Annotated in this window: 104 protein-coding genes, 3 tRNA genes and 3 pseudogenes (2 of these 110 only partly in view); 62 read left to right on the top strand and 48 right to left on the bottom strand. The window is 65.6% G+C overall.

Going from position 1 to position 112,366, the window contains the following annotated elements; all coding sequences use genetic code 11:
* Nucleotides 1–133: the 3' portion of a PQQ-dependent sugar dehydrogenase gene (locus LO55_RS10205; protein WP_083415288.1), read on the top strand. Its footprint begins 1,583 nt before the window's first position; 133 of the gene's 1,716 nt are visible here — the last part of the coding sequence; the start codon falls outside the window, past its left edge; it ends in the stop codon at nt 131–133.
* 84 nt (nt 134–217) lie between these two features.
* Complete coding sequence (locus LO55_RS10210; protein WP_143054496.1) at nt 218–622, top strand: hypothetical protein; 405 nt, start codon at nt 218–220, stop codon at nt 620–622.
* A gap of 4 nt (nt 623–626) precedes the next feature.
* Here LO55_RS10210 and LO55_RS10215 read toward each other — a convergent pair whose 3' ends face one another.
* Entirely contained in the window at nt 627–1,055 is a 429-nt protein-coding gene (locus LO55_RS10215) for a DoxX family protein (protein ID WP_071361375.1), read from the bottom strand.
* A gap of 132 nt (nt 1,056–1,187) precedes the next feature.
* Between LO55_RS10215 and LO55_RS10220 the strand changes: the two genes are divergently transcribed.
* Nucleotides 1,188–2,081: a LysR family transcriptional regulator gene (locus LO55_RS10220; protein ID WP_071361376.1), complete on the top strand. Its 894-nt coding sequence runs from the start codon at nt 1,188–1,190 to the stop codon at nt 2,079–2,081.
* Nucleotides 2,082–2,896: 815 nt separating this feature from the next.
* Here the strand turns inward: LO55_RS10220 and LO55_RS27360 are convergent.
* The gene (locus LO55_RS27360; protein WP_177185516.1) at nt 2,897–3,928 is read right to left on the bottom strand and encodes a hypothetical protein; all 1,032 of its coding nucleotides are present in this window, start codon (nt 3,926–3,928) and stop codon (nt 2,897–2,899) included.
* A gap of 31 nt (nt 3,929–3,959) precedes the next feature.
* Between LO55_RS27360 and LO55_RS26655 the strand changes: the two genes are divergently transcribed.
* On the top strand, nt 3,960–4,280 hold the full coding sequence (locus LO55_RS26655) for a hypothetical protein (RefSeq protein ID WP_177185517.1): 321 nt from the start codon (nt 3,960–3,962) through the stop codon (nt 4,278–4,280).
* Between the two features lie 115 nt (nt 4,281–4,395).
* Entirely contained in the window at nt 4,396–4,923 is a 528-nt protein-coding gene (locus LO55_RS10235) for a YggT family protein (RefSeq protein WP_071361377.1), read from the top strand.
* An 85-nt stretch (nt 4,924–5,008) separates the two neighbouring features.
* Here LO55_RS10235 and LO55_RS10240 read toward each other — a convergent pair whose 3' ends face one another.
* The 8 genes from LO55_RS10240 to LO55_RS10275 all read right to left on the bottom strand — a co-directional run bounded on the left by LO55_RS10240 (nt 5,009) and on the right by LO55_RS10275 (nt 11,934).
* Nucleotides 5,009–5,950, bottom strand: coding sequence for a carbohydrate kinase family protein (locus LO55_RS10240; protein WP_071361378.1), 942 nt, complete (start codon nt 5,948–5,950; stop codon nt 5,009–5,011).
* Between the two features lie 10 nt (nt 5,951–5,960).
* Nucleotides 5,961–7,130, bottom strand: coding sequence for a DUF3426 domain-containing protein (locus tag LO55_RS10245; protein WP_071361379.1), 1,170 nt, complete (start codon nt 7,128–7,130; stop codon nt 5,961–5,963).
* Between the two features lie 6 nt (nt 7,131–7,136).
* Nucleotides 7,137–8,087, bottom strand: coding sequence for a 50S ribosomal protein L11 methyltransferase (gene prmA, locus LO55_RS10250; protein ID WP_071361380.1), 951 nt, complete (start codon nt 8,085–8,087; stop codon nt 7,137–7,139).
* On the bottom strand, nt 8,084–9,484 hold the full coding sequence (gene accC, locus LO55_RS10255) for an acetyl-CoA carboxylase biotin carboxylase subunit (RefSeq protein WP_071361381.1): 1,401 nt from the start codon (nt 9,482–9,484) through the stop codon (nt 8,084–8,086). Before accC ends, prmA begins: the two co-directional genes overlap by 4 nt.
* Nucleotides 9,485–9,599: 115 nt before the next feature.
* Nucleotides 9,600–10,067: an acetyl-CoA carboxylase biotin carboxyl carrier protein gene (gene accB / locus LO55_RS10260; RefSeq protein ID WP_071361382.1), complete on the bottom strand. Its 468-nt coding sequence runs from the start codon at nt 10,065–10,067 to the stop codon at nt 9,600–9,602.
* Nucleotides 10,068–10,163: 96 nt separating this feature from the next.
* Nucleotides 10,164–10,595 carry a type II 3-dehydroquinate dehydratase gene (aroQ, locus tag LO55_RS10265; protein ID WP_005665284.1) on the bottom strand — a complete coding sequence of 144 codons (432 nt, stop codon included), beginning with the start codon at nt 10,593–10,595 and terminating at the stop codon, nt 10,164–10,166.
* Between the two features lie 131 nt (nt 10,596–10,726).
* Entirely contained in the window at nt 10,727–11,293 is a 567-nt protein-coding gene (locus tag LO55_RS10270; protein ID WP_005665286.1) for a TlpA family protein disulfide reductase, read from the bottom strand.
* Nucleotides 11,294–11,307: 14 nt separating this feature from the next.
* Entirely contained in the window at nt 11,308–11,934 is a 627-nt protein-coding gene (locus LO55_RS10275; protein ID WP_071361383.1) for a hypothetical protein, read from the bottom strand.
* A gap of 86 nt (nt 11,935–12,020) precedes the next feature.
* Between LO55_RS10275 and mpl the strand changes: the two genes are divergently transcribed.
* The 8 genes from mpl to corA all read left to right on the top strand — a co-directional run bounded on the left by mpl (nt 12,021) and on the right by corA (nt 20,291).
* Entirely contained in the window at nt 12,021–13,391 is a 1,371-nt protein-coding gene (gene mpl / locus LO55_RS10280; RefSeq protein ID WP_083415291.1) for a UDP-N-acetylmuramate:L-alanyl-gamma-D-glutamyl-meso-diaminopimelate ligase, read from the top strand.
* The gene (locus LO55_RS10285; protein ID WP_071361384.1) at nt 13,388–13,990 is read left to right on the top strand and encodes a YqiA/YcfP family alpha/beta fold hydrolase; all 603 of its coding nucleotides are present in this window, start codon (nt 13,388–13,390) and stop codon (nt 13,988–13,990) included. Before mpl ends, LO55_RS10285 begins: the two co-directional genes overlap by 4 nt.
* On the top strand, nt 13,987–14,577 hold the full coding sequence (locus LO55_RS10290) for a chorismate--pyruvate lyase family protein (RefSeq protein ID WP_071361385.1): 591 nt from the start codon (nt 13,987–13,989) through the stop codon (nt 14,575–14,577). Before LO55_RS10285 ends, LO55_RS10290 begins: the two co-directional genes overlap by 4 nt.
* Nucleotide 14,578: 1 nt before the next feature.
* On the top strand, nt 14,579–16,621 hold the full coding sequence (locus tag LO55_RS10295; RefSeq protein ID WP_071361386.1) for a ribonuclease catalytic domain-containing protein: 2,043 nt from the start codon (nt 14,579–14,581) through the stop codon (nt 16,619–16,621).
* Between the two features lie 202 nt (nt 16,622–16,823).
* Nucleotides 16,824–17,681, top strand: a complete 858-nt coding sequence (locus LO55_RS10300; protein WP_071361387.1) for a TonB C-terminal domain-containing protein — start codon at nt 16,824–16,826, stop codon at nt 17,679–17,681.
* A complete protein-coding gene (gene aroE, locus LO55_RS10305; protein ID WP_071361388.1) occupies nt 17,678–18,505 on the top strand; it encodes a shikimate dehydrogenase in 828 nt (275 codons plus the stop codon). Before LO55_RS10300 ends, aroE begins: the two co-directional genes overlap by 4 nt.
* 2 nt (nt 18,506–18,507) lie before the next feature.
* Nucleotides 18,508–19,224, top strand: coding sequence for a monofunctional biosynthetic peptidoglycan transglycosylase (mtgA, locus tag LO55_RS10310; protein WP_071361389.1), 717 nt, complete (start codon nt 18,508–18,510; stop codon nt 19,222–19,224).
* A gap of 101 nt (nt 19,225–19,325) precedes the next feature.
* Nucleotides 19,326–20,291, top strand: coding sequence for a magnesium/cobalt transporter CorA (gene corA / locus LO55_RS10315; protein WP_005665296.1), 966 nt, complete (start codon nt 19,326–19,328; stop codon nt 20,289–20,291).
* A 57-nt stretch (nt 20,292–20,348) separates the two neighbouring features.
* Here the strand turns inward: corA and hemL are convergent, their stop codons facing one another.
* Both hemL and thiD read right to left on the bottom strand, forming a co-directional pair.
* Nucleotides 20,349–21,647 (bottom strand): glutamate-1-semialdehyde 2,1-aminomutase, encoded by a 1,299-nt coding sequence (gene hemL, locus LO55_RS10320; RefSeq protein WP_071361390.1) that lies wholly within the window; start codon nt 21,645–21,647, stop codon nt 20,349–20,351.
* A gap of 44 nt (nt 21,648–21,691) precedes the next feature.
* Complete coding sequence (thiD, locus tag LO55_RS10325; RefSeq protein WP_071361391.1) at nt 21,692–22,501, bottom strand: bifunctional hydroxymethylpyrimidine kinase/phosphomethylpyrimidine kinase; 810 nt, start codon at nt 22,499–22,501, stop codon at nt 21,692–21,694.
* Nucleotides 22,502–22,599: 98 nt separating this feature from the next.
* On the opposite strand from thiD, the gene LO55_RS10330 reads away from it, so the two are divergent.
* The 6 genes from LO55_RS10330 to LO55_RS27430 all read left to right on the top strand — a co-directional run bounded on the left by LO55_RS10330 (nt 22,600) and on the right by LO55_RS27430 (nt 31,860).
* Complete coding sequence (locus LO55_RS10330) at nt 22,600–22,752, top strand: rubredoxin (protein WP_040775196.1); 153 nt, start codon at nt 22,600–22,602, stop codon at nt 22,750–22,752.
* A 163-nt stretch (nt 22,753–22,915) separates the two neighbouring features.
* Nucleotides 22,916–23,311 carry a response regulator gene (locus tag LO55_RS10335; protein ID WP_005665305.1) on the top strand — a complete coding sequence of 132 codons (396 nt, stop codon included), beginning with the start codon at nt 22,916–22,918 and terminating at the stop codon, nt 23,309–23,311.
* Nucleotides 23,312–23,335: 24 nt separating this feature from the next.
* A complete protein-coding gene (locus LO55_RS10340; RefSeq protein ID WP_071361392.1) occupies nt 23,336–23,722 on the top strand; it encodes a response regulator in 387 nt (128 codons plus the stop codon).
* The gene (locus tag LO55_RS10345) at nt 23,719–24,264 is read left to right on the top strand and encodes a chemotaxis protein CheW (protein ID WP_071361393.1); all 546 of its coding nucleotides are present in this window, start codon (nt 23,719–23,721) and stop codon (nt 24,262–24,264) included. Before LO55_RS10340 ends, LO55_RS10345 begins: the two co-directional genes overlap by 4 nt.
* Before the next feature lie 35 nt (nt 24,265–24,299).
* On the top strand, nt 24,300–26,567 hold the full coding sequence (locus LO55_RS10350) for a methyl-accepting chemotaxis protein (RefSeq protein ID WP_071361394.1): 2,268 nt from the start codon (nt 24,300–24,302) through the stop codon (nt 26,565–26,567).
* Between the two features lie 7 nt (nt 26,568–26,574).
* Complete coding sequence (locus LO55_RS27430; protein WP_071361395.1) at nt 26,575–31,860, top strand: hybrid sensor histidine kinase/response regulator; 5,286 nt, start codon at nt 26,575–26,577, stop codon at nt 31,858–31,860.
* On the opposite strand, the gene LO55_RS10360 is transcribed toward LO55_RS27430, so the two are convergent.
* On the bottom strand, nt 31,850–33,304 hold the full coding sequence (locus LO55_RS10360; protein WP_071361396.1) for a cryptochrome/photolyase family protein: 1,455 nt from the start codon (nt 33,302–33,304) through the stop codon (nt 31,850–31,852). The two genes, LO55_RS27430 and LO55_RS10360, sit on opposite strands and share 11 nt — an antisense overlap.
* A 231-nt stretch (nt 33,305–33,535) precedes the next feature.
* On the opposite strand from LO55_RS10360, the gene LO55_RS10365 reads away from it, so the two are divergent.
* The 6 genes from LO55_RS10365 to LO55_RS10390 are packed head-to-tail and all read left to right on the top strand — an operon-like array spanning nt 33,536 to nt 38,145.
* Nucleotides 33,536–34,150 carry a YqgE/AlgH family protein gene (locus LO55_RS10365; RefSeq protein ID WP_085986709.1) on the top strand — a complete coding sequence of 205 codons (615 nt, stop codon included), beginning with the start codon at nt 33,536–33,538 and terminating at the stop codon, nt 34,148–34,150.
* 27 nt (nt 34,151–34,177) lie between these two features.
* On the top strand, nt 34,178–34,564 hold the full coding sequence (gene ruvX, locus LO55_RS10370; protein ID WP_370659620.1) for a Holliday junction resolvase RuvX: 387 nt from the start codon (nt 34,178–34,180) through the stop codon (nt 34,562–34,564).
* An 18-nt stretch (nt 34,565–34,582) separates the two neighbouring features.
* The gene (pyrR, locus tag LO55_RS10375) at nt 34,583–35,113 is read left to right on the top strand and encodes a bifunctional pyr operon transcriptional regulator/uracil phosphoribosyltransferase PyrR (protein ID WP_005665324.1); all 531 of its coding nucleotides are present in this window, start codon (nt 34,583–34,585) and stop codon (nt 35,111–35,113) included.
* On the top strand, nt 35,094–36,068 hold the full coding sequence (locus LO55_RS10380; protein ID WP_005665326.1) for an aspartate carbamoyltransferase catalytic subunit: 975 nt from the start codon (nt 35,094–35,096) through the stop codon (nt 36,066–36,068). Before pyrR ends, LO55_RS10380 begins: the two co-directional genes overlap by 20 nt.
* A complete protein-coding gene (locus tag LO55_RS10385) occupies nt 36,065–37,357 on the top strand; it encodes a dihydroorotase (RefSeq protein ID WP_071361398.1) in 1,293 nt (430 codons plus the stop codon). The genes LO55_RS10380 and LO55_RS10385 overlap by 4 nt, the downstream gene beginning before the upstream one ends.
* A 56-nt stretch (nt 37,358–37,413) precedes the next feature.
* A complete protein-coding gene (locus LO55_RS10390) occupies nt 37,414–38,145 on the top strand; it encodes a lysophospholipid acyltransferase family protein (protein WP_071361399.1) in 732 nt (243 codons plus the stop codon).
* Here LO55_RS10390 and LO55_RS10395 read toward each other — a convergent pair.
* Nucleotides 38,142–38,990 carry a symmetrical bis(5'-nucleosyl)-tetraphosphatase gene (locus LO55_RS10395; RefSeq protein ID WP_071361400.1) on the bottom strand — a complete coding sequence of 283 codons (849 nt, stop codon included), beginning with the start codon at nt 38,988–38,990 and terminating at the stop codon, nt 38,142–38,144. The two genes, LO55_RS10390 and LO55_RS10395, sit on opposite strands and share 4 nt — an antisense overlap.
* A gap of 313 nt (nt 38,991–39,303) precedes the next feature.
* Here LO55_RS10395 and LO55_RS10400 point away from each other — a divergent pair, with 313 nt between their 5' ends.
* The 6 genes from LO55_RS10400 (at nt 39,304) to LO55_RS10425 (ending at nt 45,336) form a co-directional block, all read left to right on the top strand.
* On the top strand, nt 39,304–40,398 hold the full coding sequence (locus LO55_RS10400) for an MraY family glycosyltransferase (RefSeq protein WP_071361401.1): 1,095 nt from the start codon (nt 39,304–39,306) through the stop codon (nt 40,396–40,398).
* A 101-nt stretch (nt 40,399–40,499) separates the two neighbouring features.
* Nucleotides 40,500–40,811 carry an H-NS histone family protein gene (locus tag LO55_RS10405; RefSeq protein ID WP_071363755.1) on the top strand — a complete coding sequence of 104 codons (312 nt, stop codon included), beginning with the start codon at nt 40,500–40,502 and terminating at the stop codon, nt 40,809–40,811.
* A 240-nt stretch (nt 40,812–41,051) separates the two neighbouring features.
* On the top strand, nt 41,052–42,434 hold the full coding sequence (locus LO55_RS10410) for a phosphomannomutase/phosphoglucomutase (RefSeq protein WP_071361402.1): 1,383 nt from the start codon (nt 41,052–41,054) through the stop codon (nt 42,432–42,434).
* A 9-nt stretch (nt 42,435–42,443) separates the two neighbouring features.
* Complete coding sequence (gene waaC / locus LO55_RS10415; protein WP_071361403.1) at nt 42,444–43,424, top strand: lipopolysaccharide heptosyltransferase I; 981 nt, start codon at nt 42,444–42,446, stop codon at nt 43,422–43,424.
* Nucleotides 43,421–44,719, top strand: a complete 1,299-nt coding sequence (gene waaA, locus LO55_RS10420; RefSeq protein ID WP_071361404.1) for a lipid IV(A) 3-deoxy-D-manno-octulosonic acid transferase — start codon at nt 43,421–43,423, stop codon at nt 44,717–44,719. Before waaC ends, waaA begins: the two co-directional genes overlap by 4 nt.
* Nucleotides 44,720–44,874: 155 nt before the next feature.
* Complete coding sequence (locus LO55_RS10425) at nt 44,875–45,336, top strand: YcxB family protein (protein ID WP_143054497.1); 462 nt, start codon at nt 44,875–44,877, stop codon at nt 45,334–45,336.
* Between the two features lie 54 nt (nt 45,337–45,390).
* On the opposite strand, the gene LO55_RS10430 is transcribed toward LO55_RS10425, so the two are convergent.
* The 10 genes from LO55_RS10430 to miaB form a co-directional block, all read right to left on the bottom strand.
* Entirely contained in the window at nt 45,391–46,290 is a 900-nt protein-coding gene (locus LO55_RS10430; RefSeq protein ID WP_071361405.1) for a M48 family metallopeptidase, read from the bottom strand.
* 41 nt (nt 46,291–46,331) lie between these two features.
* Nucleotides 46,332–47,072, bottom strand: a complete 741-nt coding sequence (locus LO55_RS10435; protein WP_071361406.1) for a lysophospholipid acyltransferase family protein — start codon at nt 47,070–47,072, stop codon at nt 46,332–46,334.
* Between the two features lie 55 nt (nt 47,073–47,127).
* On the bottom strand, nt 47,128–47,712 hold the full coding sequence (gene gmhB / locus LO55_RS10440) for a D-glycero-beta-D-manno-heptose 1,7-bisphosphate 7-phosphatase (protein ID WP_071363756.1): 585 nt from the start codon (nt 47,710–47,712) through the stop codon (nt 47,128–47,130).
* 34 nt (nt 47,713–47,746) lie between these two features.
* Nucleotides 47,747–49,855 carry a glycine--tRNA ligase subunit beta gene (gene glyS / locus LO55_RS10445; protein ID WP_071361407.1) on the bottom strand — a complete coding sequence of 703 codons (2,109 nt, stop codon included), beginning with the start codon at nt 49,853–49,855 and terminating at the stop codon, nt 47,747–47,749.
* A gap of 17 nt (nt 49,856–49,872) precedes the next feature.
* Nucleotides 49,873–50,784 carry a glycine--tRNA ligase subunit alpha gene (glyQ, locus tag LO55_RS10450; RefSeq protein WP_071361408.1) on the bottom strand — a complete coding sequence of 304 codons (912 nt, stop codon included), beginning with the start codon at nt 50,782–50,784 and terminating at the stop codon, nt 49,873–49,875.
* 203 nt (nt 50,785–50,987) lie between these two features.
* Nucleotides 50,988–52,568, bottom strand: coding sequence for an apolipoprotein N-acyltransferase (gene lnt / locus LO55_RS10455; protein WP_071361409.1), 1,581 nt, complete (start codon nt 52,566–52,568; stop codon nt 50,988–50,990).
* A complete protein-coding gene (locus LO55_RS10460; RefSeq protein ID WP_005665342.1) occupies nt 52,568–53,446 on the bottom strand; it encodes a CorC family transporter in 879 nt (292 codons plus the stop codon). The genes lnt and LO55_RS10460 overlap by 1 nt, the downstream gene beginning before the upstream one ends.
* A 93-nt stretch (nt 53,447–53,539) precedes the next feature.
* The gene (gene ybeY / locus LO55_RS10465) at nt 53,540–54,007 is read right to left on the bottom strand and encodes an rRNA maturation RNase YbeY (RefSeq protein WP_071361410.1); all 468 of its coding nucleotides are present in this window, start codon (nt 54,005–54,007) and stop codon (nt 53,540–53,542) included.
* Nucleotides 53,982–55,076: a PhoH family protein gene (locus LO55_RS10470; RefSeq protein ID WP_071361411.1), complete on the bottom strand. Its 1,095-nt coding sequence runs from the start codon at nt 55,074–55,076 to the stop codon at nt 53,982–53,984. Before LO55_RS10470 ends, ybeY begins: the two co-directional genes overlap by 26 nt.
* Nucleotides 55,073–56,434: a tRNA (N6-isopentenyl adenosine(37)-C2)-methylthiotransferase MiaB gene (gene miaB, locus LO55_RS10475; RefSeq protein ID WP_071361412.1), complete on the bottom strand. Its 1,362-nt coding sequence runs from the start codon at nt 56,432–56,434 to the stop codon at nt 55,073–55,075. Before miaB ends, LO55_RS10470 begins: the two co-directional genes overlap by 4 nt.
* A 607-nt stretch (nt 56,435–57,041) precedes the next feature.
* Between miaB and LO55_RS10480 the strand changes: the two genes are divergently transcribed.
* Nucleotides 57,042–57,452 (top strand): hypothetical protein, encoded by a 411-nt coding sequence (locus LO55_RS10480; protein WP_005665347.1) that lies wholly within the window; start codon nt 57,042–57,044, stop codon nt 57,450–57,452.
* 126 nt (nt 57,453–57,578) lie between these two features.
* Here the strand turns inward: LO55_RS10480 and LO55_RS10485 are convergent, their stop codons facing one another.
* Complete coding sequence (locus LO55_RS10485) at nt 57,579–58,430, bottom strand: HDOD domain-containing protein (RefSeq protein ID WP_005665348.1); 852 nt, start codon at nt 58,428–58,430, stop codon at nt 57,579–57,581.
* Complete coding sequence (locus tag LO55_RS10490; RefSeq protein ID WP_005665349.1) at nt 58,427–58,756, bottom strand: hypothetical protein; 330 nt, start codon at nt 58,754–58,756, stop codon at nt 58,427–58,429. The genes LO55_RS10485 and LO55_RS10490 overlap by 4 nt, the downstream gene beginning before the upstream one ends.
* 141 nt (nt 58,757–58,897) lie before the next feature.
* Here LO55_RS10490 and LO55_RS10495 point away from each other — a divergent pair, with 141 nt between their 5' ends.
* Nucleotides 58,898–59,449 (top strand): DUF1697 domain-containing protein, encoded by a 552-nt coding sequence (locus LO55_RS10495; RefSeq protein ID WP_005665351.1) that lies wholly within the window; start codon nt 58,898–58,900, stop codon nt 59,447–59,449.
* Nucleotides 59,450–59,486: 37 nt separating this feature from the next.
* Here LO55_RS10495 and LO55_RS10500 read toward each other — a convergent pair whose 3' ends face one another.
* Nucleotides 59,487–59,759 carry a hypothetical protein gene (locus LO55_RS10500; protein ID WP_005665352.1) on the bottom strand — a complete coding sequence of 91 codons (273 nt, stop codon included), beginning with the start codon at nt 59,757–59,759 and terminating at the stop codon, nt 59,487–59,489.
* 573 nt (nt 59,760–60,332) lie between these two features.
* Here LO55_RS10500 and LO55_RS10505 point away from each other — a divergent pair.
* Both LO55_RS10505 and LO55_RS10510 read left to right on the top strand, forming a co-directional pair.
* Nucleotides 60,333–62,291, top strand: a complete 1,959-nt coding sequence (locus tag LO55_RS10505; protein ID WP_071361413.1) for an AAA family ATPase — start codon at nt 60,333–60,335, stop codon at nt 62,289–62,291.
* Between the two features lie 179 nt (nt 62,292–62,470).
* Nucleotides 62,471–63,004, top strand: a complete 534-nt coding sequence (locus tag LO55_RS10510; protein WP_071361414.1) for a lipocalin-like domain-containing protein — start codon at nt 62,471–62,473, stop codon at nt 63,002–63,004.
* Between the two features lie 6 nt (nt 63,005–63,010).
* Here LO55_RS10510 and LO55_RS10515 read toward each other — a convergent pair whose 3' ends face one another.
* Nucleotides 63,011–64,726: a cation:proton antiporter domain-containing protein gene (locus LO55_RS10515; protein WP_071361415.1), complete on the bottom strand. Its 1,716-nt coding sequence runs from the start codon at nt 64,724–64,726 to the stop codon at nt 63,011–63,013.
* 159 nt (nt 64,727–64,885) lie between these two features.
* Here LO55_RS10515 and LO55_RS10520 point away from each other — a divergent pair, with 159 nt between their 5' ends.
* From LO55_RS10520 to LO55_RS26660, 3 genes are all read left to right on the top strand, one after another.
* Entirely contained in the window at nt 64,886–66,154 is a 1,269-nt protein-coding gene (locus tag LO55_RS10520; RefSeq protein ID WP_071361416.1) for a DUF445 domain-containing protein, read from the top strand.
* Between the two features lie 10 nt (nt 66,155–66,164).
* Nucleotides 66,165–66,497, top strand: coding sequence for a putative signal transducing protein (locus LO55_RS10525; RefSeq protein WP_071361417.1), 333 nt, complete (start codon nt 66,165–66,167; stop codon nt 66,495–66,497).
* Between the two features lie 84 nt (nt 66,498–66,581).
* Nucleotides 66,582–66,740 (top strand): hypothetical protein, encoded by a 159-nt coding sequence (locus LO55_RS26660; RefSeq protein WP_005665369.1) that lies wholly within the window; start codon nt 66,582–66,584, stop codon nt 66,738–66,740.
* 57 nt (nt 66,741–66,797) lie between these two features.
* Here LO55_RS26660 and LO55_RS10530 read toward each other — a convergent pair.
* The 5 genes from LO55_RS10530 to LO55_RS10550 all read right to left on the bottom strand — a co-directional run bounded on the left by LO55_RS10530 (nt 66,798) and on the right by LO55_RS10550 (nt 70,953).
* A tRNA-Met gene (locus LO55_RS10530) sits at nt 66,798–66,874 on the bottom strand.
* Between the two features lie 62 nt (nt 66,875–66,936).
* A tRNA-Met gene (locus LO55_RS10535) sits at nt 66,937–67,013 on the bottom strand.
* An 81-nt stretch (nt 67,014–67,094) separates the two neighbouring features.
* Nucleotides 67,095–68,048, bottom strand: a complete 954-nt coding sequence (gene miaA, locus LO55_RS10540) for a tRNA (adenosine(37)-N6)-dimethylallyltransferase MiaA (protein ID WP_071361418.1) — start codon at nt 68,046–68,048, stop codon at nt 67,095–67,097.
* Complete coding sequence (gene mutL / locus LO55_RS10545) at nt 68,048–69,979, bottom strand: DNA mismatch repair endonuclease MutL (RefSeq protein WP_071361419.1); 1,932 nt, start codon at nt 69,977–69,979, stop codon at nt 68,048–68,050. The genes miaA and mutL overlap by 1 nt, the downstream gene beginning before the upstream one ends.
* Before the next feature lie 44 nt (nt 69,980–70,023).
* Entirely contained in the window at nt 70,024–70,953 is a 930-nt protein-coding gene (locus LO55_RS10550) for a peptidylprolyl isomerase (RefSeq protein WP_071361420.1), read from the bottom strand.
* A 126-nt stretch (nt 70,954–71,079) separates the two neighbouring features.
* On the opposite strand from LO55_RS10550, the gene LO55_RS10555 reads away from it, so the two are divergent.
* Nucleotides 71,080–71,727, top strand: a complete 648-nt coding sequence (locus LO55_RS10555) for a VTT domain-containing protein (RefSeq protein ID WP_071361421.1) — start codon at nt 71,080–71,082, stop codon at nt 71,725–71,727.
* A 118-nt stretch (nt 71,728–71,845) separates the two neighbouring features.
* Nucleotides 71,846–72,871: a carbonic anhydrase gene (locus LO55_RS10560; protein ID WP_071361422.1), complete on the top strand. Its 1,026-nt coding sequence runs from the start codon at nt 71,846–71,848 to the stop codon at nt 72,869–72,871.
* A gap of 49 nt (nt 72,872–72,920) precedes the next feature.
* Here the strand turns inward: LO55_RS10560 and LO55_RS10565 are convergent, their stop codons facing one another.
* The 3 genes from LO55_RS10565 to tsaE are packed head-to-tail and all read right to left on the bottom strand — an operon-like array spanning nt 72,921 to nt 75,695.
* A complete protein-coding gene (locus LO55_RS10565; protein ID WP_071361423.1) occupies nt 72,921–73,706 on the bottom strand; it encodes a D-hexose-6-phosphate mutarotase in 786 nt (261 codons plus the stop codon).
* 13 nt (nt 73,707–73,719) lie between these two features.
* Nucleotides 73,720–75,234, bottom strand: a complete 1,515-nt coding sequence (locus tag LO55_RS10570) for an N-acetylmuramoyl-L-alanine amidase (protein ID WP_071361424.1) — start codon at nt 75,232–75,234, stop codon at nt 73,720–73,722.
* Nucleotides 75,186–75,695, bottom strand: a complete 510-nt coding sequence (tsaE, locus tag LO55_RS10575; RefSeq protein ID WP_005665378.1) for a tRNA (adenosine(37)-N6)-threonylcarbamoyltransferase complex ATPase subunit type 1 TsaE — start codon at nt 75,693–75,695, stop codon at nt 75,186–75,188. Before tsaE ends, LO55_RS10570 begins: the two co-directional genes overlap by 49 nt.
* 40 nt (nt 75,696–75,735) lie before the next feature.
* On the opposite strand from tsaE, the gene queG reads away from it, so the two are divergent.
* Nucleotides 75,736–76,833 carry a tRNA epoxyqueuosine(34) reductase QueG gene (gene queG, locus LO55_RS10580; RefSeq protein ID WP_071361425.1) on the top strand — a complete coding sequence of 366 codons (1,098 nt, stop codon included), beginning with the start codon at nt 75,736–75,738 and terminating at the stop codon, nt 76,831–76,833.
* Between the two features lie 19 nt (nt 76,834–76,852).
* Here the strand turns inward: queG and LO55_RS10585 are convergent, their stop codons facing one another.
* The 3 genes from LO55_RS10585 to LO55_RS10595 all read right to left on the bottom strand — a co-directional run bounded on the left by LO55_RS10585 (nt 76,853) and on the right by LO55_RS10595 (nt 80,046).
* Nucleotides 76,853–77,233, bottom strand: coding sequence for a DUF3052 family protein (locus LO55_RS10585; RefSeq protein ID WP_071361426.1), 381 nt, complete (start codon nt 77,231–77,233; stop codon nt 76,853–76,855).
* 125 nt (nt 77,234–77,358) lie between these two features.
* The gene (locus LO55_RS10590) at nt 77,359–77,940 is read right to left on the bottom strand and encodes a response regulator transcription factor (protein ID WP_005665384.1); all 582 of its coding nucleotides are present in this window, start codon (nt 77,938–77,940) and stop codon (nt 77,359–77,361) included.
* A 96-nt stretch (nt 77,941–78,036) separates the two neighbouring features.
* A complete protein-coding gene (locus tag LO55_RS10595) occupies nt 78,037–80,046 on the bottom strand; it encodes a two-component system sensor histidine kinase NtrB (protein WP_071361427.1) in 2,010 nt (669 codons plus the stop codon).
* 135 nt (nt 80,047–80,181) lie between these two features.
* Between LO55_RS10595 and LO55_RS10600 the strand changes: the two genes are divergently transcribed.
* From LO55_RS10600 to LO55_RS10620, 5 genes are all read left to right on the top strand, one after another.
* On the top strand, nt 80,182–81,180 hold the full coding sequence (locus LO55_RS10600; protein WP_071361428.1) for a TRAP transporter substrate-binding protein: 999 nt from the start codon (nt 80,182–80,184) through the stop codon (nt 81,178–81,180).
* Between the two features lie 438 nt (nt 81,181–81,618).
* The gene (locus tag LO55_RS10605) at nt 81,619–82,143 is read left to right on the top strand and encodes a methylated-DNA--[protein]-cysteine S-methyltransferase (RefSeq protein ID WP_071361429.1); all 525 of its coding nucleotides are present in this window, start codon (nt 81,619–81,621) and stop codon (nt 82,141–82,143) included.
* Nucleotides 82,116–83,018, top strand: a complete 903-nt coding sequence (xerD, locus tag LO55_RS10610; RefSeq protein ID WP_071361430.1) for a site-specific tyrosine recombinase XerD — start codon at nt 82,116–82,118, stop codon at nt 83,016–83,018. The genes LO55_RS10605 and xerD overlap by 28 nt, the downstream gene beginning before the upstream one ends.
* 255 nt (nt 83,019–83,273) lie before the next feature.
* Nucleotides 83,274–83,474 carry a hypothetical protein gene (locus LO55_RS10615; RefSeq protein WP_071361431.1) on the top strand — a complete coding sequence of 67 codons (201 nt, stop codon included), beginning with the start codon at nt 83,274–83,276 and terminating at the stop codon, nt 83,472–83,474.
* 267 nt (nt 83,475–83,741) lie between these two features.
* A complete protein-coding gene (locus LO55_RS10620) occupies nt 83,742–85,907 on the top strand; it encodes a putative bifunctional diguanylate cyclase/phosphodiesterase (RefSeq protein ID WP_071361432.1) in 2,166 nt (721 codons plus the stop codon).
* 10 nt (nt 85,908–85,917) lie between these two features.
* Here the strand turns inward: LO55_RS10620 and LO55_RS10625 are convergent, their stop codons facing one another.
* On the bottom strand, nt 85,918–86,877 hold the full coding sequence (locus LO55_RS10625; protein ID WP_071361433.1) for an endonuclease/exonuclease/phosphatase family protein: 960 nt from the start codon (nt 86,875–86,877) through the stop codon (nt 85,918–85,920).
* Between the two features lie 38 nt (nt 86,878–86,915).
* On the opposite strand from LO55_RS10625, the gene ybaK reads away from it, so the two are divergent.
* The 3 genes from ybaK (at nt 86,916) to LO55_RS10640 (ending at nt 88,874) form a co-directional block, all read left to right on the top strand.
* Nucleotides 86,916–87,407 carry a Cys-tRNA(Pro) deacylase gene (gene ybaK / locus LO55_RS10630; RefSeq protein WP_005665396.1) on the top strand — a complete coding sequence of 164 codons (492 nt, stop codon included), beginning with the start codon at nt 86,916–86,918 and terminating at the stop codon, nt 87,405–87,407.
* Between the two features lie 81 nt (nt 87,408–87,488).
* Nucleotides 87,489–88,112, top strand: coding sequence for a glycerol-3-phosphate 1-O-acyltransferase PlsY (gene plsY, locus LO55_RS10635; RefSeq protein ID WP_071361434.1), 624 nt, complete (start codon nt 87,489–87,491; stop codon nt 88,110–88,112).
* Nucleotides 88,113–88,211: 99 nt separating this feature from the next.
* Nucleotides 88,212–88,874, top strand: a complete 663-nt coding sequence (locus LO55_RS10640; RefSeq protein ID WP_071361435.1) for a DsbA family oxidoreductase — start codon at nt 88,212–88,214, stop codon at nt 88,872–88,874.
* 49 nt (nt 88,875–88,923) lie between these two features.
* Here the strand turns inward: LO55_RS10640 and LO55_RS10645 are convergent, their stop codons facing one another.
* From LO55_RS10645 to LO55_RS10655, 3 genes are all read right to left on the bottom strand, one after another.
* The gene (locus tag LO55_RS10645) at nt 88,924–89,769 is read right to left on the bottom strand and encodes an endonuclease/exonuclease/phosphatase family protein (RefSeq protein ID WP_071361436.1); all 846 of its coding nucleotides are present in this window, start codon (nt 89,767–89,769) and stop codon (nt 88,924–88,926) included.
* A 121-nt stretch (nt 89,770–89,890) separates the two neighbouring features.
* Nucleotides 89,891–90,931 carry a tRNA (adenosine(37)-N6)-threonylcarbamoyltransferase complex transferase subunit TsaD gene (tsaD, locus tag LO55_RS10650; RefSeq protein WP_071361437.1) on the bottom strand — a complete coding sequence of 347 codons (1,041 nt, stop codon included), beginning with the start codon at nt 90,929–90,931 and terminating at the stop codon, nt 89,891–89,893.
* A gap of 58 nt (nt 90,932–90,989) precedes the next feature.
* On the bottom strand, nt 90,990–92,051 hold the full coding sequence (locus LO55_RS10655; protein ID WP_071361438.1) for a 3-deoxy-7-phosphoheptulonate synthase: 1,062 nt from the start codon (nt 92,049–92,051) through the stop codon (nt 90,990–90,992).
* Between the two features lie 138 nt (nt 92,052–92,189).
* Between LO55_RS10655 and ybiB the strand changes: the two genes are divergently transcribed.
* From ybiB to LO55_RS10710, 12 genes and pseudogenes are all read left to right on the top strand, one after another.
* Nucleotides 92,190–93,176: a DNA-binding protein YbiB gene (ybiB, locus tag LO55_RS10660; RefSeq protein ID WP_071361439.1), complete on the top strand. Its 987-nt coding sequence runs from the start codon at nt 92,190–92,192 to the stop codon at nt 93,174–93,176.
* Between the two features lie 66 nt (nt 93,177–93,242).
* Nucleotides 93,243–94,460: a BaiN/RdsA family NAD(P)/FAD-dependent oxidoreductase gene (locus LO55_RS10665; protein ID WP_071361440.1), complete on the top strand. Its 1,218-nt coding sequence runs from the start codon at nt 93,243–93,245 to the stop codon at nt 94,458–94,460.
* A gap of 108 nt (nt 94,461–94,568) precedes the next feature.
* Nucleotides 94,569–94,781 (top strand): 30S ribosomal protein S21, encoded by a 213-nt coding sequence (gene rpsU, locus LO55_RS10670; protein WP_005665410.1) that lies wholly within the window; start codon nt 94,569–94,571, stop codon nt 94,779–94,781.
* A gap of 173 nt (nt 94,782–94,954) precedes the next feature.
* Complete coding sequence (locus LO55_RS10675; protein WP_071361441.1) at nt 94,955–95,404, top strand: GatB/YqeY domain-containing protein; 450 nt, start codon at nt 94,955–94,957, stop codon at nt 95,402–95,404.
* A 119-nt stretch (nt 95,405–95,523) separates the two neighbouring features.
* Nucleotides 95,524–97,320 carry a DNA primase gene (gene dnaG / locus LO55_RS10680; protein WP_071361442.1) on the top strand — a complete coding sequence of 599 codons (1,797 nt, stop codon included), beginning with the start codon at nt 95,524–95,526 and terminating at the stop codon, nt 97,318–97,320.
* Nucleotides 97,321–97,549: 229 nt separating this feature from the next.
* Complete coding sequence (rpoD, locus tag LO55_RS10685) at nt 97,550–99,811, top strand: RNA polymerase sigma factor RpoD (RefSeq protein WP_071361443.1); 2,262 nt, start codon at nt 97,550–97,552, stop codon at nt 99,809–99,811.
* Nucleotides 99,812–99,927: 116 nt separating this feature from the next.
* Nucleotides 99,928–100,006: transfer RNA gene (locus tag LO55_RS10690), tRNA-Ile, on the top strand.
* A 229-nt stretch (nt 100,007–100,235) separates the two neighbouring features.
* Nucleotides 100,236–100,487 (top strand): annotated as a pseudogene (locus LO55_RS26965) (acyltransferase family protein); the annotation flags it as partial.
* 20 nt (nt 100,488–100,507) lie between these two features.
* Nucleotides 100,508–100,690 carry an alpha/beta fold hydrolase gene (locus LO55_RS26970; protein WP_071361444.1) on the top strand — a complete coding sequence of 61 codons (183 nt, stop codon included), beginning with the start codon at nt 100,508–100,510 and terminating at the stop codon, nt 100,688–100,690.
* Between the two features lie 67 nt (nt 100,691–100,757).
* Nucleotides 100,758–101,384, top strand: a complete 627-nt coding sequence (locus LO55_RS10700) for a hypothetical protein (RefSeq protein ID WP_071361445.1) — start codon at nt 100,758–100,760, stop codon at nt 101,382–101,384.
* 6 nt (nt 101,385–101,390) lie between these two features.
* Nucleotides 101,391–101,642 (top strand): annotated as a pseudogene (locus LO55_RS10705) (recombinase family protein); the annotation flags it as partial.
* 78 nt (nt 101,643–101,720) lie between these two features.
* On the top strand, nt 101,721–102,911 hold the full coding sequence (locus LO55_RS10710) for an RNA-guided endonuclease InsQ/TnpB family protein (protein ID WP_071361446.1): 1,191 nt from the start codon (nt 101,721–101,723) through the stop codon (nt 102,909–102,911).
* Between the two features lie 171 nt (nt 102,912–103,082).
* Here the strand turns inward: LO55_RS10710 and LO55_RS10715 are convergent, their stop codons facing one another.
* Nucleotides 103,083–104,249, bottom strand: a complete 1,167-nt coding sequence (locus LO55_RS10715) for a hypothetical protein (protein ID WP_071361447.1) — start codon at nt 104,247–104,249, stop codon at nt 103,083–103,085.
* 32 nt (nt 104,250–104,281) lie between these two features.
* Complete coding sequence (locus LO55_RS10720) at nt 104,282–105,430, bottom strand: hypothetical protein (protein ID WP_005665433.1); 1,149 nt, start codon at nt 105,428–105,430, stop codon at nt 104,282–104,284.
* 328 nt (nt 105,431–105,758) lie between these two features.
* Between LO55_RS10720 and LO55_RS10725 the strand changes: the two genes are divergently transcribed.
* Nucleotides 105,759–109,901 carry a CheR family methyltransferase gene (locus tag LO55_RS10725; protein ID WP_071361448.1) on the top strand — a complete coding sequence of 1,381 codons (4,143 nt, stop codon included), beginning with the start codon at nt 105,759–105,761 and terminating at the stop codon, nt 109,899–109,901.
* A 19-nt stretch (nt 109,902–109,920) separates the two neighbouring features.
* Here the strand turns inward: LO55_RS10725 and LO55_RS26975 are convergent, their stop codons facing one another.
* The 3 genes and pseudogenes from LO55_RS26975 to LO55_RS10735 all read right to left on the bottom strand — a co-directional run.
* Nucleotides 109,921–110,232, bottom strand: coding sequence for a response regulator (locus LO55_RS26975; protein ID WP_083415583.1), 312 nt, complete (start codon nt 110,230–110,232; stop codon nt 109,921–109,923).
* Nucleotides 110,233–110,394: 162 nt separating this feature from the next.
* Nucleotides 110,395–112,106, bottom strand: a pseudogene (locus LO55_RS27290) (sensor histidine kinase); the annotation flags it as partial.
* 72 nt (nt 112,107–112,178) lie between these two features.
* A protein-coding gene (locus LO55_RS10735) for an MBL fold metallo-hydrolase (RefSeq protein WP_005665436.1) crosses the window boundary here: on the bottom strand, nt 112,179–112,366 show its final stretch. The gene runs 775 nt beyond the window's last position; 188 of the gene's 963 nt are visible here — the last part of the coding sequence; the start codon falls outside the window, past its right edge; it ends in the stop codon at nt 112,179–112,181.

Consider the following 112,366-nt stretch of genomic DNA (forward strand, 5'->3'; position numbering starts at 1 on the left):
CATGAGCGGCATGGTGATCAGCGACCGCGACGTCTGGGGCCGCCCGGCCGCGGTCGAAGTCGCGGCCGACGGCGCCTTGCTGGTGGTGGACGACGCCGGCGGCACGGTGTGGCGCATCGTTCCCAAACGCTAGATCGGCGCCAGGGCTTGCGCTATGATGGAACCGACGCGGCGGCCGCCGCGTCGATTCCTGAATACCTACGATCCGGAGCAGCGCATGCGACACCCCGGTAGTTTGCTGGCAGTATTCCTTGCCGTCACCCACGGCGCCTGCGCCGCCAGTCAAGCGGAACCCGTCCGGCTGCCGCTGGCCCCGGCCATCCATCCGGAGCGCATGCCCCGCGACGCAGCCTGCGCCGGCCTGATCGAACGCGCCCTGGCGCGCGACGCCGAAGGCGGGTTCAAGCTGGCCGGCATGCTCATCACGCACACCGATCCGAAGCCGGGCCACTCAACGGAGGCGCTGCGTCCCACCGGCAGCCATCCGGCCGACATCCCGTCCCGACAACTGGACGGCACCTTCCGCGCGCTGTTCGTCAACTGCGAAACGCGCCAGGCTTATGTTTCAAAGCGTGGCGCGGTCATCGACATCACTTACTGGTACGGGCCGTTCGGCCTGTGAACCCTTACGCCGCCAGCGGCAGGGCCTTGCGGCCGGTGGCCGCGTCCAGGCTCCAGGCGCCGGCGCCGAAGGCCACCACCTGCAACAGGCCGCCGGCCATCGCGACGTTTTTCAACAGGTGGATCAGCTGGTTCTGGTCGCCGATCGCGTTATGGAACACGAAGGCCGTCACCAGCGAGAACGCCGCCAGGCCGGCCGCGACGAGGCGGGTCTGGTAGCCGAGGGCGAGCAGAGCGCCGCCGCCGATCTCGATGGCGATCGCGCCGACCAGGGCGAGCGAGGCGAAAGGCAGCCCGACCGACTCGATGTAGCCCAGGGTCGCCTCCGGCGCCAGCGCCTTGCCGACGCCGCTGAAGACGAAGATCGTGGCCATCAGGATGCGGCCGATGGCGGGGATGATGGACTGGCTGGTCTGGGTGGCGTTGGCATACATGGTCGTTCCTTTCGAATGGTTGTCGTGGTTGACGCCAGCTCGTGTGCGGCGTCCATGAACAACATCTTAAGCATGCTTGATCGATCCAAGAAGCCTATATAATTCGATATTAACTATCGATGGAGTAGATGGATGCTCGACGGGATGTCCATGGACCAGCTGCGCACCTTTATCGCCGCAGCCGACGAGGGCAGCTTTTCCGCCGCCGGCCGCAAGCTGCGGCGCGCGCAGTCGGTGGTGAGCCACACGCTGGCCAATCTCGAGTCGCAGGTGGGCTTCGCGCTGTTCGATCGCTCGGGACGTTATCCGCAACTGACCGAGGCCGGACGCGCCTTGCTGGCCGAGGCGCGCCACGCGGCCGACGGCATGGATGCGTTCAAGGCGCGGGCGCGCGCGCTGGCCGGCGGCCTGGAGCCGGAGCTGTCGGTGGCGGTCGACGTGATGTATCCGATCGTGAAGCTCACCGAGGCGGTGCAGGCCTTCCACCGCGAGTTTCCATCGACGCCGCTGCGCCTGTACGTCGAGGCGCTCGGCGCCGTGGTGCAGCCGCTGCTCGATGGGCAGTGCCGTATCGCGGTGATCGGTTCGTTCCCGGACGTGCCGGCCGCCTGCGCTTCGGAATATTTGCTCGGCGTGCAGGCGGCGACGGTGGTCGCGCCCGGCCATCCGCTGGCGCGCACCGAAGGCACGGTGATGCGGGCGGAGGCGGGGCGCCACGTGCAGTTGGTGCTGACCGACCGCTCGAGCCTGACCCGTGGCCGCGACTTCGGCGTGCTGTCGCCGCGCGTGTGGCGGCTGGCCGATCTCGGCGCCAAGCACGCCTTCCTGCGCGCCGGCCTGGGCTGGGGCAACATGCCGCTGCATATGGTCGAGCAAGACCTGGCGAGCGGCGCGCTGGTGCGCATCGAACTCGAAACGCATCCGGTGCTCGGGTCGGGCTTTTCGATGCACGCGATCTTCATGAAGGACCAGCCGCCGGGACCGGCGGGACGCTGGTTCATCGAGCGCCTGAAATCCGGCGGTTGACGGCGAACGCGCAGTCGCTGGCGCGTCGACGCGGAGGCGGCGCGCTGCGTCGGACGATCGCCACCATGCGCGTCCTGCCGCCGGGCGCCGCGATGGCTGAGTGGCGCTCGTGCAGCGAATGGTGTGGCATGCCAGGTCATTTCGACTGGCGCGATTGGGTGCGGAGTATGCGCGCTCGCGTACAGCCAGACTTACTCGGATAACGTTGATTCAGATGCATTGGTGCGCTGGCAGGCGCTTTGCGGTCATGCGGCGCTGGAAACAGGAATATGCCCCGCTGGCGCAGGCAAGATGCCGGCGTGATTCCCGCTTATCGATCAGTTGAAATGCGATAGGTAAAGGCTGCAGCGCATGTCAGGCATGTCGGTGATTGGCGCGCGGGTGCGCAATTCAACGTCCAAATCGCGCGACTTTTTTTGCGATTCACGGTTGCGCGCTCACAAAGAATGCGCGTACTTTACGTGATTGAATTTGTCAAATCGAGAAGATGTGATATTGTCGCGGGCATCGGGCAAAATCGATCGAATAATAGGACGCTGAACCAAACAGTATGCACGGAAGCGAAGCGAAAAGAACAAGCCGGCTTGTCTGACCAATTGCTCAGGCAAGGCGGCTTTTTCTTTTCGCACCCGCAAGGGTAGCGATGTGAAACGCTGGAACGGTGACCTGTCGACGTTGGCTGAAGCGCTGCAACTGTGAGGAGTTGCAGCAGTTCAGCCGGTGCCGGATTCATTGGCCTAAATCGACGCTTGCTTTGGTCCGATGAATAATTCGCCGGGTTTGATCCGGCGGGTTTTAAACCTTGAGCGTATTTCTCATCGCAGATGAAGGAGAACAAGAATGGCAACCGCTAAGAAACCAGCAGCAAAGGCAGCAGCAAAGAGCGCGCCTTCGTCCACGACGAAGTCGAACGCAAAGGCTGCAGCAGAGAAACCAGTCGCAAAGAAAGCCGCGACCAAGACCACCACCACCACCAAGGCAGCCGCCAAGCCGGCAGCCAAGGCCGTGAGCAAGCCGGCGGCAAAAACCGCTGCTAAACCTGTTGCAAAGAAAGCTACTGCAACCAAGACCGCCGCGACCAAAACCACTGCCACCAAGGCAACGGCCAAAACCGCGACCAAATCGGCAGCCAAGCCGGCAGCAAAGCCTGCAGTGAAGAAAGCCGCTGCAAAACCGGCAGCCAAGTCGGCAACCAAGCCAGCAGCGAAGAAAGCCGCTGCTAAACCGGCAGCCAAGTCGGCAACTAAGCCGGCAGCGAAGAAAGCCGCCGCTAAACCGGCAGCCAAGCCGGCAGCAAAGAAGGCCGCCGCTAAACCGGCAGCAAAATCGGCAGCAAAATCGGCAGCTAAGTCGGCCACCAAGCCGGCAGCAAAGAAAGCCGCTGCTAAACCAGCAGCCAAGCCGGCAGCGAAAAAGGCCGCCGCTAAACCAGCCGCCAAGTCGACCGCTAAAACCGCGACCAAAGCCGCCGCTAAACCTGCAGCCAAAAAAGCGACTGCAAGCAAGGCCGCCGCTAAACCGGTAGCGAAGAAAGCGACCGCCACCAAGGCAGCCGCCAAACCGGCAGCGAAAAAAGCGACCGCGACCAAAACCGCCGCCAAACCGGCAGCAAAGAAAGCGACCGCAAGCAAAACCGCCGCCAAACCGGCAGCAAAGAAAGCGACCGCCACCAAAACCGCCGCAAAACCGGTAGCGAAGAAAGCGACCGCGACCAAAACCGCCGCCAAACCGGCAGCGAAAAAAGCGACCGCCACCAAAACCGACGCAAAACCAGCAGTGAAGAAAGCGTCGCCCGCAGCAAAAAAAGCCTCGCCGGCCGCTAATAAAGCTGCGCCGGCTGCAACCAAGGCTGCTCCAGCCGCCAAAAAAGCTGCTCCAGTGAAAGCTGCAGCCACCAAGACCGTTGCCGCCAAGCCAGAAGCCAAGCCAGCAGCAGTGGCCAAGGCCGACGCCAAGCCGGAAGCCAAAGTCGACACCAAGGCCGATACCAAGCCGGAAGTGAAGACCGACGCCAAGGCCGAAGCCAAGCCGGAAGCGAAAAAACCGGCCGCCAAGAAACCGGCCGCCAAGCCGGCAGCGACCACCGCCGCGCAACCGGCAGCCGCACCAAGCGCCGCTCCGGCAGCGCCAAGCGCCGCTCCTGCCAAGACCGTGCTGGCGCCGACCGCATGGCCGTTCCCGACCAGCAGCCGTCCTTAATACCGGACCTCGCCCAACCTGCCACGCGCCATGTGCGCATGGCAAGTCGGGGCTGCTTCAGGCACAATGCCGCTGTGTGATTGTTCGCACAGCGGTTTTTTTTTGAGGAGAGTCCGTGCTGTCCATTCTTCAGTTTATCGTCGATATCATCGCAGGCTTGCTGGGTGGAGTGCTGCTGCTGCGCTTCTGGACGAACGCCATCCGCGTGCGCTTGCCCGACCAGATCCGCCAGTTCGTGCACACCATCACCGACTGGCTGGTGATGCCGCTGCGGCGCGTGGTGCCGGGCACCCGGGGCTACGACTGGGCGAGCCTGATCGGCGCCTTCCTGGTGGTGCTGGTGGCCAGCACGCTCCTGCTGCTGCAGGGCGGCAGCGGCGAGATGGTGCTGCTGTATGCGCTGCACCGCTTCCTGAACTGGATCCTGTACGGCTTCATGGCGCTCCTGATCATCGAGGCGATCTTCAGCTGGGTGAACCCGAACGCGCCGCTGGCGCCGTTCGTGCACGCCCTGAACCAGCCGCTGCTGCGCCCGATCCGGCGCGTGGTCCCGCCGATCGGCGGCATCGACCTGTCGGTGCTGGTGGCGCTGGTGCTGATCCAGATCCTGCTGTTCGTGCTGAGGCAGGTGTTCGGCTTCTGAGCGCCGCCGCTGCCCTCCAAACGAGCTGGAAACAAAATGGCCTTGCATTGCAAGGCCATTTTTTATCCGGTGACGCCAGGCGTCATCAGCGGAAGGTGAAGCCGAAGGCGGCCTCGAACTGCTGGTCGAACTCTTGCGGCGTGAAGCTGTGGTTCTGGCCGCCCTGGGAGGCGATCTTGATCGCGCCCAGCAGGCTGGCGATGCGGCCGCTGGTGGCCCAGTCCAGGCCATTGGTGATCCCGAACAGCAGGCCGGCGCGGTAGGCGTCGCCGCAGCCGGTGGGGTCGACCACGTTCGCCGCCTGCACCGCCGGGATGCGATGGTGCTCGCCGCCGGCGTAGATGTCGGAACCTTCGGCGCCGCGCGTGATGACCAGCGCATCCAGGCGCGCCGCGATATCGGCCTGGCTCAAGCCGGTGCGGTCCATCACCATCTCGAATTCGTAGTCGTTGCACGCCAGGTAGCTGGCCTGGCCGATGAAGGTGATCAGCTCGTCGCCCGAGAACATCGGCAGCTGCTGGCCCGGATCGAACATGAACGGCACCTTCAGCTCGGCGCAGTCGCGCGCATGCTTGATCATGCCGTCGCGGCCGTCCGGCGAAATGATCGCCACCGCCAGCGGGCCCTGGTCGGCCACGTTGTTCTCGTGCGAGAACTGCATGGCGCCCGGGTGGAAGGCGTTGATCTGGTTGTTGTCCTCGTCGGCGGTGACGAAGCATTGCGCGGTGTACGCGTCGGCGATGGTGCGGATGCCGCGCGTCTGCAGTCCTTGCGCTTCCATGCGCTTGAGGTAGTCGCCGCCGTCCTGGCCCAGGGTGCCCATGATCAGCGGTTCGCCGCCCAGCAGCTTGAGGTTGTAGGCGATATTGGCCGAGCAGCCGCCGTACTCGGTGCGCAGGGTCGGCACCAGGAACGACACGTTCACGCGGTGCAGCTGGTCGGCCAGCAAGGTGTCGCCGAAGCGGCCGTGGTATTGCATGATCTTGTCGAATGCGAGCGAGCCGCAGATCAGGGCGGTTTTGGTCATGGTTCAGCCTTCAGGGGTAGAAAACGGCAATGTGGTAGCCGGAAGGTTCGAGTCCTTCCAGCCTGAAATGGATCTTGACCGGCTGCTCGGCGCGCGCGCCGAAGCCGGCGAAGTTGTCGGCGGAAGCGTTGGCCATCCGGGGCGCGTAGTCGCGCGGACCGAACACGCGTCGCACCAGCGGCTTGTCGTCGGCATCGTTCAGGGTCAGCTCGATGCTGGGCCAGGCCAGCGCCAGGTCGCCGCCGTTGCGCAGCACGGTGTTCAAGGTATAGACGTTGCCGCCCAGGGTGATCAATTCTCCGGTCTCGATCACCAGCGCGTCGGGCCGCGCCGGCAGGCCGACCTGGCAGCGGAACAGCGCGCAGGTCGAGACCAGGGCCGGACGCAGCGCCGGGTAGCGCGCCGCCAATACGTCGCGGAAGCTCACCATGGCCTGCACGGCGAGCGCCAGCAGCAGCAGGATGCTGCCGGCGACCATCGCGATGCGCACGGCCTTGCTCGACTGCTCGCGCTGGCGGCCGCGGCGCACGAACTCGGGTTCGTCGATCTCGGGCACGCGCAGCTTGGGCGTCTCTTCGATCCGGGTCGGGGTCAGCTTGGAACGACGCGAACGGGCGTCAGCGGCGCGTGCGCGCGGGGACTTGGGCGGCAACGGTGGCAGCGCCGGCGCAGGCGAGACGATCGGCGGCGAGCCGCCGGCCGATTCGCGCAGCAGCAGCGGCGGGGCGTCGGGCGCCGGCTGGCGCGCGGCGGGTTCGGGTGCGGATTCGGGGGCGGGTTCGTGCCGGTCGAGACCCTCGTCCGGCGGCGGGGCGGCCACGATCTCTTCATCGACCGGTAGCTCGGCCACGGCGGCATCCGTGTCTGGTTCGACCGTGGCTTGATCCTCGTTCGTGGCGTGCGGCAGGATCCCGAACGGCGACAGCGCACGGTCGAATTCGAGCGTGTAGATCGGTTGTTCGGTGTCGTCGGTCGCGGGAACGCCTGGCGTGATGGCCGGTTCGGCGACTGGCGGAGAAGGCGGGGAAGACGGCGGGGCGTTCAGGTCGACCAGCCCCGCATTGCCGTCGAAGACCTGCTGGCAGGCGCCGCAGCGCACGATGCCCCCACGCAGCTTGAGCTGGTCCGCGGCGACGCGGAACAGCGTGCCGCAGTGGGGGCATTGGGTGGCGAGCGCCATGCCTGCCTAGCCGCCAGTGCGGGGCGGCGGCGCGCTGTCCTGGCCGAGCGTCCCGTGAAGGGCGACCCAGCCGTCCTGCTCGGCCCAGACGCCCAGCTTGATGAAAGGTGCGTAGGCGGCGGCGACTTCTTCGGCCTGGCGCGCCAGCACGCCCGACAGGATCAGGTTGCCGCCGTCGGCCACGCGGCCGGCCAGCATCGGCGCCATCAGCTTCAGTGGGCTCGACAGGATGTTGGCCACCACGATGTCAAACTTGCCGCCCGCATGACGCTCGTTGCCGGAAGCGGCGAAGGTGTCGGGCAGGTAGTAGTCGATATCGACGCCGTTGCGCTCGGCGTTGGCGCGCGCCGACTCGATCGCCTGCGGATCGATGTCGACGCCGGCGACGTCTTGCGCGCCCAGCTTCTTGGCCACCATCGCCAGGATGCCCGAGCCGCAGCCGTAGTCCAGCACCGACTTGCCCGGCGCCGGATGGGCCTCGAGCCACTCCATGCACAGGCGGGTGGTCGGATGGCTGCCGGTGCCGAAGGCCAGGCCCGGATCGAGTTCGAGGATCAGGCCGGATGGATCGGGCGCTTCGTGCCAGCTCGGCACGACCCAGATGTTCTTGCCGATGTGGATAGGCTCGAACTGCGATTGCGTCAGGCGCACCCAGTCGGCGTCTTCGACCTTGCGGGTGGTGAAGGCCGGCACGACGGCCAGCCTGACCGCCTGCGCGGCCTCGGTGACGATCGCCAGCTGGTCGGCGTCGGCCTCCAGCAGGGCGACGACGCGGCTGTGGTCCCAGGCGGCCTGGGTCGGCTCCATGCCCGGCTCGCCGAACAGGGGTTTTTCGTCTTCGGTGCCTTCGTCGGCGTCCTCGACGGACACCGACAGCGCGCCGGCTTCCATCAGGGCGTCGGACAGCGCTTCCGCGTGGTCGCGGGCGATCTCGATGACGACTTCAGTCCAGCTCATTCTTGTACCTTGGCTTCCGATTTGGCGCCGAGCGCCGTTTCCTTCGGCAGGTCGGGCTTGGCGGCCAGTTTCTGCTCCAGGTAGTGGATATTGGTGCCGCCCTCGATGAAGCGGGCGTCGACCATCAGTTCGCGATGCAGCGGAATATTGGTGAGGATACCTTCGACCACCATTTCGGAGAGCGCGATTTGCATGCGGCGGATCGCTTGCTCACGGGTCGCACCGTACGAAATTACCTTGCCGATCATCGAGTCGTAGTGAGGTGGAACATAGTATCCCGCATACGAGTGCGAATCGACACGGATGCCAGGGCCGCCCGGCGGGTGCCAGCCGGTGATGCGGCCTGGCGACGGGGTAAACTTGAACGGATCCTCGGCATTGATGCGGCACTCGATCGAGTGACCCGACAGCATGATGTCGCGCTGGCGGAAGCGCAGCTTCTCGCCGCAGGCGATGCGGATCTGCTCCTGCACGATGTCGATCCCGGTGATCATCTCGGTGACCGGATGCTCGACCTGGACGCGGGTGTTCATCTCGATGAAGTAGAACTCGCCGTTCTCGTACAGGAATTCGAAGGTGCCGGCGCCGCGGTAGCCGATCTTGCGGCAGGCTTCGGCGCAGCGGTCGCCGATCTTCTCGATGAGTTTACGCGGGATGCCCGGCGCCGGCGCTTCCTCGATCACCTTCTGGTGGCGGCGCTGCATCGAGCAGTCGCGTTCGCCCAGCCAGACGGCGTTCTTGTGTTCGTCGGCCAGGATCTGGATCTCCACGTGGCGCGGATTCTCCAGGTACTTCTCCATATAGACTTCCGGATTGCCGAAGGCAGTGCCGGCTTCGGTCTTGGTCATCTGCACGGCATTGAGCAGCGCGGCTTCGGTATGCACCACGCGCATGCCGCGGCCACCGCCGCCGCCGGCGGCCTTGATGATGACCGGGTAGCCGATGCGACGCGCGGTCTGCACGATTTCCTTCGGATCGTCCGGCAGGGCGCCGTCCGAACCCGGCACGCACGGCACGCCGGCCTTGATCATCGCCTGCTTGGCCGAGACCTTGTCGCCCATCAGGCGGATCGAGTCGGAACGCGGGCCGATGAAGACGAAGCCCGACTTTTCGACGCGCTCGGCGAAGTCGGCGTTCTCGGACAGGAAGCCATAGCCCGGGTGGATCGCTTCGGCGTCGGTCACTTCGGCCGCGCTGATGATCGCGGGCATGTTCAGGTAGCTGAGGGTCGATTGCGCCGGTCCGATGCAGACCGATTCGTCCGCCAGTTTCACGTACTTGGCGTCCTTGTCGGCCTCGGAGTGGACGACGACCGTCTTGATGCCCAGCTCGCGGCAGGCGCGCTGGATACGCAGCGCGATTTCACCACGGTTGGCGATGAGGATTTTTTCAAACATGGTAGGTCCGGTATTCAGTGAAAACCGGCGCGGCTGAGAGAACAGGCGGCGCCGGACACGTCATGGGTGAGCCGGCGGCGCGCGTCGTGGGCGCTGGCCGGCTTGGAGAAGCAGATCAGCCGATCACGAACAGTGGCTGGCCGAATTCGACCGGCTGGCCGTTTTCAACGAGAATCTTGGTGATGGTGCCGGAGACGTCGGCATCGATTTCGTTCAGGAGCTTCATCGCTTCGATGATGCACAGGGTATCGCCTTCCTTGATGCTCTGGCCGACTTCGACGAAGGCGGCGGCGCCAGGCGCGGACGAGCGGTAGAAGGTGCCGACCATCGGCGACTTGACCACGTGGCCGGTCGGTTCGGCGGCGACGGCCGGCGCGGCTGCCGGCGCAGGCGCGGCAGCAGGGGCAGCGGCAGGCGCCGAGTATTGCTGCACGCCTTGGTGCGGCAGCATGACCATCTGGTTCTGCGGGATTGCGGACGATTTGACGATGCGAACCTTGCTTTCGCCTTCGGTCACTTCCAGTTCGGCGATGTCCGATTCAGCGACCAGGTCGATCAAAGTCTTGAGTTTTCGTAGATCCATGTGAAACCCCTTGGAATTATTCGTTTTAGAGAGCAGGCCGCAGCGTCGGAAATGGGTCGCGCGGCCGCTGTTACATGAAGTTGACGTAGATTAACGCTATTTAAGTGCGAAGTCGATGGCAAACCGATATCCGTCCGCCCCCAGTCCGCAGATCACGCCGCGCGCGATTCCAGACAAATAAGAGTGGTGCCGGAAGGACTCGCGTTGGTGGATATTCGAAATATGCACCTCCACGAAGGGAATGGCCACCGAGGCGAACGCATCGCGCAGGGCTACGCTGGTATGGGTCAGGCCGCCAGGGTTGATGACGATGAAATCCACGCCTTCGCTACGCGCGGCATGGATGCGGTCGATCAACGCTCCCTCATGGTTACTCTGGAAATATTCCAGCGCCGCGCCGGCCTGGCTGGCCTGTGCGACTGCAGCTTGTTCGATGTCGGCCAGGGTGGTCGTGCCGTACACCGCCGGTTCCCGCGTCCCCAATAGATTGAGGTTGGGGCCGTTCAGCAGCAGTAGCTTTTTCGCCATGGTGAGAGTCTGGTTGCCCGAAAGTCAGGCATTGTGCCGCCTAGCTCAGCTATTGGCAAGCAGTAAAATTGCCAGTCGATAGGAGAAGTTGGCGGCATTATCAATCGTACGATCGTTCGTAATTTTCCGGATCAGGAGTCGAGTTTGGCGAGGTCGGCGCGCAATTCATCGAACTTCAGTTCGCCCAGATAAGTCTTGATCACTTGCCCATCGGCGCCGATCAGCACGGTATACGGCAAGCCGCCATTCGTATTGCCGAATCCGCGCGACAGTTCGGTGCCGCCCATGCCGCCGACGTACAGCGGATAGGTGACGTTCATCTTGGCGGCGAATTCACTCATATTGGTGGGCGAATCGATGCCGATGCCGATCACGTTGAAGCGCTTGCCGCCGTCCTCGCTCGCCAGGTGCGCCAGCTCGGGCATCTCGCGCACGCAGGGACCGCACCAGGTGGCCCAGAAATTGACCAGCAAGGGCTTGCCCTTCCACTGGGCCAGCGGCTGCGGCTTGCCTTCGAGGTCGTTGAGCGACTGTGCATACAGGCTGGTGACGGGATTGGTGACCTGGCCGTCGCGGGCGACGGTGGTCGGCGCAGGCAGCACGCTTTGCGCCGGTTTCTTGTAGACCGCCACCAGGGCGCCCATCACGCCGAACAGCGCGGCGACTGCCGCATAGGCGGCCAGATGTTTCTTGTTCATTCGTCAGCTTCCACTCAGTTTCCGTTTTGCTCGCCAGCGGCGATCAGTGCGCGCAGGCCGGCCATGTCGATGCGCTGCGCCCGACCGTCGGCGCGCGGCTTGAGCGCGCCGCGCAGGTCCTGGTATTCATACAGTTCCGCATGCACCGTTTCCTTCATCCATGGGAAGGACACGGTCTCGACCGGAGCATGGCGGCCCCCCTTGAAATGCGGGGTTTCCGAAATGTCGATATTAACATTACGGTTGAGCAAGTAGATTTCCACCTCCTTGGCGCTGTCGGCGAACAGCTGCAGGTGGATGTCGTCGTGCGCGCCCGCGGTGCCGTTGAGGACGGCGCCGGTGAGATAGGGATTGAAGTCGGCCAGCGCTTCCATCGCCTGCAGCGCGGTCGCGCGCAGGTGGGCCAGGCGCTCGGTGTGGGCAGCGCCACCGAACAGGGCCAGGTACTTGCGCACCTCGTCCTCGATTTGCCCGTCGTCGGGCAGCATATTCGGTTTCAAAGGGGTGACGCCCAGCACCTGGCGGGCGGCCTTGCGGCGGGCGGTATCGAGATCGGCGCCGTCCTGCGCGACCAGGCGCGCAGCCAGCAGGGCGATCTCGTTACGCAACTGGAGGAGATCGGTGTTCAGATTCGGCATCATGCCTGGGATCATACTCTTGAACGGAAAATGACAGCGGCTCGGGTAGAATCGCGTATTCGTCCATTCATTCCTGGCTAGAATTTTCCATGCACATTCATATCCTCGGCATCTGCGGCACCTTCATGGGCGGCCTGGCCGTCCTGGCCAAGGAGGCGGGCCACCGCGTGACCGGTTGCGACGCCAACGTCTATCCTCCGATGAGCACCCAGCTGGAAGCCCAGGGGATCGAACTGATCCAGGGCTATGGCCCGGAACAGGTGGCGCTGAACCCCGACCTGTATGTGATCGGGAATGTCATGACGCGCGGCAATCCGCTGATCGAAGAGATCCTGAACCGCGGCCTGCCCTACGTCTCGGGCCCGCAGTGGATCGGTGAACATATTCTGCGCGAAAAATGGGTGCTGGCCGTGGCCGGCACGCACGGCAAGACCACGACCACCTCGATGCTGGCCTGGATCCTGGAAGACGCGGGTTACGCGCCGGGCTTCCTGATCGGCGGCGTGCCGATGAATTTCGGCGTGTCGGCGCGCCTGCATGGCGAAAAGCCAAGCGACTTCTTCGTGATCGAGGCCGACGAATACGACACCGCCTTCTTCGACAAGCGCAGCAAGTTCGTGCACTACCATGCCAAGACCGCGGTGCTGAACAACCTGGAATACGACCACGCCGACATCTTCCCCGACATCGGCGCCATCGAGACCCAGTTTCACCACCTGGTGCGCACCGTGCCGGGCGTGGGCCGGCTGGTCGTGAATGGCGATGAAGCGTCGCTCGGCCGCGTGCTCAAACGCGGCTGCTGGAGCGACAAGGAAAGCTTCGGTTCGGCCGACGGCGTCGACTGGGCCATGGTCGAGCATCCGGGCGGCGCCAGTTTCGACGTCCTGTTCAAGGGAGAATTTCAGGGCACCGTGGGTTGGGACCTGACCGGCAAGCACAACCGCTCGAACGCGCTGGCCGCGATCGCCGCCGCGCGCCACGTCGGCGTGCCGACCGCCCAGGCGATCGACTCGCTGGCGCGTTTCCAGAACGTCAAGCGGCGCATGGAAGTGCGCGGCGTCGTCAACGATATTACGGTGTACGACGATTTCGCCCACCATCCGACGGCGATCGCCACGACGGTCGGCGGCCTGCGCCAGAAGCTGGGAACGGGCGGCCGCATCCTGGCCGTGCTCGAGCCGCGTTCGAACACGATGAAGCTGGGCGCCATGAAGGATGCGCTGCCGGGCAGCCTGAAGGATGCCGACCTGGTGTTCGGCTTCGGCAGCCAGCAGGCGCTGGGCTGGTCGCTGGCCGACGCCCTGACACCGCTGGGCAAGATCGCGCACAGCTTCGACCAGATCGACTATATGGTGCAGGCCATCGTGCAGCAAGCGCAGCCGGGCGACCACATCCTCGTGATGAGCAATGGCGGCTTTGGCGGCGTGCACCAGAAATTGCTGGACGCCTTGGCGCCATGACGGCCACACCCTACCTGCTGTATCTGCACGGCTTTCGCTCCTCGCCGCGTTCGTTCAAGGCGCGCGTGGTGCAGGACAAGCTCGCGCAGGCCGGCATGCAGGATCGCCTGATCTGCCCGCAGCTGCCGGCTTCGCCGAAGGCGGCGATGGATCTTGCACTGGAACTGGCCGAGCGCCACGCGCCTCACGACCTCGCCATCGTCGGCTCTTCGCTGGGCGGCTTTTATGCATGCTGGCTGGCCGAGCGCCTGGGCGTGCGCGCGGTCGTCATCAATCCTGCGGTCGACCCGACGCGCAACCTTGAGAGGCATGTCGGCGTGACCACCGCCTGGCATTCCGACGAGCCGTTCGAATTCCGCCAGGAGTACATCGGCGAGCTGCAGGCGCTGCGCGTGGCGAATATCACCCGTCCGGAGCGTTACTTCCTGCTGGCCGCGACCGGCGACGAAGTGCTGGACTACCGCGACATGGTGGCCCACTATGCGGGAGCGCGCCAGCACGTGATCGAGGGCAGCGACCATGCGATCCCGGAGTTCCCGCAGTATGTGGACGAGGTGCTGGCGTTTTGCGGTTTTGCGCCGGTGGACGCGGCGCAGTGAGGGGCAAGTCGTTACGCCTGGCTGCATGGCAGCCGCATGCGCGCGCGGTGCGCGCGCCGGAAGGCATGCACGACTGGCTGGTCACGCCAGGTTCGCTGACGGCGCGCCTGGTGTCCAGCAGCGCCGCGTTTCGGGTGCGCCGCCTGCACCAGCGCAGCGCCACCTGCCTGGCGGACGAGGCGCAGGCGATCGGCCTGGCGCATCCACGCCGGGCCTGGGAACGCGAAGTGCTGCTGGAGTGCGACGGCGCGCCGGTGGTGTTCGCCCACACGGTGGTGCCGATGGATTGCGATGCCACCGATTGGCCGCTGTTCTCGGCGCTGGGCGAGCGCTCGCTGGGCACGACCTTGTTCTACGATCCGCTGGTACGGCGTGGACAACTGGAATTCGCGCGCCTGTCCGCCGACCATCCGCTGGTGCGCCGCGCGCACGCGGCGCTCGGCAGGCAAGGCGGCGCCGACACGACTATTTATTACGCGCGGCGCTGCGTCTATCGCCGCCGTCAAGGCCTGCTCCTGGTCACCGAGGTATTCTTGCCCGCGGTATTGGACCTGGGAGCGGCTGCAACCATGAAGAACATTACTTAATATGAACGTATTTTTCGAGGAATCGGGCGACTTCAAGGTCGGCGCCATCCTGTCGCAAGCGGGCGAGGCCTACCAGGTGGAGATGCCGAGCGGTAAGCGCACCAAGGTCAAGACGCGCGACGTGCTGCTGCAGTTCGACAAGCCCGAGCCGCAAGCCTTGCTGGATGCGGCCAAGGCGATCGTTCTTGATGTCGATCTCGACTTCCTGTGGGAAGTCGCGGGACAGGAAGAATTCGGTTTCGCCGAGCTGGGCGCCGAATATTTCGGGCACGCGCCGCTGCCGCACGAAGCCGCCGGCCTGGTGCTGGCCCTGCATGGCTCCCCCATCTATTTCTACAAGAAGGGCCGTGGCCGCTACAAGGCGGCGCCGGAACAGTCGCTCAAGGCCGCGCTGGCCGGCATCGAAAAGAAAAAGCAGCAGGCAATCGTCCAGGCCGGCTATGTGGAAGAGCTGAAGGCGGGCCAGCTACCCGCTTCGATGCAACAGATCGTGCACCAGCTGCTGTTCAAGCCCGACAAGAACACCATCGAATACAAGGCCTTCGAGACGGCGGCCAGCGAACTGCAGACCAGCGCGCCGCGCCTGATGCTGGACGTCGGCGGCCTGGCTTCGCCGAAAGAGCTGCACATGGGCCGCTTCCTGTTCGAGCACTTCCCGCGCGGCGCCGGTTTCGCGCCGGTGGACATCCCGAAGGCGCCGGGCGACCTGCCGCTGGCCAATGTTGCCGCCTTCTCGATCGACGACGTCACCACCACCGAGATCGACGACGCCTTCTCGGTCGTGCGCCTGGATGACGGCAGCGTGCAGGTCGGCATCCACATCGCCGCGCCGGGCCTGGGCATCCGCCCGGACGACGCGATCGACAAGATCGCGCGCGCGCGCATGTCGACCGTGTATATGCCGGGCGACAAGATCACCATGCTGCCGGACGAAGTGGTCAATGCGTTTACTCTTGCCGAAGGCAACGATTGCCCGGCCTTGTCGCTGTACGCCGTGCTCGATCCGAGCGACTGGAGCGTCAAGTCGACCACGACCCGCGCCGAGCGCGTGCCGATCAAGAACAACCTGCGCCACAACGACCTCGATCACGTGGTCAATGAAGAGACGCTCGAGAGCGGCGCGGGCGACTATCCGCACAAGGACGAACTGGGCTTGCTGTGGAAGTGGGCGCTGCAGCTGGAAGCGGGCCGCATGAAGAAGCGCGAAGCCTTCGGCCTCAAGCCGGAACAGGCGAACCGGGTCGACTTCAATTTCTACGTCGAGGACGACGTGGTCTCGATCGTGCGCCGCAAGCGCGGCGCGCCGCTGGACAAGATCGTGGCCGAGCTGATGATCTTCGCCAACAGCACCTGGGGCAAGCTGCTGCACGACTCGGGCGTGCCGGGCATCTACCGTTCGCAGACGCCGGGCGCCGGCGGCTGGGCCGCCAAGATGCAGGTGCGCATGGTCACGCACGCGGCGCCGCACCAGGGCCTGGGCGTGGACCAGTATGCCTGGAGCACCTCGCCGCTGCGCCGCTACACCGACCTGGTCAACCAGTGGCAGATCCTGGCCGCCGCCGAGCACGGCGTGACGGCGCCGCTGGTGGCTCCCTTTAAACACCGCGATGCGACCCTGTTTTCCATCGTCTCGGCATTCGATGCGGCCTATTCGGCGTATAACGACTTCCAGCAGAACATGGAGCGCTACTGGTGCCTGCGCTGGCTGGGGCAAGAGAACGTGAAGCAGGCCGACGCCGTCGTGCTCAAGGACGAACTGGTGCGCCTGGTCGACGTGCCGCTGGTGGTGCGCCTGACCGGCATGCCCCAGGTGGCGCGCGGCGCCCAGGTGAAACTCGACATCGTGCGCTGGGACGAGATCGACCTGCAGCTCGAAGCGCGCCTGCTCGAGGTGGCGTCGGCCGAACCGGACGCGTCGCTCGACTACGAGGAAGAAGCGGACACCGGCGAAGCGGCGGTGGCCGAGGTGGTCGAGGCCGAAGGCGCGGTGGCGGCGGTCGATACCGGGGACGCGCCGCAGCCGGCGCCGGCGTCGGCGCAATAACAGGTGGAGTAATATGCGGATCGTGGCGGACGGTTGCACCGTTCGCCACACCTGTTATCGAAGCAACCACGTTCCACATCCTCCGCATTGTTCGACCTCCCTCATCCGTTCGCGTCGGGTTAGAATGGATCAATTCTCTGATTCAATTGCCCCACCAGGCCACCCGTAGCGCGTGAAGTCCTTTCTCCAACACCGTCCCCTGATGATCGCCCTGGCCGTATCGGTGGCAGCCCACGCGGGCCTGCTGGCGCTGCGCTTCGCCGCGCCGGAGGCGTTTCGCCACCAGCCGGCCGATCCCGGACTGGAAGTGGTGCTGGTCAATGCCAGGCACGACCGGGCGCCAGCCAAGGCCGACGCGCTGGCCCAGGCCAACCTGGACGGCGGCGGGACGGCGGAGGCCGGCCGCGCCAAGTCGCCGCTGCCCGACCTGCGCAAGGTCGAGGACGGCGACAGCATCAAGGCCCTGCAGCGCCGCATCGCCGAACTCGAGCGCCTGCAGCAGAACGTGCTGACGCGCGCGCGCAGCGGCGGCAATTTCACCGCCCCGCCGGTGACCGAGCGCGACAAGCCCGATCCGACCCGCACCGGTAGCGACAACATCGACACCGCGCGCGCCATTTCGCGCACCAGCGCCGAGATCTTCGAGCGCATCGAGGAAGAAAACCGCCGCCCCAAGCGCACGCAAATCACGCCCAGCACGCGCCAGGTCGGCTACGCGCTGTACTACAAGGCGATGCAAAAGCGCATCGAGGAAGTCGGCACGCTGAATTTCCCGCAGCAGGCCGGCCGCAAGCTGTATGGCGATCTGGTGGTCTACATCCCCGTGTTCCAGGACGGCACCCTGTACCTGGGCGATGGCGGCCCGCGCGTCGAACGCAGCTCGGGCAATCCGGCCCTCGACAAGGCGGCGCTCGAGATCGTGCGCCGCTCGGCCCCGTTCGGCGCCTTCCCGGCCAATATGCGCACCCAGGGCAAGGACGACCTGTGGGAAGTGTTCACCCGTTTCCGTTTCACCCGTGAGGACAAGATGCAGGCAACCCTTGGAGAAGCCGCCAAATGAGCCGCCCTGTGACCGATAAATATTGCGTCATCGGCAATCCGATCGCCCACAGCAAATCCCCGCAGATCCACGCCGCCTACGCGCAGCAGACCGGCCAGGAGCTGACGTATGAGCGCTGCCTGGCGCCGCTGGACGGCTTCGAGGCCACCGTGCGGCGCCTGGTCGCCGAAGGTTATCGGGGCGCCAACGTCACCGTGCCGTTCAAGCTCGAGGCGGCGCGGCTGGCGACCCGGCTGGCGCCGCGCGCGCAGGCGGCGGGCGCCGTGAACACCCTGATCTTCGAACACGGCGAGATCGTCGGCGACAACACCGACGGCCCCGGCCTGGTGGCCGACATCGTGCGCAATGCCGGCGTGTCGCTGGCCGATAAACGCATCCTGCTACTGGGCGCCGGCGGCGCCGCGCGCGGCGCGCTGCTGCCGCTCCTGACGGAAAACCCGCGCCAGATCGTCATCGCCAACCGCACCCTGGCGACCGCCGAACGGCTGGCGGACGATTTCGCGGCGCACGCGCAGCAACTGGCCGTGAGCGGCTTCGCCGACGTGAAAGGCGGCTTCGATGTCGTCATCAACGCCACCTCGGCCAGCCTGGCGGCCGACGTGCCGCCCGTGCCGCCATCGGTATTCGGCCCCGGCGTGCTGGCGCTGGACATGATGTACGGGAAGGAACCGACCGTGTTCATGGCATTCGCCGCGCGCCATGGCGCGACCGCGCGTGACGGCCTGGGCATGCTGGTCGAGCAGGCGGCCGAGGCCTTCCTGCTGTGGCGCGGCGTGCGGCCGGAGACGAACGCCGTGCTGTCCGCGATGCGCCAGGCAGGCTGACCATGGCCAAGTCGCGCAAGGCCGCGCCGACCGGGCGCCGCTGGATCAAGTGGATCTTCCTGGCCCCGTTGCTGCTGGTGCTGCTGGCCCAGCTGTATTTCTTCGCCATGGTGTGCTGGTATTCCCAGTTCAATCCCGGCTCGACCAGCTTCATGCGCGAACAGCTGTCCCAGCTGCGCGAAAAGAATCCGGACGCGACCCTCAAGCACCAGTGGGTGCCGTACGAACGCATCTCGCGCAACCTGAAGCGCGCGGTGGTAGCCTCGGAAGACGCCAACTTCAGCGTGCATGGCGGCGTGGACTGGGAAGCGATCGAACGCGCCTACGAGCGCAACCAGCGGCGCAGCAAGGTGGTCGGCGGCGGCTCGACCATCACCCAGCAACTGGCCAAGAACCTGTTCCTGTCCGGCTCGCGCAGCATGTTCCGCAAGGGCCAGGAGCTGGTGATTGCCTATATGCTGGAAACGGTGATGAGCAAGGAGCGCATCCTCGAGCTCTACCTGAACGTGGTCGAATTCGGGCGCGGCGTGTTCGGCGCCGAGGCGGCGGCGCGCTACTACTACAAGACGTCGGCTGCCAATCTGAGCCCGGCCCAGGCCGCCCGGCTGGCGGTGATGCTGCCCAATCCGCGCTATTACGACAAGCACCGCTCGACCAGTTACCTGCAGCGGCGCACCAACGCCATCCTGCGCCAGATGCGCTTCGCCGAGGTGCCTTGACGCGAAATGTCGTTACTGAGTTGGCTCAGTGCACGGCGAGCGGTTACACTTGCGCTAATTTTTCTCCCCCGGCCAGAAAATAGCGAACGAGACCCCAGCGCATGATCAACGTATTTGTCCTACAGAATGGCCGCCTGAACCAGGCAACGATCGCTTCCCGGGAAGACCTGGAGAACGTCGCGCCGGTGTGGGTCGACCTGACCGACCCGGACGAGGAAGAGCGCACCTGGGTCAAGGCCAGGTATGGCGTGACCCTGCCGGGCGAGGACGAAGTCCAGGACATCGAAGCCTCGGCGCGCTACTACGAGGCCGAAAACGGCGACCTGCACCTGCGCACCGACTTCCTGCTCGAGGAGGAAGACGGCCCGTCGCGGGTGGTGACGGTGGCCTTCATCCTGTCCGGCAAAATCTTGTTCTCGGTTCATAACGACGACCTGCCCGTGTTCCGCCTGGTGCGCATGCGCGCGCGTTCGCGGCCCGGCTCGATCGAAGACTATATGGACGTGCTGCTCGACCTGTACGCGACCGACGCCGAATATTCGGCCGACGCGCTGGAAGGCATCTACGAAAGCCTCGAGGAAGTCTCGACCCGCGTGCTGCAGAAGGAATTCACCGACCAGGACGCGGCCGCCGCGCTGAACGCCATCGCCCACGAGGAAGACTTGAACGGCCGCATCCGCCGCAACATGATGGATACTCGGCGCGCGGTCAGCTTCCTGATGCGCGGCCGGCTGCTGAACTCCGACCAGTTCGAGGAAGCGCGCCAGATCCTGCGCGACATCGAGTCGCTCGACGGCCACACGTCCTTCCTGTTCGACAAGGTGAACTTCCTGATGGACGCCACCGTCGGCTTCATCAACATCAACCAGAACAAGATCATCAAGATCTTCTCGGTGGCCTCGGTCGCCTTCCTGCCGCCGACCCTGATCGCCAGCCTGTACGGCATGAACTTCGCCCTGATGCCGGAACTGAACTGGCGCTTCGGCTATCCGTTCGCGATCGCCCTGATGGCGGCCAGCGCGGTGGCGCCGCTGCTGTACTTCCGCCGGCGCGGCTGGTTGAAGTAATCCGGCAATGAAAAACGGCGCACCTCGGTGCGCCGTGTTGTTTCGCGTCGAGCGTGCTTAGCCGATGCGCTTGAACACGCGCCGCGCCGCCTCGATCGTGGCGTCGATCACGGCGTCGTCGTGCTGGATCGACACAAAGCCCGCTTCGAACATGGCCGGCGCGAAGTACACGCCTTCTTCGAGCATGCCGTGGAAGAAGCGGTTGAAACGCTCCTTGTCGCCCGCCATCATCTCGCTGTAGCTGGACGGGACGTCCTTCGAGAAGTAGAAGCCGAACATGCCGCCCACCGAGTCGCCGCAGAAATCGATGCCGGCTTCCTGCGCGGCTGCGGTGAGCCCCGTCACCAGCCGATCTGCGGTCGCGGTCAGCCTCTCGTAGAAGCCTTCTTCCTGGATCAGCTTCAGGGTGGTCATGCCGGCCGCCACCGCCACCGGGTTGCCCGACAGCGTGCCGGCCTGGTACACCGGACCGATCGGGGCCATCTTCTGCATCAGGTCGGCGCGCCCGCCGAAGGCCGCCACCGGCATGCCGCCGCCGATCACCTTGCCCAGCGCGGTCAGGTCGGGGGTGATGCCGTACATGCCCTGGGCGCCTTCGAGGCCCACGCGGAAGCCGCACATCACCTCATCGAAGATCAGCACCGCGCCGTGTTCGGTGCACAGTTCGCGCATGCGCTGCAGGAATTCCGGGGTGGCGCGGATCAGGTTCATATTGCCGGCCACCGGCTCCACGATCACGCAGGCGATGGTGTCGCCCATCGAGGCGAAGGCGTCTTCCAGTTGCGGGATGTTGTTGTAGTCGAGCACCAGGGTGTGCTTGACGAAGTCTTCCGGCACGCCGGCCGAGGTGGGGTTGCCGAAGGTCAGCAGGCCGCTGCCGGCCTTCACCAGCAGCGAATCGGCGTGGCCGTGGTAGCAGCCTTCGAACTTGACGATCTTGTCGCGGCCGGTGGCGCCGCGCGCCAGGCGCAGCGCGCTCATGGTGGCCTCGGTGCCGGACGAGACCAGGCGCACCTGTTCGATCGACGGCAGCAGGCGGCAGATTTCCTCGGCGATCTCGATCTCGCCCTCGGTCGGCGCGCCGAACGACAGGCCGTTCTCGGCAGCGGCCTGCACCGCCTTGACCACTTCGGACCTGGCGTGGCCGAGGATAGCCGGGCCCCAGGAGCCGATGTAGTCGATGTAGCGCTTGCCGTCGGCGTCCCAGAAATACGGGCCTTGCGCACGTTCGATGAAGCGCGGGGTGCCGCCCACCGAGCGGAAGGCGCGCACCGGAGAATTGACGCCGCCAGGGGTCGATTGCTGGGCGCGGGCGAACAGGGTGTCGTTGCGCGAGGTGGATTGTTCAGTGGTCATGATGGCTGCTTCGTGATTGAAAAGAACCCGTCCGCGCAGCGGGGCTAGGGACGGAAGAATTTACTGGGAATGAGCTTGCCCATGCCGAAGCGCTGCGCATGCTCGAGCGCGCCGGTGGTGTATTCCTGGGCCAGGGCCAGCGCCTGCGGCGCGTCCATGCCGCGCGCCAGGCAGGCGGTGAAGGCTGCCGAATACGTGTTGCCGGCGCCCAGGAAGGGGCCGGGCAGGTGCTGCCAGTCGACCCGCGCGACTTCGCCGCCGGCGTCGTACAGGCGGTTCGAGCAGCCGCCGTGTTCGTCGCGGCTGCCGGTCACCAGCACGTAATGCAGGCCGCTCGAGGTGAGCTCGGCCACGTCTTCTTCGAGGTCTCCGTCCTTGCGCTCGGCGCCATCGCGCCACAGCTCGGCCATGCGGCCCAGTTCGGACTGGGACAGGATCAGGACGGTGGCCTGCGGCGCCAGGATCGAGCGCAGCGCGGACAGCATTTCCTCGTCGCCCAGGCCGGCGTCGGGCAGGGCCGACAGGAAGGGGTCGAGGACCAGCGGCGCGTCCGGATAGTCGGACACGATCTCGGCGATCGCGGCCAGGTGCAGGGCCGAGCCGACGGCGCCGACCTTGAAGGCGGCGATCGGCATGTCTTCCAGCAAGGTGCGCGCCTGCTCGGCCATCCAGTCGCTGTCGAGCTCGTACATATTCTCGATGCGGGCACTGTCCGCGACCAGCAGGCCGGCGATGGCCGACAGCCCGTGACATCCGAGGGCGGCGAACGCGGCGCAATCCGCCTGCACGCCGATGGCGCCGACGGGATCGCAGACGCCGAAGCTCAGGATGAGGGGGAACGTTTGGTTTTGCACGTCGGGTAGATTAAGATGCCGGATTCCGATTCCACATTTTACTAGATACAAGGACCAATACTGTGAGTACCGAATCCACCGCGCCTTTCCAGACCTGGATGTGCCTGATTTGTGGCTGGGTCTATGACGAGGCTGTCGGTGCACCCGACGATGGCATCGCTCCCGGCACGCGCTGGGCCGACGTTCCGATGAACTGGACTTGCCCGGAGTGCGGCGCGCGCAAGGACGACTTCGAGATGACGGCAATCTGAAGCAATAATCATGCAATAATGATCACAATGTGATCAGCTTGATAATGGCATCTCGTCTACTCCCGGGATGCCATCTTCTGTAGTAGTTGACTCTCTGCAACACTTTGCGCACAAGAAAGATGCGCTGTGCTATCGTGGCGCTTCAAGCCGAAGTGAAACGAAAATGACGACATCGCCGCAATCCACGGCCCTGACCATCATGGTGATCGACGACAGCAGCACGATCCGCCGCTCCGCCGAGATTTTCCTGAACCAGGCCGGTTACCAGGTGGTGTTGGCCGATGACGGTTTCGACGCCCTGGCCAAGATCAACGACCATCATCCGGCGCTGGTGTTCTGCGACATCCTGATGCCGCGCCTGGACGGTTACCAGACCTGCGCCCTGATCAAGAAGAGCGCGCGCTTTCGCGCGACGCCGGTGCTGATGCTGTCGTCCAAGGATGGCCTGTTCGACCGCGCGCGCGGCGCGATGGTCGGCGCCAGCGCCTATCTCACCAAACCCTTTACCAAAGACAGCCTGCTGGCGGCCGTGCGCGAGCACGCCATGCCCCAGGACTGACATCCATACGAGCCGGAGCCGTAAGTGGCCATCAACAAGATCCTCATCGTCGACGATTCCCCGACCGAACGCCTGTACCTGACCGACATCCTGGTGAAGAACGGCTTTGCCGTCAGCACCGCCGTGAATGGCGACGAAGCGATCGAGCGCATCCGCGCCGAGCGCCCCGAACTGATCCTCATGGACGTGGTCATGCCGGGCAGTAACGGCTTCCAGGTGACGCGCGCCATCGCGCGCGATCCGGAGCTGGCGGCGCTGCCGGTCATCATCTGCAGCAGCAAGAACCAGGAAACCGATCGCATCTGGGGCATGCGCCAGGGCGCGAAGGACTACCTGGTCAAACCGGTCGATCCCGAGCGCCTGCTGGCCAGCATCGCGGCCGTGGCGACCGCCGGCGGCGTGAGCGCATGACCATCGCGGCGGGCGACGGCAAGGAGCGTGAAGAGAGCGGCCGGCGCGATCCCGCGGCGCGCCGTACCCGCCTGCGCCTGTACCAGGAGCAGCTGCTGGAAAAGATGCAGGCGGCCCGCACCGGCGCCGGCGGCAATGCCGGCCAGCTGGGCCTGGCGATCGGGGCCACGCGCTACCTGGTCGACCTGCTCGAGGTCGGCGAGATCGTCTCCCCAGCGCCCCTGACCGTCGTTCCGCTGACCCAGCCCTGGTACCTGGGCCTGGCCAATGTGCGCGGCAGCCTGCTGGGCGTGATCGACCTGGCGCGCTACCTGGGCGAGGAAGCATCGCCCGATGGCCCCGCGACGCCGCGCCTGGTGGTGTTCGCACCGCATCTCGGCTTCAACTGCGCCTTGCTGGCCTCGAACGTCCACGGACTGCGCCAGGCCGGCGCGATGGAGCGTGTGGGCGACGTCCTGCGCGACACCGACGGCAACACATGGACGCCGCTGTCGCTGGCGGCGTTGGTGCGGGAAGAGCGTTTCTTGCGGGTCGCACGCTAAAACAACACACTCACAGCAGGAAACAGGGAGCAGCAATGGGATTCGCTTCGAAACTGACCACGAATTTTTTCGCCAAGGATGATGCCGCCGTTGATGCGGCCACGCCCGGCGAGTCCCCGCAGGACGCCAACGGCGGCGGCTCGGCCGCCGCGGCCGCGCGCCGGCTCGGGGGCTTTCGCAGCCGCAGCGCGAGCGAGGCGCTGGCGGCGGAAAGCGCCGACGACCTGCGCGCCGTCCCGATCGGCGCGCAGTTCCAGCCCAGCCGCCTGAACTTGCTGCTCGGCGCCTTCGTGGGCGGCGTGCTGCTGACCATGCTGGCGGCCTGGCAGAATTCGGCGGTCGACGCCCGCCTGGCCGGCCAGAGCCAGGTGACCGGCGACGCCGTGATGCACTCCCAGCGTTTCGCCAAGGCGGCGCCGATCGCGCTGCGCGGCGACGCCGCCGCCTTCGACCAGCTCGAAGACAGCCGCGCCCAGCTGGGCCGCGAACTAGACCTGCTGGCGCGCGGCGGCCAGTCGCCGACCGGGCGCATCCCGGCCGCCAGCGGCCCGCGCGCGCAAGAACTGCAAAAGGCGATCGTGCTGTGGAACGCCTCGTCCAAGGCGGCCGCCAGCATCATCGCCAACAAGCGCAACCTGCTGGCCTTCGGCGTCAGCCTGCGCCAGTACGAAGAGGTGGGGCCGGAGTTGACCGCGATCGCCGAGCGCCTGCAAAAGGACGCGTCGAGCGACGCCCGGCGCCAGGTGGCGGCGCTGAGCATGCAGTCGCTGGCCCAGCGCCTGTCGGCCGGCACCCAGACCTTCACCACCCCTGGCTCGGCCCAGAACGCGGTGACCTACATCATGGGCGACATCGAGTCGCTGAGCGCGATCATCGACGGCCTGCTCGATGGCGGCGGCAAGCTGGGCCTGGCGCCGCTGACCGACCTCGAACAGCGCATGCGCCTGGCGCGCACCCGCGACAGCTTCGACGAGTACGTCAAGACCATCACTCCGCTGCTGGGCAACCTGACCAACTACGCCAGCGCGCGCGCCGCCGAGCGCGTGATCTCGCGCGACAGCGAACAGCTGCGCGTCATGCTGGCGGAGCTGCACCACGACTACCAGCGCGACCAGGCCGGCGCCAGCGGCTGGTTTTGGCTGACGGTCGCCGCCGCCCTGTTCACCCTGGTCGCGGCGCTGGGCATCTCGCGCACCATGCTGCAGGACGCCGCCGCCCGTGCGCGCGCCGCCGAGGAACGCCGCCGCGAAGCGGAAACGATGCGCCAGCTGGCCCAGGCCAAGGAAGAAGAAGCCAAGGCCACCAACGACCAGAACCAGGCCGCGATCCTGCGCCTGATGAACGAGCTGCAAGAGGTGGCGGACGGCGACCTGACGGTGCAGGCCACGGTGTCGGAAGACATCACCGGCGCGATCGCCGACTCGGTCAACTACACGGTCGAGGAATTGCGCGAGCTGGTGGTGCGCGTCATCAAGACCTCGGAACAGGTGGCGCGCGCCTCGAACGGCGCGCAGCAGGTCTCGACCGAGCTCCTGGGCGCGGCCGAGCGGCAGTCGCGCGAGATCCAGGACGCGTCCAGCACCACCATGCGCCTGGCCGGCCTGATCACCGACGTGTCGCGCTCGGCCCTGGAATCGGCCGACGTGGCGCGCCAGTCGGTGGCGGCGGCGGAGCAGGGCGCGACCGCGGTGCAGAACGCGATTCGCGGCATGCAGGAGATCCGCGAGCAGATCCAGGAAACCTCGAAGCGCATCAAGCGCCTGGGCGAATCGTCGCAGGAGATCGGCGAGATCACCGAGCTGATCTCGGACATTACCGAGCAGACCAACGTGCTGGCGCTGAACGCCGCGATCCAGGCCGCATCGGCCGGCGAGGCCGGTCGCGGCTTCTCGGTGGTGGCGGAAGAGGTGCAGCGCCTGGCGGAACGCTCGGGCGAGGCGGCCAAGCAGATCGGCGCGCTGGTGCGCACCATCCAGACCGACACCCACGACGCGGTGGCGGCCATGGAAAAATCGACCCAGGGCGTGGTCGAGGGCGCGCGCCTGTCGGACGCTGCCGGCGCCGCGCTGGCGGACATCTCGCGCGTGTCGAACCGCCTCGGTGAACTGATCGGGGACATGTCGCACGCCACCGACCGCCAGGCTACCCAAGCCACCGGCGTGGCCGACAAGATGCAGGAGATCCTGTCGGTGACCGAACATGCCCAGCAGGGCACGCGCCAGACCGCACAGTCGATTCATGAACTGGCCACCCTGGCCCAGGAGCTCAAGGATTCGGTGTCGCGCTTCCGCGTGGTATCCTGAGCGGCCCATGGCAACCCTGAGCCCGACCTTGCAACGCTCCAGCAACTTCGACACCGGCCCGCTGTCCTGGGTCATCGGCGAAATCCGCGATGCCCTGGCGCGCGCGTCGACCGCATTGCGCGAGGCCGCCGGGCGTTCGCCAGAAGCCCAGCCGACCCTGCTGCTGCACGCCAAGACCCACCTGCACCAGGCGCACGGCGCCCTGCAACTGGTCGACGTCGAAGGCGTCGGGGTGTACACCGGCGCGGCCGAGGCGGTGCTGGACGGGTTCAAAGATGGGAGCCTGCCATGCACTGTGGATAGCGTGCAGGTGGTGCTGGACGCCTTCGGGGCGCTCGGCGAATACCTCGACGAACTGCTGGCCGGCATGCCGCAACAGCCGGCGCGCCTGTTCCCGTATTACCGCGACATGGTCGAGCGCCAGGGCGAGCGCAAGGTGCATCCATCCGACCTGATGCCGCTCGACTTGTCGACGCCGCCCGAGCTGCCCGCGCCGGAAGATGACGGCCAGGTCGATGTCGCGGCCTGCCGAAGCCGTTTCGAAAAAGCCCTGCTGCCCTACCTGAAGGCCGAGGACGACGCCGGGCGCCAGATTCATGCCGCCGACCTGGTGGCGGCCATCGCGCCGATCGGCGCCGCGCAAGAGGATGTTCGCGCGCGCCTGTTCTGGCAGGCGATGCATGCCTTCGCCACCGTGGTGGCCGACGGCCAGGTCGAGAGCGATCTGTACATCAAGCAGCTGTTCGGTCAAATCAACCTGCAATTGCGGCGTCTGGCCAAGGGCGAGATGGACGCGCCCGAAGCGATGCTGCGCGACGCGCTGTTCTTCATCGCCGCCGCGCGCGAACCGGGACCGCAGGCGCGCGCGCTGCGCCAGGCCCTGGGCCTGGACGGCGCCGTGCCGCCCGACTATGCCGAGCGCCGCTACGGCAAGCTCGACCCGCAAGCCCTGCAAGAGGCGCGCGAAGCGCTGGCGCGCACCAAGTTGGACTGGGACCGCATCGCCGGCGAGGGCGAGCCTGACCTTGACGTCGAACACGACTTCAACGACGCATTGGCGCGCCTGGCCGGCGCCAGCGAAAAGCTGGGCGCCCCGGCGCTGGCCCAGCTGCTGCGCGAGCTGGGCCGCGCGGCCAGCGATTCGGTGCAGTCGGGCCGCGACGACCAGTTCGGGCTCGAGATGGCGGCCGCCATGCTGTTCGTCGAGAACGGCCTGGACCAGCTGCGCCAGCTGCCCGACGATTTCTCGGAAAATGCCGAAGCCGTCGGCGCGCGCCTGCTGGCGCTGGCCGCCGGCGAGACGCCGCCCGACGCCCCGCACTGGCAGGGCGAGCTGGCGCGCCAGATCCAGCAGGGCCAGACCGTGGCCGTGCTGGCGAACGAGGTCAAGGCGGGCCTGCGCCAGATCGAGAAGCTGCTCGACGACTACTACGACGACCCGGGCAAGCGCCAGGTGCTCGGGCAGGCGACGCCGATCCTGCACCAGCTGCAGGGGGCGTTCGCCATCCTCGACCAGGACCAGGCGGTGCTGGCCGTGCGCCACGTCGAGGAAGCGGTGCGGCTGCTGTCCGCCAGCGAGGCGGACGTGACCGACCAGCACGCGTCGCTGCACAACATCGCTCAGAACATCGGCGCGCTCGGTTTCTTCGCCGACCTGCTGGCCCAGGACAGCGAGGCCGCGCGCGGCCGCTTCACCTTCGACACCGACAAGCTCCTGCTGCGCGAGCTGCCGTTCGAGTTCGTCGCGGCGCCGGCCGAGGCCGCGCCTGTGGATATGCCGGCGCAGACGGCGCAGGCCGCGGACGGCGTCGACGCCGAACTGCTCGGCATCTTCATCGCCGAGGCGCAGGAAGTGCTGGCCTTCGTGGTCGAGACCCTGCCGCGCGCGGCCGACGAGCCGGCCAACCAGGAAATCCTGACCCAGCTGCGCCGCGGCTTCCATACGCTCAAGGGCAGCAGCCGCATGGTGGACCTGGAGGCCTTCGCCGCCACCGCCGCCGCCATCGAACGCGTGATGAACGTGTGGCTGGCCGACGGCCGTTCGGCCACCGCCGACCTGCTGGCCCTGCTGGCCCATGCCTATGCCGAACTCGATGCCTGGGTGGCCGAGCTGGCCGCCGGCCTCCTGCCGGAACGCGATGGCGCGGCGCTGATCGCCGCCGCCGCGCGGGTGCAGGAGGGCGGGCCGTTCGAGCCGCTGAAGTTCGAGCCACTGAAGTTCGAGCCACTGAAGTTCGAGCCACCGAGCGACGAGCCATTGGTGCTGGACGACATCATCGACACGCCGGCGCTCGACGACATTCCGCTGCTCGACGAGCCGCTGGCCATGCCGGGCGACGATGGCGTGAAGCGCGTCGGCGACCTGGCCATCCCGCAGGCGCTGCACGACGTCTACCTGGGCGAGACCGAGACCCTGTGCGCCACCCTCGAACAGGGCTTCGACGCGTTGCGCCGCGGCCTGGACAAACAGGTGGTGCACGACGCGGTGACGGCGGCGCATACCTTGTCCGGCACCTCGGCCACGGTCGGCTATACCTCGCTGCGCGACCTCGCGCACGAGCTGGAGACGACGCTCGAGAAGCTGGCGGCGCCGGGCACGCAGCTCGAGGACGGCCAGTTCGACCTGTTCGATTCGACCCTGTCGCGCATGCGCACCATGCTGCAGGTGTTCACCCTGGGCGAGCTGGCCCCAAGCCAGCCCGACCTGGTGGAACAGCTGGCGGCGCTGCGCGAGCGCCTGGCCAGCCAGCAGGCGGCGGCCTTGTATGGCGAGGCCGATCCGGCCCTGGCCAGCCAGCTCGACGCGCTGTTCGCGGCCGCCTACGAGCAGTTGCTGGCCGCGCCGCCTGCCTTCGAAGCGCGCCAGGCGCCGCCGGCCGCGCCAAAGCCTGCCGCGACGGACGACGTCGACGACTTGTTCGATTCCTTCCTCGACGATGCCTTCGCCGTGCCGGAACTCGACCAGGCGGCGCCGCAGGCGCCGGACCCCGCGCCGGACGCCAATTTCGTGGCCGTCACCCCGGACGAAGCGGTGCTGGCCGAAGCGGTGGCGGAAGCTGAACCCGAGCTTGAGCCCGAACCCGAACTGGTCGGCGCCAGCTATGCCGACGAGATCGACCCGGACCTGCTGCCGGTGTTCCTGGAAGAGGCGGCGGACCTGTTGCCGCGCATCGGCCACGACCTGCGCCAGTGGCAGCAAGAGCCAGGCAATACCGCGATCGCGCAGGGCATGCAGCGCGACCTGCATACGGTCAAGGGCAGCGCGCGCATGGCCGGCGCGATGCGCCTGGGCCAGCACGCGCACGAGCTGGAAACCCAGATCGAGAACATGGTCCACGCCGGCACCTCGACCTTGCCGGCCAGCGCCTTCGAGGAGCTGCTGGCCAACTACGACGCGGCGCTGCTGCTGTTCGAGGGCTTGCAGCAACCGGCGCCAGCGGACGCCGCGCCGGCGCAGACACAGGAGCGGGCGCGGGCGCACACGCCGCCGGCCCTTGAACCGGCCCGTGCGCCGCTGGTGCGGGTGCGCGCCGACATCCTCGACCGCGTGATGAACCAGGCCGGCGAGGTGTCGATCACGCGCTCGCGCCTGGAAAACCAGATGGGCGCGCTCAAGGGTTCGCTGGGCGACTTCTCGGACAATGTGGCGCGCCTGCGGCGCCAGCTGCGCGAGATCGAGATGCAGGCCGAATCGCAGATCGCATCGAAGCTGTCGATCTCGGGCGAACGCGAATTCGATCCGCTCGAATTCGACCGCTTCACGCGCCTGCAGGAACTCACGCGCATGCTGGCCGAGAGCGTCGACGACGTCGCCTCGTTCCAGGAAAGCCTGGCGCGCACGGTCGATGGCGCCAACGAGGAACTGGCCAGCCAGGCGCGCATGACGCGCGACCTGCAGCGCGACCTGATGCGGGTGCGGATGGTGCCGTTCGCCAGCCTGTCGGAACGCCTGTTCCGCGTCGCCCGCCAGACCGCCAAGGAAACCGACAAGCGCGTCAACCTCGACATCCGCGGCGGCGCCGTGGAGATCGACCGCGGCGTGCTGGAACAGATGGCCGCGCCGTTCGAGCACCTGCTGAGGAATGCGATCGTGCACGGCATCGAGCCGCGCGCGGCGCGCCAGGATGCGGGCAAGGCGGAGACGGGAGAATTGCTGGTGCAGGTCAGTCAGCACGGCAACGAAGTGCTGATCGTGTTCGGCGACGACGGCGCCGGCCTGGACCTGGAACGCATCCGCGCCAAGGCGCTCGAAAACGGCCTGCTGGCCGAGGAAGACGCCGCGTCCGACCAGGACGTGACCGAACTGATCTTCGAGCCGGGCTTTTCGACGGCGGACACGCTGACCGAGCTGGCCGGCCGCGGCGTCGGCATGGACGTGGTGCGTTCCGAAGCCCAGGCGCTGGGCGGACGGGTGGCGGTCGTGTCCGAGCCGGGGCAGGGCGCGCGCTTCACGATCACGCTGCCGCTGACGCTTGCCGTCGCCCAGGTGGTGCTGGTGACGGCCGGCGGGCGCACGCATGCGGTGCCCTCGACCCTGGTCGAGCGGGTGGAGCAGGTGCGTGAGCTGGACCTGGCGGCGGCGATCGAGGCCGGCAGTATCTCGCTGGCCGGCGCCGCGCTGGCGTTGCATGCGCTGCCTGCCCTGCTGGGCGAGGATGACGAAGAGCGGACGGCGCGCCAGCGTTCGACGCCGGTGCTGGTGCTGGGCGGCGGCGCCGGCCGCATCGCGCTGCGCGTGGACGAGGTGCTGGGCAACCGCGAGGTGGTGGTCAAGCACATCGGCCCGCAATTGTCGCGGGTGCCGGGCATCGCCGGCGCGACGGTGCTGGGCTCGGGCGAGATCGTCCTGATCCTCGATCCGCTGGCACTGGCGCAGCAGCCGCAGGCCGCCGCGCAGGTGAAGAAGGAAGTGGCGCGCCAGGTGCGGCGCCCGACCGTGATGGTGGTCGACGACTCGCTGACGGTGCGCCGCGTGACCCAGCGCCTGCTGGAACGCGAAGGCTATCGCGTGCAGCTGGCCAAGGACGGCGTCGAGGCGCTCGAACTCATTGGGCAGGGCGCGCCCGACCTGATGCTGGTCGACATCGAGATGCCGCGCATGGATGGTTTCGACCTGACGCGCAATGTGCGCGGCAATGAGGCCACCAGGGACATCCCGATCATCATGATCACCTCGCGCACGGCGGACAAGCACCGCAACGTGGCGCTGGGGCTGGGCGTGAACGCCTATTACGGCAAGCCGTACCAGGAACCGGTGCTGCTGGCGGCGATCGAAGAGCTGCTCAAACGCTGACGGTTTTCTTGACCACCGCAAACCGCTCCAGCGTGCGCCTGCGCGCCGCGTTGTGCTCCACGACCGGCGCCGGATAATCCTCGCCCAGCACCACGCCGCGCTCGGCCAGCGCCTCGGGCTTGACCAGCCACGGCGCGTGGATCTGCTTCGCATCCAGCTTGCGCAATTGCGGCAGGTAGCGCCGGATGAATTCGCCGCGGGCGTCGAAACGCGTCGACTGCGTCACCGGATTGAAGATCCGGAACCAGGGCTGGGCATCGCAGCCGGTCGACGCCGCCCACTGCCAGCCGCCATTGTTCGACGCCATCTCGTAGTCGTTCAGCTGCAGGGCGAAATACGCTTCGCCGCGGCGCCAGTCGATGCCGAGGTCCTTGGTGAGAAAGCTGGCCGTCACCATGCGCAGCCGGTTGTGCATGAAGCCGGTCGTGTTCAGCTGCACCATGGCCGCGTCGACCAGCGGATAGCCGGTGCGGCCCTCGCACCAGGCGGCGAACAACTCGTCGGCGTCAGGACCGTCGTCCCACTGCACCGCGTCGAAGGCCGGCTTGAACGAGCGCTCGACCACGTGCGGGTGCCGGGCCAGCACCATCGCATAGAAATCGCGCCAGATGAGTTCGGACAGCCATACCGAGGCGCCGGCGCCGCCCGCGCCCGACAGCGTCAATTGCTGCGCCGTGCGCACCAGGTGGCGGATCGAGGTGGTGCCGAAACGCAAATGCGTCGATAACCTCGACGTGCCATCCTCGGCCGGGAAATCGCGTGCGCGGCCGTAGTCGGCGATGTCTTCCACGAAGGCCTCGAACAGCGCTTCGGCCCCGTCCATCCCGGCCGGCAGCGGCGCTTCGCCGGACTCGAAACCGATGTCTTCCAGCGCGGGCAGGGCCGAGGTCGCGGCTGGCGGCGCGAACGCATGCGCGAACGCGTCGACCGGATACGCCGCCAGCGTCTCGGGACGCGCCGCCAGCCGCTTGAGCCAGGCGTTCTTGTAGGGCGTGAACACCGAGTACGGCTGTCCCGCGAGCGTTAGCACTTCATCCTTCTCGAAGATGACCTGGTCCTTGTACGTATGGAAGGCGCGGCCTTGCGCCGCCAGCAGCCGCGCGACCTCGTCATCGCGCGCGATCGCGAGCGGTTCATAATCGGTGCAGGCATGCACTACATCAACATCGAGTGCCTCCGCCAGCGCCACCACCTCATCCCGGGCGCTGCCGTGGCGCACGATGAGGTAGCCTCCAAGACGACGCAATTCCTCATCCAGGCTGGCCAGGCTGGCGTGAATGAAACGCAGGCGGCGATCGTCGCGCGGCAAGCCGTCGAGAATATCGGTGTCATACACGAAGACGCAGTACACCTGTTGCGAACAGCGCAAGGCGTGGTGCAGGGCGGCGTGGTCGAATGCGCGCAGGTCGCGCCGGAACCAGACTAAAGACTTGCTCAAATTCATCACTGTGTGCGAGGTCAAGGCGGGAGCAGATTTTACTGTCTAGGATCGGACCATGGTGTGCGTGTCGTGATGCTTCCGAGGGTCCTCCGGCCAAATGGGTGTAAACTAGGGAAAAGCGTAACGTTGTGCTGCAGAACGTTGGCAGTCGATCATGTTTAACGCAAGAGTGCGCCTTTTGAGAGTATCCGTATGAAAAAAAGCAAAGTTGGCAAAACTCTACCGATGCCGGGCATGCCCCGGGAGCAGGATGAAGCGCTCGCCAAGGCCGGTCCGGCAGCATCCGGGCTCAACCTTGCGAACCATTTCCTGATCGCCATGCCATCGATCCAGGATCCGATCTTCGGCGGCACCGTCGTCTATGTTTGCGAGCATAACGACAAGGGCGTGCTGGGCGTGGTCATCAACAAGCCGACCGACATGACGATGGAAACCCTGTTCGACCGGGTCGACCTGAAGCTGGCCGAAGGCCTGCGCGCGACCGTGGTGGACGAGCCGATCATGTTCGGCGGGCCGGTCCAGGACGACCGCGGCTTCGTGCTGCATTCGCCCGGCGGCCGTTATTCCTCGTCGCTCAGCGTCACCGACGACGTCGCCTTCACGACCTCGATCGACGTGCTCGAAGCCGTCGCCAGCGGCGGCGGTCCCGCGCGCATGCTGGTCTCGATCGGCTACGCCGGCTGGAGCCCGGGCCAGCTCGAAGAAGAAATCTCGCGCAACGGCTGGCTGACGGTGGGCGCCGACGCGCGCGTGCTGTTCGACCTGCCGATCGAGGAACGCTACAACGCCGCCATCAAACTGCTGGGGATCGATCCCTTCATGCTCGCCACCGAAGCCGGCCATGCGTGATTTGCTGTACCTGCGTGGTTGCGCATGATGGTCGATATCGTTCTCGGCTTCGACTTCGGCGTCAAGCGGATCGGCATCGCCATGGGCAACACCCTGACCGGGCAGGCGCAGCCGCTGCGCGTCATTGCCGCCATCGACAACGCCACCCGCTTCAAGATCATCGGCGAGCTGATCGCCGAGTGGCGCCCGGCGCGCCTGGTGGTGGGCGAGCCGCGCCATCCCGACGGCGCCGAACACGACATGACCCTGCGCAGCCGCCGCTTCGCCAACCAGCTGCATGGCCGCTTCAACCTGCCTGTCGAGCTGGTCGACGAGCGCTATTCGTCGGCCGTGATCGCATCGAAGCGCGGCGACGTCATCGACGACAAGGCGGCCGCCATCATTCTGCAGCAATATTTCGACGCATCTCCTTAGCCGCATCTTCTCAACCCTATGCCAACAACCAATCTCAACCTCGACGCCGAGGCGCTCTACCGCGAGCTGCTGGGCCAGGTCCGCGCGGGCCTGGACGGCGTGCCCGACGCCGCCATCGTCGGCATCCATTCCGGCGGCGCCTGGCTGGCCGAGCGCCTGGCGCGCGACCTCGATCTCACCGCTCGCCTGGGCTCGATCGACGTGTCGTTCTACCGCGACGACTATGCGCGCAAGGGCCTGCATCCTGACGTGAAGCCGACCCATATCCGCTTCCCGGTCGACGGCGCCACGGTGGTGCTGGTCGACGACGTGCTGCAGACCGGCCGCACCACGCGCGCCGCGATCAACGTGCTGTTCGACTATGGCCGGCCAAGCTGCATCAAGCTGGCCGCGCTGGCCGACCGCGGCGGGCGCGAGCTGCCGGTGGCGGCCGATTTCGCCGGCGCGCGCGTGTCGCTCGCGGCAAACCAGTCGCTGTGCCTGCAGCGCGACGAAACAGGCCAACTCTCGCTGACCATCGAAGAAGACAATGCCGACCCTGCACAATAATCCGCAACTGAACAAGAACGGCGAGCTGCAACACCTGCTCACCATCGAGGGACTCAAGAAGTCGCACATCGACCACATCCTCGACACCGCATCGAGCTTCGTCGGCATCTCCGACCGCGAAGTCAAGAAAGTCCCGCTCATGCGCGGCAAGAGCGTGTTCAACCTGTTCTTCGAAAACTCGACGCGCACCCGCACGACCTTCGAGATCGCCTCGAAGCGCCTGTCGGCCGACGTCATCAACCTGAACATCCAGGCTTCGTCGACCACCAAGGGCGAGTCGCTGCTCGACACCATCGACAACCTGGCCGCGATGCACGCCGACATGTTCGTGGTGCGCCACGCGCAATCGGGCGCGCCCTACATGATCGCCCAGCACCTGAACCGCACCCGCTCGGACGTGCACGTGGTCAACGCCGGCGACGGCCGCCACGCCCACCCGACCCAGGGCCTGCTGGACATGTACACGATCCGGCACTACAAGAAGGACTTCACCAACCTGCGCGTGGCCATCGTCGGCGACATCCTGCACAGCCGCGTGGCGCGCTCGGACATCCATGCGCTGACCACCCTCGGCGTGCCCGAAGTGCGCGCCATCGGCCCGCACACGCTGCTGCCGGGCGGCCTGGAACAGATGGGCGTGCGCACGTTCACCAACATGGACGAAGGCCTGAAGGACGTCGACGTCATCATCATGCTGCGCCTGCAGAACGAACGCATGAGCGGCGCGCTGCTGCCCTCGGCGCAAGAGTACTTCAAGAGCTATGGCCTGACGCCGGAGCGCCTGGCGCTGGCGAAACCGGACGCGATCGTGATGCACCCGGGCCCGATGAACCGCGGCGTCGAGATCGACTCGGCGGTGGCGGACGGCGCCCAGGCGGTGATCCTGCCGCAGGTGACTTTCGGGATCGCGGTACGGATGGCGGTGATGAGCATTTTGGCAGGAACCCACGCATGAAACTTCATATCAAGAACGGGCGAGTGATCGACCCGGCGAACGGCATCGACGCAGCGCAAGACCTGTTCATCGCCGACGGCAGGATCGCGGCGCTCGGCGCCGCCCCGGCGGGCTTCAACGCCGACCAGACCATCGACGCGACCGGCCTGGTGGTCGCCCCCGGCCTGGTCGACCTGTCGGCGCGCCTGCGCGAGCCGGGCTACGAATACAAGGCCACGCTCGAATCCGAGCTGCAGGCAGCGATGCAGGGCGGCGTGACCACGCTGGTGTGCCCGCCCGACACCGATCCGGTGCTCGACGAACCCGGCCTGGTCGAGATGCTCAAGCACCGCGCGCGCATGCTCGACCAGGCCAATGTGCACCCGCTGGGCGCGCTGACCGTGGGCCTGAAGGGCCAGGCGCTGACCGAGATGGCCGAACTGACCGAAGCCGGCTGCATCGGCTTCGCCCAGGCCGAGGAACCGATCCTGGACACCACCGTGCTGCTGCGCGCCATGCAGTACGCCAAGACCTTCGGCTACACCGTGTGGCTGCGTCCGCAGGACGCCCACATCGGCCGCGGCGGCGTGGCCCACAGCGGCCCGCTGGCGTCGCGCCTGGGCCTGTCGGGCGTGCCGGTGATGTCCGAGACCATCGCGCTGCACACGATCTTCGAACTGATGCGCGCCACCGGCGCGCGCGTGCACCTGTGCCGCATCTCGTCCGCCGCCGGCCTGGACCTGATCCGCGCCGCCAAGCAGGAAGGCCTGGACCTCAGCGTCGACGTCGGCGTGCACCACCTGCACATGACCGACGCCGACATCGGCTTCTTCGATTCCAACGCGCGCCTGACCCCGCCGCTGCGCTCGCAGCGCGACCGCGACGCGATCCGTGCGGCCGTGCTGGACGGCACCGTGGACGCGGTCTGCTCCGACCACACCCCGGTCGACGACGACGAGAAGCTGCTGCCGTTCGGCGAAGCCTCGCCCGGCGCCACCGGCCTGGAACTGCTGCTCAGCCTCACGCTCAAGTGGGCCGAAGACCAGCAGCATGGCGTGGATGGCGACAAGGCGCTGGCCGTGGCGCTCAGCCGCATCACGCGCGACGCGGCCCGCATCGCCGGCCTGCCGGCCGGCACCCTGGGCGTCGGCGCCGCGGCCGACGTGGTGCTGTTCGATCCGAACGCGCGCTGGAAAGTGGAGGACAAGACCCTGGCCAGCCAGGGCAAGCACACGCCTTTCCTCGGCTATGAACTGGCCGGACAGGTCAAGGCCACCATCGTGCGCGGCCGCGTGGCGTACCAGCGCTGATCCACCCGGGACGGCGGGCCTGCCATGACGCCGCCGTCCTCACCGTGTTTGCTATCTTGAAGATCCGCCTTGCCTGGCGCCTTGCGCGCGTCGTCGTCCACCTGTGCGAGGGCCTGGCGACCTGCGCGCTGGTGTTTCCCTTCGTGTCGTCCAGCCGCCGTGCGCGCCTGACCCGCGGCTGGTCGCGCCGCCTGTTGCGCCTGTGCCGGGTCGAGGTCGACCATGTCGGCGGCGTGCCGGCCCTCGAGCACGCGCTGGTGGTGGCCAACCACGTGTCCTGGCTCGACATCTTCGTCATCAACGCCCTCGATCCCTGCCGCTTCGTGGCCAAGGCCGAGATCCGTTCCTGGCCGGTGATGGGCTGGCTGGCGGCCGGCGCCGGCACCGTGTTCATCGCGCGCGGCAACCGGCGCGAGCTGCGCCACGTGTTCAAGGGACTGGTCGAGGTGCTGCAGCAAGGGGAACGGGTCGCCTTGTTCCCCGAAGGCACGACCGGCCTGCAGGGCGCGGTGCTGCCCTTCCACGCCAACCTGTTCGAGGCCGCGATCGATGCCGGCGTGCCGGTGCAGCCGTATGCGCTGGCCTATGTCGATGCCGCTGGCGGCCTGCACCCGTCGATCGAGTACGTGGGCGACACCACCTTCGTCGACAGCCTGCTGCGCATCCTGCAAGGCCCGCCCGTAAAGGCGCGCCTGGCCTGCCTGGCGCCGCTGGACAGCGTTGGCGCGCACCGGCGCGAGCTGGCGCTGGCGGCGCAGGAGGCGGTGGAAGCCGCCGTGCGCGTCTAGCGCTTCTTGCCGCCGTGTTCCCGGTACTCGGGACAATCCACCTGCAGCAGCGTGCGGTCGTCCAGGCACACCGCCGTCAGCTTGCCGCCCCACACGCAGCCGCTATCGAGGCCGATCAGGTTCGGCCGCTGCACCAGGCCCAGCGCCGACCAGTGGCCGAACACCACCGTCACATCCTGGGTGCCGCGCTGCGGCAGGTCGAACCAGGGCAGGAGGCCGCTGCCGGCCGGGCCGGCGTCGCTTTCCTTGTGCTTGAAGTCCATCGTGCCGTCCGGCGCGCACAGGCGCATGCGGGTGAGGGCGTTGACGATGCAGCGCAGGCGGTCGATGCCCACCAGGCCATCGTCCCAGCGGTCCGGCAGGTTGCCGTACATCGCGCCCAGGAAATCGATCCAGCCCTCGCCGCGCAGCGCGGCCTCCACTTCGGCGGCCAGCGCCATGGTCTGGCGCGCGTCCCATTGCGGCGCCACGCCGGCGTGCACCAGCAGGTGGGCGTCGACGAACATCGCCAGCGGGCGCTGGCGCAGCCAGGCGATCAAGGCGTCGCGGTCGGGCGCGGCCAGGATCTCGTCGAGGGTGTCGGAGCGGCTCAGGCGCTGGGCGCCGGCCGCCACCGCGATCAGGTGCAGGTCGTGGTTGCCGAGCAGGGCTTCGATGCGCCCGCCGCTCGATTCCGACAAGGCCTTCATGCGCCGCAGCGCGGTGAGCGAATCGGGACCGCGATTGATCAGGTCTCCCACGAACAGGATGCGCGCATCAGGGCCCGCCGTCTCGAAGATCCGGTCGAGGAGCAGTTGCGCTTCGTGCGCGCAACCCTGGAGGTCGCCAATGGCATAGGTTTTCATATTTTTCGAGATTGGCCCGTGAAGCTGTCGTTGTTGCTTTTGCGGATACTAAATGATTTTACCCGCCGGCGCTGTCGCCGGACACCGCGCTTGTGGTTCCCTGCGCCTGTCTCGTGCCCGAAATGCGCGCGCATCGGCATTTTTTGACTCGCTTCCAACACTGCGTGCGCGTTAAATACGTGCGCCCGGAAATACCGGTCCATTCCGGTACAATGAATCCGGCTTCCCTCCCGTGAATAGCGTGCACTGGCCATTCCATTTGCCAACCGCCGCTGCCCGAGGCTCCACATACAGGCATCGAAAGAAAACAATAATGTTCTCGTTTTTCGTGAGCTTCCTTTCCTGCGCATTGCTGACGCTGCTGGTTATCAAGACCGCGCGAAAACATGGGCTGGGGCTCGATGGCGATTTTGGCGGCGTGCAGAAAGTGCACTCGCATGCGGTCGCGCGTATCGGTGGCATTCCGATTTTCCTTGCGGTGGTGGTGGCGTCCGGGATTTCGATCCTGCGCGAGCCGCAAATGATGGCGTGGCTCGCCACCCTGATTGCCTGCGCCACGATCGCGCTCGCCGGCGGCATCGCCGAGGATTACACCGGCCGCGTTTCGCCGCTGCGCCGGCTGGCGCTGACGATGGTCGCGGCGGCCCTCGGCTACTGGCTGCTCGACGCGCGCGTCGGCCGGCTCGACCTGCCGTGGGCCGTGCTGCCGATCGAGGCGCTGTGGATCGTGCTGCCGCTGACGATGCTGGCGGTGGCGGGCATCGCCAACGCCATCAACATCATCGACGGCTTCAATGGCCTGGCGGGCGTGATCAGCATCTTCATGCTGCTGTCGCTGTCCTACGTGGCGCTGCAGGTGGGCGATATGTTCGTGCTGGTGGCGGCCCTGATCGTGGCCGGCGCCACCGCCGGCTTCCTGATCTGGAACTATCCGGTGGGGCTGATCTTCCTGGGCGACGGCGGCGCCTATTTCATCGGTTTCCTGCTGGGCGAGCTGGCGCTGCTGCTGGTGATGCGCAATCCCGGCGTGTCGACCTGGTATGCGGCGCTGTTACTGATTTATCCGGCTTTCGAAACGATATTCTCCGCTTATCGCCGCATGTTTGTGCGCGGTAAGTCGCCGGCGATGCCGGATGGTATTCACCTGCACAGCTTGATATTTCGCCGTATCGTGCAATGGACGGTAGGGCCGCGCGAAGCACGCGCATTGATGAAGCGCAATGCGCGGACTTCTCCTTATTTATGGCTGTTTTCACTGCTGGCCGTGATACCGGCAACGGTGTTCTGGAAAAACACCACGGCCCTGATGTTCTTCTGTTTGTTGTTCATAATCAGTTACCTCTGGTTGTATGGCCGTATTGTTCGATTCAAGTCCCCACGTTGGCTTTTTTTAAGCAAGAAGGACTAGTCCGTGTTTATTGTTGTATTATATTGCGACATTTAGTGAGAATTCACTAGATTCGGTAATTGCTGAATCTGCATTTAATCTTTAACGAACGAGGAATGATGATGGATCTGTCGAATATGTCCGTAGGCGATTTGCGCAACCTGCAGGAGCAAATCAAGCAGGAGATGAAGAAGCGTGAAGTCCAGGAAGTGCAAAAAGCACGCGACCAAATCCTGGCCATCGCCCAAAGCGTCGGCATGCCGCTGAAAGACCTGATGGCCGCCACCGGCCGCGGTTCGAAAGGCGCCACCGTCGCCGTGCGCTATCGTCACCCGGACGATTCCAACCTGCAGTGGACCGGTCGTGGCCGCCAGCCGAAGTGGGTCAAGGAATGGGTCGAAGGCGGCAAGTCGATCGACGATCTGCGCGTCTGATTCCATTTCCCCTGCGCTGAGGAACCTCACTTCCGCAGCGCAGGCGGTGGCGGCATGCCGCCAGGCGCCGGGCGCTTTCCACGCCGCCCGTTCTTCGCCGATCCTCCGCGCGCCAATCCCACGGCGCCAGCGCTTGCCGGTACAATAGCAAGCGATTTTTTATCATTCCTCCAACATCCGGCGATGACCACGGTCGATCCAGCGACCGGTGCATGCCTCTCAAGAATTCCAAGGAAGAACATGGTTGCTCTCTCGAAAACGATTTTCAAGGCCTATGACATTCGCGGCATCATCGGCAAGACCCTGGATGCGGGGATCGCGCGCCACATCGGCCGTGCCTTCGGCGCCGCCGCGCTGGCCAAGGGAGAGCGCAAGGTCGTGATCGGCCGCGACGGCCGCCTGTCGGGCCCGGAACTCAGCGCCGCCCTCAGCGAAGGCCTGCGCGACGCCGGCGTCGACGTGATCGATCTGGGCATGGTCGCCACCCCGATGGTGTATTTCGGCACCAACGTGCTGGAAACGCGCTCGGGCATCATGGTCACCGGCAGCCACAACCCGCCCGACTACAACGGCTTCAAGATGGTGATGGCGGGCGAGGCGATCTATGGCGACGCCATCACCGGCCTGCACGACAGCATCGCTGCCTACGACGGCGCGATCGCCGACCAGCGCGGCGGCTACAGCACCCACGACATCCGCGCCGCCTACATCGAGCGCATCGTCGGCGACGTCAAGCTGGCGCGTCCGATCAAGATCGTGGTCGACTGCGGCAACGGCGTCGCCGGCGCCTTCGCGCCCGAGCTGTTCACCCGCATGGGCGCCGAGGTCGTCGAGCTGTTCTGCGAAGTCGACGGCACCTTCCCGAACCACCACCCGGACCCGGCCCACCCGGAAAACCTGCAGGACGTGATTCGCGCGCTGCAAGAGACCGACGCCGAGATCGGCCTGGCCTTCGACGGCGACGGCGACCGCCTGGGCCTGGTCACCAAGGATGGCCAGATCATCTTCCCGGACCGCCAGATGATGCTGTTCGCGGCCGACGTCCTGTCGCGCAACCCGGGCGCCGAGATCCTGTACGACGTCAAGTGCACGCGCCACCTGGCGCCCTACATCGAGAAGAATGGCGGCAAGCCGCTGATGTGGAAGACCGGCCACTCGCTGGTCAAGGCCAAGCTGAAGGAAACCGGCGCCCCGCTGGGCGGCGAGATGAGCGGCCACATCTTCTTCAAGGACCGCTGGTACGGCTTCGACGACGGCCTGTATGCCGGCGCGCGCATGCTCGAGATCCTGACCAAGGGACCGAATCCGTCGGCGCTGCTCAACGGCCTGCCGATCGCCAGCAGCACCCCGGAACTGCACCTGCACCTGCAGGAGGGCGAGAACTTCGCCCTGATCGACCAGCTGCGCCGTGACGCCAAGTTCCCGACCTCGGAAAAGATCAACGACATCGACGGCCTGCGCGTCGAGTACGCGGACGGCTTCGGCCTGGCGCGTTCGTCGAACACGACCCCGGTCGTGGTGCTGCGCTTCGAGGGCGAGAATCCGGAAGCGCTGGCGCGGATCCAGTCCGAGTTCAAGAGCGTGATCCTGGCCGCCAAGCCGGATGCCGACCTGCCGTTCTGAGGTGATCGCTTGAAGATTCTACTTGTGCGGGTGTCGTCCCTGGGCGACGTGCTGCACAACCTGCCGATCGTGGCCGACCTGCTGCGCCGCCATCCGGGCGCCACGATCGACTGGGTGGTCGAGGAAGGCTACGTCAGCCTGGTGCGCCTGAATCCGCACGTGCGCAAGGTGATCCCCTGGGCGCTGCGGCGCTGGCGCAAGAGCCTCGGCAAATCCGGGACGCGCGCCGAGATCCGCGCATTCTTGCGCACCCTGCGCGAGGAAGAATACGACTATGTGTTCGACACCCAGGGCCTGCTCAAGACCGGCATCATCATGGGCGCCGCGCGCGTTCGCAAGGGCGGCAAGAAGGTCGGCCTGGCCAACGGCAGCGAAGGCTCGGGCTATGAAGGCGTCTCGCGCATCTTCCATACCGACAGCATTCCCCTGAGCCCGCGCACCCACGCGGTGGCGCGCGGACGGCTGGTGGCCGGCGCGGCGCTCGACTATCCGGTCGATACGGCGCCTGATTTCGGCCTGCCGGCGCCGGATGCGTCGCAGCGTCCGGCCTTCCTGCCGGCCGAAGACTACGCCGTGTTCTTCCACGGCACGGCGCGCGCGGCCAAGAAGTGGGCAGACGCCAACTGGATCGCGCTCGGCAAGGCGCTGGCGCCGATGCCGGTGCTGCTGCCCTGGGGTTCGGAGGCCGAACGCCGGGACGCCGAGGCGCTGGCCGCCGGCATCCCGAACGCGCGCGTGCTGCCCAGGCTGTCGATGATGGACGCCGTGACCCTGGCCCAGCATGCGCGGCTCGCGGTCGGCGTCGACACCGGCCTGACCCATATCGCCGCCGCTTTCGTGCGGCCGACGATCGAGATCTATTGCGATTCGCCGAAGTGGAAGACCGAGGGCAACTGGTCCGAGCGCATCGTCAACCTGGGCGAGCTGGGTGCGCCGCCATCAAGCGACGAGGTGGTGGCGGCCGCGCGCCGCCTGCTGGCCGCGCCATGAACCGCGCGCTGTATTCAAGCCTGTGGTGGCTGGCCCTGCCGGCCGTGCTGGGCCGCCTGTGGTGGCGTGGCCGCAAGGAGCCGGGCTACCGCGCGCACTGGGGCGAACGCCTGGCCCTGATCGGTCCGGCGCCGAGCGAACGTCCGACCATCATGGTGCACGCCGTCTCGGTCGGCGAGACGCGCGCCGCCGAACCGGTGGTCGACGCGCTCCTGGCGGCCTATCCCGACTGCCGCATCCTGCTGACCCATATGACGCCGACTGGCCGCGCCACCGGACAATCCCTGTTCGCCCACCATGGCGAGCGCGTGGTGCAAAGCTACCTGCCGTACGACACCGGGTTGATGACGCGGCGCTTCCTGCGCCGCCATCGCCCGCGCGCCTGCATCCTGATGGAGACCGAGGTCTGGCCCAACCTGATCCACGCCTGCAATCGGCTTGCTGTGCCGGTCGTGTTGGCCAATGCCCGCCTGTCCGAAAAATCCCTGAAGCGTGGCCGCAAGGCGGGCGCCGTGATGCGGGAGGCGGCGCGCGGCTTCACCCTGGTCGCGGCCCAGACCGAGGTTGACGCCGAGCGTATCCGCTCGCTCGGCGCGCCGAACGTGGAGGTCACCGGCAGCGTCAAGTTCGACGTGACGCCGCCGCCGGCGGCGCTGGAAAAGGGCGACTGGCTGCGCAGCCGCATCCGCTCCGGCGGCCCCGAGCGGCCCGTGTTCCTGTGCGCCAGCACGCGCGAAGGCGAAGAGGCGTTGATCCTCGACGCCTGGCGGCGGATGCCCGACAAGCCGGCCGGCGCGCTCCTGGTGATCGTGCCGCGCCATCCGCAGCGATTCGACGAAGTCGCTTCCCTGGTCGCGGCGCGCGGATTCACGCTGGCGCGGCGTTCGCAGTTCGGGATTGACCACGGCGTCGACCATGGCGTGGGCGGCGCCGACGTGCTCCTGGGCGATTCGATGGGCGAGATGTTCGCCTATTACGCGGCCTGCGATTGCGCGTATATCGGCGGCAGCCTGCTGCCGCTGGGCGGCCAGAACCTGATCGAGGCCTGCGCGCTGGGCAAGCCGGTGCTGGTGGGCGAGCATACCTTCAACTTCCTCGACGCCACCAATGAGGCGGTGGACGACGGCGCCGCGCTGCGGCTGCCTGACGCCGACGCGCTGGTGGCGGCGGCCGTGCGCCTGCTGCGCGACGGCGCGGCGCGGGTGGCGATGGGGGAAAAGGCGCTGGCCTTCGCGCGCCGCCACCGCGGGGCGACCCTGCGCACTGTTGAACTCGTGCAACGGCATATCCGGTAGGTTTTGTTACCATTCCAAACTGCACGGTACAAAACAAAAGGGGATGCGCCATGTTGTCGTTCAATCACCCGAGGCCGGTCGGTAGTGGGAAGCCCGCGGTTTTGCCAACTTCGGTACTGGTCCAGGAACAGGCGGCAGAGGCGCTGGAGGCGATCATGACCGCAGCACCGACCGAAGTCCCGGCATCGCCACCCGCTGGCGTTGCGCTCCCGCCGCTGGATGCGCTGCACTTTTTCGTGCGCTATTCGCTGCGCGAGTACACCAGTTTCATGTGGCAGCATGGCGGCTTCCTGATCCGCCGCCGGCGCGTGCGCTGGCCGGCCAGCCTGCTCCTGCGCCTGAGAAGCACCTTCAGCGCGGCCCTGAACTTCGTCCTGCTCGGACGCGGGCGCCGCACCTATGAGTTCACCATCGACGAACACGGCATCGTACGCACCAGCGGCGGCGTGACCCTGATCGGCTGGGAAGACGTGGCCGCCGTGCGCACCTATTCGCGCGGCTTCATGATGGTGCTCAAGCGCGGCACCCTGCCGATTCCATTCCGTTGCCTGTCCGAGGGACAGGTGGCCGCCATGCGCGAGCTGGCGGCGGCGCGGCACGAGCTGGCTTTGCGCTGATTTTTTCCCGGCCTGCGGGCAGTGTTGGACGCGTGGACGGGGGACCCGTCCACCCTACTCGAACAACGCCGGCATCTCGTGCGAACGCTTGCGCAATGCCAGGCGCGCGCCGTCGTAATCCGGATACACCTCGCCCACCGTGGCCCAGAACGCCGGGCTGTGGTTCATCTCGCGCAGGTGGGCCAGTTCGTGCGCCACCACGTAGTCGATCAGCGCTGGCGGATAATGGATCAGGCGCCAGTTGAGGCGAATGCTGCCGCCCACCGTGCACGAGCCCCAGCGCGAGCCGGCCGACGACAGCGTGAAGCTGTTGTAGCTCACGCCCAGCTGCGGCGCATAGTGATCGAGGCGCTCGCGGAACAGGCGCTTGGCCTCGGCCTGGAACCAGATCTTCACTCGTTCCTTGAGCTGCCATTCGGACAGCCCCGGCACCACGCCGATCCACAGCTCGTTGTTGGCGGCGTCGAACCGGCAGTGGCTGCGCTCCGCTTCCTCGAGGCGCAGCACGATGTCGCCGCCCAGGTAGGGCAGGCGCGCGCCATCCTTCCATTCGACAGGCAGCCGTTGCTGGCGCTGGTCGCGCCGTTCTCCCCGTTCGAGCAGCTTGGTGACGATCCAGCGCTGCTTGGCGCGCAGCGCGTTGTCGATCTCTTCGAGCGTCACGCGGCGCGGCGCCGTCACGCGCAGGCCGTCGTCGTCGATGGTGAAGCCGATCGAGCGCCGCGACGAGCGGCGCAAGGCATACTCGATGGTGTGGTGGCCGAGGACGATGCGTTTCAGGGGAGGGTCTTGCGGGCCGACGGGCGGCGAGGGGAGCTTGATGCGGGGCGGCGCCGGCGGCGCCTTGAACAGCGGCTGCGCGGGCGGCGCAGGCTTGTCGGAAGGCTTCAGCGCCGCAAAGAATTCTTGCGCGAACAACTCCAGCTGATGCCCGTCGACCTTCGCCGAGGCCATAGTCTGAGGCCTCGACTCACGAATCTGGGCGCTGACGTCGCTCAACCACCTTTGTAGGCGTGGGGCGAAATGACGCGCATTTCGGATTCTATCCAATTTTCTACCTCTTGCATCAGGCTGTCGGGGGTATGGCCTTCGGGCGAGATCGGCTTGCCGATCGAGACCGTGATCAATCCGGGCCGTTTGATGAATGAATTCTTGGGCCAGCACTCGCCCGAATTATGCGCGATCGGCACCACGACCGCTTGGGTTTCCACAGCCAGGCGTGTGCCGCCGCTCTTGTACTTGCCCTTCTGGCCGACCGGGATGCGGGTGCCTTCGGGGAACATGATGATCCACTGGCCGTCGGCCAGGCGGCGCTTCCCGTGGCGCACGACCGAACTGAAGGCGTTCTTGCCCTGCTTGCGGTCGATCGGGATCATGCGCAGCAAGCCCATGGCCCAGCCGAAGAAGGGGATGTACAGGATTTCCTTCTTGAAGACGTAGACCAGCGGCCGCGTGAGATTGGGCAGCAGGAAGATCGTTTCCCATGCCGACTGGTGCTTCGAGAGCACGATGGCCGGCGCGTCGGGCAGGTTCTCGTAGCCCTTGAATTCGTAGCGGATGCCGCAGATGACGCGCGCGCACCAGATGATGAAGACGTTCCAGCGCGAGGTGAACCAGAAGCGCTTGTTGTACGACAGCGGCGCTGCCAGGAAGCAGAGGGAGGCCCAGATGACGGTGGCGACGATCATGACGATCGTGAACAGCAGGGAACGCAGGAACAAACTGAAGTTACGCAAAGGGGCTCCGGACAAATCGATCTGGTTCTGGACTGGACTGCGAATTTTTTATTGATTATGCAGGCTGCGCGCCGGTTGTGCCAGAGGCGGCGCTCGACGGAGATCCCGGCTTGAGGAAGGCGGTCACCATCGCCGCCAGGTCCGGGAACACCTGGGTGCCGGGCGGCAGGCCGCCGGTGGCCTCGGTCTTCTCGCCCTTCCCGGTCAGCACCAGGTAGGGCGTGCAGCCGCGGTTGAAGCCCGCCTGCAGGTCGCGCAGCGAGTCGCCCACGGTGGGCACGCCCTTGAGATTGACCTTGAACCGCTTGCCGATCTCTTCGAACATGCCCGACTTGGGCTTGCGGCAGTCGCAGCCGTCGATCGCCGCGTGCGGGCAGAAGAAGATGGCATCGATGTCGGCGCCCACCAGCTGGGCCGCCGCATGCAGCTTGGCGTGGATGGCGTTCAGGGTCGCGATGTCGAACAGGCCGCGCGCGATGCCCGACTGGTTGGTCGCGACGACCACCCGGTAGCCCGCCTGGTTCAGGCGGGCGATCGCTTCGAGCGAGCCGGGAATCGGGATCCATTCGGCCGGCGACTTGATGAAGTCCGGCGAATCGTGGTTGATCACGCCATCCCGGTCGAGGATGATGAGCTTCATCGCCCGCTCTTCCTTGTCGCGCTCCTTGCCCATCTTATGCCGCCAGCTTCGAGATGTCGGCCACGCGGTTCATCATGCCGTGCAGCGACGCCAGCAGGGCCAGGCGGTTGTTGCGCAGCTTGACGTCGTCGGCCATCACCATCACGTCGTTGAAGAAGGCGTCGACCTGGTCGCGCAGCTGGGCCAGGGTCTTGAGCGTGCCGGCAAAATCGCCCGCGGCGAAGGCCGCGTCGACTTCGGGCTGCACGCGGGCGACGGCGGCCGCCAGGTCCTTCTCGGCCTGGTCCTGCAGCAGGGCTGGGTCGACCGCGGCGTCCTTCGGCATCGCTTCCTCGTTCTTCTTGAGGATGTTGGTGATGCGCTTGTTGGCGGCGGCCAGCGAGGCCGCCTCGGGCAGCGCCGCGAAGGCCTGCACCGCTTCCAGGCGCTGCACCACGTCGTCGACGCGGTCCGGGTCCTGGGCCAGCACCGCCTCGACCTCGTTCGGCGAGAAGCCGCGCTCGCGCAGCATGCCGCGCAGGCGGTCGAGCATGAAGACGGTGACTTCCGCGCGCGGGTCGCGCAGCGATTCAAAGCGCGCCGGCTCGTCGGCGAAGGTGGTCATCGCGTCGGCCAGCATGTCGGCGATCGACAGCGGCAGGCGCTTCTCGACCAGCATGCGCATGATGCCCAGCGCGTGGCGGCGCAGCGCGAACGGATCCTTCTCGCCGGTCGGCTGCAGGCCGATGGCCCAGATGCCGACCAGGGTTTCCAGCTTGTCGGCCAGGGCCACCGCGAGGCCGGTATTGGTCGCTGGCAGGGCGTCGCCGGCGAAACGCGGTTGATAGTGTTCGGACGCCGCGCGCGCGACGTCGTCATGCTCGCCGTCGTGGCGCGCGTAGTACGTGCCCATGATGCCCTGCAGCTCCGGGAACTCGCCGACCATGTCGGTGAGCAGGTCGGCCTTGGACAGGCGCGCGCCGCGCTCGGCCAGCGCCGCGTCGAAGCCCAGGCGGGTGGCGATATAGGTCGCCAGCTTGGTGACACGCTCGCTGCGCTCGGCCTGCGAGCCCAGCTTGTTGTGGTAGACCACGCTGGCCAGTTGCGGCAGGCGCGACTCCAGCGTTTTCTTTTTGTCCTGCTCGAAGAAGAACTTGGCGTCCGACAGGCGCGGGCGCACCACGCGCTCGTTGCCGCCGACGATGGCGGTCGGGTCATCGGTCGCGATGTTCGACACGATCAGGAAGCGCGAACGCAGCTTGCCTTCGGCGTCGGTCAGCGCGAAGTATTTCTGGTTGGTCTGCATGGTGAGGATCAGGCATTCCTGCGGCACGGCCAGGAATTCTTCCTCGAAGCGGCATTCATAGACCACCGGCCATTCGACCAGGGCCGCCACTTCGTCCAGCAGCGACTCGGGCATCAGGACCTGGTCGGCGCCGGCTTTCTCGAGCAGCTGGGCGCGGATGCTTTCCTTGCGCGCTTCGGCGGACGAGAGGACCTTGCCTTCGGCTTCCAGCACTCGGGCGTAGTTGTCGGCATGGTCGATCGCGATCGGGCCGCCGTGCGACAGGAAGCGGTGGCCCATCGTGGTGCGGCCGGCGGCGAGGCCCAGCAGGGACAGCGGCAGCACCTGCTCGCCATGCAGCGCGATCAAGAGGTGCACCGGGCGCACGAACTGCACGGTGTCGCCGCTCGGGCGCTGGTAGCTCATGACCTTCGGGATCGGCAGCTTGGCCACCGTCTCGGCCAGCACGTCCTGCACGGCGCCTGCCAGCAGGCTGCCGGCGGCCGGATAGGTGTAGAAGAAGCTCTCGGCCTTGCCGTCCTGGGCGCGTTCGAGCTGGTCGACGGTGAGGTCGGGGAAGCCCAGCGCGGCCAGTTTCTTGGCCAACGGCGCGCTCGGATTGCCTTCCTTGTCGAGGGCCACGGAGACAGGCAGCACCTTCTCGCGGATCGATTTGTCGGGCGAGGTGCCGCGCACATTGGTGATGGACACGGCCAGGCGGCGCGGAGTGGCGTGGGTGGTGATGGTGCTGTCGGCTTCCAGGAAGTCGCGCGCCTTCAGGCCATTGGCGATGCCGGTCGCAAAGGCCGCGCCCAGCTTGACGAGCGCCTTCGGCGGCAGTTCTTCGGTCTGCAGTTCGACGAGGAGTGTTTGGTTCATGGTCTGTTCTGTTCTTTTCAAGCTGCTTGTTCGGCCTTGGGCGCCATGGGGAAGCCCAATTTTTCGCGCGAATCGTAATAGGCTTGCGCCACCAGGCGCGACAGGGTGCGCACGCGGCCGATGTAGGCGGCGCGCTCGGTCACCGAGATCGCGCCGCGCGCGTCCAGCAGGTTGAAGCTGTGCGAGGCCTTCATGATCTGCTCGTAGGCCGGCAGGGTCAGTTGCAGCTCGACCAGGCGCTTGGCTTCGGATTCGTGGTTATTGAAAGCCTGGAACAGGATCTCGGTGTTCGAATGCTCGAAGTTGTAGGTCGATTGTTCGACCTCGTTCTGGTGGAACACGTCGCCGTAGCTCAGGGTCTTCTTGACGCCGTTTTCTTCCCACTCGGTCCACACCAGGTCGTACACGTTCTCGACGCCCTGCAGGTACATGGCCAGGCGCTCGATGCCATAGGTGATCTCGCCCAGCACCGGCTTGCAATCGAGGCCGCCGACCTGCTGGAAATAGGTGAACTGGGTGACTTCCATGCCGTTCAGCCAGACTTCCCAGCCGAGGCCCCAGGCGCCCAGGGTCGGGCTTTCCCAGTCGTCCTCGACGAAGCGCACGTCATTCTTCTTCAGGTCCAGGCCCAGCGCCTCGAGCGAACCGAGGTACAGGTCGAGGATGTTCTCGGGCGCCGGCTTCAGGGCCACCTGGTACTGGTAGTAATGCTGCAGGCGGTTCGGATTCTCGCCATAGCGGCCATCCTTCGGGCGGCGCGACGGCTGCACATAGGCGGCGCGCCACGGCTCCGGGCCGATCGCACGCAGGAAGGTGCCGGTGTGGAAGGTGCCCGCGCCGACTTCCATGTCGTAGGGCTGGAGCAGTGCGCAGCCCTGCTTGTCCCAGTAGGACTGCAGGGTAAGGATGATTTGTTGGAATGTGAGCATCTCGAATGGGACGGGGCTGGTGGGCCGCGAACACGGTATGTTTGCCAAATGACTAATTCTACTGAATTTTTGCGCCCCTCTGGGGGGCGATTTCACGTAGGGTGGACGGCTTCGCCGTCCACGCGGTGATAGTTGGCTGCAAAATCATCTGGCACGATCAGGAAACGATAACAATCGACGCGTGGAAGGCGGAGCCTTCCACCCTACGACGTTGCGGACTTTTGGCGGTAGCGGCGGCCCGCGAACCACGCACCGAGCAGCATCAAGCCGCCCAGCGTCAGGAAGGCGGCATTGCCGAGGCGGATGAACGGCGTCATGCCGCGCGCGCCGCGCACGGTCGCGCTCAGGACGCCGTCGGTATAGAAGGGCAGCACTTGCGTGATGTTGCCGCGGTGGTCGATCACGGCGGTGGCGCCGTCGTTGGTCGAGCGCAGCATCGGACGGCCCGTTTCCAGGGTGCGCATGCGCGAGATCTGCAGGTGCTGCGGGATGGCCACCGACTGGCCGTACCACGACAGGTTCGACACGTTCAGCAGCAGGGTCGCCGGGTGCTGCGCGTTGCGCAGCTGGTAGGCGATCTCTTCGCCGAACACGTCTTCGTAGCAGATATTCGGCAGCACCCACTGGTCCTTGACCTGGAACGGAGCCTGCAGCGCGGCGCCGCGGGTGGCGTCGCTCAGCGGGATGTTCAGGATGTCGGTGAACCAGCGGAAGCCCGGCGGGATGAATTCGCCGAACGGCACCAGGTGCGCCTTGTCGTAGCGATAGGGCCGTGGCTCGGGGCCCATCGCGATCAGGCTGTTGCCGTATTGTTCCGGGCCGTCGAACAGCGGCATGCCGATCGCCAGCGTGCTGCCGGTGCTCGTGGCATAGCGCTGCAGGCCGTCCAGGTAGCCGTCCGGCAGATTGTGCGGAAACACGGGCAGGGCGGTTTCCGGCGTCGCGATCAGGTCGGCCGGGGCCGCCGTGATCATCGCCTGGTAGCGCGTCACGATGCTGGTCAGGAATTCCATATCGAACTTCCTGTCTTGCGGGATATTGCCTTGCAGTAGACGCACGCTGATCGGCTGGCCGGTCTCCTGCGTCCATTCGACCGTGCGCAGGCCGGCGCCCGCCAGCAGCAGGCCGGCCAGCAGGCCGATCGCCGGCCAGCGCGCGCGCTGGGTCAGCATCGCGATGCAGCCGGCGCCGACGCCGACCAGGATGCCGAGGCCGTACACGCCGATCAGCGGCGCGAAGCCGGCCAGCGGCGCCAGGTCGTGGGCATAGCCCGACGAGGCCCAGGGGAAACCCGTGAACACCCAGCCGCGCAGCCATTCGGACACGCCCCACAAGGTCGGCAGCACCAGCAGCAGGAAGGCGGCCACCGGCAGCGACCAGCGCTTGCGCAGCCAGCTCGCCACGCCGGCGGTGAAGGCGGCGAACAGGCCCATGTACAGGCCGAGCAGGACGATCGCCACCACCGCCAGCAGCACCGGCAGGTGGGCGAAACGGGTCATGAGGACGGACAGCCAGTGCATGCCGGCGACCGACCAGCCGAAGCCGAAGGCCCAGCCGATCAGGGTCGCGCGCTTGACCGAATTGCCCATGCCGACCTGGTAGAACAGCCAGGCCAGCGACAGGAATTGCAGCGGCCACCAGCCGAAGGGCTGGAACGACAGGATGGATGAACCGCCGGCCAGCGCGGCGGTGAGCAGCAGCAGAAGCGAAGGCTTGCTGCCGCGCAGCGCCGCGCGTTCGGCCAGTTCCGCCGCGGTCAAAGGCTGGGTCCGGCGGCGCAGCATCAGTCGCGTTCGTCTTCCAGCGATGGCAACCGTTCGACCAGCAGGACGTGGATCTGGCGTGCGTCGGCGCGCAGCACCTCGAAGCGCAGGCCGTGCAGGTCGACCACTTCGCCCTTGTGCGGCATGTGGCCCAGGTGGCTGGCGATCAGGCCGCCGATGGTGTCGACCTCATCGTCCGGCAGTTCGGTGCCGAGCTCCTCGTTGAATTGCTCGATCTCGGTCAGCGCCTTGATGCGCCAGCGCGGGCCGTGCTGGCCTTCGCGGATCGAGATGATGTTGTCTTCTTCTTCGTCGAAGTCGTATTCGTCCTCGATGTCGCCGACGATCTGCTCGAGCACGTCCTCGATCGTGATCAGGCCGGCCACGCCGGAATACTCGTCGACCACGATCGCCATGTGGTTGTGGTTGGCGCGGAAATCGCGCAGCAGCACGTTCAGGCGCTTCGATTCGGGAATGAAGACCGCCGGGCGCAATTTGGTGCGCACGTCGAAAGATTCTTCGGCGTAATAACGCAACAAATCCTTGGCCAGCAGAATGCCGACCACCTTGTCGCGCTCGCCTTCGATGGCGGGGAAGCGCGAGTGGGCGGTTTCGAGCACGTAAGGCATCCATTCCTCGATCGGTTTCGTGATGTCGATCACGTCCATCTGGGAACGGGGAACCATGATGTCGCGCGCCGACAGGTCGGACACCTGGAACACGCCCTCGATCATCGACAGCGCATCGGCGTCGAGGAGGTTGCGTTCGTGGGCATCGTGCAGCACTTCGAGGAGCTCTGCGCGATTTTCGGGCTCGGGGGAGATGAAGGCGGTCAGCCGCTCCAGCAGTGACCTGTGGGGTTTGGCGTCCGGTCGGACGTCACTGGGATACTCGGGCATAGTTGGCGGGAAGCCGTTGTTGCAATGGGGTGTAGGATACACCAAATAGGGGTGCGCCCAGTATTTACACGAGTGCGCACCCGACTGCCTGCATCAATCAGCGTATGGATCCGGGAAGCCCAGCACCTCCATGATGTCGCGCTCGAACTGCTCCATTTCTTCGGCGTCATCGTCGTTTTCGTGGTCCCAGCCCTGGGCGTGCAGCACGCCGTGCACGACCAGGTGGGCCGCATGTTCCTCGACCGTTTTCTTTTGCTCCTCGGCCTCGCGCTGCAGCACGTCGGTGCACAGCACGATGTCGGCCTGGGTCGGGTCGTCCTCGCCCAGCTCCTCTTCTTCGTTGTAGGCGAAGGTGAGCACGTTGGTGGCGTAGTCCTTGCCGCGGTAGGCCTTGTTCAGGGCCTGGCCTTCCTCGGCATCGACGAAGCGGATGGTCAGCTCGGCCGGGCCGAGCAGGGCCGCCTCGACCCAGCGCTGCAGCTTGGCTTCGGTGATCTCGCCTTCGAGGCGGTGATCGGCGAACTGAACTTCCAGTTCAAGTGGATGTTTTTTTTCTTGCATTTTTCACCGGGGTCGGTTTGGGGAGGGCGGCCAGTTCCTGGACCGAAGTATCTTTATCGTATGCATCGATGATACGCGCCACCAGCGGGTGGCGCACCACGTCGGCGCTCGAGAACTGGGTGAAGGCGATGCCGCGCACATCCTTCAGCACGTGCATGGCGTCCACCAGGCCGCTGCGCTGGGTCTTGTGCAGGTCGACCTGCGTCACGTCGCCGGTGACGACGGCCTTGCTGCCGAAGCCGATCCGGGTCAGGAACATCTTCATCTGCTCGACGGTCGTGTTCTGGGCTTCGTCCAGGATCACGAACGCGTGGTTCAGGGTGCGCCCGCGCATATAGGCCAGCGGCGCGATCTCGATCACCTGCTTCTCGAACAGTTTCTGGGTACGGTCGAAGCCCAGCAGGTCGTACAGCGCGTCGTACAGGGGGCGCAGGTAGGGATCGACCTTCTGCGCCAGGTCGCCCGGCAGGAAGCCCAGGCGCTCGCCGGCCTCGACGGCGGGACGGGTCAGGATGATGCGCTTGACGGCGTCGCGCTCGAGGGCGTCGACGGCACAGGCCACGGCCAGATAAGTCTTGCCGGTGCCGGCCGGACCGATGCCGAAACTGATGTCGTGGTTCAGCACCGCGTTCAGGTACTGGATCTGGTGCGGCGTACGGCCGCGCAGGTCGCTGCGTCGGGTCTTGAGGAGCGGGCTTTCGAGGCTTTCCGGCGCGGCTTCGGCTTCGACGTCGGTTTCTTCAGGGGCGTCGGCCCTGGCGGCCGGGGCGGCATCGGGATCGGTGGCGCGCGGCTTGAGGCCGGCGCGCTGCTCGACCAGGGCCAGTTGCACCTCTTCGATCGGCACGACCTTGTTGGCGACCGCATAGAAGCGTTCCAGCAATTCGACGGCGCGCTCGGCATTGGCGCCGCTGACGATGAATTTCTCGCCGCGGCGGAAGATCGTGACGTCGAGCGCGGCCGAGATCTGGCGCAGGTTCTCGTCGAGCGGGCCGCACAGGTGGGCGAGCCGCGTATTGTCGAGCGGCTCGGGAGTGAAGTACGAGGGCAGGGTTGGCTGTGTTTTCAACTGGCTTTGGCTATCGTATCGAGGTTGGCGACGAGTTCGCCGCGCAAATAGTAATCGTGGCTGGCGACGATGCGCACGTCGGCCAACTGGCCGATCAGCGAGGCATTCGTCGAGTCCAGCGGGAACAGAACCACGCGGTTGTTCTCCGCGCGGCCCTGCAATTGGGTGGCGTCCTTCTTGGCGACGCCTTCGACCAGCACCCGCTGCACGGTGCCGACCATGGCGGCGCTGTGCTTGCGGGTGTTCAGGTCGATCAGGGCTTGCAGGCGCTGCAGGCGCGCCAGCTTGACCTCGTGCGGGGTGTCGTCTTCGAGGTTGGCGGCCGGCGTGCCGGGACGCTTGCTGAAGATAAAGCTGAAGCTATTGTCGAAATTCACGTCCTCGACCAGCTTCATCATGGCCTCGAAGTCGGCCTCGGTCTCGCCCGGGAATCCGACGATGAAGTCGGACGAGAACGTCATGTTCGGGCGCACCGCGCGCAGGCGGCGGATGATCGACTTGTATTCGAGGCCGGTATAGCCGCGCTTCATGGCATTGAGCACGCGGTCCGAGCCATGCTGCACCGGCAGGTACAGGTGGCTCACCAGTTGCGGGATCCTGGCATAGGCGTCGATCAGGCGCTGGCTGAATTCCTTCGGGTGGCTGGTGACGAAGCGCAGGCGCTCGATGCCGGGAATCTCGGCAATGTATTCCAGCAGCAGGGCGAAGTCGGCGGTGTCGCCGCTTTCCATAACGCCGCGGAAGGCGTTCACGTTTTGGCCCAGCAGCATGATTTCCTTCACACCCTGGGCCGCGAGGCCGGCGACTTCGGTCAGCACGTCCTCGAAGCGGCGCGAGACTTCCTCGCCGCGGGTATAGGGCACGACGCAGTAGCTGCAATACTTGCTGCAGCCTTCCATGATCGAGACATAGGCGACCGGACCTTCAACCTTGGCTGGTGGCAAGAAGTCGAACTTTTCGATCTCGGGGAAGCTGATGTCGACCTGGGACTTGCCCGACTGGCGCCGGTCCTGGATCAGCTGGGGCAGGCGGTGCAGGGTCTGCGGGCCGAACACCACATCGACATAGGGCGCGCGCTTGACGATGGCGTCGCCTTCTTGCGACGCGACGCAACCGCCCACGCCGATGACCAGCTCGGGATTCTTGCGCTTGAGTTCCTTGATACGGCCCAAGTCGGAGAACACTTTTTCTTGCGATTTTTCGCGGATCGAGCAGGTATTAAACAGGATCACATCCGCGTCTTCCGGCGTGTCGGTGCGCACCAGTCCATCGGAGGCGCCAAGGACGTCGACCATCTTGTCCGAGTCGTACTCGTTCATCTGGCAGCCGAAGGTTTTGATAAATACTTTTTTTTGCATGGAATTGCTAGTTGGGGGCGAGCGCGGCATCGACAAGGCGTGGACGGGAGCCAGTTTACCGTAATTCGGCATGGACCCCGTCGGCCACCGGTGTGGCTGTTTTAATGCTGCGCGGAATGGTTAATTTCTTTACCTAAAGTAATTGTATTTATGCTCAGATTGTTAAATGTATGCTAGCGAACATACTCTATTATTCGTGATACATAGCTTTGCTGTCATGAAGTGTTTCCCTATGTAAATCAACGACTTCTGAGTGGATTCCGATTTACAAAATTTATCCAAGAAATCTCTTGCGTGCGCCACAATTGAGCCCCATGTGCTGAAATGCAAACGTGACAAGCTTTCCACACGATAGCTTGATTTCCGACAAGGAGTCACATGCGCGGGTTCGTCATCGCACTGGCGTACGCGACAGATAATTTGTTTGAAAGACAAGTGCGTATGTGGAAAGAAACATGGAGCACTGTGGGCCGGAATTCTTAAGGGAATGTTCAGATTAGCGCTGTTTAATCCCTGAACAAGTTCCGGGAACTTATGTTGACGAAAGGTAGTCTTTAACAAAAGTTCGTAAGGGAACTATTTTAACCAAACTCGTGAGGTAATTATCATGGCACAACAACATCACGCTCTATCTTCGCAGGAAAGTTACAACCCGAACCACTTGTTGGACATCCTGCTCGGTAAGATGCAGCTGAAAAACGACGCCGCCCTGTCGCGCATGCTGGAAGTGGCGCCGCCGGTCATCAGCAAGATCCGCCACCACCGCCTGCCGGTCGGCGCCTCGCTGCTGATCCGCATGCACGAAGTGACCGGCATGAGCATCCGCGACCTGCGCGACCTGATGGGCGACCGCCGCACCAAATACCGCCTGTCGGACGCCCAGGGCCGCCCGAAGCCAGAAGAGAAAGCTGCACAAGCCGCGGCCGCTGCCGCCCAGCAACAAGCCCAGCCGGCACAAGGCCAGGGCGCGCAAACTAACGAAGCGTCGAACAAGACCTCCGGCAATTATGCGCACTGATGCCGTGGGCATGACAGCCGCATCTGTCATGCCTTCGGTATTGGCGGGCTGCGGCGCCGCCACGCTGATCTTACAGCAGCGGCGCCGCACTAGCTCCTATTGATTCATCGTGCACCGTCCTGCGGCCTAGGCCATCAGGATGGCTGTCATTTCCTCGAACTGCAGTTCCGTCTCGCGGAACACGTGCAGCCATGTTTCCTCAGGCAGACCGAGCGCCGTCCAGGCCACGCTGGACACGGCGGGCACCAGCTCGTCCGCGTCGCCGGCCAGGTCGAGCGCATGGGCCACCGCATGGGCCACATGGACGATGGTGGCCAGGAAGCCGGCCCCCGGCGTTTCGGGCGCATGATAAAAGGCGATCGCCTGCTGCATGGTGCCCGAGAACTGCCAGTGCTCGGCCAGCGCCGCGCCGGCCAGCAAATGGTCGACTCCCAGCATGGCCCGTTCGGTATCGAGCAGATCGCCATCGCGGCGCTTGCGTTCGCGCAGGACGGCGTCGTACTGCTCGGGATAGCGCGTCACCAGCACCAGCCGCCCAATGCCGTGCAGCAGGCCGGCCGTGAACGCCACGTCCTGGTTGAAACGCATATGGCGCGCCAGCACCCGCGCGCAGGCGGCGGTGGCGATCGACAGGCGCCAGAAGGCCTTGTCGTCGAAGCTGGGGCAGCGTCCGCTCGGGAAACATCCGGTCATCGCCGCCGCCATGATCAGGTTGCGCGTGGCCTGGAAGCCCAGATACGTCATGGCTTGCTGGATCGTGGTGGCCTTGACCTGCAAGCCGAAGGCCGACGAGTTGGCCAGGCGCAGCGTCTTCGCCGTCAGCGCCTGGTCGGCCGACACTTTCCTGGCCAGCACCGAGATGTCGACATCCTCCTGGTCGATGCTGCCGAGCAGTTCCATCACGACGGCAGGCAGCGAGGGCAGGTCTTCCAGGCCCTGGACCAGCTGTTCAGAGGTGATTGCCGGGGTGGCCGTCATGGCGCCACCTGCCGTTCCAGGCGGTAATCCTCGACGTAACGGCGCAGCAGCTTGCCGGCCCAGTCGTCGTCGCCCTCGAGATCGTGCTTGCGAAACAGGTGGTCGAGCCGGGCAACGACCGCCCCCTCGTCCGGCGCGCGGTGCGCCTCGACGCGCGCCACCGGCACCGCCTCGATATGGTGACGCTGCAGCGAGGCGATGGTCGCCTCGCCCAGGACGGCGCCCTTGGCCAGCAGTACCAGGCCTTGATTGTCCAGCAGCTCGTCCGAGAGCACCATGCCCGGCGTTACCTGGGTCACGGGGACCATCGTGTGGTCATCGCTCATATTCCCTCCATTCAATTCTGCGCCGATGTTATCACCGGCGCGGATGAATATCTGTAAGCATCGGCAATTGTTTCTCTGTCCCGGCCGCGATATGCGTCAAGACGCGCGCACCGAATGCCGGGGTCACGTTACCATGCCCCCATGACCAGCCAACGTTACATTGCCTTGTTGCGCGGCGTAAATGTCGGCCGCGCCAAACGGATTGCCATGGCCGACCTGCGCAAGCTGGTCGAAAGCCTCGGCTATACCGGCGTGCGCAGCCTGCTCAATAGCGGCAATGTGATCTTCGACGCCGACGTGGCGTCCAGCCAGGCGGCGGAGGCGATCGAGGAAGCGATGGTGCTGCGCCTTGGCGTCGCGGCGCGCGTGTTCGTGCTCGAGCGCCAGGAGCTGGCCGACATCATCGACGACAATCCGCTGCTGGACCTGGCCGACGACCATGCGCGCCTGTTCGCCTTCCTGCTGACCGGCGAGCCGCAGCGCGAGATGGCGGCCTGCCTGTGCGGCCAGGACTGGCAGCCCGAGGCGCTGGCGATCGGTCGCCGCGCCGCCTATGTCTGGTGCCCGGAAGGCGTGCTCGACAGCGCCGCCGCAGCGGCCCTCGGCAAGGGGCTGGGCGACGGCACGACCTCGCGCAACTGGCGCACGATCACCAAGCTGCACGGCTTGTGCAGCCATCCGGCCGGGTGCTGACCGGCAGTGGCGCGGCGCCGGCGGCACCGTCGGCCGTCTACTTGAACTTGTCGCTGCTGTCGCGGCCGGCCCGGTAGCCGATCAGGATCAGACCGACCAGCATCATCGCGAACACCTCCGGCTCGGGCAGTTCGGGCAGGTGCGACGGTGGGGTGACGATGTGCGTATGGCCCGTGACTGCCAGGTCGTGCACCGGTTGTGGCGCTGGAATGGCTTGAATGCCATTGCCAGGAACAAGATCGATAACGGCGGCTTGGGCTACATTGCCGAGGAAGACCGCAAGCGCCGCCGTCAAAGCATATCTTTTCATAGCCATTCCTCTTTACAAGCTAAATGCCACCAAGCTTTGGATGGGTTGAAACTTCATCCGCGGTCGCCATCTTGCCAAATCAGGATAGCAAATCCGCTGGCCTCACTGCGCGCAATTGAGCCGATGAGTTGTAGAAAGAAGTCATGTTTTTGCTGAAAGATGCAAACATGTTGCGTTCACTCAATGCAAAAGTTGACTGTGGTAAATAAGCTGCGCTCAGCAGTAACTCAGGTGTCAATATAATGCCTGGATTGGGTGGTTTGATAATGCGAATTTCGCAAGAAATCGCTGTTTGATTGGCATATTCATCATGATTGCTGTCACTCGGATAATCAAAAACGTTAGCAGCTTTTTCATCATCATCAAATTCCGCATTTTTTTGTTCGCAGGGTATTCACCGCGGTTTTTTTTGAAGGTATAGTCTCCTTATCCCCTTGCCTTCGGGCATCACAGCAACGTCCCAACCAACACGTCTGAAACCCTCGGCCCTGGCCGACGCCGCGCTCGCCGCCTTTGCGACACGGCACCAGCAGTCCCACTTTTTGCACGACGCACCTTTCGACGAGTAACCAGATGCCCAACTTCGCCCGACTTCAGATTGCCTTCAAGAACGTCTACGTCCGTATCCTGTCCGCCATCCTGCTGGGCATGCTGGTGGCGCTGGCGATCTTCAAGTCCGATGTGCCGCAAGATCCGAGCCCGGTGATCCACTCGCAGAACATCGCCGAGATCACGTCGCTGGCCGGTCAGAAGGCGCGCCTGGATTACCTCCTGATCGCCAACCCGCTGTCGGAGGCGCCGCGCTACATCTACAAATTCAAGGATGCGGCGAACCTGCACGTGGTGAAGGTGCCGAGCACCTCCCACCTGTCGCTCGAGCGCGAAGTGCTGCTCAAGAACGCCATCCCGTATTCGATCGCCAAGGATGATTTCCTGGCCAGCCACAAGGCGGTGATGGACGAGGGCGTGAGCATGCTCGACCAGGCCGGCGACTTCCTCAAGCGCAATGCATTCCCGATCATCCTGGTGCTGATGATCCTGTACGTGATGAAATTCGGCATCCCGGGCATGGGCACGAGCGCGTCGATGATCACCCCGGACAAGCTGAAAGGCAGCCTGGACGACCTGATCGGCATGGACGACATCAAGCAGGAAGTGCTGCACCTGGAAGACATGATCCGCAACCGCGCGGAATACCAGTCGCACAATATCGACAAGCCGTTCAACGTGATGCTGACCGGGCCCGCCGGTACCGGCAAGACCAAGCTGGTGGGCTACCTGGCCAAGCGCCTCGACATGCCGATGATCTCGGCTTCGGGCTCGGCGCTGGAGTCGGGCTACGTCGGCGGCGGCTCGAAGGCCCTGAACGCCTTGTATCGCAAGGCTTGCGCCAAGGGCAAGTGCATCATCTTCCTGGATGAAGCGCAAAGCCTGTTCATGCCGCGCGGCCGCAGCGAAAAGAAATGGGAAGACGATACCGCCAACACCATGCTGGGCCTGCTGGACGGCGTGAAGAGCGACAAGGGCCAAGGCGTGATCTGGATCGTCGCCTCGAACTTCGACGACAACACGACCGAGATGGACGAAGCGATGCTGCGCCGCTTCTCGGTGAAGATCAACTTCCGCTTGCCGAACAAGGCCGAGCGCCGCGAACTGCTGCGCAGCTTCCTGGCGCGTAAAAAGGACGGCCTGGTCGATTGGGAAGACCTGAACCTGGACCAGGTGGCCGAGATCACCCAGAACCTGAGTCCGGCGCTGCTGGAAACCGTGGTCGAGCGCGCCAGCATGCTGTCGATCCAGGAAAAGACCATCATCAACACCAACCTGATGTTCCGCGCCTATGAACGCGCCACCATCGGCTTGACCGACCGCGCGACGACGGCCGAGAAGCACAAGCAGCGCGAGCGCATCGCCCTGCACGAGCTGGGGCACTTCTTCATGCAGATCGATCCCTACCTGCGCGCCGGCCTCAGCCTGGCCGAAGTGAAGGAAAAGTCGCACTTGCTGAAGATCAGCACCGAGGCGGTGTCGAAGATCGGCGCGTTGGGTTACGTGCTGCAGTCGGGCGAAGACATGTCGCTGCGCACGCTGGAAGAGCTGGAGCGTGACGTGGTCGGCCTGTATGGCGGCGTGGCGGCCGAAGAGATGTTCTATGGCGCGCGCGGCATTTCGGTCGGCAGCCAGAACGACATCGAAAAGATCACCAAGATGCTGAACCTGATGGTGAGCCGCCTGTCGATGTATTCGCGCTCGAAGATCGATTACAGCCAGCTGGGGCAGGAAGCCAGCGGCGAGCACACCGTGCGCCTGGTGGAAGAGAAGGCGGATGCGCTGTACAGCTACACCCTCGACTCGATCCGCGATTACAAGCTGGTGATGGAGTCGCTCAAGGATACGCTGCTGGAACAGTATGTGTTGTCGAAGGACGAGGTGTTTGCGCTGCTGGAAGAGCGCAGCGAACTCTTGATGCCGCAGTTGCATGGGCATCGGACGGCCAAGCTGACTTTGTGTGAGGAAGAAGCCGCCGCTTAAGCAGCCGGTCCCTTTTTATGAAAACCCGTCCCGCGCAAGCCGGACGGGTTTTTTGTTTTCCTGGATTGTTCGGGTTAATTCATCAGCGCATGCAAGCGGAACGGGATGATCGGGCGCATTGAGCTCGACTATGATCAGAATGGGAGGCCGGACCTTTCATGTTTATATCGGGAGATCCCATGCGTATGCTGAAGCTTGCTTTACCAATCCTGCTGGCAGCGCAATGCTGCACGGCGATCGCCGAGGAGCGATCGCCGAATCAGATTCTGGGCACCTGGCGCATGGTGACCGCCCAGATCGACCCGGACGGCAAGAATCTGCCGGCTTATGGCGACAAGCCGAACGGCCTGCTCGTGTTCACCGAGGACATGCACTTCATCGAAGTGCTGACCGATGCGAACATGCCAAAATTCGCCTCGAACGTCCGAGGGGAAGGCACGGCAGAAGAAAACCGCGCCGCGATGGCCGGCAGCATCGGATTCTTCGGCACCTATACGGTGGACAAGGAAGGCGTCTTCAGCGGCAACCGCGTCGAGGCATCGACGTTTCCGAACTGGATCGGGCAGGTCCGTACCCGCAGGGAATTGCGCCTGGTCGTCGAAGGCGATCGCATGACCGAAAACTTCCAGAGGCCGGACGGCACCAGGATTCGGATCATCTGGCAGCGGGTCCAGGATGTGGCGATTGACAGACCCGTGCCAGCTATCCGCTAATATCGCTCAATGCTCGAGTGGAGCACGCTGCTGCTCCCGCAGCGTTTCCAGCACATGCCTTGTCATGCTGCCGGCCAGCTCCTCGTCACCGACAAACACCCGCCCACCCGTCTCCGCCCGCAACAACTCCGCTTCCTTGTCGCTATGCGTAAGTGCCACGCACCGCACGGCGGGATTGAGCGCCTTCGCAATCTCCACCATCTTGCGCACGTCGAAGGTATCCGGCGTCGCGATCACCAGCATCGCCGCCTTGTGGATATGCGCCTGGATCAGCACCGCCGGTTCCGCCGCATTGCCCACCACCGCCGGAATCCCGCGCTCGCGCGCCGTTTCGACCAGTTCGCGGTGCTGCTCGGCGAGCACGAAGTGAATCCCGCGCGCCGTCAGGTCTTCGGCAATGCGACGCCCGACCCGCCCGAAGCCCACCAGCACCACCTGGTTGCTCAGCTTTTCGCGCGAGGTCGTCATCGGCAGCTCCGCCAGCGGGTCGGCCGGCCGTTCCAGCTTGCGCGCCAGGTGCATCAGGTGATCCTGCTTGCCCAGCCAGCGCTGCACCGGCTCGATCGACGAGAACACCAGCGGATTGAAGGCGATCGAGATGATGGCCCCAGCTAGGATCAGGTTCTGCCCCAGCTCCGGCAATAGCCCGAGCTGCATGCCCAGCGCAGCGAGAATGAAAGAGAACTCGCCGATCTGCGCCAGGCTGGCCGACACCGTCAGCGCGGTATTGAGCGGATAGCGCAGCGCCAGCACCAGGATGAATGCGGCAAGCGACTTGCCGACCACGATCACCAGCACCACGCCCAGCACGTGCAGCGGATTGTCGACCAACACCATCGGATCGAACAGCATCCCGACCGAGACGAAGAACAGGACTGAAAACGCATCGCGCAGCGGCAGCGATTCCTCGGCCGCGCGGTGGCTCAGTTCCGATTCGCGCAGCACCATGCCGGCAAAGAAGGCGCCCAGCGCGAACGACACGCCGAACAGGCTCGAGGACGCATAGGCGATGCCGACCGCCGCCGCGATCACCGACAAGGTGAACAGTTCGCGCGACGCGGTCCTGGCCACGCGCCACAGGAACCACGGAAAGACCTTGCGCCCGACGATCAGCATGAAGGCGATGAAGCCGCCCACCTGCAGCAGGGTCATGCCCAGCGCCGGCCACAGATCGAGCCCGGCATCGCCCTTGCCGCCCAGCGGTCCGGCGAGCGCCGGCAGCATCACCAGCACCAGCACCATGACGAGGTCCTCGACCACCAGCCACCCCACGGCGATGCGCCCGTTCATCGAGTCGAGCACGCCACGCGCCTCCAGCGCGCGCAGCAGCACCACGGTGCTCGCCACCGACAGCGCCAGGCCGAACACGATGCCGGCGCCCAGGCTCCAGTCCCACCACCACGACAGGGCCATGCCCATCGCGGTGGCCACGCCGATCTGCAGCAGGGCGCCGGGCAGGGCGATGCGGCGCACGTCGAGCAAGTCCTTCAGCGAGAAGTGCAGCCCGACCCCGAACATCAGCAGCATGACCCCGATCTCGGCCAGCTGCGAGGCCAGGCCGATGTCCGCCACGAAGCCCGGCGTGGCCGGGCCGATGAAGACGCCGGCCGCCAGGTAGCCCACCAGCGCCGGCAATTTGAGGCGCACCGCCAGCATGCCGAATATCAGGCCAAAACCCAGCGCGGCGGCAATCGTGGTGATCAGGCTTAATTCATGGTGCATGCAGGGGGAGGCTTTCGATGTGGTTGGAAGATCTTCAGTATATGTCAGCAGTATGTACAGGCCGTGAAAACGCCGCGAGCAAGGTAGGCAGCGCCGGCGCGTCGTCCGCGCGGGAAGTGCGATAGCATTGGCATAACGTCACTGCCGAGCTAGCGCCGCATGGAAAAACAGGATGAACTGCGCCGTTCCAAACTGATCGCCCTGGGCTTCTTCGTGGGCGCGGCCGTGCTGTTCGTGATCAGCCTGCTGCTGCCGGCCACCTGGTGGACCGGTCTGCTGCGCGCCTTTTCCGAAGCGGCCATGGTTGGCGCGCTGGCCGACTGGTTCGCGGTGGTGGCCCTGTTCCGGCGCGTGCCGATCCCGATCGTCTCGCGCCATACCGCCATCATCCCCAGCAACAAGGACAAGATCGCCGACAACCTGGCCCTGTTCGTGCGCGAAAAATTCCTCGACACCGATTCCATCGTCGGGCTGATCCGGCGTCAAGATCCGGTGCAGAAGGTGGCCGAGTGGCTGGTCAAGCCCGCCAATACGGAGCTGATGGGCGCCCACCTGGTGCGCGCCGCCACCTTCATGCTCGACTTCATCGAGGACGCGGCGGTGCAGAACTTCATCCGCCGCGGCGTGCACACGATGGTGAGAAGCGTCGACCTGTCGAAGTCGAGCGGCGCGATCCTCGAAAGCCTGACCCGCGGCCGGCGCCACCAGGAGTTGCTCGACGAGGGCATCCGGCAACTGGCGCGGCTGCTGGACAACGCGGATACCCAGGACTACATCGCCCAGGGCATCGTCGATTGGCTCAAGGAAGATTACGCCTTCATCGAGAAGATGCTGCCGTCGGACCTCATCGGCCGCAAGGGCGCCGACATCGCCGTGCGTCTGGCCGCCGGCGTGTTGAACAAGGTCGCGGCCGATCCCGAGCATCCGCTGCGCCACCGCTTCGACGACTACGTGGCCGGCTTCATCGAACGCCTGAAAGGCGACCCGGCCTTCCTGGCCAAGGCCGACGACGTCAAGCGTTACCTGCTCGAGGACGAGACCCTCAACGCCTATCTGGGCTCGCTGTGGGCCGAGCTGAAGGCCTGGCTCAAGCGCGACCTGGAAAGCGCCGAGTCCAGCCTGCGCCGCCGCATCGTCGCCATGGGCGCCTGGATCGGCAAGGTGCTCAGCGAAGACCCGGCCTTGCGCCAGTCGCTGCACGAGAACCTGGAGGCGGCCGCGCGCGGGGTGGCGCCCGAGTTCGCGGGCTTCCTGACGCGCCACATCGCCGACACCGTCAAGCAGTGGGACGACCGCGAGATGTCGGCCCAGATCGAACTCAATATCGGCAAGGACTTGCAGTACATCCGCATCAACGGCACCATCGTGGGCGGCATGATCGGCGTGACCTTGTACCTGCTGTCCCACCTGCCCGCGCTCCTGAACTGAAGGCTTCATCATGCACACGCTCGCACTGAACGACTGGCTGGCCGCCCACCCCGAGGTCGAGCGCATTCCCGAGCGCAACCTGTACGTGGTGGCGCGCTACATGATCCCGCTGGACGCCAACCTGGCCCAGGGCTGCCTGGAAGCGTCGGGCATCCCCGCCATGCTGGCCGACGCCCACCTGATGCAGACCGACCTGCTGCTGGCGCCGGCCCTGGGCGGCGTGCGCCTGCTGGTCGATGCCGGGCACGTGCAACAGGCGTATGCGGTGCTCGAAGCCCTGGCGCGCGGCGACTATGCGCTCGACGAGCACGCGCCGGACGGCGAGTGGCATAAGGCTGAGTAGACCGCGCGCGAGCGTGGGGTGGCGCACGAATCGACGCGCGCCGGCGGCGTACGCTGTACTCTCTTGTATCGAAAGGAGAACATCATGCCCCAGGGTGATAAATCGTCGTACACCGATAAGCAAAAGCGCCAGGCCGAGCACATCAAGGAAGGCTACGAGAAGAAGGGCGTCGGCAAGCAGGAGGCCGAACGGCGCGCCTGGGCCACCGAGAACAAGGTCTCGGGTGGCGGCAAGAAGCATTGAACGATGACGCTGGAAACAACAACGGCCCGGTTCGCGAGAACCGGGCCGTTTTGTATCTGGTGGTGATAGGTGGACTTGAACCACCGACCCCAGCATTATGAGTGCTGTGCTCTAACCAGCTGAGCTATATCACCGAAACTGACAAAGCAAAAATGGCTTGACTCGTTGGAGAGCCAAGCCATTCGCTTGGAATTCTTGGTGGTGATAGGTGGACTTGAACCACCGACCCCAGCATTATGAGTGCTGTGCTCTAACCAGCTGAGCTATATCACCGCAACGACCAATATTATCGGGCGCGACCGGTTGCGTGTCAAGATCGTGGCGTGTTCTGCGCGGAAAAATGTCGCGCCGATGTCATTTACTTAACGTCGCCAGGTGATCCAGCATCGCCCCGGCTGGATCGGGGCCCAGGCAATCGATCACGATCCGGTCCGGCATCGCGCGCAGCCAGGTGATCTGGCGCTTGGCCAGCTGGCGGGTGGCGATGATGCCCAGTTCGCGCAGTTCCGCGCGGCTGATCTTCCCGTCGAGGTAGTCCCACGCCTGGCGATAGCCGACGCAGCGGATCGACGGCAGCGCCGGCGACAGGTCGCCGCGCGCGCGCAGGCGCGCCACTTCCGCCACCAGGCCCCCGTCGTCGCGATCGCCCAGCATCTGGTCGAAGCGCAGCGCGATGCGTCGGTGCAGCACAGCGCGGTCATCGGTCTCCAGGCCGAACGACACCAGTTCGAACGGCAGCTCGGGCTTGGCACGCTTTGCCAGCAGGGCCGACATCGGCTGACCGGACAGTTCGAAGATCTCCAGCGCGCGGTTGATGCGCTGGGCGTCGTTCGGCGCCAGGCGCGCCGCCGTCACCGGATCGACCGCGCGCAGCTTCTCGTGCATGCCGGGCCAGCCGATGCGGGCGGCTTCGGCATCGAGCGCGGCGCGCACGCCGGCATCCGCCGTCGGCAGGTCGTCCAGGCCGTCGACCAGCCCCTTGAAATACATCATCGTGCCGCCCACCAGCAGCGGCAGCTTGCCGCGCGCCGTGATCTCTCCCACCAGACGGATGGTGTCGTCGCGGAACTGCGCCACCGAATACGCCTCGAGCGGGTCGAGGATGTCGATCAGGTGGTGCGGCACGGCGGCCAGTTCGTCGGGCGTGGGCTTGGCGGTGCCGATGTCCATTTCGCGATACACCAGCGCCGAGTCGACCGAGATGATCTCGACGGGACGGGTCTGTGCGATGCGCAGTGCAGCCGCGGTCTTGCCGGACGCGGTCGGGCCCATGATGGCCACGGCCATTGGTTTCTTCATATCGTTCATTACTGGCCGCGCAAGAACAGTTTGTCGAGCGCGGCGATCTCGAGCTGGACCCAGGTCGGGCGGCCGTGGTTGCACTGGTCGGCGCGCTCGGTGCTCTCCATCTGGCGCAGCAGCGCGTTCATCTCTGGCACGGCCAGGATGCGGTTGGCGCGCACCGCCGTGTGGCAGGCGAGGGTGCCGAGCAATTCGTTCCTGCGCTCGATCAGCACGCGCGAGCCGCCGTATTCGCGCACGTCGCGCAGCACGTCGCGCGCCAGCGTCTGGGCGTCGGCGTTCTTGAGCAGGGTCGGCACGCTGCGCACGGCCAGCGTCGTCGGCGACAGCGCGGCGATGTCGAAGCCCAGCGCCTTCAGCGTGTCCTGGTGCTCGGTCGCGGTCGCGACCTCGATCGCGTCGGCGTAGAAGGTCACCGGGATCAGCATCGACTGCACCTGCATCTCCTGGCCCTGGGCCTGGGCGTCGAGCGCGTTCTTGATCTGCTCGTAAAGGATGCGCTCGTGGGCCGCGTGCATGTCGACCAGCACCAGGCCGCGCGTGTTCTGGGCCAGGATGTAGATGCCGTGCAGCTGGGCCAGCGCGAAGCCAAGCGGGAAGTCGTCGTTCGACAGCGGGCGTTCCGATGCCGAGAGCGGCACGTCCATCGGGGCGGACGAAGGCGCAGGCACCGTGGTCGTCGCATCCGACTTGAACAGCGCGCCATACGCCTCGGTACGCTGCGCGACGCCGCCTTGCGTGCTTGGGTCGTCCCATCGGCTCCCGGCCGGATAGGGCGACGGCGAGAAGGTCGACAGCTGCGACCCGAACGAGGTCTGCTCGTGTGGCCGCATCTGCGGCCGTGACGGCGATTCCGATAACTGCCATAGCGGCGTCCCGCTCGGCCTTACCTCGGCCGCCGTGATCGGCGCCGGCACGCTGCCGTGCGCCGTGGCCGAGGTCTGGGCCAGCGTGCGCTGCACCGCGTGGAACACGAACTGGTGCACCGCGCGGCTGTCGCGGAAGCGCACTTCGATCTTCGACGGGTGGACGTTGACGTCGACCAGCGCCGGATCGAGGTCGAGCGACAGCACGTACGAGGGAAAGCGGTCGCCGTGCAGCACGTCCTGGTAGGCGGCGCGCACCGCGTGCACCAGCACCTTGTCGCGGACAAAACGCCCGTTCACGTAGAAGAACTGGCCGTCGGCGCGCGCCTTCGAGGCCGTGGGCAGGCCGACGTAGCCGTGCAGGTGCAGCGGGCCGGCCGACTCGTCCAGTTCAAGACGCGCCTCGGCGAAATCGCTGCCCAGGATGTGGGCGCTGCGCTTGGCCGCTTCGCTCACGTTCCAGTGGTCGATCGTGCGGCCGTTGTGCGACAGGCTGAACGACACGTCCGGACGCGCCAGCGCGATGCGGCGCACGACCTCGGCGCAGTGGCCGTATTCGGTCTGTTCGGATTTTAAAAACTTGCGGCGCGCCGGCGTGTTGAAGTACAGGTCCTGCACGTCGATCGTGGTGCCGAAGGCGCCGGACGACGGCGCGACGGTGCCCTCGTGCGAGCCGACGATTTCCCAGGCGTGGGCCGCGTCGGGCGTGCGCGAGGTGATGCGCACCGCGGCCACCGAGGCGATCGAGGCCAGCGCCTCGCCACGAAAGCCCAGCGTGCCCACGTTCTCGAGGTCGTGCAGCGAGGAGATCTTGGAGGTCGCATGGCGCGCCAGCGCCAGCGGCAGCTGTTCCGGCGCGATGCCGCGGCCATTGTCGGTGATCGCGATGCGCTTGACGCCGCCTTCTTCGAGGCGCACGGTGATCTGGGTCGCGCCCGCGTCGAGCGCATTTTCCAGCAGTTCCTTGACGACGGCCGATGGCCGCTCGACCACTTCGCCGGCGGCGATCTGCGAGATGAGCTGGTCGGGGAGCTGCTGGATGGGACGGTGGGTCGGGGCTGGGGCGTTCATGGTGCGATTATATCGCGCTGCCATGGCCCCGGATCGTCGATGGCTTATTGCTGTTCGCGCACGGGAATCGGCACATTGCACAGGTCGATGGCGCCGGCCGCGACCTTGGTCCACGGACCGCCGCGGTTGCGCTGGGCCTCGATCACGGCCTGGAAGGCGGCGCTCTCGGTGCGCATCACCTCGAGCTTGCTGCGTTCAGGCAGCGGCACGTCGGCCGCCAGGCGCACGCTGGCGATCGGCGTGCGTTGCCCGGCTTTCTCGTAGAAGCCGGCGGCGCCGGTCCCGCGCGGCATCACCGTGAGCAGCGGCATGCCGGACACGATGCGGCCGACCACGGTGATGTTGCGGTCCAGGTGGCGCGGCGCGTGGCCGATCACGGTGTACAGCTGCGAACCGTTGCCGGTATTGGACGCCTCGTCGCGCGCCACGCCGACCATGGCGTAGCAGTGCGGCAGCCAGGCCTGGCCGGCCTTCGGGTCGCGCGCTGCCGGGAAGCCGTTCACGTGGCCCACCTGCGGCGCGTAGACGTCGCGTTCCTTCAGCTGCGTGAATTTGCCGGTGCCCTTGGCGGGCACGGTGAATTCGGCGGCCACTGTCTTGTCGGCCTTGAACGGGCGCGGCGTCTCTTCGTCCGGATCGCCCCATTGCACCACGAAGCCGTCTTGCGCGCGCATGATCCACAGGCCGTCGAAATAGCGCTCGCGCACCAGTGCGCGGATGTTCGCGGCCGCCTTCGGCGCGAAGCTCGGCGCCAGTTCCATGACCACGCGGCCGGCCGGCAGTTCCATGTACAGCGTGTTCTCCGGATCGAGGGGGCGCCAGTCGCCCGGCTGGGACGCCTTGACCACGTCCGCCACCGAAGGTTTGGGCGGCAATTCCTTGCCGGGCCTGGCCGGCGCCGCGCTGGCGCCGCTGCTGAACAGGGCGAGGAGGGCGCTGCCGGTGAGTGCTCCGATCATGGTCATTGCCTGCATGTCTGCTCCGCTTCTTATTTATGTGCGGGCAATTGTAGCCCAGCGCGCTGCCAGGCCCTCCAGATCGCGTAAACATCTTGCAAGAGGGGAGAGGGCTATAATGTCAGGCTCTCGTTTAGGAATATCATGGACCTGATGCACCTGTTCGACATGCTGCTGCACGTCGACAAATCCCTCGGCGCCCTGCTGGCCCAGTACGGCACCTACGTCTACCTCGTCCTGTTCGCCATCGTGTTCTGCGAGACCGGCCTGGTGGTCCTGTTCTTCTTCCCCGGCGACACCCTGCTGTTCATCGCCGGCGCCTTCTGCGCCACCGGCGAGATGAGCTATCCGCTATTGACGACCTTGCTGGTGACCGCCGCCGTCACCGGCAATACGGTGAACTATTTCATCGGCGAAGCGGTGGGCCATCGCATGTTCACGCATAACTATCGCTGGATTAACAAGGATGCCCTCACGCGCACCCATGCCTTCTTCGAAAAGCATGGCGGCAAGACCATCATCCTGGCGCGCTTCGTGCCGGTGGTGCGCACCTTCGCGCCCTTCGTGGCCGGCGTGTCCGACATGACGCACACCCGCTTCCAGCTGTACAACGTCGCGGGCGCGCTGCTGTGGGTGGTCAGCCTGGTAACGGCCGGCTATTTCTTTGGCCACGTGCCGATCATCAAGGACCACCTGACCGAGATCGTGCTGGTGGGCGTGAGCGCGGCCATCGTGCCGCTGGCGATCGGCGGTCTGTACAAGCTTGGCCGGCGCATGCTCAGCCGTAATTAACATTTAGAATGACAAGTCGGCAAAAGGCGTAAATTCAGCGCCTTTTGTTGCTGCAGCGCACTCAAGTTAGCTGCGCCGGGTCCGATAAGGATAGGGTAAGCACACTATCTGGACACCCATGCGTAACCTGATCGCACTATTCGCCTTGAGCCTGAGCCTGACCATGGCCACGGCGCATGCGAACGATGCAGCCCCGACCAAGCCCGCGGCCGAGAAGCCCGTGGCGATTGCCTCGATCAAGCCGAACCTGCGGCCTGCCGGGGCCACCCCGGCTGCCGCCCAAAAATCCGAAGAAGATGCGGAAGTCGACCTGTCGGTCCGCATCGCCGAAAAACTGGCCGAGCTGCGCGCCAAGCAGGCGCTGCGCGCCGAGGAAGCCGCACGCGCACGCCGCGCCGCGGACGCCCGCCGCAAGAAGGAAGCCGCCGCCGCTGCCGCCGCGGCAGTCGAAGCCGCCAAGCCGAAGAACGGCACCCACTGGACCTATGAGGGCGAGTTCGGCCCCGAGAACTGGTCGAAGATCAATACCGCCTGGGCGGCCTGCAATACCGGCAATCGCCAGTCGCCGATCGACCTGCGCGACGGCATCAAGGTCGACCTGGAGCAGATCAACTTCGACTATCACCCGAGCTCGTTCAACGAGATCGACAATGGCCATACGATCCAGGTGAATGTCGCGGGCGGGAACTTCCTGAGCGTGGGCGGGACCACCTACGAGCTGCAGCAATTCCACTTCCACCGTCCGGGCGAGGAGCGCATCAACGGCAAGGGCACCGAGATGGTCGTGCATCTGGTGCACAAGAGCTACGACAACAAGATCGCGATCCTGGCGGTGCTGCTCGAGCGCGGCGACGCCAATCCGATGATCCAGACCGTGTGGAATAATCTGCCGCTGGAAAAGCACATGACGGTGACGCCGTCGATCGTGATCGACGTCAACGAGATCCTGCCGGCGCGGCGCGACTACTTCACCTACATGGGGTCGCTGAGCGAGCCGCCATGCACCGAGAACGTGCTGTGGCTGGTGATGAAGCAGCCGATGACGGCGTCGCCGCAGCAGATGGCCTTGTTCTCGCGCCTGTATCCCTTCAATTCGCGGCCTGTGCAGCAGGCGAACGGGCGGATGATCAAGGAATCCATGTAAAACAAAAAAACGCGCCGAGGCGCGTTTTTTCATGATCTGGGCGCGAACGTCAGGAAACGCGGTAACGCCCTTCCCACACCGCACCCGGCGCCAGCTCGACCGGCGTCAACTGCGCCGGCTCGATGCACACGAAGCGCTGGTACTCGTCGTCTTCCATGTCGGCCAGCGCGGCGGTATCCGCGGCGCCCGGATTCCATACGACGGCATCCCGGAAGCCTTCCTGTTCCAGCGTCAGGACGCGCGCCCAGGTGCCCAGGGTGATGCCGTCGCCCACGTTCTCGTAGACCACGTCGAGCTTGTCCGCGATGGACAGCGTCCCCGCTTCGAGCCCCTCGATGCGCACGTCCGCCAGGTGCGGCACCAGGTGATAGGTATGCAGCGCCGCCGCGAACGGGAAGGGCGCCTCGCCCGTGTTGCGCACGCTGAACGCCATCTCCAACTGGTTGGCGCGCACGGTCACGCGCAGCGCCAGCGCGAAGCGGTGCGGCCAGGCGGCGGCCGCCGCCGGCGCCAGGTCGGCATCAGTCAGGCCGAACTCGGCCCACGCCGCATCGCCCTCGATGCCGTGCCCTTCCAGGCGCCAGCTGCTGACCCGCGCAAAACCATGGCGCATGCCGTCGCCGCGTTCGGCGAACTGGGGAAAGATGACGGGCACGCCGCCACGGATCGCGCGGCTGCCGTCCAGGGCCGAGCGGGTGCTGAGGAACATGCGCTCGCCGCCGTCGGCGCCATGCCAGGACACCAGGTGGCCGCCATACAGGGTAACGACGGCGCTGGCGCCGTCGGGCGCCGTGATGCGAATCGCGGGCAGTTGCCCGAAGGTGATGTTTTCCATGATGGGGTCGGACTCAGGTCTGGCGGCTCTTGGCCATGGGCGGATTATCGGCGAAATAGCGGCGAATGCCATTCGTGATCGCGTTGGCCAGCTGGTCCTGGTAGCCGTCGTCGTTCAGGCGCGCTTCTTCCTGCGGGTTCGAGATGAATGCGGTCTCGACCAGGATGGAGGGGATGTCCGGCGCCTTCAGCACGGCGAAGCCGGCCTGCTCGACCGAGGCCTTGTGCAGGCGGTTGATGCCGCCGATTTCCTTCAGCACGGCCTTGCCCAGCTTGAGGCTGTCGTTGATCTGGGCCGTGGTCGACAGGTCGAACAGCACGCTGGCCAGGTGCTTGTCGCTGGTGCCCGTCAGGTTGGCGCCACCGATCAGGTCGGCCTTGTTCTGGTCGTTCGCGAGCCAGCGCGCCGCGCTCGAGCTGGCGCCTTTTTCCGACAGCACGAACACCGACGAGCCGCGCGCGGTCGGCGAGATCCAGGCGTCGGCGTGGATCGAGACGAACAGGTCGGCCTGCACCTTGCGCGCCTTTTGCACGCGGGTGCCCAGCGGCACGAAGAAGTCGCCGTCGCGGGTCAGCATCACGCGGGTATTCGGCATCTGCTCCAGCTTGGCCTTGAGGCGCTTGGCCACCGCCAGCACGATGTCCTTCTCGCGGCTGCCCTTGGCGCCGATCGCGCCCGGGTCTTCGCCGCCATGGCCCGGATCGAGGGCGATGGTGATCATGCGCGCCACCTTCTGGGCCGGCGCCGGGGCGCTCGCCTTGGCCGGCGGCGGCTGCACCGCCAGGGCCGGCGCCGTACCCTTCAGGCCCGACATCTCGGCTTCCAGCTTGGCGATCGCGTCCGGGCCGGCGTTCGGCTGGGTGCGCGGGACGGCGGGCGGCGGCACGGGAATCTGCACCGGCGGCGTGCCGGTGGCGGGATTGGGCGAGGCCGGAGCGCCGGCCACCGGGGTGGCGGCGACAGGGTCGCCCAGGGCCGGCTGGTCGGCCGCCAGGGTCGTGGTCGGGCCCGGGCTCCAGTCGCCCTGTTCGATCAGGGCGGCGATCGGGTCGACCGGGGTGGCCGGGTACAGGTCGAACACCAGGCGGTGCTGGTAGCCGGCCACCGGCGCCAGGGTAAATACCTGCGGCTTGATCTCGGCCTTCAGGTCGAACACCAGGCGCACCACGTTCGGGCGGTTCTGGCCGACCCGCACCTGGTTGATGTAGGGGTCGTTCGGTTCGATCTTGGCCACCAGGCTCTTGAGCGTGTTGCTCAGGGCGAGGCCGTCGATATCGACCACCAGGCGCGGCGGATCGGGGATCAGGAAGTGTTCGGCCTTGAGGTCGGTGTCGTTTTCCAGCGTCACCCGGGTGTAGTCGGGGGCGGGCCAGACACGCACGGCCAGGATTTCATTGGCGCTGGCGCGCAGCGGGATGACGGACAGCAGCAGCGTGCCGCCGGCCTTGAGCAGGACACGGCGACGCGAGGACGAAGGTGTCACGCGGGCGGCTGGGGCGGCAGAAGGGGAGCGAGACGGTCGAGGCATAGCAGGCCTAATTCGGACAACGCCTGCAATTCTACATCACGGCCGGGCCCGCTAACGTTGAGCAAGATACGCAAGTCGGGCGCCGGCAACACCGGATCGCCTTTTTCGGGCCACTCGACGATGCACACATTGCGCCCGTCGAAGTCCTCGCGAAAGCCCGCGTCCAGGAATTCTTCCGGACTCGACATGCGGTACAGGTCGTAGTGGATCACGTTCAATGGCTTACCATCGAGCATCACCCGATACGGTTCCGACAAGGTATAGGTCGGGCTCTTCACGGTGCCGGCATGGCCGGCCGCCTGCAGCAGGGCACGGGTAAGGGCGGTCTTGCCGGCGCCGAGGTCGCCGTGCAGATAGATCACCAGGCCCGGCTGCAAGGCGCGTGCCAGGGCAGCGCCGAGGGCGGATGTGGCGGACTCGTCCGGCAGATAGCGCTGCAAGCGCGATTTAAAAGGCTGCATCGAATAAAATAGCGAGTTGTTCTGCGTGATTTCTTGCGGTATGCCCACTTCCCCCAACCCTGCCCCCGACCTGCCCGAGCTTGCGCGCGCCATCAAGGCGTGGGGCAAGGAGCTGGGCTTTGCCGACGTGCGCGTCGCCGACGTCGACCTGGGCCACCTGGAGGCCGGGCTGCAAGCCTGGCTGGACGCGGGTTACCACGGCGAGATGGATTATATGGCAAGCCATGGCATGAAGCGTGCCCGTCCCGCCGAACTGGTGCCGGGCACGGTGCGCGCCATCGTGGCGCGCATGGATTACCTGCCCGCCGCCCAGGATGCCGACTGGCGCGCCCGGGAGCGCCTGCGCCAGCAGGATCCGGAGGCCGCCGTGGTTTCGGTGTATGCGCGCGGCCGCGACTACCACAAGGTCTTGCGCAACCGCCTGCAGTCGCTGGCCGGCCGCATCCAGGACGCGATCGGGCCGTTCGGCTTTCGGGTGTTCACCGATTCGGCGCCGGTGATGGAGTTGCCGCTGGCCGAAAAGGCCGGCCTGGGCTGGCGCGGCAAGCACACGCTGCTGCTGTCGCGCGCGGCCGGCTCGACCTTCTTCATCGGCGAGATCCTGGTCGACCTGCCGCTGCCCGTCGACCCGCCCACCGGCGCGCATTGCGGGCAGTGCCAGTCGTGCATCGACCTGTGCCCGACCGGGGCGATCCTGGGGCCGGGCAAGCTCGACGCGCGGCGCTGCATCTCTTACCTGACGATCGAGCTCAAGAACAGTATTCCGGAAGAATTGCGGCCCCTGATCGGCAACCGCATCTATGGCTGCGACGATTGCCAGGTGGCCTGTCCGTGGAACAAGTTTGCGCAGCGCGCGGCGGTGCCGGATTTCGACGAACGCAATGGCTTGGGTGGAGGCGACCTGCTCGAGCTGTTCGCCTGGGACGAAGAAGAATTCAACCGCCGCATGGAAGGCAGTCCGATCCGCCGCATCGGCCATGAGCGCTGGTTGCGCAATCTGGCGGTAGGGTTGGGAAATGCCGCCGAGAAAAAGCGTGGGGATGCTGTCATCGTGGCGGCCTTGCAATCCCGGCTTGATCATCCATCCGAACTGGTGCGCGAACACGTCGCCTGGGCCCTGGCGCGCCACGCCGCCTGAGCCGGTATGCGTCAGGCCATCAGATCTCGATGCGCTTCAGGCGCAGGGCCGACCAGTCGCCATCGATCGAGATCATGGCCACGCCGGTGATGCCGTTCTCCTTGGCATAGGCATTGATGGAATCGCGGTTGATGTCGGTGGCCTTGGAGGCGGTCTGCTTGAGGTAGGCGATCCACAGCGAACCCTTCTCGCCCAGCTTGCGCTTGGCGATGTCGAAATAGTGCTCGAGATCCTTGCGGTGCATGCAGAACATCAGGATCGCGTCGAAGGGACCGTCGCCCTCCTTGACGATCTCGGCCGGCATCTGGGCCGCCACGTTCGGATTGACCTGGCCATTGAGCACCAGCATCGATTTAGCTGTTCGTAAAAACATCTTGTCTGCAACTGTCTTTTCGTTCATTGGAGTTTCCTAAAAGAGAGGTGCATCGCGGCGCCCGGGGCCGCGGCGCGTTCAAGACTATTTTACAAGGCTTCCCATGAGAAGTTGGAACGCTTGACGCGCGACAAGGTCGGCAAAAAGAGGGGTTATTTCAACAGCCCAGCCAGCTCGACGGCGGTCTTGACCTGCATCTTGTCGAAGATATGGGCCCGGTGCACCTCGACCGTGCGCATGCTGATGCCCAGTTTATCGGCCACGACCTTGTTCATCATGCCGGCCAGGATCAGGTCGAGCACTTCGCGTTCGCGCGCCGACAGGGTAGCCAGGCGCGCCTGTACGCCGGCCGAGGCGGCCGCCTTGCGCGAGGCGGCGAGGGCTTCCTCGACCCGGTCCATCAGCTGGTTGTCGTTGAAGGGTTTCTCGAAGAAATCGAAAGCGCCGCGCTTGAGCGAATCGACCGCCATCGGCACGTCGCCGTGGCCGGTGAGAAAGATCACGGGCAGGCGCGGCAGCAGGCCGCGGCCGATCAGCGCGTCGAACACGGCGATGCCGTTCATGCCGGGCATGCGCACGTCGAGCAGGACGCAGTCGCCGCTGACGTCGAGGTCTTGCAGGGCGTCGAGGAATTCCTGGCCGCCCGCGTAGCCACGCGCGGGCAGGCCGCGCGATTGCGCCAGCCAGGCGAGCGAGTCGCGAATGACTTCTTCGTCGTCGACGATGTGCAGCATGCAGGTCTCCGTAGTGGCGGGATGGGCTTCCCGCCTTGTTGCTTTTCTCGTAAAGATGGCGCATCCAGGATAGTCCTGCGCGCCGCAGACCGAATTTTAGCCCAGCGTCCGGCTGGCCGCTTGGGCCGGCAGCGAAAATGTGAACACGGTGCCGCCGGCCGGATGCGGCGCATGGCTCAGGGTGCCGCCATGGAACTCGATCGCGGTGCGGCAGATCGACAAGCCCATCCCCATGCCCTCGGCCCGGGTCGAGTAGAACGGAGAAAACAGCCGCTCGGCCACTTCGGGCGCGATGCCGTGGCCGCGGTCGATCACCGACACCGCCACCTGCTCGTCCACGTGTACTGCCTCGATGCGCAGCACGCGCTGGTCCGGCGCCGTGTCCTGCATGGCCTGGATCGCATTGCGGGTCAGGTTGAGCAGCACCTGTTCCAGCATCACGCGGTCGGCCAGCACCGTTGGCAAGCCGGGCGGCAATTGCACGCGCAGCGCCACGCCGGCCTGGCGCGCCTGCAGCTCGATCAGGGCATGTACGCTGGAAATGACGCTGCGGATCGTCACCTCCTGGCGCAGCGGTTCGCGCTTCTTGACGAACTCGTGCACGCTGCGGATGATCTGGCCGGCGCGCTGGGCTTGCTGGCGCGCCTGTTCCAGCGCATGGCGCAGCATGCCCGGCTTGAGGTCGTCGCCAGTGCCGGCGGCGCGCTCGAGCATGTTCAGGGCGCCCACCGTATAGCTGGAAATCGCCGCCAGCGGCTGGTTCAGCTCGTGCGCCAGCATCGACGACAGTTCGCCCATGGTGGCCAGGCGCGCGCTGGCCTGCAGCTTTTCTTCCTGCTGGCGGTTGAGCTCTTCGACCCGCTTGCGGTCGGTGATGTCGAGCACCGAGCTCATCCAGCCGGTATGGCGGCCATCGACGTCCACCAGCGGCGCCTCGAACACCAGCACCGGCACCCGGGTGCCGTCCGGACGCTGGAACACGGTCTCGAACTGCGGCGTGATCTTGCCCGACAAGATGCCCTGGAAGCGCTCCTCGTACTCGGCGGTCGCTTCCGGCGCCCAGTAGGCCATCGGCGGCTTCTTGCCGATCAATTCTTCCGGCGGATGGCCGACGATCTGGCAGAAGGCGCGGTTCACATAAGTGACGCGGCCCTCCAGGTCGCGCGCGCGCAGGCCCGTGAGCAGCGAGTTTTCCATCGCCGTGCGAAACGCCATCTGCTGGCGCAGCGCGCTTTCCGCCGCCAGCGTGCGCGAGATGTGGCGCCACAGCGCGGCCAGGCTGGACAACAGGCCCAGGGCCAGCACGATCACCGAGCCTACCAGCAGGTTCGGCAGCAGTTGCGGCGCGCGCTTGACGCTGTTGGTCGACAGCACCAGCTGGGCGCCCGGCAGGTCGAGCTCGCGCTGGTGGGTGTACACGCCGCGTCCCGGGCCGCCGGCGGCGCGCCGCGCCACCGCCTGTTCGTCGCGGTCGATCAGGGCCAGCGCATTATCCTGGGCAAACCACCAGGGCACGGTCTCGTCGAGCAGCACTTGCAGGCTGTAGGTCGCGACCAGGCTGCCCATGAACTGGCCATTGCGAAACAGCGGCAGGTAGAAATCGATCAGGCCATGGGTCGATGGCGTGGCGCCATACGGTTCGCTGTAGCGGCCGCGCCGGATCGAGCGCGCCATTTCTCCGGCCAGGGCCGTGGTCTCGGGCAGGCCGGCGGCGGGCAGGTCGGCGCCATGGCTGGCCAGCACCGCGCCGGCGGCGTCGCTCCACACCACGCGCACCAGTTCCGGGCCGTTGACGAACATCTGGCGGAAGCGCGCCTGCAGTTTCTCCGGCGGCAGCGGCGCGACCACCAGGTCGGCGCCGAGGGCGCTGAGCGCATCCTCGCTGCGCGCCAGCTCGAAGCGCAAGGTCTGCTCGACCCACAGCGTGTCTGCAATCAATTGCTCTTGGCGCTCGGTGCTTTCCATCTGGCGCGCCTGCCAGGGCAGCCAGATCAGCACGGCAAGGAACAGCAGCACCAGCAGCATCGGCACCAGCCAGCGCCAGAACCGCCAGGCGCGGATGCGCGCGCGCGGTTCCGACATGGGCTGGGCGAACGGAATTTTCATGCAAGAGTCCTGTATTGGTTAAACTGTCCAGCTGTTGTGGAAGTCCACGATGGCGGTCGACATGGGCACGGCACAGACTTGCGTGCGGCAGTGCATCCGCCAGTGTAAGGTTTCATTAGAAAGAATTAAACCGTCATGCAGATCAAGACCCTGGCCGCCAAAGCGCTCTTCGTGCTGGCGGCGGCCGCGAGTGTCGACGCCCTGGCGCAGGGGCCGATCGTCATCAAGTTCAGCCACGTGGTGGCGCCCGACACGCCCAAGGGCCGGGCCGCCGAGCGTTTCAAGGAGTTGGCCGAGCAAATGACGGGCGGCCAGGTCAAGGTAGAAGTGTATCCGAACAGCCAGCTGTACAAGGACCGCGAGGAGCTCGAGGCCCTGCAGCTGGGCGCGGTGCAGATGCTGGCGCCGTCGCTGGCCAAGTTCTCGCCGCTGGGCGTGCGCGACTTCGAGGCGTTCGACTTGCCGTATATCTTCCCGGACCGGGCGGCGCTGTACAAGGTGACCGAAGGCCGCATTGGGCGCAACCTGTTGCGCAAGCTCGAGCCCAAGGGCATCACCGGCTTGGCGTTCTGGCATAACGGCTTCAAGATCATGTCGGCCAACCAACCCTTGACCTCGCCCAAGGATTTCGAGGGATTGCGCATGCGTATCCAGGCGTCCAAGGTACTGGATGCGCAGATGCGCGCGCTGGGCGCCCAGCCTCTGGCGCTGGCCTTTTCCGAAGCCGCACCCGCCCTGCGCGATGGGGTGGTGGCCGGCACCGAGAACACGCCGTCGAATATGTACACCCAGCGCATGCACGAGACGCAAAGCCACCTGACTCTGTCCAACCACGGCTATCTGGGATACGCGGTGATCGTCAACAAAAAATTCTGGGATGGACTGCCGGCCGACACCCGCAACACCCTGGCGCGCGCCATGCGCGAAGCCACGCTGTACGAAAAAAAGATCGCCCAACGCGCCAATGACGACGCCATCGAAGCCATCCGCCAGGCCGGCACCACGACGATCCACACGCTCACGCCGGCCCAGCAGGCCGAATGGCGGCGTGCGATGCAGCCGGTGTATGGACAAATGGAAAGCCGTATCGGCAAGGAGACCGTGCGTGCCATCTTGCGCGAAGTCGAACGTTGACGTGGGGCGGGGATCAGTGAAGGTGGGCTGGCGCGCCGATATGCGCCTATAGCATCTCGACAATCACGTTTTGTTTATAAGTAAAATAATTTTCCAAATTTGTGGATGAAAAGATACATTTTCTGCAAGCATTTGCGTTATCATGGGGCTCATGCGCACTGGGATGGTGCGCGGCAGTGCCAAGAACAAGCAATAGAAGCGGCATGCAAGGTTTTTGGGGGAGCATTGATAAAAGCACGGTAATCCATACCGGAGACATTCGAGGAGACACCACGTTTGACAGAAGTCGCTGGCAAGACCCGGCGGCCGGAAACGTGACCCGAATTGGAGCGCACCCGAGGGTGCGCTTTTTTTTCGTTCGAATCGTCCAATCGCTGGCCCGCATGGGCGCTGCCCGGTTAAGATGCCTGGGCAACACATTGCTCAGTCGCCCCCACTATGAAGACCGATCCCGCCAGCCAGATTTTCAATGCCATCGTGCCCGCTCCCTTCGGCGCGCTGGGCATCCGTACCGCCGACGACAAGCTGCGCGAAGTGGTTTACCTGCCGCCTTCGTTCGCCGAAAAAAGCGCGGACAGCGCCATCGCGCAGCGCAGCGCCGAGCAGCTCGCGCGCTACCTGGCCGACCCGGATTTCAGCTTCGACCTGCCGTTGATGGACGCCGGCACCGAGTTCCAGCGCAAGGTGTGGCAAGAAATCAGCGCCATCCCGCGCGGCGCCGTGCGCACCTATGGCCACCTGGCCAAGGTGATCGGCTCGCATCCGCGCGCCGTGGGCCAGGCCTGCGGCGCCAATTGGTTCCCATTGGTCATTCCTTGTCATCGGGTCACGGCATCCGGCGGCCTGGGCGGCTTCTCGAACCAGAACGACGAGAACGGTTTCCATCTTTCGGTCAAGCGCTGGTTGCTGCGGCACGAAGGCGCCACCGCCGCTCCATGGCAGCAGCAGTCGATCTGGCCCTGATCGACGAGTTCTGCGACACGCTCTGGCTGGAACAGGGCCTGGCGAAGAACTCGCTCGACGCTTACCGGCGCGACCTGCGCCTGTTCGCCGGCTGGCTGGACGCCAAGCGCCCGGGACGCGGCCTGCTGGCCGTGGGGGCGGAAGATCTCAGCGCCTATTTCGCCGACCGCCATCCGGAATCGCGGCCGAGCACGGCCAACCGCCGGCTGTCGGTGTTCAAGCGCTTCTATGGCCTGCTGCTGCGCCGCGGACAGATATCGACCGATCCCTGCCTCAAGATGCCGTCGGCGCGCCAGCCGACCCGCTTCGTGCATACCCTGACCGAGGACCAGGTCGAGGCCTTGCTGGCCGCCCCCGATATTTCGACGCCGTTGGGTTTGCGCGAGCGCACGATGCTGGAGCTGATGTATGCCAGCGGCTTGCGGGTATCGGAACTGGTGGCCCTGAAACTGGTCGAAGTGAGCCTGAACGATGGCGTGCTGCGCGTGACCGGCAAGGGCAGCAAGACGCGCCTGGTGCCGTTCGGCGAAGAGGCGCGGCGCTGGCTCGAACGCTACCTGAAGGATGCGCGCGGCATCATCCTCAACGGCCAGGTCGACGACGCCTTGTTCGTCACTGGCCGCGGTGGCCCGATGACGCGCCAGATGTTCTGGATCCTGATCAAGAAACACGCGTCGAAGGCCGGCGTCACCGGTCCGCTGTCGCCGCATACGCTGCGCCACGCCTTCGCCACGCATTTGCTGAACCACGGGGCCGACCTGCGCGTGGTGCAATTATTGCTGGGTCACGCCGATATTTCGACGACCCAGATCTACACCCACGTGGCGCGCGAACGCCTGAAACGGCTGCACGCGCAGCATCATCCACGTGGCTAGCGCAAGAACCTATCCCGGTAGGTGAGAGTCGTTACTGCCGCGCCTGGCAAGCGCGTGCTGCGTTGCTCGTCGTTGCATGGCTCGCCATGCGGCCTCCTCGCGCATTGCTCACGCTCGCCATGCATCGCCTACGCGCATGTCGCCATGAACTTCCTCCCACCTACCGGGATAGGTTCAAAGTCGGGAACCGCGAAGTAGTCCATAATGGCTGTGCAGTTGCAGCATTTTCCTTGAATTAAACACGTCGAGGTGACTATGGCACGGAACAATTTTTCTTACGAAAAGCGGCAACGGGAACTCGAAAAGAAGCGCAAGGCCGAAGAAAAAGCCAAGCGCAAGCTGGAAGCGAAGAACGCGCCGGCCGACGGCGCCGGGACCGTGCAGCCGGACGGCGATGCGACCGGCGAGGAGGGCGAAGAGCGCACCCCTGCCGCAGCGCCGCCGAGCCTGGCCTGAGCGGCCGGCCCATCAAAAGGATTGCGCGCGTGCTCCGTCGACATCGATGGAGCCCCTGGCGCATGATGGAACTATAAGCATCCACAACGGTCTGAGCCATCTGAATGCGACAAGCTGTCAGTTGGCCGGTGTGAATGGCGGTATGGCGCGACAAAGCGCGTGCCGCCCGCCGTTTGCGAGCTCGCAAACGGCATGGCCCGCCACGGCATGACAATGTCGGTGTTGTCTACCTGCTTATTGTCGTTTCCATAGCGAAAGGCCATTGCTGTGAGCGAACCACCGCCGAATCCCGCGGCGCACCCGTCCGCGCCGTCGGCCGCGCCCTCCCTCGATTCTCCACTTGCCGGGGATGGGCAAGCCGGTCCCGCAGGCGACCTCCCGGGACGTGGCGACGGTGGGGCCGAAGCCTTCGGCTGGCTCCACCATTTCGTCACGGCGCTCGAGCTGGCGCCGGCGGTCGCCGTGCATTCGATGGACCAGGCCGGCACCATCCGTTTCTGGAACCGCGCCAGCGAAGAACTGTACGGCATTCCGTCCGGCGAGGCGGTCGGCAAGCCCTTCCGCGAGCTGGTGTGCCACCTCGACCGCCAGGCCGAGTTCGCGGATGCGATCGCCGCGATCTGGTGCAGCGGCCACGCGCCGCCGGCGCGCGACTGGCAGGTGCAGTCGCGCACCGGCCGCCGCCACTGGGTCTATTCCTGCCACTACCCGGTCAAGCACGACAGCGTGATGCAAGAGATCTTCTGCATGGAAGTCGACATCACGGCGCGTAAAGAGGCCGAGAGCAACCTGGCGCAGGCGGCCCAGGTGTTCCAGAACGCGCGCGACGCCATCATCATGATGGATGCCGACTACCGCGTGCGCGCCGTCAACGGCGCCTTCACCAGCATCACCGGCCACGTCCCCGAGCACATCCTCGGCCAGTCGCTGGCCAGCCTGGGCTGGGATGCCGCCGACGGCTTCTACGAGCGCATCTGGTCCGAACTCGACGGCCAGGACCACTGGGAAGGCGAACTGGCCAGCGTGCGCAGCAATGGCGAGCGCTATCCGGTGCGGGTGGCCTTGACGGCGATCCGCGACGCCCACGGCGACGTGTCCAGCTATATGGCGATGCTGTCCGACATCAGCGAGCGCAAGCGGCTCGAGGAGCAGGTGCGGCACCAGGCCGAGCACGATGCCCTGACCGGCCTGCCCAACCGCATCCTGTTCCTCGACCGCCTGCATCAGGCGCTGGCCACCTGGCGCCGCCAGCGCGACCGCTGCGCCGTGATGTTCCTCGACCTCGATAAATTCAAGCCGATCAACGATCACCACGGTCACCAGGCCGGCGACGCCGTGCTGCGCGAGGTCGCCGCGCGCCTGCGCGCCTGCGTGCGCCGGGTCGACACCATCAGCCGACTGGGCGGCGACGAATTCGTGGTGCTGCTGGCCGACATCAAGGGCGCCGACCAGGCCGCGCACGTGGCCGGCGCCGTCACCCAGGCGGTGGCGCGGCCCATCGACGTTGGCGGGCAGCAGGTGGCGCTGTCGGTCTCGATCGGCATCGCGCTGTGCCCCGACGACGGCGACGAGGTGGAGGCCCTGCTGCACCATGCCGACGTCGCGATGTACCACGCCAAGCAGGACGGACGCGACACCTTCCGCTTCTTCGATCCGGCCATGAACGCCCATGTGATCGAGCGGGTCGAGCTCGAGAACCGGCTGCGCCAGGCGATCGAGAGCCATGAGTTCGTGCTCGAATACCAGCCCGAGGTCGAGGTGGCAAGCGGCCGCGTCGGCACGGTCGAGGCCTTGCTGCGCTGGCGCCATCCCGAGCGCGGCCTGCTGCTGCCGCAGCACTTCTTGCCGGTGGCCGAGGAATCCGGCCTGATCGTCCCGATCGGCGAGTGGGTATTGAAGGAAGCCTGCCGCCAGGCGCGCGCCTGGGGCGATGCGGGGTTTCCGGTCACGGTCGCGGTCAACCTGTCCGCCGCCCAGCTCGCGCATGCGGGGCTGCTGGCGGCGGTCGACGCCGCCTTGCAGGACGCCGGCCTGGCGCCGGGAGCGCTCGAGCTCGAGATCGCCGAAGAGGCGCTGGTGCGCGGCGAGCCGGCTTTCGAGACGGCGATGGCGCTGCGCGCACGTGGCGTGCAGCTGAGCATCGACCGCTTCGGCACCGGCCTGTCGAGCCTGGAGGCGCTGCGCCGCTTCCCGCTCACCAAGCTCAAGATCGACCGCAGCTATGTGGGCAACGTCGGGCACGACCCGGTCGATGCGGCCATGGTGCCGGCCATCATTTCGGTGGCGCGCAGCCTGGGCTTGCGGGTAGTGGGAGAGGGCGTGGAGACGGCCGAGCAGCTGGACTTCCTGCGCCGGCATGGCTGTGACGACTACCAGGGGTTTTATGCCAGCGCGGCCATGGCGACACCCGACTTGTCACCGCATCCTGGCTGATACGTTGCGGTCACGTCAAATCACGTTGCCCGAACAACCGTACCCTGGCCAGCACCTGCCCATGATCCGACGCCTCGGGCAGCGCCAGATTCAGGTGATCGTTCAGGTACACCACGTCCACCACCTCCCCGATCGCGCCTGGTAGCGCCGGGTTGAATTCGGGCGACACCAGGATGTGGTCGATGGTCGAATGGCGCGTGTCGTGCAGGATCGAGAAGCCGACGTGGCGCTGGTGGTCGAGCCGGCGCTGCACCTGGCTGGCGTCGAACATGCGCTCGCCGACCGGCGTGCCTTCGCCCAGCACGATCTCGGTGGTCACCGAATCGGCCACGTCGTTGAAGTCGCCCAGCACGATGCGCGGGCGGCGGTTGGCGTGGGCCATGTCGGTCAAGAGCACGCGCAGCGCGGTGGCCTCGGTGCCGCGCCGGATCAGCGAGCGCAGGCAGGCCAGCGCATACAGGTGCGGGTCGGCGCCGCTGTCGCTCGAACGGTAGTCGGGCCGGCGCGACTTGAGATGGACCACGATCACGTCGATCACCACCCCCGGCGCCGCGATCACGCCCGCATGCAGCGGTGCGCGGGTGAAGCGGTCCGGGTCGCGGCTGCCGGGCGGCATCGTGACGTTAGCCGGGAACATCGGCAGCTGCGATCCGGGCTCGGCCAGCGGCAGGCGCGAGACCAGGGCCACGCTCGGGGTCAGGCGCGGGGCGGCCGGGTCGGGATCGAAGCCGATGTGGTGGGCGTCGCGATAGCGCCGGCTGCGCCGCAGCACTTCCTTCAGCACGCTTTGCGAAAAGATCTCCTGGAAGCCGATCACGTCGGCATTGATCAGGTCGAGCTGGTGTGCGGTCCAGTCGAGCTTGGCCTCGTACTCGGCGGCCGTGGTGGGCGCGAGATTGTCGTACAGGCGGGCGCCGGGCGGGGCCAGGTTGAAAGTGTTGAAGGTGGCAAACCGAAGTTCTTCCTGCATAATAGAAACCCCTATTGTTCGTCTTTAGCGTAACACGCATGGCCAAGAAAGAGCACGTCTCAGAGACACCCGCCACCCAATTCCTGCGCAAGCATGCCGTCGCATTTTCCGAGCATCCTTATGAGTACGAAGAGCATGGCGGCACGGCGGTGTCCTCGAGCGCGCTCGGCGTGCCCGAACACGACGTGGTCAAGACCCTGGTGATGCAGGACGAGGCCGCCAAGCCGCTCATCGTGCTGATGCATGGCGACTGCAAGGTGTCGACCAAGAACCTGGCGCGCGCCATTCCCTGCAAGTCGGTCGAGCCGTGCAAGCCGGACGTCGCGCAGCGCCACTCAGGGTATCTGGTCGGCGGCACCTCGCCCTTCGGCATCCGCAAGGCGATGCCGGTCTACGTCGAGGAAAGTATCCTGGCGCTGGACAAGATCTACATCAATGGTGGACGCCGCGGCTACCTGGTCGGCATCGACCCGAAGGTGCTGGTCGACGTGCTGAAGGCGCGTCCGGTGCAGTGCGCCCTGGCCGAGTAGCTTTTCCCACCAGCGGCCGATGGTGTATATTCACGACCGATTTCCGGTAATGACATCGGCCGGAACCCACTGAGAGATTAGATGAACACCCTGATTGCCACCATTGCCGCCTATTTGCTCGGCTCGATTTCCTTCGCGGTCGTGATGAGCCGCGTCTTCGGCCTGTCCGATCCGCGCACCTATGGCTCCAAGAACCCCGGCGCCACCAATGTGCTGCGCAGCGGCAGCAAGAAGGCCGCGATCGCCACCCTGGTCGGCGACGCCGCCAAGGGCTGGCTGGCGGTCTGGCTGGCGATGCGCTTCGGCCCCGATGTCGGCCTGGATGACACCGGCATCGCCCTGGTCGCGATCGCCGTCTTCATCGGCCACCTGTGGCCGGTGTTCTTCCGCTTCGTGGGCGGCAAGGGCGTGGCCACCGCGCTGGGCGTCCTGCTCGGCATCAATCCATGGCTCGGCCTGGCGACCCTGGCGACCTGGCTGATCGTCGCCTACGCCTTCCGCTATTCCTCGCTGGCGGCCCTGGTCGCCTCGATCTTCGCGCCGTTCTACTACGGCCTGCTGTTCGGCGTCGATCCGATCCTGTTCGCCGTGTTCGTGATGAGCGCGCTGCTGCTGTGGCGTCACAGCAGCAATATCGGCAACCTCATCGCCGGCAAGGAATCGAAAATCGGCAGCAAGTCGGCCGGGGCCAAGAAAGCCAAGTAAGCGAAACGGGCCGCCGCGCGCCGGATTTTCTTGCAGGCGTTACCATGCGTCTTGAACAGCGGCGCACCCGCGCCGCGCCGGACAGAAAGGTGGTACCCCGTGAGCAAGCAACTCAGGATCGATTTTGTGTCGGACGTCTCGTGCCCCTGGTGCGCGATCGGCCTGAAATCGCTGGAACAGGCCTTGTTGAAGGTCGGCGACGAAGTGCGCGTCGACCTGCATTTCCAGCCCTTCGAACTGAACCCCGACATGGGCCCGGACGGCCAGGACATCGTCGAGCACGTGACGCAGAAATATGGCGCCACGGCCGAGCAGCAAGCGGCCACCCGCGAGACGATCCGCGCACGCGGCGCCGCCGTCGGTTTTACCTTCGACATGGAGCGGCGCGGCCGCATCTACAACACCTTCGACGCCCACCGCCTGCTGGCCTGGGCCGAGGACGAGGGCATGCAGCGCCAGCTCAAGACCGCGCTGCTGGAAGCCTATTTCACCCGCTGCGAAGACCCGAGCAACCACGAGGTGCTGCTGCGCACGGCCGAAAGCGTCGGCCTGGACCGTGAGCGGGCAGCCATCATCCTGGGCTCCAATGAATATGCGGAAGACGTGCGCACGCGCGAACAATTCTTCCAGCGCGCCGGCGTCAAGTCGGTGCCGGCGATCATCATCAACCAGCGCCACTTGATTTCCGGCGGCCAGCCGCCGGAAGTGTTCGAGCGGGCGCTGCGCGAGATTCCGGGGCTCGAGCCGGAAGCCACGGCGTGATTCAGGCGTGGGGTCGGCGGCACAGCCGCGACCCCACGGTGTCCATCGATCAGGTCAGTTCCAGCACCACCGGCTGATGATCCGACGCCGCCGTCTCCGACTGCACGTCGAGCGAGCTCAAGCGCGACGCCAAGTCGTCGGTGACGAAAAAATAGTCATAGCACTCGGGCCGCTCGGGCCACGGGAAACCGTGCAGCCCGGTGGTCGGTGCGCGCGCCATGTCGCCGTGCACCACGCGCCATGCGTCCACCAGCGGCAGCGCGCCGGGTTCCGGCGCGCCCAGGAGCGCCTGGTAATCCGGCGCATCCGGCGCGAAATTGAAGTCGCCGCAAAGAATCGCCGAGCCAGGCCGGAAGCCCAGCTGGAACGGCGCATCGAGATTCGGATCGGGCTGGAACAAACGCGAGCGGGCGCAGGCCTCGGCATGCAGCTCGCGAATGCGCGCCACTTGCGCCATGCGCTGCGGCGGCGAATAGTACTCGAGATGGGTGGTCAGCAGGCGCAACTTGCCGGTCGGCGCATCGACCACGGTTTCGAGCAGGCCGCGCGGCATGCCGGCCGGGTGCTCCGGATCGGCCGGCCAGGGCAACAGGTGGCGGTGCACCTGCGAGATACGGTATTTGGAGAGGATCAGGTTGCCGAACAGGCGCGGAACGTTGTTCTTGTAGATTTCACTCGGGGCGTGCTCCATCGCGTGGTAGCCGCCGAATGCGCCGCTGAGCTGCTTGAACTGGTTGGCGCTGGCGCTGCCCTCGAGCTCGGGGTGGTTGGCGGCCACCTCCTGCAGGCAGATCACATCGGGGTTCAGCCGGCGCAGCACGTCGATGATCGCGTGGATGCGAATTCGACCGTCCTTGCCACAACCCCAACGAATATTCCAGCTTACTACGCGCATCGTTCACCTCCGTAAATCTTGATCGACGGATATTGCCACCGTTTGGCGAGCAACGGTCACACGGTAGGATCGATGTCAGGCTGGCAAGTTCAATGGCGAATTCGAGCGATTCCCTTGCTATTCATGCAGCTTCCAGCTCGTCCAGCGGCCAGCGCGGGCGCACCGTGAAGGCATAGTCGCGCTGGGCCAGCGCCGGGTTGCGCTCAAGGCGCATGGCGCCGGCGAAGGCGATCATGGCGCCGTTATCGGTGCAGAATTCCAGCTCCGGGTAATACACCTTGAACTTGCGCCTGGCGGCGGCCGCGTTGAGCGATTCGCGCAATTGCTTGTTGGCGCCGACGCCGCCCGCGATCACGAGGCGCTTCAGGCCCGTATGCTTCATCGCATTCACGCATTTCGCGGTGAGCACGTCGACGATCGCATCGACGAAGCCGCGCGCGATGTTCGCCTTGTCCTGCTCGCAGATATTGGCGACGACTTTTTCTTCGTGGTTCTTGACCACGGTGAGCACGGCGGTCTTCAGGCCCGAAAAGCTGAAATTGAAATCCTTGCTGTGGAGCATGGGGCGCGGCAGGGTATAGGCGGTCGGATCGCCGAACTCCGCCAGGCGCGAAATTGCCGGCCCGCCCGGGTAGCCCAGGCCCAGCAGCTTGGCCGATTTGTCGAAGGCTTCGCCGGCCGCGTCGTCCAGGGTCTCGCCCAGCAGCGTATAGCTGCCGACGCCGTCGACCCGCATCAGCTGGGTATGCCCGCCCGAGACCAGCAGCGCGAGGAAGGGGAATTCCGGGCGCTCCGACGCCAGCAGCGGCGACAACAGGTGGCCTTCGAGGTGGTGCACGCCGAGCACGGGTTTATCGAGCGCCAGCCCCAGGCTGCAGGCGACCGAGGAGCCGACCAGCAGGGCGCCGGCCAGGCCCGGACCTTGCGTATAGGCGATGGCGTCGATGTTCGATGCCGGCAGGTCGGCGCGCTTCAGGACTTCGTCCAAGAGTGGAATGGCGCGCCGGATATGGTCGCGCGAAGCGAGTTCGGGCACCACGCCGCCATACTCCTCGTGCATGGCGACCTGCGAGTGCAGGGCGTGGGACAGCAGGCCGCGCTCGGTGTCATACAGAGCAAAGCCGGTTTCATCGCAGGAGGATTCGACGCCGAGAACGATCATGGGAGGAGCAGTGTGAATTAGGCAGAACCGTCGATTTTACCGTACGGTTCGTTCGAATTCACGGACGCTGCAATAACTCCTTGTGCGCCTGACGCAACATGCTCTCGGTCTCTTCCCAGCCGATGCAGCCATCGGTCACCGAGCAGCCATAGGTCAGCTGCGACAGGTCGGCGGGAATCGCCTGGTTGCCGCTGACGATATTCGACTCGATCATCACGCCCACCAGCGATTGATTGCCATGGCGAATCTGCTGGATCACGTCCGACATGACGAGCGGCTGCAGTTCCGGCTTCTTGTAGCTGTTCGCATGCGAGCAGTCGACCACCAGGTTGGCCGGCAACTTGGCCTTGGTCAGTGCCTGCTCGGCAATCGCCACCGACACCGAATCGTAGTTCGGCCGCCCGCCGCCGCCGCGCAGCACGACGTGGCCGTAGGCATTGCCGCTGGTGCGCACGACCGATACCGAGCCTTGACCATTGATGCCCAGGAAGGCGTGCGGATTGGCCGAAGACAGCACCGCATTGATCGCGATGCTGACGTCGCCGTCGGTGCCGTTCTTGAAGCCCACCGGCGTGGACAGGCCGGACGACATCTCGCGGTGGGTCTGCGATTCGGTGGTGCGCGCGCCGATCGCGGTCCAGGCGATCAGGTCGCCCAGGTATTGCGGAGAAATCGGGTCCAGCGCCTCGGTCGCGGTCGGCAAGCCCAGCTCGCACACGTCGAGCAGGAAGCGGCGTGCGCGTTCCATGCCGACGTCGACGCGGAACGAGTCGTCCATGAAGGGATCGTTGATATAGCCCTTCCAGCCGGTGGTAGTGCGCGGCTTCTCGAAATACACGCGCATCACCAGCACCATGGTGTCGCTGACTTCGTCCTGCAGCGCTTTCAGGCGGCGCGCATAGTCGAGGCCGGCTTCGGGGTCGTGGATCGAGCAGGGGCCGACCACGACGAACAGGCGCTTGTCCTTGCGGTCGAGGATATTGCGCAGCGTCTCGCGGCCACCCATGACGGTCGCATAGGCGCGCTCGCTCAGCGGCAGGGCCGCATGCAGTTCGACCGGCGTAGGCATCCGGGTGAACGAGCTGACGTTGGTATTTTCGATTTGTGGCGTGCTGGTCATGATGCTGTCTACAATTCTTCAGGTGGATCGGCCAGTGTAGACGGAAATTGCTGCACGTGCACAAGCGATCTCGCAAAAACCATGCCCCGGCGCCGCCCTGTGCTGCAGGCCAGTCCCGTTCCCGTGTATCCTTTTGCCATGACTACCGACACGAATGACATCGAACGCTTTGTCGCGGCCCCCTTCATCAAGGAAATCGGCCGCGGCGTCAAAGGCGCGCGCAGCATGACGCACGAGGATGCGCGCGCGCTCTACGCCGCCATGCTGGAAGGCCGGGTCTCGGACCTGGAACTGGGCGCCATCCTGCTCGCCATGCGCATCAAGGGCGAGTCCGTGGACGAGCTGGCCGGCTTCATGGACGCCGCTAGCGCCTCGTTCGCGCCGCTGCCCACGCCGCGCGGCGAGTTCGCCCCGGTCCTGATCCCGACCTATAACGGCGCGCGCAAGCTGGCCAACCTGACGCCGCTGCTGGCCCTGCTGCTGGCGCGCGAGGGCGTGCCGACCCTGGTGCACGGCGTGCGCACCGACCCGGGGCGCGTGGCCACCGCCGAGATCCTGCGTGAATTGGGGCTGATTGAAGCAACCACCGCCGCCGAGGTGCAGAACGAGTTCGCTCACCTGCGTCCGGCCTTCATGCCGATCGAGCACCTGGCCCCGCGGCTGGCCCATATGCTGTCGCTGCGGCGGGTGCTGGGCGTGCGCAACTCGACCCACACCCTGGTCAAGATCCTGCAGCCCTTCGACGGCCCGGCGCTGCGCCTGGTGTCGTACACCCATCCCGAATACCTGGAAACCCTGGGCGGCTTCTTCGAAGGTGTGGACAGTGAAACCCAGGGTGACGCCTTCCTGATGCGCGGCACCGAGGGCGAGACCGTGGCCCACCCGCACCGCGCCCAGCGCATCGACTGGTTCCATGCCGGCCAGCGCGCGCTGCTGGTCGAGCGCGATGCGCCGACCGACGCATTGTCCGAGGTGCCCGATGGCCGGGATGCGGCCACCACCGCGGCCTGGATCGGCGCCGCGCTGCGCGGCGAGGTGCCGGTGCCGGCCTCGATCGCGACCCAGGTGGCGTATTGCGTGGAAGTGTCGCGCAAGATCCGCGCGCGCAGTCAGCCTGTCGAGTAGCTGCTGACCGGGACCCGCCGCTGGGATTACAATGGCGGGTTCGACGGACGGCGGGAAGCAGCAGGCATGGCAAAACAATACGATGTAGCGGTGATCGGCGCGGGCGCGGCCGGGATGATGTGCGCGGCCGTGGCCGCCCAGAACGGCAAGCGCGTGGTGCTGATCGACCATGCCGTTAAACTCGCCGAGAAAATCCGCATCTCGGGCGGCGGCCGCTGCAATTTCACCAATATCAATGCCGGCCCGCAAAATTACCTGTCGCAGAATCCGCACTTCTGCAAGAGCGCGCTGTCGCGCTACACGGCCCAGGACTTCCTGGCGCTGGTGAAGAAATACCGCATCGCCCACCACGAAAAGCACAAGGGTCAATTGTTCTGCAACGATTCGGCCGAGCAGATCATCGCCATGCTGCGTGCCGAGTGCGAACTGGGCGGCGTCGAATGGCGTATGCCATGCAAGGTGGCCGGCGTGCAAAAACTGGAGACCGGTTTTTCCATCGACACCGACGGCGGCGAACTGCTGGTCGATAGCGTGGTGGTGGCCACCGGCGGCCTGTCGATCCCGAAGATCGGCGCGACCGACCTGGGCTACCGCATCGCAAAACAGTTCGACCTGAAACTGGTGGAAACCCGTCCCGGCCTGGTGCCGCTGACCTTCGACGGCCCCAGCTGGGAGCCCTTCGTGCCGCTGGCCGGCATTGCGCTCGAGGTCGAGGTGAGCACGGGCAGCGCGAAAGGGAAGGGGAGCTTGCGCGGCCATTTCCGCGAAGACTTGCTGTTCACGCACCGCGGCCTGTCCGGCCCGGCGATCCTGCAGATTTCCAGCTACTGGCAGCCGGGCACGCCGATCGTGCTCGACCTGCTGCCCGAGATGGACGTGGCGGAGACTTTGATTGGCCTGAAGAAGACCGAGAAAAAGCAGCTGGGCAATGTGCTGGCCCAATGGCTGCCGGCGCGCCTGGCCGACGGCTTGCTGACGGCCAATGGCTTCGACCCAGCCGCGCGCTTGCCCGATATGGCCGACGCGAAATTGCGCAAGCTGGGGGATGCGATCAATCGCTGGTCCATCGTGCCGACCGGCTCGGAAGGGTATCGCAAGGCCGAGGTGACCCTGGGCGGCGTCGATACCAGGGAATTGTCGCAGCAGACCATGATGGCCAGTAAGGCGCCGGGTTTGTACTTCATCGGCGAAACGGTCGACGTCACCGGCTGGCTGGGCGGCTACAACTTCCAGTGGGCCTGGGCATCGGGCGTCGCGGCAGGCTTGGCCATTGCCAATGGCTGATGTGTCAATTGCGGCACACCGCAGTTGACGGCGTGATAAACGCTTCCATTGATCGAAAAACGGTGCTAGAATTTCGTTCTTATCTAAATCCAACGGTTTGATTTTTACATGACCACTATCCGCCTTAAAGAAAACGAGCCGTTCGAAGTCGCAATGCGTCGCTTCAAACGCACCATCGAAAAAACTGGTCTGCTGACGGAACTGCGCGCACGCGAGTTCTACGAAAAGCCAACCGCAGAGCGCAAGCGCAAGCTGGCAGCTGCCGTGAAGCGCCACTACAAGCGTATCCGCAGCCAGCAACTGCCGAAGAAACTGTACTAATTACAGCTCAGCCGGCCAAGACCCGGTGACGGCCATGTCTGTCCCGGCGAGTCGCTGATGTCCGCAAACCCGCTTCGGTTTCGCCGCAGCGGGTTTTGTCGTTTGTGCCACGCCACAGACGGTCTCGTCAGTGGCGTCGCACATCCAGTCACACCACCGAATACGGAGATTCCATGAGCTTGAAAGAACAACTGACCGAAGACATGAAAGCCGCGATGCGCGCCAAGGAAAGCGGCCGCCTGGCCGCCGTGCGCCTGATCATCGCCGAAGTCAAGCGCAAGGAACTCGACGAGCAGACCCAGCTGGACGACACCCAGGTGCTGGCCGTGATCGAAAAGATGATCAAGCAGCGCAAGGATTCGATCACCCAGTTCGAAGCCGGCGGCCGCGCCGACCTGGCCGACGTCGAGAAGGCCGAGATGGCCATCCTGTCGACCTATATGCCTGCCGGCCTGTCTGACGAAGAAATCGCCGCCGAAGTCGCCGCCGCCGTGGCCGCCACCGGCGCCAGCGGTCCGCAAGACATGGGCAAGCTGATGGGCGTGCTCAAGCCGAAGCTGGCAGGCCGTGCCGACATGACCGTCGTATCAAGCCTCGTCAAGAAGGCCCTCGCCGGCGCTTGATCGATAAGCCACATGATGTCCCCGCGCGCTACCGTGCGGGGACATCATCTTGTTGCATATCAATTTGCAGCAAGCGCTGCGGTATAGTCTGACCCTAGACAAACACTGTGTAACGCCAAGTGATTCCGCAAACTTTCATTACCGATTTGCTCAACCGTGTCGACATCGTCGACATCGTCGGCCGCTACGTCCAGCTGAAAAAGGGCGGGGCCAACTTCATGGGCCTGTGCCCATTCCATAACGAAAAATCCCCCAGCTTCACGGTCAGCCCGACCAAGCAGTTCTATCACTGCTTCGGCTGCGGCGCCCACGGCACCGCGATCGGCTTCCTGATCGAGTATTCGGGCATGGGCTTCGTCGACGCCGTCAAGGACCTGGCCCAGAACGTCGGCATGATCGTGCCCGACGCCGACGACCGTATCCCGCCGGCCCAGCGCGCCGCCCAGCAGGCGCAGACGCTGGCCATGACCGATGCGCTGACCCAGGCCTGCAATTTTTACCGCGCCCAGTTGCGGGATGCGCCGAGCGCCATCGCCTACCTCAAGAACCGGGGGCTGACGGGCGAAGTGGCCGCTCGCTTCGGCATGGGCTACGCGCCGTCCGGCTGGGACAGCCTGCGCGCGATCTTCCCCGACTACGACGCCCACGTGCTGGTCGAATCCGGCCTGGTGATCGACAAGGTCGACGAGCAGGGCAATCACCAGCGCCGCTACGACCGCTTCCGCGAGCGCGTGATGTTCCCGATCCGCAATACCAAGGGCCAGGTGATCGGCTTCGGCGGCCGGGTGCTCGACGGCGGCGAACCGAAATACCTGAACTCGCCCGAAACACCGCTGTTCCAGAAAGGCCTCGAACTGTACGGCCTGTTCGAGGCGCGCCAGGCGATCCGCGACGCCGGCTACGTGCTGGTGACCGAAGGCTATATGGACGTCGTTGCGCTGGCCCAGTTGGGCTTTCCGCAAGCAGTCGCCACCCTGGGCACCGCCTGCACCACGACCCACGTGCAAAAACTGCTGCGCCAGACCGACGACGTGATCTTCAGCTTCGACGGCGACAAGGCCGGCCGCCGCGCCGCGCGCCGTGCCCTCGAGGCCTGCCTGCCGCAGGTGAGCGACGACAAGACGATCAAGTTCCTGTTCTTGCCACAGGAGCACGATCCGGACAGCTTCGTGCGTGAGCGCGGGGCCGAAGCCTTCGAGCAAGAAATTGCCGACGCGATGCCGCTGTCGCAATTCCTGCTGCGCGAAGTGACGCAGGAACATGACCTCGACACGCCGGAAGGGCGCGCCCACGCCCAGTTCGAGGCCAAGCCGCTGCTGCAGGCGATGACGCCGTCGAGCCTGCGCCTGCAGATCGTGCGCGGCCTGGCCAGCATGACCCAATCGACGCCGGCGGAGATCGAAAGCCTGTTCGAGTTGTCCAAGCCGGTGGCGACCGCGCGCCGCGCGCCGCCGCGCCAGGGACGGCCGGAGCCGGTGGGGCTCGAACTCAAGATGCTGCGCATCCTGGTCGCGCACCCGCACCTGGCCCTGCTGCTCGACGAGCAGGCGCTGCAGGCCTTCGATTATTTTGGAGAAGAAAGTTCCGATCGCCTGCGCCACCTGGTCGAGACCGCGCAGGCGCTGGGCGAACACGGCACCTTCGCGGCCCTGTCCCAGCAGCTCAGGGAAGTGACGAATGAATACGACGCGATGATCGCTGAAATCGCGGCGGAGCCGGAAAATGAGGTCGATGGAGACCGCATTGTTCTGTTAAGTTCTGTGCGACAGATCAAGATGGATTCGTTAAAACAGGAGCTTAACCAGTTGTTTTCTTCTGGATTGACCCCAGATCAGGTGAGTGCTCGCTACCGCGAGATTGTCGCTCAGCAGGACCTTCTGGCCCGCGAGGCTGCTGCCGAGATGGCACCCCGATGATCACCTGGCTCCGCCCTGGACGCCCAGGCGCTCGCAACTGGAAAAAGGTGGGGTGCGTGCTATAATAAAACGCTAACTATTGCAACTGTTGAAACGATTTTCGGTTCAATCGGACGCGTGGTGTTTCAGTTAGCGAGGCCCATGGATTTGTGCCTGCAGGATGATGTAAGGTAACAAAACTTTATTTTTAACCATCGTAAAGTTAGTCGTTGTGACATCGAAAGCGCCTGTGCCAACCAAGAAACCCGAAACCAACGTGGCTGCGAAAACCACGAGAGCGTCTGCCGCCAAGGCGGACAATTCGCAAGACAAGGCCGAGGTTCGTACGGCGAACCCAGCGCCTGTCAGCCAGACGACCGATGCGGCTACCCTGGCCGCGATCGACACGTCGGGCTACGTCCTGCCTTCCGTCAAGGTGCCGGGACGGCGTGGCCGCAAGCCGAAAGAATTCACCCCCGAGAACGACGAGATCGCCGCGCTGAACGCGGTCGAGCGCGCCGAGCTGAAGGCGGCCGACAAGGCCAAGGCCAAGGACCGCAAGGCCAAAGAAAAAGCGCTGTTGAAAGATGCGTTCTCGTCCGATACCGAGGCCAGCGAGGAAGAGCTGGAGCTGCGCCGCAACAAGCTCAAGGCCCTGATCAAGTCGGGCAAGGAGCGCGGCTTCCTCACGTATTCCGAGATCAACGACCACCTGCCCGAGAATATCGTCGATCCGGAAGCGATCGAAGGCATCATCGGCACCTTCAACGACATGGGCATCGCCGTGTACGAGCACGCACCCGATGCCGAGACGCTGCTGCTGTCGGATAACGTTCCGAACGTCACGAGCGACGACGAAGCCGAGGCTGCCGCCGAGGCTGCGCTGTCGACGGTCGACTCCGACTTCGGCCGCACCACCGACCCGGTCCGCATGTATATGCGCGAGATGGGCTCGGTCGAGCTGCTCACGCGCGAAGGCGAGATCGAGATCGCGAAACGCATCGAGGATGGCCTGAAGGACATGATCCAGGCGATTTCCGCCTGCCCGGTGACCATTGCCGAGATCATCGACGCCGCCAACAAGATCGAGCGCGACGAAATCAAGATCGACGAGATCGTCGATGGCATGGTCGACCCCGAAGAAGGCGAAGAAACCTCGCCGAGCGCGGTCGCCCCAGCCTCGACCGATTCCGACGAGGAGGAAGAAGACGAAGAGGACGCCGAAGAAGAGGAAGAGGAAGAGGAAGCCTCGACCGGCACCGGCGCCGCCGCGGGCTACTCGGCCGAGCAGCTCGAGGCCCTGAAAGCCGCCGCCCTCGGCAAGTTCGACGAGATCGGCCAGCAATTCGACAAGATGCGCAAGGCCTTCGAGAAGGACGGCTACAACTCGAAAGCCTACGTCAAGGCGCAAGAAGCGATCTCGAACGAGCTGCTGGGCATCCGTTTCACGGCCAAGGTGGTCGAGAAGCTGTGCGACACCTTGCGCGGCCAGGTCGACGAAGTGCGCCACATCGAGAAGCAGATCCTCGACGTCGCGGTGAACCGCTGCGGCATGCCGCGCGCCCACTTCATCAAGGTCTTCCCGGGCAACGAGACGAACCTGGAATGGGTCGACGGCGAAGTGGACGCCGGCCACGCCTATAGCGCCATCCTGGGCCGTAATATCCCGACGATCAAGGAACTGCAGCAACGCCTGATCGACCTGCAGGCGCGCGTCGTGCTGCCATTGCCAGACCTGCGCAACATCAACCGTCAAATGGCGGCTGGTGAAATGAAGGCCCGCAAGGCCAAGCGCGAAATGACCGAGGCGAACTTGCGTCTGGTGATTTCGATTGCCAAGAAGTACACCAACCGCGGCCTGCAATTCCTCGACCTGATCCAGGAAGGCAATATCGGCCTGATGAAGGCGGTGGACAAGTTCGAATACCGTCGCGGCTATAAATTCTCGACGTACGCAACGTGGTGGATTCGCCAGGCGATTACCCGCTCGATCGCGGACCAGGCGCGCACGATCCGTATTCCGGTGCACATGATCGAAACGATCAACAAGATGAACCGGATCTCGCGCCAGATCCTGCAAGAGACCGGCGCCGAACCGGATCCGGCGACCCTCGCGATCAAGATGGAAATGCCGGAAGATAAGATTCGCAAGATCATGAAGATTGCGAAAGAGCCAATCTCCATGGAAACGCCGATCGGTGACGACGACGATTCGCATCTGGGCGATTTTATCGAGGACAACAACACCCTGGCGCCGTCGGATGCGGCCCTGCACGCCTCGATGCGCGGCGTGGTGAAGGACGTGCTCGACTCGCTGACGCCACGCGAAGCCAAGGTGCTGCGCATGCGCTTCGGCATCGAGATGTCGACCGACCACACGCTGGAAGAAGTGGGCAAGCAGTTCGACGTGACCCGCGAGCGGATTCGCCAGATCGAGGCGAAGGCGCTGCGCAAGCTGCGTCACCCGTCGCGCTCGGACAAGCTGAAGAGCTTCCTCGAGGGCAGCAGCTGATTGGTCGTGAAGGCTTGACGTACTGGCAGTAAAGGCAATATGCTCTCGCCACTTCGCTCATCTGGTGTCCAGCCGGTGAGCAGGTGGCGAGTTCACTTTCCACCGTACCAGTTTCTGGGCCTCTAGCTCATGCTTGGTTAGAGCAGCGGACTCATAATCCGTTGGTGCCGTGTTCGACTCACGGGAGGCCTACCAATATAAACAAGGCTTATGCGAACTTTCCGCGTAAGCCTTTTTTATTTTTCCGTCGTTTTTGAGAAAACGAAAATTCCTGGTTAGTCGGGTTAATGTGCTCTGAGAAATTGCCACAGTAGCGAGCACTTTGATTGTCATTAAAGCCCGTTCAAATCGATTCCCGCTCACGTTCAGATATGTAAGCATCACATAGCTTGCTTGCCTGTCAACTTGAACGAGCGGAGGGGGCGTGAACACTGCAGCGGCATCCCGTCATCAGAAACTCACCGACTACCGTCCCGACATCGACGGCTTGCGCGCGGTAGCAGTCATTGCAGTCGTGCTGTATCACGGCCGGCCAACCTATCTTCCCGGCGGTTTCATCGGGGTAGACATCTTTTTCGTCATCTCCGGCTACCTCATTACCTCGATCATCCTGTCTGCACTGGAACAGGATCGCTTTAGCATCCTCGAATTCTACGCGCGCCGTGTCAGACGTATTTCCGCAAGCACCAGCCGCCGATGCTCATCGTCTGGGGCAAGAACGACAAGATCTTTCCGGCGGAAGGCGCCACCCCCTATCTGCGCGACCTGCCCAAGGCCCGGCTGCACCTGCTCGACGCCGGCCACTTCGCGCTGGAAGAGGACGGCGAGCAGATCGCGCGCCTGATGCGCGACTTCCTTGGGCGCACGGTCAAGCGCTGAGCCGAGAGAGGTCGAGGTCGCACTCATGCATAATGATGCCCATCGACCACCCGTCCCGAGAAGGCGCATGAGCGGCAACGCAAGAGCAGAGCAGCAAATCACCGTCAATGACATCGAGGTCGGCGTGCGCGTCTACGAAGCGCTGGCGCACCACGCGAGATCGGGGCAGGGCGTGCCGATCGGCTTCAAGGATTTGCTGACGCTGGCGCGCTCGCTGTACCCGAAGGATGCGGTGCTCGGCAGGGCGGTCCCGATCGGCATCGGCATGAAGCTGCGCTTCGTCGACGCCTATTGCGCCGCCCATGCCTGGCCCAGGCTGTCGAGTCTCGCGGTCGACCAGGAAAGCATGCTGCCGGCCAAGGGATACGACGGCGATTGGGAAGCCGACCGGCGCGCCGCCGCCGCATTCGACTGGTCGGGCGCCGACGCGCAACTGCCGGCGTTCGCCAGCGCGCAGCGCGCCGCCGTGCCGGCCCGCCTGAAGCCGCGCAAGGAGCGCCCGGCCGATGTCTCCTGGTATGCCTATTTCTGCTCGCACCGCAAGGACTGCGAGTGGATCGGGCAGGAAGACAAGCAGGAAATCATCAACCTGATCATGGCCGGCCTGGACCCGGAAACCGCGCTCGGGCGGGTCAAGGCTGCCAGGGCCGAAGCCGCAGGGACCATCGGTGCAGATGAAAGTGTCCAGTCTTGATTAAATATGATTGCCGACCTTGGGTCGGGCATGAACTATCGCAAGAAAGGCTTGAAATTTTTGCTCGGCGTGATTGTCGAAGATGAGGTTGGGCGCTTGGTCTTGACGCACAAGGATCGACTGCTGCGTTTTGGCGCGGAGCTGATATTTTCCATGTGCCAGGCAAGACAAATCGACGTGGTCATCATCAACCAAGGCGAGGACATCAATTTCGAAGAAGAGCTGGCAAGCGATGTGCTCAAGATCATCACCGTCTTCTAGGCATGTCTCTATGGAAGCCGCATTCACCGCAACCAGAAGCTGATCGTTGGCGTGTGCAGCAGCCAAGGAGTCGCAATGTTTCTAGCCCATCGCATCCGACTCGATCCGAACAATGTCCAGGCGACATACTTGGCGCGTGCCGCCGGTACTGCACGTTTCGCCTATAACTGGGCCTTGGTCCAATGGAGGCGGCAGTACGAGGCAAGCAAGGTCGACCCGGCGGTGGACAAGCCAAATGAGGCCGCATTGCGACGCCAGCTCAACGCGATCAAGCGTGAGCAATTCCCCTGGATGCTAGAAGTGACCAAGAACGCACCGCAGATGGCGATCATGCAGTTGGGGCGAGCATTCGAAAATTTCTTCAAAGGGCGTGCTCGCTATCCCACCTTTCGCCGCAAGGGCCGTGACGATCGATTTACATTAAGCAATGACCAGTTCCGTGTCGAGGAGAAGCGCATCCACATTCCAATACTGGGATGGGTCCGCATGCACGAATCCCTGCGTTTCTTCGGGCGCATCGTCTCGGCCTCGATCAGCCGGATTGCCGATCACTGGCATGCGAGCATAACCGTTGACATCAAGGATCAACTTCAACCTTCAGCCGAAACCCAAGGCGCGGTGGGAGTCGACCTCGGTGTCTCGGCGCTGGCCACGCTGTCGACCGGTGAAATCTTTACCGGCCCAAAAGCGTTGGGCACACTGCTCGCGCGTCTGCAACGCCTGTCGCGCGAGGTTTCACGCAAAGTCAAAGGGTCGCGCAATCGTGCAAAGGCGAAAACCAAGCTTGGCCGGCTATACGCCCGGATTGCCGATCTGAGGCGCAATGGCCTGCATCAATTGAGCACCTATATCACCCGCCATTTCCACACCATTGGTATCGAAGACCTGAACGTGAAGGGCATGCTCGGAAACCGTTGCCTGGCCCGGGCGATCGCTGACATGGGATTTGGTGAGCTGCGCCGCCAGTTGGAGTACAAGGCGACGCGGCGCGGCGGTCAGGTCGTCGTGGTGGATCGCTGGTACCCGAGCAGCAAGACATGCTCGTGCTGTGGCTACCGGATGGATGTGCTCCCACTGACGGTGCGCCATTGGCGTTGCCCTGGTTGTGACGCACCGCACGGCCGGGACGTCAACGCGGCAATCAACCTGAAAAACATGGCGGTGAGTTCTACCGCATCGGCCTGTGGAGGGGCAGGCGCTGGCCTCGCGCGTCAAGTGCAAGGCGAAACCAGCCCCTGTGAAGCAGGAATTCAACAGCGAAGTTAACTATGGGTAGCTTTGCGTAAGTTTGAACGAACGGACAGGCGATGACGCAAATGCATGCCGATCCCCTTTTGGGGGAAGAGCGCCGAAGCGATGCGGGCCGCATCGGATCCACGCCGTCACCGGTTGGCGCACTTCGGCGCCTCGCGCGCCAACAGCTTCACCATGGAAAACTTACTGCGTAACCGGCCGCGCCACCTCGCGTTCCTGGGCCTGCGCCTCGGCCTTGGCCAGCGCCGCCTCCAGGGCCGGCGACGCCGGGAAGGCCAGCAGCTCGGCCCGGGCCTCGGGCTCCAGCGCCGGCGCCGGGTTGGTGTGTGGACGGATCAGGTCCAGGCGCACCGCGTAGCGCACGCCGTCGCGGGAGGCGACGGCCGCGATCTGTCCGGCGTCGTTGATGGCGACCGGGTTGCCGATGTCCCAGCCCGATGCCGGATCGATCAGCGCGTTGAGGCTCTCCATGCGCTTGCCGCGCCAGATGAAGCCCGACAGGTGGTCGCTGGTGCCGACCACGTGGCCGCGGTTGTTGATGCCGGCGCCGGCGCTGAACCTGTACTCGGTCGCCGGGCGGTCGTCGATGCCGGCCATGCGCCCATGGCTGTACAGGAAGGCGACGCTGTCGCGCGGTCCAGCCGGCAGGAAGGCCTGGCCGGTGATCTGGCCGCGGTCGTTGATCGCGAGTCCGAGGTTGGGCGTGGAGCCCAGGTCGCCCAGGTCGCGGATCGCGCCGTTCTTCCAGACGAAGGCGCGGTATCCCGGCTCCGGGGAATTGAAGCGCCCGGACCGGCCGGTGATCTGGTTGCGGTTGTTGAGCGCGGCGGGAACGGTTTCCGGCGCGCCGTTGCCGTCCCAGTCGATCGCACCCAGGTGCGTGAAGGCGCCGTTCGGCGCGCGCAGGTAGCCGAGCGTTTCACCGGTGGCCGGATTGCGGCCCGAGGCGGTGATGTAGCCGGCGTCGTTGATGTCGCTGTAGCCGGTGACCTTGCCGGGAATCGTGCCGATGTCGCGCGCCTTGCCACAGGCGTAGATGAAGCCGCGCTGGCGCCCGTCGGCGCTGCGCCAGTTGCCGACCACCTCGCCCCGGTCGTTGATGCCGCTGGCCGAACTCCACACGCCCGTCAGGGCGCCCAGGTCGACCAGGCCCTTGCCGCGGTTGAGGAAGGCGCGCCGTCGGTCGCCGCCTGCGGCATAGTCGCCGACCACCACGCCGGCGTTGTTGATGCCGTAGACCCAGCTGCCGGCCGGGCCGACCACCGTCACCCGGTACTCGGGATAGGCGCTGGCAGCGCCGGCCACGGTGAACGACAGCAGGACCAGCGACACGCGATGATGCAGGTACATGACGATCTCCTCGATGGATGAGAGTAGGGGCCTCATTGCGCGACCGGCTGCACGAGTTCGCGCGCCTGCGCTTCGGCCTCGGCCCGCGCCAGCGCCGCCGCCTGCGCCGAAGGCGTCGCGACGGCGGCCAGTTCGGCCGCCTGGCCGGCGTCCGGCAGCGGCGCCGCCAGGCCGTGCGGCCGGATCAGGTCGAGCCGGATCGCATATTGCACGCCCGCGCGGACGGCGGTGGCGGCGATCTGGCCGGCGTCGTTGATGGCTTCGGGCGCGCCGATGTTCCAGCCCAGCTTCGGATCGACCAGCGCGTTCAGGCTCTGCATCCGCTTGCCGCGCCAGACGAAGCCTTGCAGTTGCTGGTGGTTGCCGACGATGTGGCCGTGGTTATTGATGCCCGTTCCTTCGCTGTAGGTCTGTCCGGGAGCGTTGGCGTCGTCGATATTGAGCAGCCGGCCGTTGCTGTACAAATAGGCCACGCGGTCGTGCGGGCCGCCGGTCGTGACCGAGGCGAAGCCCGTGGCCTGGCCGCGGTCGTTGATGGCATTGGCGCTGTTGGGCGTCACGCCGAAGTCGCCCAGGTCGCGCAGCGTGCCCCTGGTCCAGATGATGGCGCGGTAGGGCTGCTCCGGGAATTCCAGCGGCCCCGACTTGCCGGCGACCTGGTTGCGGTTGTTGAGCGCGTAGACCTGGGTGATCGGGTGCTCGACCGGCAGGTGGCCGATGGCCGTCAAGCGACCGTTCGGCGCGCGCAGGTAGCCGCTCGGGTCGCTGTCGGCGTAGCTGGTGGCGATGGTAAAGCCCGCGTTGTTGATGTCGCTGTAGATCGAGCCGGCGCCGATCACGCCGATGTCGCGCTGCGCGCCGCAGGAATAGATAAAGCCGCGCAAGCGGCCGTCGGCGCCGACCCAGTTGCCGAGCACCTCGCCCTTGTCGTTGACGGCCACCGCGCCGCTGGCGCTGCCCAGCGCGCCGAGCTTGACCAGGCCCTTGCCGCGGTTGATGAAGCCATGGTTCGTTCCGCCGACCGGGTAGCTGCCTGCCACGGCGCCGGCCTGGTTGATGTCGGCGGCGCTGCTGCCGGGCGGACCGACGATCGTCACCCGGTACTCGGGGTAGGCGCAGGCGGCGCCGGCCACGGCGAAGGACAGCAGGAACAGGGCAATGCGATAAGGCGTGTGCCACATGATAATTCTCCTTGATAAACAAGGGCTTGCGTCGAACTGGCGGGCCCGTCGATTCAAAGTACGCCGTCGCCGTGCGCTGGATTTGGCGCCGCACAAGCCGGGCAGGCGAAGCTCCGCCCGGGCATGCCGAATCGATCAGCATGCATGGTGAATGGCTTGGCGCGAAGAATGAAAGGCTGGCTGCGGCGGGTCCTGCGTGCATGGCAACGCCGGCAAGCACAATCGTGCGAATTTGGTTGTGTGGGAATTAAGTTTTTTTCTTACATTTCGTCCAAAAGGCATGGCGGATCGACTAGACTCCCACACAACTACATCATTGAGCCTTGAGATGTCCGATCCCGCCGTCGCCACCAGTGCCCTGCCCACCGAGCCGGACATCGTTCCCAGCAACCTCCATTTCCCGGTGGTCGGGATAGGCGCCTCGGCCGGTGGCCTGCCCGCCCTGCAGCGCCTGTTCGAGAACATGCCGTCGTCCCACGAGATGGCCTTCGTCGTCATCCTGCACCTGTCGCCCAGGCATCCGAGCTCGGCCGCATCGATCCTCCAGCGCGCCACCCGCATGCCGGTGGTGCAGGTGACCTCGCGGGTCCAGATCGAACCCGGCCACGTCTACGTGATCGCGCCCAACGTGCACCTGACGATGATGGACGGCCTCCTGATCGTCGAGGAGCTGCAGCGTCCGCGCGGCCAGCACGTGGCGATCGACCTGTTCTTCCGCACCCTGGCCCAGGTGCACCGCGAGCGCTCGGTCGCGATCGTGCTGTCCGGCACCGGCTCCGACGGCGCCGTGGGCCTGTCGCGGGTCAAGGAGCAGGGCGGCGTCACCATCGTGCAATTGCCGGACGACGCGGAACACGACGGCATGCCGGTGGCCGCGATCGGTACCGGTGCGGTCGACTTCGTCATGCCCGTGGTCGAGATGCCGCAGAAGCTGGTCGACCTGTGGGACAACGCCAAGCGCATCGAACTGCCGCCGCCGGGCAACCTCGAAGCGCCGATCGAGCATGCCGCCACGCCGGCCGAGCTGGAAGCCGGCACCGAAGAGGCGCTGCAGGAGATCATCGCCTCGCTGCTGACCCGCACCGGCCACGATTTCCGCCATTACAAGCGCGCCACCGTGCTGCGCCGCATCGAGCGGCGCATGCAGGTGCGCCAGATGCGCACCTTGCCCGACTACCGCGACCTGCTGCGCGGCGACGTCGGCGAGAACAAGGCGCTGCTCGACGACATGCTGATCGGCGTGACCAACTTTTTCCGCGACCGCGAAGCCTTCGATTCGCTCGAGCGCGACATCATGCCCGAGCTGTTCAAGGACCGCGCCGCCGGCGACGAGGTGCGCGCCTGGGTCGCGGCCTGCGCCAGCGGCGAAGAGGCGTATTCGCTGGCGATGCTGATGGCCGACCAGGCCGCGCTGATGGAAACGCCGCCGGCGTTCCAGGTGTTCGCCTCGGACATCGACGACCATGCGATCGACGCCGCGCGCGCCGGCACCTATCCGGGTTCGATCATCACCGACGTCGCGCCCAGCCGCCTGCGCCAGTATTTCAAGCGCGAGGACAGCCGCTACCGCATCCGCAAGTCGCTGCGCGACCGCATCCTGTTCGCCTCGCACAACCTGCTGCGCGACCCGCCGTTCTCGCGGCTCGACCTGGTCAGCTGCCGCAACCTGCTGATCTACCTGAACCGCGACGTGCAGATGCGGGTGCTGCAGACCTTCCATTTCGCGCTCAAGCCCGGCGGCTACCTGTTCCTCGGTTCGTCCGAGTCGGCCGAGTCGGTGGCCGACTATTTCATCCCGGTCGACAAGAAGAATCGCATCTACCGCGCGCGCACCACCGGGCGCCAGCTGCATTACCAGAATCCGTCCTCGGCCCTGTACGGGGTGCGCCTGCCGGAAGTCAGCCGGCCCAAGCTGCCCGGCAGGCGCGCCAGCACCTATGCCGAGATGCACCAGCGCGCGCTGGCCCAGTTCGCCCCGCCGTCGGTCGTGGTCGACCGCGAGGGCAACCTGGTCTATGTGTCGGAGCAGGCCGGCCAGTACCTGCGCATGGGCGGCGGCGAACCGTCGCGCAACCTGCTGACGCTGGTGCTGCCCGAACTGCGCCTGGAGCTGCGCTCGGCCATGTACCAGGTGGCGCAGAACGGCGGCAGCGTCGAATGCCGGCCGATCGAACTGGCCGGCGGCGAGGCGCAGGGCGCGGTGGCGGCCACGGTGCGCGCCTTCCGCGACGAGGAGTCCGAAACCGACTACCTGCTGGTGCTGTTCAACCGGGTCGAGGAAGGGCCGGACGGCGCGCAGCCGCCGCGTCCGGACGGCAGCCACGACGTGGTCCTGTCCCAGCTCGAGGCCGAGCTGCAGCGCAAGCGCGAGCAGTTGCAGGAGACGATCGAGTATTCCGAGATCTCCACCGAAGAGCTGCGCGCCTCGAACGAAGAGCTGCAGGCCATCAACGAAGAGCTGCGCTCGGCCGCTGAGGAACTCGAAACCAGCAAGGAAGAGCTGCAATCGGTGAACGAAGAGCTGGTGACGGTCAATTTCGAGCTCAAGGTCAAGGTCGAGGAAACCGGCAAGGCCAACGACGACCTGAACAACCTGATCGCCTCGACCGACATCGCCACCATCTTTGTCGACAGTGGCCTGCGCATCAAGCGCTTCACGTCGCGCGCCGTCGACCTGTTCTCGATCATCGCGACCGACGTCGGCCGCTCGCTGCTCGACCTGACCCATAAGCTCGACTACGACCAGCTGGCCGAGGACGTCAGCGCCACCTTCGACACGCTGCGCCTGGTCGAGCGCGAAGTGCGCAGCAACGACGGCCGCTGTTACATCGTGCGCCTGCTGCCCTATCGCACCAACGAAGACCGCATCGAAGGCGCGGTGATGACCTTCTTCGACATCACGGCGCGCCGCCATGCCGAGGAACAGGCGCGCGCCAGCGAGGCGCGCATGCGCATGGTGGCCGAAAGCGCCAAGGACTACGCCATCATCACGATGGACGAGGAGGGCCGCGTCACCAGCTGGAACAAGGGCGCCGAGACGTTGTTCGGCTACACGGCGGACGAAATGCAGGGCCAGAATCTGGACCGCCTGTTCGTGCCCGAGGATATCGCCGCCGGCGTGCCCGAGGATGAACTGCGCCGCGCGCGCGAGGACGGCCGCGCCGAGGACGAACGCTGGCACCTGCGCAAGGACGGCAGCCGCTTCTACTGCAGCGGCGTCACCACGCCGCTGCGCAACAGCGAATTCTATGGCTACGCCAAGATCGCGCGCGACGAGACCGCGCGCGAGCGCCAGGGCAAGGAACGCGAGCAGGCGCTGTCCCACGAGCAGACGGTGCGTTCCGACGCCGAAAGCGCGGCGGCGCTGAAGGACGAGTTCCTGGCCGTGATGTCGCACGAGCTGCGCCATCCGCTCAATATGATTCACATTAACGTCGAACTGCTCTCGCGCATGCCAGAGTTGCGCCAGTCGCCCAACTTCATGCGCGCAGCCACGATCATCCGCAGTTCGGTCATGAGCCAGACCAAGATCATCGACGACCTGATGGACATGTCGCGCGTGCGCACCGGCAAGCTGTCGCTGACCATGGCGCCGGTGGTGCTCGACACGCTGCTGCAGGGCGTGGTCGACGCCGCGCGCAACGATCCGGCGGCCAAGGGCCTGCGCATCGAGCTCACCGGCGGCGCCGACGGCATGCCGGTGCTGGCCGACGTGGTGCGCATCGAGCAGGTGGTGATGAACCTGCTCAGCAATGCGATCAAGTTCACTCCCGGCGGCGGATGCATCGAAGTCCACCTGGAGCGCGAGGAAGAAGCGCTGCGCATCGACGTGATCGACAGCGGCCAGGGCATCGCCCCGTCCTTCCTGCCGCACGTGTTCGACATGTACGGCCAGAGCATGTCGGTGACCACGCGCTCCAAGGGCGGCCTGGGCATCGGCCTGGCGCTGGTGCGCGAGATCGTGGCCCTGCACGGCGGCCGGGTCGACGTCGCTTCGGAAGGCGTGGGCAAGGGCGCGCGCTTCTCGGTCTGGCTGCCGCTGTTCGAAAACAAGGCGGCGCCGTGCGGCGGCGGCGAGGCGGCATCGGACGACCTGGCCGGGCTGCGCATCCTGGTGGTCGACGACATGGAAGACATGCTGATGGTGTTCAAGTCGCTGCTCGAGATGAGCGGCGCCACCGTGTTCGAGGCCTCCAGCGCCAAAGGCGGCCTGGCGATCCTCGAACAGGAAGACGTCGACCTCCTGATCTCGGACATCTCGATGCCGGAGATCGACGGCTACGAATTCCTGGGCATGGTGCGCGCGCTGCCGAAGTGCGCAAGCCTGCCGGCGATCGCCATCACCGGCATGCGGCGCGACGCCGACATTGCGCGCGCGCGCGCGGCGGGCTTCTCGGCCCATCTCGGCAAGCCGGTGTCGGTCGAGCGCCTGAACGCGGTGGTGCGCGACCTGCTGCCGCGCAAGGGGTAATGGATAGCGGGCCGCGGGTTCAGGCGCCGGCCAGCTCCCTGGCCAGTTCGTCGAACTTGACCGGCTTGACCAGGTGGGCGTCGAAGCCCGCCTCCAGCGCGCGTTCGCGGTCGCTCGCCTGGCCGTAGCCGGTCAGGGCGATCAGGCGCATCGGCCGCGTGGCGGCGTCGGCGCGCAGGCGCGCCGCCAGCTGGTAGCCGTCCAGGCCGGGCAGGCCGATGTCCAGGATCGCCAGCCCGGGCCGGGCTTCATGGGCCAGCGCCAGGCCGTCGATGCCGTTGTCCGCTTCCAGCACGCTGTACCCCGATGCCTCCAGGTGCGCCGCCAGCATGCGGCGCGCATCCTCGTTGTCCTCGACCAGCAGCACGGTGGCCGGCGCCGTCCGCGCCGGGGCTGCCGCGGCCGGCGTGTCGACCAGCGCGTGTTCCAGCAGCGGCAGGCGCAGGGTGAAGACGCTGCCCTGGCCGGTCCCCGCGCTCGCGGCATCGATCGATCCGCCGTGCAGCGTGACCAGGCTGCGCACCAGCGACAGCCCGATCCCGAGTCCGCCTGGGAGCGGTCGAGCGAGACCTTGCCCTGCACGAAGATATCGAACAGGCGCGGCATCAGGTCGGGCGCGATGCCCACGCCGTCGTCAAGCACCGTCAGCACCGCCTGGCCCTTGCCGGCATGCGCTTCGAGCGCGATCTCGATCGCGCCGCCCGGCGGCGTGTACTTGAGCGCATTGGTGACCAGGTTCGTGACCACCTGTTCGATGCGGGTGCGGTCGGCGCGCACCCAGGCCGGCTCCAGGTTGGTGGTCAGCGTGTGCTGGACGCGGCCGGCCATGCGCAGCGCGGCCACGGTCGGCTCGACCACCGCCGACAGCTCGACCGGCCCCATGTCGAGCTTGATCTTGCCGCGCGCCAGACGCGCCAGGTCGAGCAGGTCGTCGACGATGCGGGTCAGGTGGCGGCTCTGGCGCATCAGGATGTCCTGGGCCTGGCTCTTGAGCTCGGGCCGGGGGCTGTCCATGCGCAGCAGCTGGACCGCGCCGACGATGCCGCTCAGAGGATTGCGCAGCTCGTGGCTCAGCATGGCGAGGAAGTCGTCGCGGATGCGCACCTGCTCTTCGGCCAGCGCGCGCGCCTCCTGTTCGCGCTGCAGGAGGGCGCTGCGTTCGCCCTCGGCCGCGGCCAGCTTGCGGCCGGCTTCGCCGATGCAGCGCTGCAGGTGGTCGAATTCGGCGATGCCGGTGCGCGGCCGCGGCGGCAGGCCGCCATGGCCGAGCGCGGTCGCGCTGGCGGCCGCGCCATGGGTCGCGTTCACCAGGCGGCGCCCGAACAGCGCGGCGGCGCCGGCCGCCACCAGCAGCGCGGCCAGCATGCCGATCGCCACCAGCATCACCGCGCGCCGGGCCACGCCGTCGATCTCGGCGGCCGGCACGCTGACGGTGACGATCCAGCCCGACATCGGCGAACGGGTGAAGGCGTGGTAGGCATCCACGCCGGCGCGGGTGTCGAAGCGCACCATGCCTTGCTGGCGGCCCGCGGCGGCGCGCATCAGGAGCGGGTTGGCGGCATGGCCCAGCCGCGCCGGCTCGCTCGAGCGCGCGATGAAATAGCCTGCGCGGTCGACCACCGAGAGTTTCCAGCTGGCCGGCATCGCGCGCCGGTCGATCACCCTGGAAAAGTAATCCGGCGAGAACACCGAACCGAGCACGTAGCGGCGGCCGCCATCGATCGGCACCGGGACGTTGATGGTGGTGACGGGGATCTGCTGCACCGCCCCCTTGATCAGGCCCGAGACCACGGTGCGGCCGCTCTCGATGACGTCGCGGGTGCGGGTGCGCACGTAGTCGGGCGGCGGCGGCAGCGTGGCGCCGAGCGGCGCCACGGTGTTGATCACCTGCTGGCCGCTGGCCAGGAACAGGATGGTGCGTCCGCCGTCGCCGCGGTCGGCCGTGCGCGCGTGGCGATAGAAGTTCTCCATGTCGCCGCTGGCCAGGTGCGGCGACTGCGCCAGCACGCGCAGCGCGGCTTCGGCGCTGCTCAGCTCATTGTCCACCAGCAGCGCCGTGGCGTCGGCGGCTTCCTTCATCGTGCTCAGGGCGGCGTCGCGCTCGGAACGCAGCAGCGTTTCCAGCGCCACGGCGGCGAAGATGGCGATCGGCAGCACGATGGCGCCGGTCATGATCAGGATATAGGCACGGATTTTCATGGCCATATGATTATGCCAATGTTGAGGACGCAGCGGTGCAGGTGACGATCGGGTGGGGCGCCAGCGCCGGGACGGTAGTTATATGACGGCCTGCCGCAGTTCGCCGGTGCGGTCCAGCACGTAATGATCGAGGTCGCGCGCCAGCAGCAGGTGGCCGCCGTACCGGGCGCGCGCCTCCTCTTCGAGCAGCGCCAGCGGCAGCGGGCCGCCTTCCTGGTAGCGCGGGCTGAAATGGGTCAGCACCAGGTTGCGCACGCCGGCGCCTT

This window comes from Massilia timonae (assembly GCF_001866515.1).
GTDB classification, from domain to species: domain Bacteria; phylum Pseudomonadota; class Gammaproteobacteria; order Burkholderiales; family Burkholderiaceae_D; genus Telluria; species Telluria timonae.

Excerpts from the sequence above, each read along its gene's own strand:
- LO55_RS10210 (WP_143054496.1), top strand. The coding sequence starts at position 218 with ATGCGACACCCCGGTAGTTTGCTGGCAGTATTCCTTGCCGTCACCCAC.
- LO55_RS10215 (WP_071361375.1), bottom strand. The coding sequence starts at position 1,055 with ATGTATGCCAACGCCACCCAGACCAGCCAGTCCATCATCCCCGCCATC.
- LO55_RS10220 (WP_071361376.1), top strand. The coding sequence starts at position 1,188 with ATGCTCGACGGGATGTCCATGGACCAGCTGCGCACCTTTATCGCCGCA.
- LO55_RS10240 (WP_071361378.1), bottom strand. The coding sequence starts at position 5,950 with ATGACCAAAACCGCCCTGATCTGCGGCTCGCTCGCATTCGACAAGATC.
- LO55_RS10245 (WP_071361379.1), bottom strand. The coding sequence starts at position 7,130 with ATGGCGCTCGCCACCCAATGCCCCCACTGCGGCACGCTGTTCCGCGTC.
- prmA (WP_071361380.1), bottom strand. The coding sequence starts at position 8,087 with ATGAGCTGGACTGAAGTCGTCATCGAGATCGCCCGCGACCACGCGGAA.
- accC (WP_071361381.1), bottom strand. The coding sequence starts at position 9,484 with ATGTTTGAAAAAATCCTCATCGCCAACCGTGGTGAAATCGCGCTGCGT.
- accB (WP_071361382.1), bottom strand. The coding sequence starts at position 10,067 with ATGGATCTACGAAAACTCAAGACTTTGATCGACCTGGTCGCTGAATCG.
- aroQ (WP_005665284.1), bottom strand. The coding sequence starts at position 10,595 with ATGGCGAAAAAGCTACTGCTGCTGAACGGCCCCAACCTCAATCTATTG.
- LO55_RS10270 (WP_005665286.1), bottom strand. The coding sequence starts at position 11,293 with ATGAACAAGAAACATCTGGCCGCCTATGCGGCAGTCGCCGCGCTGTTC.
- LO55_RS10275 (WP_071361383.1), bottom strand. The coding sequence starts at position 11,934 with ATGATGCCGAATCTGAACACCGATCTCCTCCAGTTGCGTAACGAGATC.
- mpl (WP_083415291.1), top strand. The coding sequence starts at position 12,021 with ATGCACATTCATATCCTCGGCATCTGCGGCACCTTCATGGGCGGCCTG.
- LO55_RS10285 (WP_071361384.1), top strand. The coding sequence starts at position 13,388 with ATGACGGCCACACCCTACCTGCTGTATCTGCACGGCTTTCGCTCCTCG.
- LO55_RS10295 (WP_071361386.1), top strand. The coding sequence starts at position 14,579 with ATGAACGTATTTTTCGAGGAATCGGGCGACTTCAAGGTCGGCGCCATC.
- LO55_RS10300 (WP_071361387.1), top strand. The coding sequence starts at position 16,824 with ATGATCGCCCTGGCCGTATCGGTGGCAGCCCACGCGGGCCTGCTGGCG.
- aroE (WP_071361388.1), top strand. The coding sequence starts at position 17,678 with ATGAGCCGCCCTGTGACCGATAAATATTGCGTCATCGGCAATCCGATC.
- mtgA (WP_071361389.1), top strand. The coding sequence starts at position 18,508 with ATGGCCAAGTCGCGCAAGGCCGCGCCGACCGGGCGCCGCTGGATCAAG.
- corA (WP_005665296.1), top strand. The coding sequence starts at position 19,326 with ATGATCAACGTATTTGTCCTACAGAATGGCCGCCTGAACCAGGCAACG.
- hemL (WP_071361390.1), bottom strand. The coding sequence starts at position 21,647 with ATGACCACTGAACAATCCACCTCGCGCAACGACACCCTGTTCGCCCGC.
- LO55_RS10330 (WP_040775196.1), top strand. The coding sequence starts at position 22,600 with ATGTGCCTGATTTGTGGCTGGGTCTATGACGAGGCTGTCGGTGCACCC.
- LO55_RS10335 (WP_005665305.1), top strand. The coding sequence starts at position 22,916 with ATGACGACATCGCCGCAATCCACGGCCCTGACCATCATGGTGATCGAC.
- LO55_RS10345 (WP_071361393.1), top strand. The coding sequence starts at position 23,719 with ATGACCATCGCGGCGGGCGACGGCAAGGAGCGTGAAGAGAGCGGCCGG.
- LO55_RS10350 (WP_071361394.1), top strand. The coding sequence starts at position 24,300 with ATGGGATTCGCTTCGAAACTGACCACGAATTTTTTCGCCAAGGATGAT.
- LO55_RS27430 (WP_071361395.1), top strand. The coding sequence starts at position 26,575 with ATGGCAACCCTGAGCCCGACCTTGCAACGCTCCAGCAACTTCGACACC.
- LO55_RS10360 (WP_071361396.1), bottom strand. The coding sequence starts at position 33,304 with ATGAATTTGAGCAAGTCTTTAGTCTGGTTCCGGCGCGACCTGCGCGCA.
- LO55_RS10365 (WP_085986709.1), top strand. The coding sequence starts at position 33,536 with ATGCCCCGGGAGCAGGATGAAGCGCTCGCCAAGGCCGGTCCGGCAGCA.
- ruvX (WP_370659620.1), top strand. The coding sequence starts at position 34,178 with ATGGTCGATATCGTTCTCGGCTTCGACTTCGGCGTCAAGCGGATCGGC.
- pyrR (WP_005665324.1), top strand. The coding sequence starts at position 34,583 with ATGCCAACAACCAATCTCAACCTCGACGCCGAGGCGCTCTACCGCGAG.
- LO55_RS10380 (WP_005665326.1), top strand. The coding sequence starts at position 35,094 with ATGCCGACCCTGCACAATAATCCGCAACTGAACAAGAACGGCGAGCTG.
- LO55_RS10385 (WP_071361398.1), top strand. The coding sequence starts at position 36,065 with ATGAAACTTCATATCAAGAACGGGCGAGTGATCGACCCGGCGAACGGC.
- LO55_RS10395 (WP_071361400.1), bottom strand. The coding sequence starts at position 38,990 with ATGAAAACCTATGCCATTGGCGACCTCCAGGGTTGCGCGCACGAAGCG.
- LO55_RS10400 (WP_071361401.1), top strand. The coding sequence starts at position 39,304 with ATGTTCTCGTTTTTCGTGAGCTTCCTTTCCTGCGCATTGCTGACGCTG.
- LO55_RS10405 (WP_071363755.1), top strand. The coding sequence starts at position 40,500 with ATGGATCTGTCGAATATGTCCGTAGGCGATTTGCGCAACCTGCAGGAG.
- LO55_RS10410 (WP_071361402.1), top strand. The coding sequence starts at position 41,052 with ATGGTTGCTCTCTCGAAAACGATTTTCAAGGCCTATGACATTCGCGGC.
- waaA (WP_071361404.1), top strand. The coding sequence starts at position 43,421 with ATGAACCGCGCGCTGTATTCAAGCCTGTGGTGGCTGGCCCTGCCGGCC.
- LO55_RS10425 (WP_143054497.1), top strand. The coding sequence starts at position 44,875 with ATGACCGCAGCACCGACCGAAGTCCCGGCATCGCCACCCGCTGGCGTT.
- LO55_RS10430 (WP_071361405.1), bottom strand. The coding sequence starts at position 46,290 with ATGGCCTCGGCGAAGGTCGACGGGCATCAGCTGGAGTTGTTCGCGCAA.
- gmhB (WP_071363756.1), bottom strand. The coding sequence starts at position 47,712 with ATGAAGCTCATCATCCTCGACCGGGATGGCGTGATCAACCACGATTCG.
- glyS (WP_071361407.1), bottom strand. The coding sequence starts at position 49,855 with ATGAACCAAACACTCCTCGTCGAACTGCAGACCGAAGAACTGCCGCCG.
- glyQ (WP_071361408.1), bottom strand. The coding sequence starts at position 50,784 with ATGCTCACATTCCAACAAATCATCCTTACCCTGCAGTCCTACTGGGAC.
- lnt (WP_071361409.1), bottom strand. The coding sequence starts at position 52,568 with ATGCTGCGCCGCCGGACCCAGCCTTTGACCGCGGCGGAACTGGCCGAA.
- LO55_RS10460 (WP_005665342.1), bottom strand. The coding sequence starts at position 53,446 with ATGCCCGAGTATCCCAGTGACGTCCGACCGGACGCCAAACCCCACAGG.
- ybeY (WP_071361410.1), bottom strand. The coding sequence starts at position 54,007 with ATGCAAGAAAAAAAACATCCACTTGAACTGGAAGTTCAGTTCGCCGAT.
- miaB (WP_071361412.1), bottom strand. The coding sequence starts at position 56,434 with ATGCAAAAAAAAGTATTTATCAAAACCTTCGGCTGCCAGATGAACGAG.
- LO55_RS10480 (WP_005665347.1), top strand. The coding sequence starts at position 57,042 with ATGGCACAACAACATCACGCTCTATCTTCGCAGGAAAGTTACAACCCG.
- LO55_RS10485 (WP_005665348.1), bottom strand. The coding sequence starts at position 58,430 with ATGACGGCCACCCCGGCAATCACCTCTGAACAGCTGGTCCAGGGCCTG.
- LO55_RS10490 (WP_005665349.1), bottom strand. The coding sequence starts at position 58,756 with ATGAGCGATGACCACACGATGGTCCCCGTGACCCAGGTAACGCCGGGC.
- LO55_RS10495 (WP_005665351.1), top strand. The coding sequence starts at position 58,898 with ATGACCAGCCAACGTTACATTGCCTTGTTGCGCGGCGTAAATGTCGGC.
- LO55_RS10500 (WP_005665352.1), bottom strand. The coding sequence starts at position 59,759 with ATGAAAAGATATGCTTTGACGGCGGCGCTTGCGGTCTTCCTCGGCAAT.
- LO55_RS10505 (WP_071361413.1), top strand. The coding sequence starts at position 60,333 with ATGCCCAACTTCGCCCGACTTCAGATTGCCTTCAAGAACGTCTACGTC.
- LO55_RS10510 (WP_071361414.1), top strand. The coding sequence starts at position 62,471 with ATGCGTATGCTGAAGCTTGCTTTACCAATCCTGCTGGCAGCGCAATGC.
- LO55_RS10515 (WP_071361415.1), bottom strand. The coding sequence starts at position 64,726 with ATGCACCATGAATTAAGCCTGATCACCACGATTGCCGCCGCGCTGGGT.
- LO55_RS10520 (WP_071361416.1), top strand. The coding sequence starts at position 64,886 with ATGGAAAAACAGGATGAACTGCGCCGTTCCAAACTGATCGCCCTGGGC.
- LO55_RS10525 (WP_071361417.1), top strand. The coding sequence starts at position 66,165 with ATGCACACGCTCGCACTGAACGACTGGCTGGCCGCCCACCCCGAGGTC.
- LO55_RS26660 (WP_005665369.1), top strand. The coding sequence starts at position 66,582 with ATGCCCCAGGGTGATAAATCGTCGTACACCGATAAGCAAAAGCGCCAG.
- miaA (WP_071361418.1), bottom strand. The coding sequence starts at position 68,048 with ATGAACGATATGAAGAAACCAATGGCCGTGGCCATCATGGGCCCGACC.
- mutL (WP_071361419.1), bottom strand. The coding sequence starts at position 69,979 with ATGAACGCCCCAGCCCCGACCCACCGTCCCATCCAGCAGCTCCCCGAC.
- LO55_RS10550 (WP_071361420.1), bottom strand. The coding sequence starts at position 70,953 with ATGCAGGCAATGACCATGATCGGAGCACTCACCGGCAGCGCCCTCCTC.
- LO55_RS10555 (WP_071361421.1), top strand. The coding sequence starts at position 71,080 with ATGGACCTGATGCACCTGTTCGACATGCTGCTGCACGTCGACAAATCC.
- LO55_RS10560 (WP_071361422.1), top strand. The coding sequence starts at position 71,846 with ATGCGTAACCTGATCGCACTATTCGCCTTGAGCCTGAGCCTGACCATG.
- LO55_RS10565 (WP_071361423.1), bottom strand. The coding sequence starts at position 73,706 with ATGGAAAACATCACCTTCGGGCAACTGCCCGCGATTCGCATCACGGCG.
- LO55_RS10570 (WP_071361424.1), bottom strand. The coding sequence starts at position 75,234 with ATGCCTCGACCGTCTCGCTCCCCTTCTGCCGCCCCAGCCGCCCGCGTG.
- tsaE (WP_005665378.1), bottom strand. The coding sequence starts at position 75,695 with ATGCAGCCTTTTAAATCGCGCTTGCAGCGCTATCTGCCGGACGAGTCC.
- queG (WP_071361425.1), top strand. The coding sequence starts at position 75,736 with ATGCCCACTTCCCCCAACCCTGCCCCCGACCTGCCCGAGCTTGCGCGC.
- LO55_RS10585 (WP_071361426.1), bottom strand. The coding sequence starts at position 77,233 with ATGAACGAAAAGACAGTTGCAGACAAGATGTTTTTACGAACAGCTAAA.
- LO55_RS10590 (WP_005665384.1), bottom strand. The coding sequence starts at position 77,940 with ATGCTGCACATCGTCGACGACGAAGAAGTCATTCGCGACTCGCTCGCC.
- LO55_RS10595 (WP_071361427.1), bottom strand. The coding sequence starts at position 80,046 with ATGAAAATTCCGTTCGCCCAGCCCATGTCGGAACCGCGCGCGCGCATC.
- LO55_RS10600 (WP_071361428.1), top strand. The coding sequence starts at position 80,182 with ATGCAGATCAAGACCCTGGCCGCCAAAGCGCTCTTCGTGCTGGCGGCG.
- LO55_RS10605 (WP_071361429.1), top strand. The coding sequence starts at position 81,619 with ATGAAGACCGATCCCGCCAGCCAGATTTTCAATGCCATCGTGCCCGCT.
- xerD (WP_071361430.1), top strand. The coding sequence starts at position 82,116 with ATGGCAGCAGCAGTCGATCTGGCCCTGATCGACGAGTTCTGCGACACG.
- LO55_RS10615 (WP_071361431.1), top strand. The coding sequence starts at position 83,274 with ATGGCACGGAACAATTTTTCTTACGAAAAGCGGCAACGGGAACTCGAA.
- LO55_RS10625 (WP_071361433.1), bottom strand. The coding sequence starts at position 86,877 with ATGCAGGAAGAACTTCGGTTTGCCACCTTCAACACTTTCAACCTGGCC.
- ybaK (WP_005665396.1), top strand. The coding sequence starts at position 86,916 with ATGGCCAAGAAAGAGCACGTCTCAGAGACACCCGCCACCCAATTCCTG.
- plsY (WP_071361434.1), top strand. The coding sequence starts at position 87,489 with ATGAACACCCTGATTGCCACCATTGCCGCCTATTTGCTCGGCTCGATT.
- LO55_RS10645 (WP_071361436.1), bottom strand. The coding sequence starts at position 89,769 with ATGCGCGTAGTAAGCTGGAATATTCGTTGGGGTTGTGGCAAGGACGGT.
- tsaD (WP_071361437.1), bottom strand. The coding sequence starts at position 90,931 with ATGATCGTTCTCGGCGTCGAATCCTCCTGCGATGAAACCGGCTTTGCT.
- LO55_RS10655 (WP_071361438.1), bottom strand. The coding sequence starts at position 92,051 with ATGACCAGCACGCCACAAATCGAAAATACCAACGTCAGCTCGTTCACC.
- ybiB (WP_071361439.1), top strand. The coding sequence starts at position 92,190 with ATGACTACCGACACGAATGACATCGAACGCTTTGTCGCGGCCCCCTTC.
- LO55_RS10665 (WP_071361440.1), top strand. The coding sequence starts at position 93,243 with ATGGCAAAACAATACGATGTAGCGGTGATCGGCGCGGGCGCGGCCGGG.
- rpsU (WP_005665410.1), top strand. The coding sequence starts at position 94,569 with ATGACCACTATCCGCCTTAAAGAAAACGAGCCGTTCGAAGTCGCAATG.
- LO55_RS10675 (WP_071361441.1), top strand. The coding sequence starts at position 94,955 with ATGAGCTTGAAAGAACAACTGACCGAAGACATGAAAGCCGCGATGCGC.
- LO55_RS26970 (WP_071361444.1), top strand. The coding sequence starts at position 100,508 with ATGCTCATCGTCTGGGGCAAGAACGACAAGATCTTTCCGGCGGAAGGC.
- LO55_RS10700 (WP_071361445.1), top strand. The coding sequence starts at position 100,758 with ATGAGCGGCAACGCAAGAGCAGAGCAGCAAATCACCGTCAATGACATC.
- LO55_RS10710 (WP_071361446.1), top strand. The coding sequence starts at position 101,721 with ATGTTTCTAGCCCATCGCATCCGACTCGATCCGAACAATGTCCAGGCG.
- LO55_RS10715 (WP_071361447.1), bottom strand. The coding sequence starts at position 104,249 with ATGTACCTGCATCATCGCGTGTCGCTGGTCCTGCTGTCGTTCACCGTG.
- LO55_RS10720 (WP_005665433.1), bottom strand. The coding sequence starts at position 105,430 with ATGTGGCACACGCCTTATCGCATTGCCCTGTTCCTGCTGTCCTTCGCC.
- LO55_RS10725 (WP_071361448.1), top strand. The coding sequence starts at position 105,759 with ATGTCCGATCCCGCCGTCGCCACCAGTGCCCTGCCCACCGAGCCGGAC.
- LO55_RS26975 (WP_083415583.1), bottom strand. The coding sequence starts at position 110,232 with ATGCTGGCGGCGCACCTGGAGGCATCGGGGTACAGCGTGCTGGAAGCG.